We start from the raw sequence: 115,343 nt of genomic DNA, 5'->3' as shown, positions 1-115,343 counted from the left end.
CTAGTCTGTCTGTACCTTCCAGCCTGTCATAATATCCCTCGATATCCGGTCTTGGACCAACAAAGCTCATATCACCTTTTACAATATTGAACAGCTGTGGCAGCTCATCCAGTTTCAATTTTCTCAACACCATCCCGGTTTGGGAACAGGTTCCTTTCTTTCCGTGAATAGTTCTGAATTTATAAATCATAAACGGTTTTCCATACTGCCCGATTCTTTTCTGGATAAATAATCCACCGGAAGCAGTATCTATTCCTGCTATGATTAATAAAATGATGAGTAGCGGCATCAGGAAAACAATCAGAACTAAAGCTAATGCTCCATCAAAAATGTTTTTCCAATATTTATACTCAATCATCTGCTGACCTGAAATATTAAGAGCCGAAATAAGACTTAATTACACTGGCAATTCTTTCTCTTTCTTCATCAGACAAATTGGATCCTGATGGCAGGCAAAGTCCATTATCAAAAAGTTTCTCCGAAATATTGGTTCCATAGTAGGGAGCATTTTCAAAAACAGGCTGCAGATGCATTGGCTTCCACAAAGGTCTTGATTCTATATTATCTTCCAGAAAAGTAAGTCTCAGACTTTCTCTGTTTTTTCCTGTAATTTCAGGATCTACAATAATAGCAGAAAGCCAGTGATTTGAATAATAATCGTCACCAGGTTCAGAAAATACGGTTACCCCGTCTATATCCTTAAAGAGCTCTACATAAAAATTATGCATGGCTCTACGTGCTGCTACCCTGTCTTTAAGGACTTCCATCTGACCACGCCCTATTCCGGCAACGATATTACTCATTCTGTAATTGAATCCTATATGGGAATGCTGGTAATGTGGAGCATTGTCTCTTGCCTGTGTGGATAAAAAGACTATTTTATCTTTATCTTCCTGAGTGTGGCATACTAAAGCCCCTCCGCCGGAAGTTGTAATAATTTTGTTTCCGTTAAAACTTAAAATTCCGAAACGGCCAAATGTTCCACAGCCTCTGCCTTTATAAGAAGAGCCTAAAGCTTCAGCAGCATCTTCAATAACAGGAATCTGATATTCTTCTGCTATGGCTAAAATTTCGTCCATTTTGGCAGGCATTCCATAAAGATGGACTACAATGATGGCTTTAGGTTTTTTACCATTCTTTATTCTGTCTTCTATTGCTTCTTTCAGGGCTTTAGGACACATATTCCATGTATCGGATTCACTGTCTATGAATACGGGCAGTGCACCACAGTATGCAATAGGATTTGCTGAAGCTGAAAACGTCATGGACTGACAGATCACCTCATCTCCGTACTGCACACCGCATTCTATAAGGGCTAAGTGAAGGGCTGCCGTTCCTGCTGAAAGTGCAGCTGCTTTTACATTATTTCCCAGAAACTGCTCCAGATCGTTTTCAAATCCGTTTACATTGGGCCCCAAAGGAGCCACCCAGTTTTCTGCGAAAGCTTCGTTGATATATTTTAGTTCGTTTCCCCCCATATGCGGAGAGGAAAGCCAGATTTTATTGTCCATATTAATTATTGAATTTTATAGGTTTTGCTGGAATTCCAACTGCTGTACAGTTGGCCGGAAGACTTTTATAAACCACTGCACCAGCTCCAACTATTGTATTTTCTCCTATTTCCAGAAGATTTATAATTTTTGCACCAGTACCCACATATACAGCCTCATTGATCACTACCTCTCCTGAAATATTTACAGTTGGCATAAAGGAACTGTAATTTTTAATTTTTGTATCATGTCCTACGGTGCAGGAAAGATTAAGAATAACAAAATCCTCAATTTCAATATCTACCGTAATGATAACCCCGGCACAGATAATGTTTCCCTTTCCTAATTTGACATTATCCTGACCGATAATCACTGATGGATGAATCAGATTGGGAAATTCAATATTTGGGTTGCTGATACTTTCTATAATTTTTTTCTTTGTTTTCGGATCTCCTATGGCAACTGCAATGCATAGAGTTTGATCTGCTTCATTAATTTTTTCAATTTTTCCTAAATAAGGAATTCCATTGATGGGATGATCATAATGTTTATCATCATAAAAACCTACCAATTCAAATTGTCTTTCTTTTTGGTTAATATGATCGATTAACATTTTTACTTCACGTCCAAATCCTCCTGCTCCAATAATTGCTATTTTTTTCATATTTCAATATTTCTTTTAAACGGGTCTAGCGTTGTTTTATAAAATTAAGAATCTGCTGTCTGAAAAACATTTTCGTTTGATACAGAAACTATATTTAATTTTTATTTTATATTTTAAGGGATCAACTGACGTTCCACCACAAAGGCTTCAGCTCTTTCTACCCCAACAGTAGCTCCTCTGTACATGGCTAATGCTTCAAAAGCCTCAATAGAACGGGAATGTGGAAACTTTTTTATCTGAGACCCAAAAAACTTCATGGCTTCTGTCTTTTTTGCAAAAACATCTGTAACATTCACAAAATGATTTGGGACAAAAGCTTTTTCCTGCATAGGCGTCCATTCTGTTTCAGAAAGAGTTTCGTAGCAGTATATATTCAGTACTTTATCTTCACCCTGAGGCCTCGCAGCCACAAGAGAAGCTCTGTACACTGCTTTATGATCCTGATGAATATCTCCCGGATGCGGCAGATATAAATGAGTAGGTTTTATTTTCTGAAATACTTTTGAAATTTCCACCGAAATTTTAAATTCGGGGAAAGCATTCAATGCCGGAGCTGGAAATTCCAAGAAGATCGTTTCTTTAACTCCTAAAAACTGATGTGCTGCTACTGCCTCAGATCTGGTACTTTCTATCATTTCTTGTGAAAACAATTCCGGAGCACCTAGTGAAGCATTTGTTGCTATAATCACAGTAACCTCATCTCCAGACTGGATATGTCTGGCAATGGTCGCTCCGCATCCTATTATTTCATCATCCGCATGAGGGGCTATTACTACTACTCTATTCATCTTTTAGTTTTTTTAAAATTGATTTTATTTTATAAATTTCGTCTTCCATATTATAACCCAGTTTATCCCCTACATTAATTGGGATAACAGCGTGGTTCCTGAAGTTATATTCTTCGATCCAAAGTAAACCGTCACCTGTCTGTATCAGCAGGTGCCCTTCTTCATTTTTAAGTAAAACTCTTCCTATGACTCCTTTGAACTGAATTGTTTTTTCCTGACGGCAAGACCATATAGTCATCTTTTCATCTTTACAGTAAGTATAAGCACCCGGATGCGGCTTTGAAGCGGCTTTCACAAGGCGATTGATATAATGTGCTCCATCATTCCAATTGATCAGTCCATCTTCTTCCTTTCTTATTCCATAGTAGGAAGCAAGATGATCACATTGTGGAACAGGATTCCAAAATCCTTTTTTAAGGTCTGGAAGCCATTGGTCTAATGCCAAATCAATATTCTTCAATATTTTGATTTCCACAGCGGATGCATCATCATTATCATCCACATCAAAAATAGACTGTGTAAAAACTGGACCGTCATCTGCTCCTTTTCCCATAAGAAAGAATGTAGCAGATCCATAGGTTTGTTCCAGCGTTACCCAGGCTAATGGAGCTCTTCCTCTTCCAAGCGGTAATCTCGTAGGGTGAAAACCAATACATCCCAGTTTCGAAACTGAGAACCATTGGTCATGTAACAGCTGTGAGAAACCTACAGCAAATATAATGTCCGGCTGCTTTTCTTTGGCCCAGTTTAGATTTTCCTCATCGTTGATCTTGGTAAATCCTTTGTAACTGATATGAAGATCTTTTGAAAGCGCTGACAAATCTGCCCACCCGGAAACTCTGTCCTTATCTTTGGGCTCATGCCCCATAACCCCGACAACTTCCAGGTCATGCTGTACCAGCTTCTGAATAATCTGTACTGTGGAATTGACAGCTCCTATTACTAATATTTTATACATTAGGATGTTTTATATATTTATCTTCTCCGTGAAGAAGTATCAGAAAAGTCTTAAGAACAATTTTTGTATCTAATATAAAGCTTTGATTTTCTACATATTCTCTGTCATATTTCCACCTTTCTTCCCATGTCAGGTGAATATTTCCATTTACCTGAGAAAGACCTGTAAGCCCAGGTACAACTTCTATTCTTTTTTTACCGTCTTCATTAAATTCGGCAAGCTGTCTTGGCAAACAGGGACGCGGCCCCACCAAAGACATATCTCCGTTAAAAACATTAATGATCTGAGGAAGTTCATCAATTTTAAAACGTCTTAAATACGAACCTATTTTGGTAACTTCAGCATCATTCTTCATTATTTCTCTGTCTGCTACCCTTTCTTTATCGTACATGGTTCTCACCTTGTATATCTTGAATACCTTTCCTTTGTAACCCAGCCTCTCCTGAAAGAAGAAAAATTTTCCAGGGCTGTCTACTTTCACTAAGATATAAATGATGACGAACAAAGGAAACAGAAACAGAATGACTGATAAAGCCAAAATAATATCTAAAAATCTTTTAATAAATGATTTATACATCAGCTTATGAAAATTTAAAGGTGTTGAACATTCTATACTTAACTTCTTCCTTCTGATACCTCATGAATTCCTATTATGTGTTAAAATTATAAAATTTAATTCTTTTCTGTAGTTATTACGATTCTATTATTTTGTGATATGATCTGCTTACCTGAAATTCTCTTTCCAGAAACGCCAAAGCATTCTGACTCATTTCTTCAAATTTAATACCATCCATATTAACCAGTGTATCCACTGCATTGATCATTGCCTGCAGATCTCCAGAATAAACGGACATTCCACAACTGTTTTTTACAATATCAGATCCAATATCCGTATTACGATCTGTGGCGGCAAGGACCGGCATTCTGTACTCAAGATACGAGAGCAGTCTTGACGGATAGTTCGGGATAGTAAAATCTTTATGTAAGAAAATCAAACCAACGTCACAAGCCTGTACCAGTAAATCATAATCAGCTTTGGGAACGGCAGAAAGTAGTAAAGCATTATTAGGCTTAAAAGAATCAAACCAGCTTTTGATCTTATCATATTCTGTACCTGAACCGGCTACTACAAAAAATACATTGTTATCTTCTGCTTTTGCTCTTAATGTTTCTATCAGGAAATCAATCCCCTGAGGTTTTCCAAGGTTTCCACCATAGATAAAGACTTTTTTATCTGCCGGAATTCCGTATTTCGTTCTTATACCAGTTTTCTCCTGATCAGAAGGAATTTTGGAAGACTGCAGGCGAATAGAATTCGGATTGATCTCTACTTTTTCCTTTGAAACATATGAATTGTGATTCAGAACAAACTGTACATTAGCTTCCGACATACATCCTATTTTATCTGAAACGGTGTACAGCTCTTTTTCTTTTTTCCTGAAATACTTGTACAAAACACTCTTATCAGACATCAGTTTCATATCTACCGCATTCTGTGGAAAGATATCTTTCAACAGCAGATAAGCTTTAGCATTATCTCTCTTTTTGATGTATTTGATGACCCCCGTAAATGTGATGGGCGGTGTTGAATAAATAACCCGATCAAACTTCACTTCAGAAAAGTGTTTTTTTACCGCCCTTAAAAATAATTTTTCAATGGTCAGGGTGGAAACTCCTTTTTCAATAAAGTTGGTTTTCTGAATATTTAAGGTTTTAACATTTAAAAAAGTGGCATTCCCTTCCTTTTTTAATGTTGTTTTTTGTTTTTCGCGTCTTTCTACAGGTGACACGATATAAACATTATGCTGATGATCGGAAAACTCCCGCATCAGATCTTGATAAATACCGCGTTCCTGTAATGTATTTATTTTTGCTAACGTAAGAAAGAGTATATTCATTCCTTAGTTTTTTCTCCAAACGACCCTGTTGATATAGTCTGTGTAACTTAAAATTATTCTAACCACTTTCTGGGAAACATTAGGCATAGAATAGTCAGCAACCTGTCTGTAATTTCTTTCAGCTCCTATTTTCTGTTCTTTAAGCTGTACCAGTCCCTGAAGAATTCTTTCGGGTGACATCCCTACCATCATTACTGATGCTTCTTCCATAGCTTCGGGTCTCTCATGGGCATCTCTGATATTGAGTGCTCTGAAATTTAATATTGAAGACTCTTCAGAGATTGTTCCTGAATCGGAAAGCACAGCATAACTTCTCATTTGCAGCGCATTGTAATCGTGAAAGCCCAGTGGCTTTAAAAACTGAATTTCAGATCTTACTTCCAGCTTCATTTTATCAATCATATTTCTTGTTCTCGGATGCGTAGAAACGATGATAGGATAATTGAATTTTTCAGCAATTGCATTCAGACTATCTATTAAGCCTCTGAAATTCTTCTCTGAATTGATATTTTCTTCTCTATGTGATGAAACCACGAAATATTTACCTTCTTCCAGATCGAGTCTTGAAAGTACATCAGAGCTTTTGATCTCAGGAAGATAATGATTTAAAACTTCGAACATCGGAGAACCGGTCTTGATAATTCTGTCTGCAGGCAGACCTTCTCTTAAAAGATATTCACGAGCGATATCTGAGTACGTTAAATTAACATCTGAAGTATGGTCTACGATTTTACGGTTGGTTTCTTCCGGTACACGCTGATCGAAACATCTGTTCCCTGCTTCCATGTGGAAAATAGGAATCTGCCTTTTCTTTGCAGGAATAGCACACAGGCACGAATTGGTATCTCCCAGTACTAAAAATGCATCCGGCTGCTGTTCTTCAAGAAGCGGATCTATCTTAATCAGGATATTTCCTACAGTTTCAGTAGCCGTTTTTCCGGCTGCTTCCAGAAAAAAGTCAGGCTTTCTTAAACCGAGATCTTCGAAAAAAATCTGATTAAGTTCATAATCATAATTCTGTCCGGTGTGCACAATGATATGTTCAACTGCTTCAGATGCATCCAAAGCTGATAATACTCTCGACAATCTAATAATTTCCGGTCGCGTTCCCACGACTGTCATTACTTTTAATTTTTTCATCATAACAAAATAATATTATAGATATAATTACTGCTGCAAAGCACCAGAATTCTACATTATCAAAAATACAGTATGAGGTCTGAACCAGCACCCAATACTGAATAAAAAATAAAAAATAGGGCAGATAAAAAATATTCTGCTTAATATATTCCAGTCTGAACTTCCAAAGATCTTTAAAATAAAGGATCAACAGAATTCCACCGGTTATTCCCATAGCCATGGGAACTTCCACAAAAATATTATGGGGATACATCCAGTTTTCAAACAGCGTTCGTCCCCCGAAGAGTATGTTATTCTCAAAGATCTCCCATCCTTTTTCCAAATAATATGATCTTCCATATGCATTTCCTTCAAAAATAGCATCATATAGTCTCACAATATACTCTGTAGCATATGTACTGTTCCTTATAAAGTAAATACCTGCCACAAAAATAAGGATAAAAAATGCCAAGGCAAGCCAATATTTCAGCTTATTAATATACAGAAGCATGATAAGTATAATAACAGCCGTCGCCAAAACAGGACTCCGGGCAGATGAAATATAGACTGTAAAAAGGCCCATCAGAAATCCTAAAGCGGGTTTTACAATTTTTTTTGAATTAACAAAATAATAGAAAACTGACAGTATCATCAGACAAAGGCCATAGTGTCCCGCAGTGATATAATATCTGTCAAAAATACCTGTGGCCCTTGAGAACGTCTGAGAAATGAAAATTGTATAAAGACAGCTGATTCCAATCATTATCAATAAAAAATGAAAGGTAAGATGTATCAGCTTTTCTGCCATTTCTTTGGTGATCTTTATACTTAGAATAGCTATTGACGGAATCAAATTAACACAGATTATTTTGAAATAAGTCCAATACTGCATACTTTTAGCTTCCGGTGTAAACGTATAGTTCTGAAAGCTATAGTAAGATTTAGCAGCATAAAAAAGCCAAAACAATCCTATACAGATAATGGTCCATTTCCGTTTTATTACATTGTCGAAATTCAGAAAAATAAGATACAGGCTTGCTAAAAGTACCATACTCTTGAAAGGAATTGAAAAATATTCATTAGGAATTTTAGTCGGCAACGCTAATGAATAAATAAAAATATATCCAAAGGTTATCAGGAATAAAAATAAAAATTCCAGGTTATTTTTTTTCAATGCAATCATAAATTATACTTCCACAAAGTAAGTATCTGCGTCTTCCGGGTTAAAAGGTTCATTGATCCAGAAGATGGTATACAATTCTTCATCCCCTATATTTTTGATATTATGAGTATACCATACCGGCATATCTACATAGGCAGGATCTGTACCGTCCAAATAAAAATCCAGAACTTCATCGGTATCTATTTTGCGCAGCTGGATCAGGGCTTTTCCTTTGATCACGGCAAATCTTTCTATTTTTCTAGTGTGAAAATGGTTTCCTCGTGTAATTCCGGGAACTGTAGTGGAGAATGAACATTGTCCTCCGATTCCCAATCTTATTACCTCAACAAAAGCACCTCTCGGGTCTGTATGTTGTGTAAATTTAACCGGATAATGATCTTTAATGTCAAAATAACAGCGGAACGTATTGAAAAGGTTTAAATCGAACTTAGATTCCAATACCGGAACTTCACCATTATCAAAATACAGTTTTTTATAGTTCTCCAGCTTAGCCAGCACTTCCGAAACTTTATTTACAGATGTATGAGCAACTTCATATAAATTCTGGGTCTCTCCGGCTTCTATCTGACTGATAATTTCCTGAATCAGTTCTCCAACATAAATCAGCTTTACTTCACCGTCATTATCAATCACGGGAGTTTCGCCATGGGTCAGCTTGTAGCAAAATGTAGCAACAAAAGAGTTGTAATTGGGTTTTCCGAAAGGTCCAAAAACATTGGGAACGATCATTCCTGTAAATGTTCCTCCCGATTTTTCAGCCCAGGCGGCTAGTATTTCACGCCCTTCTTTCTTGGATTTCCCGTAGAGATTGTCTTTCTCTTCCTGTGATGAAGATGAAAAGAGTATGTGAGCTTTAGAGCCCGTTCTTTCCAGAGAGTTGGTCAGTTTTTTGACCAGTTCTACATTGCTTGCATAAATGACTTCAGGATTCGGATGACGGTTCATGGCGGCAAGATGAACAATTACGTCGCATTGCTTTACAAATTCATCCATCTTTTCGGGGGTTTCAAAGTACTCTTTTTCAAAGTTTACTCTTTCAAAATCCTCTGGTCTTAAGCCTAATGTATTGTATAAATGTGAACCGACAAAACCTTTCTGCCCGGTAATTCCTATTTTCTTCATCGTGATAATTTTTTAAAATACTCCACTGGAAACCGATAGTCATCATTAACTTCTCCCAAAGCGTGATCTACCATCACCAGCAGTTTTGCTTCTTTTGTTTTTGCCTGTATTGCACTTACATATCCTTTAGGCATATGCAAAACATCGAGGGTATCTGCACTGACTTCAAATTCCAGGATTTCAGATTCCGCTGCAGGCGTTTCCCAATTATCTATTTTTATTAATTTTATAAGAAAGCTACCCTCTACTGCTGAAAACCATCGCTGTTCAATTTTATGGCCGGTCCATCCTCTGATGAATTCCGTATCTGCATTCTCTATATAATAGATTCTTTTGATACCGGCTGCATTAAAACTGTTGTTGAAAAACAGGCTGCCTCTTTCATCAGAATATTTCCCTCCTACAATCAATTCAGGTATTTCCATCAGTTTTTTTAGTCGGGGTATTGCATAATATCTTCTCCCAGAACTTCTTTTCTAATCAATGGAAGTTTCAGCATCAGTTTTTTCATACCTTCCACATCCTGCTGTTCTGTATTGTGAGAATGATAGTCTTCAATTTTTGAAATATCATCTATTCCTTCGGAAAAATACTGGGCATAATTCAGGTCTCTGTTGTCTGCGGGAATTCTGTAGAAATCGCCCATATCTTCAGCTTTGATCATTTCTTCACGTGTACACAATGTCTCGTAAAGCTTTTCCCCATGTCTTGTTCCGATAATTTTTATTTCATTATCCGCCTTAAACATTTCCTTTAATGCCTGTGCAAGATCTCCAATAGTTCCTGCAGGTGCTTTATTCACAAATAAGTCTCCGGAATTTCCATGCTCAAATGCAAACAATACCAGATCCACTGCTTCTTCCAGAGACATCAGAAATCTGGTCATATTGGGATCTGTGATGGTAATAGGATCTCCACTTTTAATCTGTTTGATAAACAGTGGAATTACAGATCCTCTTGAGGCCATTACGTTTCCGTATCGGGTAAGGCAAACTGTAGTATCTTCTAAATTACGTGAGGCCGCCACCGCTACTTTTTCCATCATTGCTTTGGAAATCCCCATTGCATTGATAGGATAGGCAGCTTTGTCTGTACTGAGACAGATCACTTTTTTTACTTTATTCTGTGAGGCAGCGTCAATAACGTTTTGAGTTCCTTCAACGTTAGTTTTCACGGCCTGCATAGGAAAGAATTCACATGACGGAACCTGTTTAAGAGCAGCGGCATGGAAAACATAATCTACCCCTCTCATGGCAGGTTCTACACTTTTATAATCTCTAACGTCTCCGATATAAAATTTCAGTTTATCATTTTTAAACTGATTTCTCATATCATCCTGTTTCTTTTCGTCACGTGAAAAAATACGGATTTCCTTGAAGTGTTCTGTATTTATGAATTTTCTTAATACGGCAGTTCCAAATGAACCTGTTCCCCCGGTAATAAGAAGTATTTTATCTTTTATCTGCATATGCGTTTTTTTATTATTTTTCTATCTTCATGTTATACAGTTTTTCCCAAACTGCAATATTATAAAGCCTCCATTCTAAACTTCGGTCAGTTATAAAATTAAACTTCTTTTTTGAAATTTCCTGAATAATTTTTGAATTGTTGATGGTGTCAATAATATCTTCTGATCTTGGCCACCAATGCTCAGTAGGAGCATCAAACCCAATTTTTCTTGTACTGTATGTAATCTGATCGGGAAGATATTTTTCAAGTCTTTTTCTCAGGATGTATTTGGACCATCCGTTTTTTATTTTAAACTTATTGTTGATAGAAAGGCATATTTCAACAAAATTATAATCTAAAAACGGCAGTCTGGACTCTATAGAATAACTCATAGAGTTTTTATCTTCCCATTTTAAAAGTTCAGGAAGAAGATCCCGAAATATTTCACTTTTCTGAAGTTCGAAAATGTCTCTATATGACTTCGTTACTCCTTTAATTTCCTTAAAATCAATCTGATCACTGTATTTTTTCTTTAAGATCTCTCCTCTCATTTTGAGCCTCAACTTACGCATAAAGAACAGTGAAAAATAAAGATACATTCCGCCGGCTTCTAATAAGGATATACTATAATGTTTTCTTATTTTGTGCAGCTGATTTATTTTTTGGTAAAAATTCTGATTTTTCATATAAGCTACAGCATAGCTTTTGTATCCTAACAGAATTTCATCTGCTCCCTGCCCATCAAGAAGGACTTTAATTCCCAGACCATTTGCCTCTTTCATCAAGAACTTCTGCATATAAACAGAAATACCTCCGAAAGGTTCTTCATGCTTGAAAATTACTTCTTCAAACGTATGATGAAATTCGCTGGATTTTGGTGTTACCACATCATGTTCTATACCTAAAGCATTGGCAGTAATATCAGAAAGTTCGCTTTCGTCAGAAGCCTTATCTATTGAGCCTACCGTAATTGCTGTAAGCTTTTCATAATTTTCTTCTTCAGCAAGAACTTTATTGGCTATTGCTGCAACGTAAGCACTATCAAGACCTCCACTTAAGGCGGTTCCTATTTTTACATCTGAACGTAATCTTAATTTTATGGATTTTTCAAACTCCTTTTCAAATATTTCACCTGCTTCTTCCAGATTCAAATCATTAATTTCCTTTCTAAATTCAATATCATAATATTTATTGATACGGATTGAATGGTTTATTAAATCATAACTTAAACTGTGTGATGGCAGGAGCTTTAATATACTTTTAAAAAATGTCTGCTCAGACTGCTCAGACATATTGACAATTAAATATTCAAGTAATACTTTTGTATTTACTTCTTCTATTTTTTGAATTTCTAAAATAGGTTTGATTTCGGATGCAAAAATAAATTGATTATCATCCACAAAGTAATAGAAAGGCTTGATTCCGAATCGGTCTCTAGAGCAGAATAATTTATTTTTCGCTGAATCAAAAATGACAAAAGACCACATTCCGTTGAACTTTTTAATACATTCTTCTCCCCAATAATCATAGGAAGCAATTAAAACTTCAGTATCAGATGTACTTTTGAATGTGTAGCCATATTTTTCAAGTTCATTTCTCAATTCAATGTAGTTATAAATAGCGCCATTGAACACCATGACATGTTTGTCACCCAGATGAAACGGTTGATTGGCGGATTCACTTGTATCAATAATAGAGAGCCTTCTATGCCCTAATCCCAAATTTTCTTTAATAAAAAAACCTTCAGCATCAGGACCTCTGTGAGACATTTTATCTGTCATCTTTCTGAGCGTTCCCTCTTTTACTACAGTGTGATTTTTATAAACTATTCCTGCTATACCACACATCCAGTTAGTTTTGTATTAATTTTTCCTTTTCTTCAAAAGTAGGATAATTTATTAAAACAGCTTTATAAACTCCTTTAAATACAAACAGACTTCCTGCAGCGACCCCTATTATTCCATGTTTATCGATGACCTGCTTCACATCATTCAAAGTACCGGCACCTCCCAAAACGGTAAGCGGAAGTGATATCTTTTCTCTAACCTTATTGATTAAAGCCATATCATACCCTTTCATAACACCGTCCTGATCTATCGAATTAATGACTATTTCACCAGCCCCGAGCTTCTGTGCTTCTTCTACAAACTTAAAGGGATCTATTCCAGTAGCTTTTTTACCATTGTGGGTATAGACTTCGTAGCCTCCAAAAAGTTTTTTCTTTACGTCCAGGACTACAATCACACTTTGGGAACCTACACGTTCTGCGATTTGAGTAATTAACTGTGGATTTTGAAGTACAGCGGAAGAAAGTGCTATTTTTTCGATTCCAAGTCCAAAAATTTTCTGAGCCTGTTCTACAGTTTTCACACCACCGCCGTAGCAAAGTGGCATTCTGGACTGGTTCGCTATTCTTTCAATCAGGCTATAGTTCGGCTCAAGGCCTTTAGCGGTAGCATCGATATCAAAAATAGCAAGTTCGTCGACTTCCTTTTCGTTAAATATCCTTACGGCATTGATGGGATCTCCGACGTATTTTGGATTTTTAAAATTGACAGTCTTTACAAGTCCATTATCCTGGAGTAAAAGACTCGGTATAATTCTAGGCCTCAGCATTTGTGATTATAATTTTGCAAAGTTGTGTAATAAGATTTCGCCATAATGATGGCTTTTTTCGGGATGAAACTGTATTCCGTACTTATTGTCATGGTGTGCAGCCGAAGCAAATTCACCTCCATAATCCGTAATAGCCATAATATCTTCCTGATTGTTACAATGAAAATAATACGTATGAAGAAAGTAAAAAATAGAGTCGGTTTCAAGGCCTTTAAACAATGGAATATCTTTAACGGGTTTTACATCATTCCAACCCATGTGCGGAAGTCTTGTCACCTGATGAATTTTTGTTTCGTCAAATTTCTTCACAGAAGCATCAATCCATTTCAGACCGTCTAGTTTTCCTTCATCACTATTATTGGCCATCATCTGCATTCCAACACATATTCCAATAACGGGGATGTTCTGGCCAAGCACAAGATCATCCAGTTTATCTCTCATTCCAGAGTTATTCAGCTCAGTCATTGCGTGGTCGAAATGCCCTACTCCCGGAAGAATCAGTTTTTCTGCCCCTTCCAGATCTTCTTTAGTTTTGGCTATTTTTACAGGAACGTCAACCCTTTTATATACATTTACAAAGGCATTGATGTTTCCTACCCCGTAATCAATAAGTGTTATCATCTAAATAATCTTTTTTCTAACCCCAATACTTTCATTGATTTTGCACCAAGACCAATAAGTTGTCTTTTATTTTTGTAATCGTGGTATGTTTTGTTTTCTCCTTCAAATAATTTCTGAAGTTCATCTGTAGTCAGGTCTAACTTGTTAGCCACATATTCAAACTCCTTCAGTAAAAATTCTTCAGAAAGCTCAGGTTTAGACACTCTTTCCAAAGCTTCTTCTCTTGTCATCTGTCCGGTAAGAATCAAACTGGAGAAATGGGCTTTTCTTTTCTGATATCCGAATTTTCTCGGCATCCAGTAATCTTCGAAGAATCTGGTAAATCTCGACTCATGATGTTTATGCTGAAAACTTTCCCATCCATATCTGTCTAACAATAGCTGTTCAACATCTTTTTTGATATATGGCAGACAGTTCAGAGGCTTATAAACCTGCATTCCCAAAACATATTTGTAATACAGCTTATAGCTCATAATATCCACGATCGGGAATGTTTTAAGATCTCTTTTTCCGAATTTTTTATGAATATCTAAAATTAATGTCTTGTCAATTCCAGGATATGCTCCCCACTCTTCGGGCTCACGGCAACATTCGGTAGAAAAGTTTCCCCCGGTTAAGACATATTTTATTTTATTTTTTTTGGCAAACTTATAAAGACCAGAAAAGAATGCAATATCCTGTGGCATATCCTGATCTGCAATCTGAGATTTCAGGAATGCTACCTGCAGGTCTTTCATCTCTTCCCAATTGATTACTTCGGTATAGAGATCCAAATTAAGCCCGTTAACCAGTTTTTCGATATTGCTTACCGCTCTGTCTGTATTCCAGCCCGCATCTACGTGAAAAATAAGTGGACGCAATCCCATGATCTCTTTGGCTACATAGGCTGCGTAGGAGCTGTCCAGCCCACCGCTTAATCCAATAATACAGTCAAAATCTCTGTTTTTCCCGTCTTTTTTTATTTTTTCAGCCTCCTGTTCCAGCTCTCTTAAACCTCTTTCATCTGTATGCCAGTTAGGCAGAATACTTTCTTTATAATTGATGTAATAATCACTTTCACCTTTTTCATTGAAAACAATATTAGGATCTGTAGTATCCATAATTGTTTTTGTACAAATCTGATAAGTATCTTCTTTTCCCATTTTTTTATGTTATCTTTCTTTTAGCATTATGTTTAATAAGCTCATGATATAATCATCGTAAAACTTATCAAAATTAATTTTACTTTTACTAAATTCTTCATGAATCTTCGGTTCTTTAATTCTATAGGAATAATCATCGAAATTCCATAGAACAATTCCATCTACCTTTTTCCCTTTATAGTTTGTTTTCATCATTTCAGATACATAGGTTCTGAAATTTTCTGTACTGATTCTACCATTGCCAATTTTGGCGGTAGAGGGATGGTAGCGGGACATTATGAACGGATATACTTTTTTATTGTAGAGTTGTCCGATTCTGATCATTTCTCTGGTATTGTCTTTTAAATAATCAATATTTTCAGAATCAAAATCGGCATTATTATAAAAAATATAGATTGAAGGAAACAATACATCGCTGTTATTAATAATTTCCTGAACCTTTTTATGTCTTTCAAAAAAATCTGTTTTCCTTTCCCAATAGGTCGTAAAAGGAATATAGTAATATCCCCATTTCACCCCAGGTCTTTCTGCCTTTACAAGTTTCAATACATCCAGAAAAAGTTTTAAGCTTTTTTTAAAATTATCGCTGGAAACATCTTCATTAATCAGATACTCAAGATAGGGGTATTCCAGATCTATATAGGCCATCCCTTTTGCTTTAGGATCAGGATAAGCCAGTCTTACCTGCTCACGGAGATGCTCCGGATTAAAGGCAAATTCTTTTTTCTCGTCCAAAAACTGTCTGTCATTGACAAAACTTACCAGTTTTATATTATTATCGGATATGAATTTTTTATACTCGACACTTTTATTTCCGGAAGCAATCAGTACTTCGGGAACTGCTTTCTTGGCTTTCTTTTGTGCAGAAATGTGTATTGCACCGATCAGGAATACAAAACATAAAATACTGTTACTAAGTAGTTTTGACATGCGAAAGTGTTTTATTAATAAGGTGATTCCAGTCCAGATATTTTGCTGCTGTTTTTGAAGCCAGTTCTTTTCTTAAGCTGAGTTCATTTTCAACATACAAAATCTGCTCAATGCTCTTTTTTATATTTTCTTTAGTTATATTTTCCGAACTCAATTCAATAATTGCACCGAACTCATTCAGGTACTGAACAGATTGCTCTCCTACATCTCCTACAATCAATGGAAGTCCCGAAGCGATAGCTTGCTGCCAAACTATAGACTGGCTGGCAGGAAATACAGCAATATCTGATGCGGAAAGATGCTCATATACCCCTTTATTATTCAACCATCCAATATAATGAATATTCGGATTATTATCGGACAAACTTAGTAATTCTTTTTTATATTCCTGGTTATACTGATCGGCATCTCCAACTATAATCATATGTAATCTTTCATCATTAATTTCGTTAAATGCTTTAAGAAGAAGATCTGTTTTTTTTGCAGGTGTAAATTTTCCTCCTGTAAAAATGATAACATCATTTTCAGCAATTCCCAGTTTTTTCCTGATCTCTTTTCCTGCTCCCTGATTTTTCAACTCTTCCACCATATCCGTATCTGCTCCTAAAGGAAGCACTTCCATTTCGTTGACAGGAATGCCATATACTTCTTTAAGGAATTTGGTACTTCCCGGAACTATTGGATAAAATTTTGCTATATGTTTACGGATCGGGTTCATGTATATATACTTTCTCAATACCTTGTGAAGAATATTTAAAGAAAGCCAGTTATTTGCAGAGTTGCTATAATCACAGTGATAGTCCATAATCATCTTCACATGAGGATTCCTTTTTTTGTAATCCAGCATTTCAAACATATTAGGCATAATATCGTGAATGTATAAGAGGTCCGGCTTAACTTCTTCTACAATTTTTGTAATGGATGTATATTTTTTAATTTTCCCTAAATAATTAAATTTAAATGGAAGCTTTATGATTTTTGCTCCATGATCATACAATATTCTTTCAGGCTTAGAATTATCATGGATGTTATTGTAATAATCAAATACATTATCATAGGTAGAAGTAATGACAGTCACTTCATGGCCATGCTTTTGGTAATATTTCACCAGTAAATTCTCCTGATACTCCAGACTTTCTACATAAAGTTCACAAAGCATTAATATTTTCATTTTTTTAAATTTTTAAGTTTTAAAAATTTCCTTTCGACAAAAAACCAGGAAATAGATGCTAATGTTATGGTTGCAATAAATACTAATACAAAATAATAGGTACTGTGGATTAATCCCCGCTGAACTAAAACATTGATGACTAGCATATGAAAAATATATACTCCATATGATATATCATTATGATTGAGAATCTTATTACTGGTATTATTAAAAGTAAAAGCCGTTGAAAGTACTACAAAAGCTAAAAATATATTTGAAATTAAATGGTATGGAGTATAAAGAAAGTATGAATTTAAATCATTCCCCATCCAATTTCCAAAAATATTGATATATAGCATGTAGGCAGCCAGCCAAAGCAGCATTTTCTTTTCAACAAGAATCTTAATTCTATCCCAATAATGGTATGCCAGCACACCAAAAAGAAAATTATAGAGATATGGAAAAACAGTAACTCCACCAAGTTTAGCTATCATTGAATCTTCAGAAAACTGTCCAAAGAAAAGATTCACCCCAATTGAAATCAACATAATAGCCAGTATTATAATAAATTTCTGCTTGCTGAAGACTTTAAGTAGAAAAAATAATATCGGAACAAATAAATAAAACTGTATTTCGATAAAAATAGTCCATAAACTTCCATTGGGAGTTCCTACACCCCAAAATCTGAGCAGGTCAGGCGTCCAGAACTGAAATAGCGTTAATTGGGCAGCAATCCATAACCAAAACTCACCAGCTTTTAGAATGATAAAGGGTTGTTTAGCATCAAACAATAACAATATTACGGTTATAATTAAACAAAACCAAAGTGCGGGATAAAGCCTTAACAGCCTATTTTTCAAATATTTTACAATATTATCCGAATTTCTATCATACGACCAATAAATTAGAAATCCACTGATTGTAAAGAAAATAGGAACTCCGGGAAAATAATAAACAAACAGATTTCCAAATTCACCTATAACACCTTTAATCTCAAGATGATGTACCGAATGCGTAAAAACAACTTCCAAAGCTGCCAAAAGCCTTATGAGGTCGAAATTATTTATTTTGTTTATATTTTTTTGAATCATCAATGTGAGTTTTAGTAATTAAATATTATAATCAAAAGAATACTAATAATTGGTTAGAAATAAAATCTAAATCTGAATGAGTTACGTTTTTGTTAAATGCTGTTTAGAGTTTTTAGCATTATTCATTTTGAAATTATATTCTACGAGATATATACTCACCCAAAACAAACTTATTCTCCACCCATCAAAAGAACCACTTTTCATATCTTCAAGAAAGAATAAAAGGCTTACAATATAAATAATAAGTATTTTTTTATCTTTTCTAATATATTTTAGATGATAAACAAAAAAATAAATATAAATCCCCAGATATAAAACGCCTCCCATTATTCCTAATTCCATAAGACTTTCAACAATCAAATTATGGGGAAATTCTACTTGATCCTCACCCGTAAGAGCGATTCCGGAACTTCCTATTCCCAACCCTAAAAAAGGATGTTCATAAAACGTTTCCAACCCTCTTTTCATAACCATCACTCTATATAATACACTCCCGTCCTCAGATGATGCCTTTACCATATTGAATCTATCAACATTTACATTTTCTATAATCAAATCAATGATATTATCCAGATAGAAAATCACAACAAGAATAGCAGCCATAAATGTAAGAATTACCTTATAATTGAATTTAAGATTTTTCAAATTCAACATATAATAAATACAAAGGGATAGAATAAGATTAAATATCGGACCTCTTCCTCCCAGCTGAGTTAAAAGGAATAGAAGAACCAGACGGTATGCAATAACCGCGATGGTAGGTTTGCTGGATAATGAAAAGACAAAACATGCTGAGAGCATAATACCAATACTAAGGTAAGTAGGTACATTTTCTATGTACTGAGTTGCATCAAAGAATATAATAAATGTTGATGTAAAGTATACATATAATAACATGGAGATTGCAAAGATACCCACCAGATACATCAGCTTCTGAAGTTCTTTAAAAATTACATTTTTAAATGCAAATAAAGGATAGATAACCGTAAAGAAGTTCAGAAACATTGCCTCATTTTTTTTATCTGAATAAATGTACGATACCGTATAAAAATTCGAAAATGCAAAAAAGGATAACAAGATTAAAATCAAAAATACTTGATTGTATACTTCTTTTCGAAAAATAGTAATTGTTTTGATCTCAAAAAACAAGACGATAACACACAACCCTCCAAAAAACAAAGTTAGGTCAATAGGGAAAGGAATCCACTTGATAGATCCTGAAAAAACGAATATAAAATATATAAATATTTTAAAAAAATTAAAAGAAAAAACGGTGCTAAAAAAATCCTTCATCTATCCTGTATTTTTCTTTAAAAATTCTAAATATACTTTGTTGTAAAATTCCATTTCTCTGTATACATAAGCATTATGCCACAATATGATAAAATCTCCTCCCGTCCTTTTTACCCTTTCACATAAAGTTTCCAAAACCTGTTTAGCTTCAGAAACAGAATATTTTTTATACATGCTCATTGTTACATCCATTGCGATCAGAGGTTTTTCTTTGATCTTATAAGGTCTGTCGTTCGCCAAATCATAAGGATGAAATTCATGTGAAGTACCACATTTAAATCCTTCTTCTTCCGCAAATCCCATGGTATAGTCCGTATGAATTCCAGCCTTTTCCAGATTATCAAAAGTCTTTCTTCTGTCAAATCTCAAATAATGCTGTCTCGAGTGTGTAATCTCTTTTTCCGTAGCTCCGGCCACTCTTCCAACCTGTTCATTTAGAACATCAATATCCCTGAAAGTGTAAAAACCCGGATGAATTCCTGAGGTCATCCCCGAAGCATCAATCTTTTTGAAAATTTCTTTCAGATTTTCATCATAAATATCATATCCGGAATCATAAGCTGACGGATTCCCGGCCATAAAAAAGAAGACCGACTTGAGACCATTAGCTTCAGAGTCTTTAAAAAGCTTTTCAATTCCTTTAAAATAAGGGTCTTTACATTTATCTGATAAACTCTGCAGAAAAAAATTAAACGCAGAAAAAACTTCTTTAAAGTCCCACGTATTCACCAATTGTCCGATAATTGATTTTACTGCTTTAAAAGGCCCTGTAAAACGATAAATATCATCAATATCATGGGTTGGTGTAACAGAGAATTTCCTTGGCCTGATTTCAATATCAGGATATTCTTTTTGAATAACTGTTCTTATCAACATGGCATATTCATCTACCAACGCAATTTTAATAAGATCATATTTTTTAGAAATACTGTTTTTATACAGAAATCTGTCATACTCATCTTTATCTTCCGAGAGATACTCATCCAAACTGGAAAGTAAAATAAACGGCAAAGAAAGTAAGTCAAAATTGACCGTTAGTTTTTCTTCATCCCTTTGATACAGGTTTTCCTCCCCGTTAGTTTTAATAACAGGAATCTGACTGTACTCATCGAAAGCTGAAACAGAAGACAGGTTTAATTTCCCTTCAAGCAGTTCCTGAAAATCATCAGTCCCACAAATAAGGAAATTCATCTTTTTATCTCTACATACAATTTCAATATTTTTCTCTGAATAATGAGATACAGAAAAATCAATCTTATATCCCAGCGCAATCGTCAGGATCGTATCAATTGTATATTTTAATGCATTTTCAGTTCTCATTGAAAAAAAATTTCTTTGCCTCCATTTTTGTCATAGGTTCACCATGTCCGCCGTAGATTATTTCTATTCCGGCAAGATTCAGCATCGTATTGATTGACTTTTCTGCCATCCCCTTGTTTCCGGAAGGTAATTTAGTCACTGTTTTCTCTCCTTTTATCATTAAATCTCCCACAAAAACATCATTATTTATTTTACAGCTGATGCATGAATCTGTATGTCCTTTTGTATGATAAAATTCCAAGTCATGACCATCCCAATTAATTGTATAGCCATCTTCACAGACAGCTATATAATTTTGGAGTTGATAAGAAAACTGTTTTCCATAAAACACGGAAAGGTTTTTCTTAATATTCCCAATATAGGCCAGTGATTCATTGCTTAGAACACACTTCGGATCATATCGGGACACTATATCTTCTATACCATATACGTGGTCAAAGTGGCCATGCGTAATAATACAATATTCAACTTTAAGGTTTTCTTTCGCGATAAACTCATACAGTTCGGTATGATCCTGAGTCCCGGGATCAATAACAACAGCCGTATTCTGTTCATTAAAAATTAAAAAACAGTTTGAATCTACTGGTCTATTTTCAAATCTCTTAATGAATAGTTCCATTTTTAAGATGATATATTAATAGAACGCCCTCCATCTACAGTCATCTGTTGTCCTGTAATCCATCTGGCATCATCGGACAATAAAAAGTTTACAGCATCAGCAATATCTTTTGCATAACCTATCCCCAAAGGATACTGAGCCTGCATTCTGGACATTACATCTTCATTATCAAATATATTCTGAGTCATTTTAGTGAGTACCGCTCCTGGCAGTACAGAATTAAATCTCACCTTCGGCGCCAGTTCTACAGCTAAATTCCTCATCAGACCGTCCAGCGCAGATTTTGAAGCTCCATAGGTGCTCATTGCTTTGGCTCCACGGTTACTGATATTACTGGAAATGAATACCACGGAATCTAGTAATGAATTGTTATTTTTTTTATTAACGAGCAGTTTTACCAGCAAATTAGCAGAGAACACATTGGTTGTGAAACATTCCATCATGAAATCATTATTAACCAATTTCAAAGGAATCATCTTCATAAACCCGGCACAGTGTACCAGCTTATGGATATTAAGATTATTTTCCTGCAAAAACTGGATAAGTGTTTTCTCCACATTTTCCAGATTGCTTAAATCCATCGGAAGAAGATAGGATGTACATCCTTCCGAAAGCTTAGGGTGCAGTTCTTTTAATTTTTCTGTATTTCTTCCTGTAAGCACAAGATCATACTTTTCTGATAGTTTCACAGCGATATCTTCGCCGATTCCTGCCGTAGCTCCTGTTAATAAAACTGTTGGTCTCATATTTTTATATTGCTGTAAATCCTCCGTCTACTGATAAAACGGCTCCGGTAATCCATCTGCTCATGTCTGATGCTAAAAAAACAACAGCATTGGCGATGTCCTGTGCTTCTCCAAGTCCCATTGGGTGAAGAGCCTCCAGTCTTTTGTTGTATTCCTCGTCAAAGATCGTTGATACCCCTTCCAGCATTTCTGTTTTTATAAATCCCGGGGCTATACAGTTTACCCTGATATTTTTAGATGCCATTTCAATAGACAGTGATTTTGTAATTCCGTGCAGTGCAGATTTTGACATTGAATAGGCCACGTTCGCTGCAGACCCTACAATACCATATACAGATGAAATGTAAGTAATGGAAGGATAATCCCCTTTATGATTTTTAACACTGCAGAAAATTTTGGAAAGTTCCAATGCAGCCAAAGTATTGATTCTTAACACTTTTTCTACGGTTTCCATTTTTAAAGTTTTCAACGGTTGCACGCAGGGAATTCCCGCCACGTTGATCAGACCGTCCAGCTTTCCTGTTTCGGCTACTTTTTCTTCCACAGCTTTTTTCAATCCATGAATATCTGAAAGATCATGAACCAGTAAAACAGAAGCATTTTTACATTGCTTCTGTGTTTCTTTTAAGGCTTCTTCATTAATATCCAGTAATACCAGTTCCGCGCCCAGTGCGGATAAAGTCACTGCCGTAGTTCTGCCAATACCGGATCCGGCACCAGTTATCAGTATATTTTTTGAAGAAAAATCCAGAAAACCGTTTACGTTAAGCATTCTGTTTAGATAAAATTAAATTGTAAAGTCCTTCAACAGTCTTAGCATCAGTGATTTCCTGATTAACGATTGAAACTCCAAATTCTTCATCCGCCATTGCAATAATTGAAAGAGTAGCCAAAGAATCCCAAGCTTCAAACCCCTCAAGGTTATCTCCTAAGTTTACCTGATCTACTTCCAAAATTTCCGACATCTGTTCTAAAAAGTTTTCCATATTTATATTTATTTTAAGCTTCTATTTGTTTACAAAAATTCATGTTCCCGATATTCATAACGATAGTTCCCCATGTAAGGCCTACCCCAAATCCTGAAAAGCAGACGTCCATACGCTCTTTTTCAAGTCTTTCTCCCAGGTTAAAAGCAGTAACTACCGGTATGGTGACACCACTTGAGTTTCCGTGATTTTCAACCACGTTGCTTGGAAGCTTGTCTCTGCTTACCCCTATTTTATCAGCAAGCTTCTGAAGCATGAACTTATTGGGCTGGTGGAATAGGAAATAATCTATTTCATCAGCTGTTTTTCCTGCTTCTGTTAAAATTCTTCCCACCTGTTCCGGCACATTGGTCTGTACAAAATTGAATACATTATCCCCCTGCATCACCAAATGGTTTTTACTTCTCTTATTACCAAAAGAATCTTCATACAATTCTCCTGTTTCCTCAGTAATTGGAAGTCTTGCCCCGCCTGCAGGAATATTAAGAGCCATTGCTCCTTTTCCATCCATCAGGATTTCTCCGTAAATAGGGCGGTCTTCAGTATCTTTTTCCACAATAGTAATCGCTGCAGCATCTCCAATCAGAGGATTACTGTTTCTGTCCAGCTTGGATACTTTCGGACTTAAAACATCAGCATTACAAAGCAAAACTTTATTGATGGAAGGATTGTCCAGCAGCATAAATGCCTGTTGGAGACCTATGATAAAACCTGCACATCCCTGATTGATATCCATGCATAGAACATGATTTGGGAGATCTAAATACTGATGCAGCAGATTACTTGTAGGCGGCATGATGTATTCAGGCGACTGCGATACAAATAACACAGCATCAATCTCAGATGTATTCAACAGATTGTTTTCAACAAGATAATCCAGTCCTTTTACAACAAAATCATAGCTGGTAATGTCTTCAGATGCTACAATACGTTTTGTATTGAATCCCATCGCCATTTTCAGCTTCATGGATTTGGCTTCCGAAAATGAATAATGATGCATTTCGTCTTCAAACCTGACAACATTTGAAGGCAAAACGGTCAGTATTCCTGATATTTTTTTATGTGAAGTTTGGATTTTCATAATTATGCGGCTCCATTTTTCTTCAAAACATTTTCAATAGAATCCAATGTTTCAAAGTTTTCAGGAAGAATGTCTGTTCCGTCTATTGATATTGAGAATTGCTCATCCAGACTCGTTACCAGTGAAACCATATCAAAAGAATCCAAAAGGCCTCTGCTGATAAAATCAGTTTCCTGTGAAAAATCGAACTCTGGTCTTACACTGTTTAATATCTCAATTATTTTGTTCTTCATATTTAAGTTTTTTATTTATAAGTACAATATTATACATTTTCTCTTCATTAAACCCAAAATGCTTATATCTTTTAATAGCATTCTCATTACTGTCAATTACCCAGAAAATTTCTCTTTTTACCTGCTCAAATTTAGTAAAAAATACATCCATGAGCTTTGATCCTATTTTTTTACTTCTGTATTCCGGATCTACAAACCAATATCTCAGATGAGAGGTAATTCCGGCATTTTCAAATATGATAAACCCCTGAATTCTGGAATCGTCCGAATAGTAATACACGTCTTCTTTTTCGATCATTTTCTGCAGTTCTTCCCGTGTAGGAATCTGCTCTGCAAATTTATTAAAATATTTAAGATAAATATTCTGCAATTCATCCAGCTTATCCTCATCAAGCTGATGAATATTTGGTGGAAGCTCAAAATGTACCGGCTCCGGTCTCATTCTGCTCATGCGCACTAAACGGGTGTATTCATGAAAATTGTTCCCCTGAAACTGATCATTAATTTCTTTTAGGTAATCTTCATTACCAACCACTTCAGATACGATGATATGGTTACCGTATTTTTCTTCTACGAGCTTCAGATTAGCCTGAAGGTCTTGCATATCATTGGAGATGAAAAAATATTTATAGAAGCCTTCCTGTTCTACCAAAAAGTAGAATCCATTATCTGATCTGTAGGCTACGGTTTGATGGCCGTCTTTCAAAAAGCCTAGCTTTTCTTCAGAAAGAAAGAAATTAGTCCTCAGATTTTTATTTCTGAGTCTGCTTAATTCTTCTTTGACAACATCAAAACTGAAAACTTCCACTTCTTTCATCTTAAGCGTTGATTTGATGATTAAGGAATGCTCTGTCTATTTTCCCGTTGGGGTTTCTAGGCATCTCTTCAAGGAAATTGTACACTGTAGGAATCATGTATTTTGGCAGTACATTCAATATTTCCTTTCTGAAAACATTGGGTTCCACTTCTGTATCATTTTCATAAATCAGGACAATTTCTTTGTTCTGTCTGTCATAGACACAACATGCGTTCTTCACCAGTTTAAGGGTATTCACGACGATATGTTCTATCTCGCCCAGCTCAATTCTGTATCCCTGGTGTTTGATAAGGGTATCTTTACGCCCTTTGAATATAATTTCTCCTTTCTCATTCATTGAAACCACATCTCCTGTTCTGTATATGGTTTCGGGATAATGATTGTTAAGCGGATTGTTTACAAATGCAGCAGCCGTTTTTTCAGGGGCATTATAGTACCCTAAAGCCAGAGAAGATCCTCTTACACAAAGTTCTCCTTCTTCTCCCTGTTCTGCTTTTTTATTATCTTCCGTGATGATCAGAACGTCTGTATTTCTGTATGGAAATCCTATCGGAAGCGGCTCATCATCTCTGAATTCTCTGTCTATAATGTAATACGTACAGTCTAACGTAATTTCTATCGGTCCGTATAAATTAGCAAATTTAGTGTGTGGAAGAGATTTATACCAGTAGTTGAATTGTTTGGTCGGGAAAACTTCTCCTGCAAACCATACCAGCTTTAAAGAAGACAGGTCAATTGCTTTAAGAAGATCCATATTGGCAATATTCACCATGATGGTAGGAACCCAGAAGATAAAGCTTACTTTTTCTTTTTCCAGGACTTCCAGTATTTTTATAGGGAATGCGGCTAAATGCTCAGGCAGTACAACCAATGTACTTGAGTGTGCCATCAGCATACATAGCTCATAACTGTAAATATCAAAAATAACCGGTGATAGGGAACCGATAATTTCATCATCTGAGAATTTGAATATATCTTTTGAAATTTCTATAAAATCAATAAAGCTTCTGTGGTTCAGCGCTACACTTTTAGGAACACCTGTAGATCCCGATGTGTTGATGATGCACGACATATCTGTATCGATAGAGCCGCTCTCCAGTCTGCTGAACAGTTTTTCACCTTCTTTGCTGTAATCAAGAGACTGACCGAAATCTATTTCATCAATCAGTATGAGTTTGCTTTCCGGGTAAACACCTTCTATATTTTTCTTAAAGGCATTGGTGGTAACAATAAATTCAGGTTCTACCAGATTAAGGATTGCTGAAACCCTTTGTGAAGGGCTTTTAACGTCAAGATTAAGATAAGCATTACCTGAAAACATAATTCCTAAATCTGCAGTCACACAGTGAATGGATTTCGGAAGATAAACAGCAACGGGCTTATTTAAAATATCTTTTTTCTCCAGTAAAAGTTTCCCCAGAAGTACCGTTCTTTCATATAAATTGTGAAAGCTGATTCTATTTTCGTTTTCTACTACAGCCGTTTTATCAGGAAATATACTGCATGTATTGATAAAATATTCGATCAAATTCTTTTTCATAAGTAATATATTATTTACTAAATGTATACTTTTTGGCGTCCGGCTGTGTGTACACCACAATTCCTTTTTTGCCAAGTTCTATAGCCTTATGGACTACATACTCCGCATCAAACATGGTTATATGGAGGTTTGACAGTTTGTCTATTTTATATTTATTCTTATCAAAATATTTTTTCACAACACTCCAGTGCGAACTTTCGGTGAAAGCATAATAAAAGTCATCTTCTTTGGTCAGATAATCTTTCACAATGATTTCTCCGTTTTGTTTTTTTATGGTAATCTGCTCATGCTTTTTGAAGAACAGATCAAAATATTCATAATCTCTCCTTAAAATACTGTCTGCACAGTGCATAATAGTTCCTACATGATGTTTTCCCAATCCTAAAGAGAATACCTTTGCTTTTACTTCTGCAAGTTTATAATAGGGTGATTTTTCATCCCATGAAGATTCCGAATCAATATGCGATTCTGTAATATAAGCAGCAAGTTTCCCATATGCCGCTACAGAATGATAATCCAGACTTCTTTCTATTTTTTTATAATTTCTGAAAACTTCCGGCAATAATCCTGCCAATGTAGGGGTGGTTTTAATACTGAATGTTCCCCCTTTCTTTCTGATTAAAGGATAAGATGGCATTAAAAGAGTGCCTTCTTCCCCTATCATATTAAGAACAAGATCAATAAAAGATTCCGGTGTTCCTTCATAATTATAGAACTCATCCCATGAGCTGTGAATAAAAATAACATCACCTTTTTGCACACCCATAGATTTAAATTTTTCAATAAAATCCTGGGATGTCAGTTTTTTCCGATAAAACATCTTATCGGATTTTCTTTTGTATTTATTTCTAAGATGTGTTAAAGACCGTACTTTCAGTTTCGTTCTTAACAGATCATAAATTTTCTTTTTCATTGTAATTAAACTTTACCGCTTGCAAGCCTGTATGTCATAGCCATTTGTATCAGGTACGTAATACTTCTTCCTACCGATAATAATAGCAACGTATAAACCACATTGTCCTTAAAAAAAACATAGCTGATTCCCAGGGAACCGAGTGTAAAAATAAGGAATAATGTCTGCCATAAAAAGTCAAACTTCTGTTTTTCAGCGATCACAAACAGCCATCCTGTAGGCATTGTAATGAAACTTAACATATACATAATACAGAGCACCTGGGCGTATACTCCCGAATCTTTCCATTCGCTTCCGAAAAAGAAGCCAAACAGATCCGGAGCAAAAATGAACAGAATGATAAATGGGGGCAGCGAACAGGCCATTAATAAAAGAGTTGTCTTTTTATATATTCCTAAACACTCACCATTATTTCTGAAATCTTCCGATGCCTTTTGCTTGAATACATCTTTTACTGCATTTCCGATAAATGACAGGGGCACTCCCAGAAAGCGGTCTGTAAGTGCATAAAGTCCCACTATCTTAAATCCAAACTGAGAAGTAAGATAAAAAACCACAATCTGCACAGACAAGGTGTTGATCAGCTGTCCCGGAATATTAAATTTTGCAAAATTGATATATTTGAAAAATAATCGCTTAATAATTCTTATGTCTATTGCTTTGAAAAGATGTTTGTCTTTTTTCAACACCACATAAGTTCCGGCCGACACTGAAATAATCTGGCCAAAGATCTGTCCTTTTACAAGTCCCAGCGTCATCATATTTAATTTCGGCAACACTGTAGAAATCCCTGCTATGAAAGAGTTGTTGACAATTTTATTTTTGACGAGTGCCTGAAAATATTTTTTTCTCACAAACCACTCATTCAACAGATTAAATATTGAAAACAAAAGTCCTGCTATTGGAATATACAACAGAAAATTATCACGGTTTTCAAATTTAAATATTTTATAAATGAAATCATCAAAGAGATAAATAATTAATGACATCAACAGAAAGAAAAATACGCCTATCCCAAGGCAGAGTACCAATAGATTGGCCGCTAAAGAGTCTTTTTTCGGAAGGATGACAGCCATCTCATATTTCATCAGCATAAAAACCAACAGAAATGAGAGAACGGCAGAAAAATTGGAAAATACGCCAAAGTCTTCCGGAGTATATAGCCTGGTCAGTAAAAATGAAAAAAGTATAGGGATTACCTGTGCAAAGAAAGAACCTCCGATCATTACGACAAGGTTCTTTCTGAAATCACTGCTAAGTTTTTCTTTCAGCTGAGAAAAAAAATTACTTATTGGCATAAATTCTTTCAATAATATCCACTACTTTCAGACCTTCAAGGGCATTCGTAGTAATCGTATTTCTACCTTTCAGTACATCTACCACGTTTTCGATGATGTAATGGTGGTTGGCTGCAGATCCTTTGTAGGCTCCGTAGTCATTTCCCGGATTAGTAGGAGCCAGTACAGGCATTTCGTAATCTTTTACGTTACATACCTCTACTTTATCCATATACTGACCACCGATTTTCACGGCACCGTTTTCTGCAATGATCGTCATAGAACTTTCAAGGTTCTGATTCCATACTGAAGTGGAATAATTCAGTGATCCCATTCCGCCATTGACAAAGTCAAAGCTGATGAACCCTGAATCTTCAAAATCAGTAAGATCTTTATGATTGAAATCTGCAAATTTTGCCTGAATATTGGTAATATCCCCAAAAAGCCAGTACATAATATCGATAAAGTGAGAGAACTGGGTAAACAGTGTTCCGCCATCCAGATCTTTCTTTCCATGCCATGATTCAGGCTTGTAATATCTGTCGTCACGGTTCCAGTAACAGTTTAACTGTACCATGAATATTTTTCCAAGCTTTCCGCTTTCCACAATTTCTTTGATCCATGCTGAAGGCGGTGAATAACGGTTCTGCATTACGGCAAATACCTGCTTATGCTTGTGAAGCGCCTGAAAGATCAGTTGTTCCGCATCCTGCTTATTAAGGGTCATTGGTTTTTCTACCACCACATGTTTTCCGGCAGCTACCACCTGGTGAGCCTGCTCAAAGTGGAATCCGTTCGGGGAAGCAATATTGATGATATCTGCTTCAATACCTGAATTAAGAAATTCATCCAGTGATGCAAAAAAAGGAACATCATAAGAGTCTATTCCTAACAATGATTTATCTTTTACGTCAATCAGGGCTACCAGTTCACATTCCGGATTTCTTGAAATCATCTCGGCATGTCTTTTCCCGATATGCCCACAGCCTACTACTGCAAATTTTATTTTTTCAGACATCTGTATTTTTTTAAATTTTCGAAACTTTATTATTGTCTAATCTGTATTGTTCTCCGCTTTCTTCACATACGGCGATTCCATTACCGTCAAAATGAAGACGCTGTCCGAATTCGCTCATCCATCCCATATGTCTTGCCGGATTCCCTACTACCAGGGCATAATCCGGAACTTCTTTGGTCACCACAGCTCCTGCTCCAATGAAGGCATACTGGCCAATATTGTGTCCGCAGACAATTGTTGCATTAGCTCCTATAGATGCTCCTTTTCCTACGTGTGTTTTCAGGTATTCATTTTTTCTGTTGACAGCGCTTCTTGGATTGATCACATTGGTGAAAACCATAGAAGGTCCAAGAAAAACATCATCGTCGCAAGTAACTCCTTCGTAAATGGATACATTATTCTGAACTTTTACGTTCATTCCCAAAACTACTTTAGGGGAAATCACTACGTTCTGTCCTATATTGCATTTCTCTCCTAAAACACAGCCTGGCATAAGGTGTGAAAAGTGCCAAATTTTACTTCCGGCTCCTATCTGACATCCTTCATCAATAACAGCTGTTTCGTGTGCAAAAAAATCCGACATATTTATTTTTTTATGAATTAAAATAATTTTTAATCTCTGCGATGATATAATCCAAGACTTCCTGATCAAATTCTGTATGAACCGGAAGTGAAATCACCTCAGAGCATAACTTTTCTGTTACCGGAAGGCTGAATCCCTCAGCTACATATTGTTGAAAAGCTTCCTGTCTGTAAAGCGGTAACGGATAATATACCATACTTGGAATATTTTTTTCTGCAAGATATTTCTGCAGCCCGTCTCTTTTTCCGTTTTTTACTTTAAGGGTATACTGATGAAAAACGTGGGTTGAATTGTCAGCTCTTTTAGGAACAGAAATTTCAGAAATACCGGCTAAATGCTCATCGTAATAATCCGCCATTTTATTTCTGGCTGCAGAATATTCGTCCAGATGGGTAAGTTTTACTTTTAAGACTGCTGCCTGAATAGTATCCAGTCTGGAATTACATCCTAAAACTTTATGATGGTATTTCTTTTCCTGCCCGTGGTTGGCAATCATTCTTATTTTTAAAGCGATTTCGTCATCATTCGTCATCAGGGCACCTCCGTCTCCGTAGCAACCCAGATTTTTTGATGGAAAGAATGACGTACATCCGATGTGTCCTATCGTTCCTGTTTTTTTAACAGTTCCATCAGAAAAAGTATAGTCAGAACCAATAGCCTGAGCATTATCCTCGATCACAAAGAGATTGTGTTTCTCTGCAAATTCAAGAATTTTCTCCATATCTGCACTCTGTCCATATAAATGAACCGGAACAATGGCTTTGGTATTGGGGGTAATGTATTTTTCAAGGCCTTCGAGCTGAATATCAAAGGTATCTTCATTGACATCTACCATGATCGGTATCAATCCAAGAAGTCCCATTACTTCAGCAGTAGCTACATAAGTAAATGCAGGACAGATGATCTCGTCTCCAGGTTTCAGGCCAAGAGCCATCATCGCAATCTGTAAGGCATCTGTTCCGTTAGCACATGGAATAACGTGTTTTGCGTTCAGGTATTTTTCGAAATCCTGCTGAAATTCTTTCACTGCAGGACCATTGATAAATGCCGTATTATTGATACAATCCTGAATACCGGCGTCTACCTCAGTTTTTATTTTTTCATATTGACCTTTAAGGTCAACCATCTGGATTTTCATATGTAATAGGTGTTGAATTCCGTTAATGATAACGGAGTTTAATTTTCTATCAGTTCGCTAATTTTATTTCCTATAGAAAGGCATGATGTAGCAGCAGGCGATGGAGCATTTCTTACGTGAATAATATTTCCGTTTTTCACGATATCAAAATCATCAATCAATCCACCGTTTCTGTCACATGCCTGAGCTCTTACTCCTGAACCTCCTGGAACAAGATCACTTTCCTGTATTTCCGGCAGTAATTTCTGCAGTGCCTTTGTAAATGCAGATTTGGAAAGAGAACGGTGCATTTCTCCCATTCCGGTTTTGCCGTATTTGGCGACAATTTTTCTGAAACCAGGCCACATCAAAGTCTGCATGGTCTCTTCAAAATTAAAGTCAAAAAAGCTGTATCCTTCTTTTTTAAAGGCTAAAACAGCATTAGGGCCGGCTTCAATATTACCGTCAATCATTCTGGTAAAGTGAACTCCCAAAAATGGGAAACTGGGGTCCGGAACCGGGTAAATAAGATGTTTTACCAGGTGTTTTTTCTCATCCTTAATTTTATAATATTCTCCTCTGAAAGGAATAATGACCACATCGTTCTCTTTATTGGTCATTTTGGTCAGTTTATCTGAGTACAGGCCAGCACATGAAACCAGTTTTTTACCTTTAAATTCAGAAGTATTGGTTTTGACAATAATCTCTGAACCTGTGTTGGTAATTGCTTTAACTTCAGTGTTGAATTTCACTTCACCACCAAGTTCTTCAAAAAGCTCCTTGATTTTCTTAGCAATTCCAGGATAATCTATAATTCCGGTCTGAGGAACTTTAATGGCTCTGATTCCTTCACAATGTGGTTCTATTTCTCTGAACTCATCTCTTGAAAGGTACTGAAGATCCTGAAGACCGTTTTCAACCCCTCTTTTATAGATGTTGTCCAGCAGGGGAAGTTCTTCCTGTGATGAAGCCACAATGATTTTACCGCAAAGGTCATATTTGATTCCATACTTTTCAGCAAAATTGATGACGGTATTATAACCTTCGATGCAGTTTTTTGCCTTAAGACTTCCCGGCTTGTAATATATTCCACTATGAATCACTCCGCTGTTGTGACCGGACTGGTGCAGCGCAACATCTTTTTCTTTTTCTAAAACAAGAATCTTAGAACTCGGATTCTTAAGTTTAGCCTGATACGCTGTGGCAAGTCCTACAAGGCCTGCCCCAACGATGATGATGTCATAGTTCATATCTGATTATAATCTTGCGTCTACCAAATTTCTGTCTAAACATGCTTTGGTATCAAAAACCACTGCATTTTCTTTCTTCAAAGTATTAAGATCCATTTCAAGGAATTCGTTGTGAGAAACGGCAATGACGAGTGAGTCATATTTTTTGCCTTCCTGAAGAGCATCCAGAATATCAATTCCGTATTCATGTTTTACTTCTTCTTTACTTGCCCAAGGATCATAAATATCTACGTTTACACCGTAATCTTTAAGTTCTTTATAGATATCTACCACCTTTGTATTTCTTACATCGGGACAGTTTTCTTTAAAGGTAACGCCTAAAATAAGTGCATTTGAATCTTTAATTACTCCTCCTTTGGCAATAAGAAGTTTTACCACTTTTGAAGCTACAAATTTTGCAATAGAGTCATTCACACGTCTTCCTGATAAAATAACATCAGGATGATATCCTAGCTGTTCTGCCTTATGTGCCAGATAGTATGGATCTACTGAAATACAGTGTCCACCTACTAATCCTGGTTTATATTTAAGGAAGTTATATTTTGTTCCTGCAGCTTCCAGCACGTCATTGGTATCAATCCCGATTCGGTCGAAAATTAAAGCTAATTCGTTTACAAAAGAGATGTTCACGTCACGTTGTGCATTTTCAATTGCTTTAGAAGCTTCTGCCACTTTAAGGCTGGATGCTTTATGCGTTCCTGCAGTAATAATTTTTTTATATAGTTGATCTACTTCTTCAGCAATTTCTTCGGTAGATCCTGAAGTTACTTTCTTCACGCTGGTCAACGTGTTTACTTTATCCCCCGGATTAATCCTTTCCGGAGAATAGCCTACAAAGAAGTCTTCATTGAACTTAAGTCCGGAATGTTTTTCCAGAACCGGTACACATTCTTCTTCTGTACAGCCAGGGAAAACTGTAGATTCATAAATAACAATGTCATCTTTCTTAATGATTTCTCCAAGCATTTTAGATGCAGAGATAAGAGGGTTTAAATCCGGAGCATTGTATCTGTCAATAGGTGTAGGAACTGTTACAATAAAAATATTGGCATCCGCAATTTCAGACAATATGCTCGTTGCTTTATATCCTAAACTCCCATTTGATTCTTTGAATTTTTTCAGCCCATCATTAAGCTTATCAAGATCTGCCTCCAGTGTGATATCTTCACCGTCATTAAGCTGATCTACACGCTGTGTATTGATATCAAATCCTAATACGGGATAGTGCCCGGCGAATTCAAGAGATAATGGAAGGCCTACATAACCTTGACCAATAACAGCTATTTTGTATGTTTTCATCATTAGCTAAGTTTATTTTTAATTTTTTCAAACCAAGTCTGTTCTTTGTGATTATTGTATCCATAACCATATTTGTTGTTGTATCCTAAGTTTTCACTGCTTACATCATTAAGGACAAATCCAACGTTTTTGATCTTATTGGTATCAATATTATTATTGGCAAATTCAAGAAGAGCTTTCTCCGTATACTTAGATCTTGATACATATATGGTAACGTCTGCAAGCTCTGCAATCAGGAAGGTATCTGTTACCAGAAGTAATGGAGCCGTATCTAAAATAACATAATCATATCTTCCTCTAAGTTCCTCAAGAAGGATTTCATAACGCCCGTTAGACATTAGTTCTGTAGGATTAGGAGGAATCATCCCGGAATAGATAACATCCAGGTGAGGATTGAAAGATGAAACGTGAATAATATCTTCAATTTTTGTTTCATCAGAATAAAGATATTCTGTAAGACCTATCAATCCTTTTCTTGCAGGATTGTATCTTTGAAGTTGAGGGTTTCTAATATCTGATCCAATAATAATGGCTTTTTTCTTAGGATTAGCAAGCGTTAAAGCTAAATTAACCGAAGCAAAAGTTTTCCCTTCACCTTTTACCGTAGATGTTACAAATACAATATTTCCTTTGTTTTTATTTTTAGGAAGCATAAAATTCATATTGGTAATAAGAATTCTAAAGGCTTCAGCCATTGGCGTGATATCATTCATCTGAACAATATCAGAATCTCCTTTTTCAAGGCTAGGCAGTTCTGCTATGACAGGAGCATGTACTAATTTCTCAAGATCATGCTTGGTAACCACTTTATTGTTAAATAACTGTGAAAGATAAATAATAACGAAAGGGACCAACAGACCCAGCATCAATGAAATAATAAGAATAACATTTCTTTTAGGAGAAACCGGGAATGGTGCCGCATAAGCCGCATCCACTACCTTTGCTTTTGGAGCATTGATAGACTGGGCAATAGCTGTTTCCTCTCTCTTCTGAAGAAGAAGAAGGTATAGATTTTCTTTAATCTGCTGCTGTCTTTCAATTCCTCTGAACATTTTTTCAATAGATGGAAGTTTGGAAATCTTTCCGGAAACTTTGTTCTGCTCTCCTAAATATTCATTTCTTGCCAATTCGAGACCTACTCTGTTTCTCTGTAAGCTTTGCGTGATTGAAGTACGCATAGAGTTAATCTGTTTGGTAACGTCTACCACAGTCGGGTTTTCCACAGTAGCAGACTCTAAAAGTCTGTTTCTCTGAAGGATTAACTGGTTATAGGTGGAAATTCCTGAGATAGCATCAGGATTACTTAGTCCTACATTAGAAGGAAGTACCTGGTACTGACCTTGCTTTGAAACAAAACTGATCAATGCATCAGTAAGTTCCAGCTGAGCATCTAAATCAAGTTGTTTTGCTCTTGCAGATGCAGAACTTTCCAAATTTATTTTCGCTTCGGTTTCAAGATCTGTAAGATTATTTTTTGACTTAAAATTTTCTTTCTGGTCTTCAACCTGTCCAAGTTCTACCGTAAGTTTTTTAATTCTATCCTCGATGAAGTCCAAAGTTTTTTTCGATTCAGAATTTTTATCAGAAATAGCATCAACGTTGTATGCTACAATCAAATTATTAAGAATATCCTGTGCCTTTGATACCTCAGGATATCTTAGTCCCAGTTTAAGAACTGTTGCATCTTTGTTGACCAATGCTACATTAAGTGGCCCCTGCAGGCTGTTCACTTTCGCATCAAGCGGTGCAATATTCAGTTCCAGATTTTCGGTATTCAGGCCTTTTATCGGATTATACTTATTATTTTTAATAATGATTATATTGGCAAAAGGAAGGCTAATTGTTTTCCCATAGGTAGTTACAATTTCCTTTTTTAATTTATCTGAACTTATAGTAAGTTTAGTCCCTTCAATTTTCAGGTTCAGTGGACCTCTTAAAGCACTCTTAGGCTTCTCATTAATGATTCGAACTTCTACCGGAGATGTTTCTTTATACAATTCAACGCTTGAAAAGCGGCCTTTTGCAACAATATTGGTCTGAAGATTCTGGTTAATGACGACTTCTCTCATTAACTTTTTTGATTTTAAAATCTCGATCTCATTGGCAACACTGTTGGTTTTAAGCCCTCCAAAACCGGAAAAATCCGGAAGAGCTCCCATTTCACTGCTGAATCCAGCAGAAGAACCTTTAGAATCTTTGATAAGAACGGTAGTCTGTACATCATATATAGGTACCATAAATTTCAATGAAATATAGCCTATCATAAGAGCTATAAAAGCACTAGCAACAAACCAAGGCCATTTTTTCAGATATGGTTTTAGTACTTCATTGAGATTAACACTTGTATTATTTGCTTCTGAAAGTTGCGAAGATTGCTGGTTATCCATCAATTTTTTTTATTTCTTATTAAATAAACTTACAACAACAGCAATGGCTGTAACACCGATAGAAACAGCTGTCAAGATAAGTCCTGTATTTGGATTTTGTTTTGCTAAAACGTCTTTTGTATTATTGGAAGATACAATAATGGCATCCCCTTGCTTAAGGTTGAAATAAGGTGAGTTAAATTGATTGGCATCCTGAAGATTGATACGTCCATGGGTAATTACCCCATTCTCACTTCTGATCACCAAAACGTCTTCTCTTTTTCCGTACGCAGTAAGATCACCAGCCATACCCAATACATTCAGAATGGTAGCCTGTCCGTTTGCTATAGTATAGTCTCCTTGTCTGTTGACCTCTCCCAATACCGTTACTTTAAAATTAGCAAGCCTTAGATTTACAGTAGGATTAATGACATATTTCGTCATCTTATTCCTAAGTTCATCCTTGAACTCTACCAGTGTTTTTCCTTTTGTATTCAGCTTACCTAATATCGGGAAATCTATATCTCCATCAGTATCTACTATATAGGTAGGCCCTGTAATGGTTATTAACCCCTGATTTGGTGTATTCCCTCCTGCAGTTGCATTTGTCTGAACAAGTTCTGATGAAGAATAATTTTGGTTAAATACTCTTACCACATCCATATCTTTTGCTGTGATAAGAATAACAAGCTGATCTCCTGCCTGTATTGTATTAATGGAATTTCTAGCAGATGCTTCGATAGCTACTTTTTCGATATTCTGCATATAATTTAAATCATTATGAGCATTCGGATTGGTTCTACAAGAAACCAACAAAAACACCGATAATATAGCTAATACTTTACCTTTCATTATATTTTAAATTGTACAAATATACATTTATATTTTTCTATTTATCTAATACTTCATAGACTGAATTATTGCTCTTAAATTCAGGAACAATTGTTTTCAAAATCTTTACCACCTCCACTTTATCCTTTAATACCGACGCATCTGTGATCAAATTAATCAGGCTTTCTATTTCCGAAAAAAACATCGCCGGATCTTTAGAAATCATGATCTTTTCATTATGGGTAGGAAGTGTTTTGGCGTTATCGCTTAACAGCTCTTCATACAGCTTTTCGCCAGGTCTTAAACCTGTGTAGATGATTTTTATATCTATATTGGGTTCAAAACCTGATAATTTAATCATTCTGCGTGCAAGATCCAGGATCTTTACAGGTTCTCCCATATCGAAGACAAAGATCTCTCCTCCCTGCCCCATTGTTCCTGCGTGAAGAACAAGCTCACAGGCTTCAGGAATAGTCATAAAATATCTTACAATATCCGGATGGGTAATCGTCACCGGTCCTCCGGCCTCAATCTGTTTTTTGAAGTGAGGAATAACTGATCCGTTTGATCCCAAAACATTACCAAATCTTGTGGTAATAAACTTGGTGGTATTTCCTTCAACATCCTGTAAAGACTGAACGAATAATTCAGCAGCTCTTTTAGAAGCTCCCATTACATTGGTAGGATTTACGGCCTTATCTGTAGATATCATTACAAACCTGTTTACTTTATAACGGCTTGATAAAACAGAAATATTCTTAGATCCTAAAACATTGACACGAATGGCCTCATTAGGATTTTCTTCAACCAAAGGAACATGCTTATAGGCAGCAGCATGATAAACCATTGCAAAATTGTAGGTCTGAAACAGCGACTCTACTCTGTGTATACTGGAAACATCTGCCAAAACAAATTTAAATCTGATATGAGGAAATTTATCCTTCATTTCTAGCTCAATATCATATAAAGGGGTCTCTGCCTGATCTAAAACAACAATCAGTGCAGGATTAAACTGTGCGACCTGTCTAACAATTTCACTACCGATAGAACCGGCACCACCTGTTACCAGTATATTTTTATTGAAGTGTCGGCTTTTAACCTCTTCACTTTCTATTTTTATTGGCTTTCTATTCAGAAGATCTTCGATCTGTAAATTTCTGATCGCCACTCCCAAATCACTGTCTCTCAATTTTTGTACAGATGGAGCTTTGAATATATTTAAGTCTTTTTCTAAAAATAAATTCACCCAGGAGTTCATTTCATCTTTAGACATCATTTCTTTCACAATAATGACTCCGTCTATGATAAGATCCTCCTTTGTAGCTTCTTCTATCCTACTTTTTTCGTAGATAGGTTTTCCTAATAAAGATGCTCTTTTAGAATCTGTTCGCTGGGTAAGAAAACCAACTACCTGATAAGGTAAGCTTGGGTTATCCAAAATAGCCCGGGCTATAGCAATAGACTGTTCATCTATCCCCAATACCAAAATTCTCTTTTTCAGAGAACTTCTTCTGTACTCTCTGACCACGTGAAAAAATTCTTTCACATATAATCTGAAGAGAAACAATCCCATAAAAGAAATAATAAAATACAGCACCAGGAATGGCGTAAGTATAAATTTACCTCCCGTTATCCAAAAATAAGAAAGGTTCACTATTCCTACTATGGTCATTGTACAAAAACATGAAATAAGCAGTTTGAAAAGATCAATAAACGTAGAGTGTCTAATGATCCCTGCATAAGTTTTGAAAAAATACATAAATAGAGTATTTATCAAAATGATAAAAGCAAATACAATGCTTTTTTGTTCATGATAAATAAACTCTTTCTGAGTAATCTTTTCAATCGTATACGTTGAAATAAATAGCGACATCACCAGAATAATAATATCTATTACAAGTATTATCCATCTGGGAAGATATCTTACGTCTGAGAGATTGACAACATTATCCCCTCCAAATATTTTTTTCCTAAGAGAGCTGTACATTGTCTGTATTTGTGTTCATATTTTTATAATAAGGTATAAGATCTGATTATCCAAATTAAAGATAATCCTGATACAATCATGCAAAAATAAAATAAAATTCGATCTGTCTATTTAAAATTCAAAATAATTTGACTTATTCTTTTTCTGCATGCCTATTCATTCGCGAAACTAGCAATTCTATTCTACTAGACAAAAACCATTGACAAAAATCATACCATAAAGAAAATCTTAAAAAATTAAAATCAGCAACTAATCTGGCCCCTTTAGTCGTTTTTGATAAAAAAAAACGAAAAAAAAGCTTCAATTAATGATTTATACATGAAACGTTAATGAATAATTAATTCCCTAGAGATTGAAATTAAAAAATTCTAGTCTAAAGTTTCAGCTATTTTCTCATATTCAAAACCCCTGCTCATTAAATATTTGATCGTTTTAGATTTTTTCTGATATTCCTGTAAACCTTTTTGTTTTGAGGAGTAATCTTCAAATATCTTTCTGATTATTTTTTCGTAATCATCCTCGTGTATTTCATCAAAACAGCTGTTGATAAGCTTTTCAGAGATCTGTTTCTGCTTCAGATGCATTTTAATCTTATTCCTGCCCCAGTGCTTGATGTAAAATTTACCCCTGATATAACTTCGTGTAAATCTTTCCTCATTCAGGTAGTTTTCTTTCAAAAGGTACAGGATGATCTCATCTTTGGCTTCCTCAATTAACAGGAATTCCCGCATTTTCTGTTCAACTTCTGCATGACAACGGTCCTGATAAACGCAATAGTTCACCAGTTTCAGTTTTATTTCATCAAAAGTGAAAGATTTTTTCTCCATAATAGATATGAAAAAGAATGGACAAGCTGCCCATTCTTTATTATAATGTTACATTAAATTAATAGTTGAACAGCGCTCTGCCTTCCATCAGTTCATTTACTTTCTTTCTTACAGAACCGATTACCTCTTCGTTCTTGATATTGTCCACAACGTCAGAAATAAGTCCTGCAATGGTATCCATATCATTTTCTTTAAGGCCTCTTGTTGTGATCGCTGCAGTTCCCAGTCTGATACCGGAAGTAGTGAACGGCGATTTATCATCAAAAGGAACCATGTTTTTGTTACATGTAATATCTGCAAGCACCAATGCTTTTTCTGTTTCTTTTCCGTTGACGTTCTTATTTCTAAGATCTACCAGCATTAAGTGATTGTCTGTCCCTCCGCTTACAATATCGAAACCTCTGTCGATCATCGCTTTTGATAATGCCTGTGCATTGGCTTTAACCTGCTTAGCATATGTTTCGAATTGACCGTCGATAGCTTCAGCGAAAGCAACTGCTTTACCGGCAATAACGTGCTCTAGCGGACCACCTTGAATTCCAGGGAATACAGCTCCGTCCAATACCTGGCTCATCATCTTCGTTTCTCCTTTTGGTGTCTTGTGACCGTAAGTATTTTCGAAGTCTTTGCCCATCATGATCATTCCTCCTCTTGGACCTCTTAAAGTCTTGTGAGTCGTAGTTGTCACTACATGACAGTGCTCAAATGGAGAGTTTAACAATCCTTTAGCCACTAAACCAGCCGGGTGAGCAATATCTGCCCAAAGTGTTGCTCCGATCTCGTCTGCAACCTCTCTGAATTTAGCATAATCCAAATCTCTTGAATAGGCAGAGAACCCAGCAATCAGCATTTTTGGTCTTTCTCTCAAAGCCACTTCTCTCATCTGATCGTAATCGATAAGTCCGGTTTCTTTCTGAACCCCGTAAGAAACTACCTGATACTGAATTCCGGAGAAATTCACTCCTGAACCGTGAGTAAGGTGTCCTCCCATTGAAAGGTCCATTCCCATGATCTTATCTCCTGCTTTCAAAACTGCAAGATAAACGGCAGCATTAGCCTGAGATCCGGAATGCGGCTGTACGTTCACGTAGTCTACACCGAAAAGTTCCTTTGCTCTGTTGATGGCTAATGTTTCAACCTCATCTACTACTTCACAACCTCCGTAATATCTTTTTCCGGGATATCCTTCAGCATATTTGTTGGTCAGTACACTTCCCATTGCTTTCATCACGTTCTCAGAAACAAAGTTTTCTGACGCAATAAGCTCTAATCCATGGGCTTGTCTTTGTCTTTCTTTTTCAATCAGGTCGAAAATAATGTCCATTTTACTTTTAGTTTTTGAAATTTTTCACCCCAAATGTACGGAATTTACTTTAAGATTTCTGTATGAGAAAGCATGATTTTAGACCAAAATTTTGGGTTTTAAGTTTGAATCTGCTATTATTCGTAATTCCTTTTACTTCAGCCGGTATCTCTTTTTCAGGTATAAACTCGCCTTAACCAATACAATCAAAACGGGAACTTCTACCAAAGGACCAATCACTCCTACAAATGCCTGAGATGAATGAATTCCAAAAACGGCAATACTTACCGCGATAGCCAATTCAAAATTATTTCCTGTGGCTGTAAAAGCAATGGCTGCGTTTTTATCGTAAGGAACTTTGATCAGTATGTTGACTGAAAAGCTAATGAAAAACATCAGAACAAAATAAATGATCAGTGGAATGGCAACTTTCACCACATCCATAGGAAGTTCCAGTATTTTATCTCCTTTCAGGCTAAACATTAAGACAATCGTGAATAACAAAGCATATAAAGTGACAGGTGATATCATGGGAATAAATTTCCGGCTGTACCATTCTTTTCCTTTCCATTTTGTGAGAAAGTAGCGGCTTAAAAAACCTGCTAAAAAGGGAATTCCCAGATAAATTAAAACACTTTCCGTAACATCTCCAATGGGTACTGAAATATTAAAATTCCCGAGTCCTAATTTCTGTGGAAGCACATTGATAAACAGCCATACCAAAAAACTGTAGGATACGATCTGAAAAATACTGTTTAACGCAATCAGCAAAGCCGCATATTCCCGGTTTCCCTGCGCCAGGTCATTCCAGACGATGACCATAGCAATACATCTTGCCAGACCAATAAGGATCAGTCCTATCATAAAATCCGGCTCATTTTTAAGGAAAATAACAGCCAACGCAAACATGAGCACAGGTCCTACGACCCAATTCAACACTAACGAAACGGTGATTACCTTTTTGTCTCTGAACACTTTCGGCAGTAAGGCATAGTCCACTTTCGCCAATGGCGGATACATCATCAAGATCAGTCCGGCCGCTAAAGGTATATTCGTTGTACCTGAAGAAAGTGAATGGGTGAGTACAGAAATACCTGGAAAAAAATATCCCAAGCCAACACCGGCCAACATGGCCAGGAAGATCCAAAGGGTCAGATATCTGTCGAGAAGCTTTAATTGGGCCTTCATCCTTGTTGATTTATTTTTGAAAAAACATAAAACATTTCAGCCCCGATCTGCCTACTTCTTTCCTTGTACGTCTCGGTTTGTGTGGGTAGTCCATCTGAAATTTTCGGATCTTCAAATGTAATGGGAATCCGTTTTTCTGCTCCTGCAATAAAAGGACAGCCTCCATCTGCCTGAGAGCAGGTCATCACTGCTGCAAAACCGCTGTCCGGATTAAAAATATCATCATACTTTTTAGAAAATCCAATGAGTGGCAAAGCATTTTCAGCATATTTTACGGCATACACGGGATTTTCACCTTCCCTTAATTTCCAGATATGAAAACCGGCTTCCATTAATGTTTCAGCAATCTTAGGAAATAAAGCTGTGGTTTCCGTTCCTCCGGAATAGCAGTGCACGTCATGAATTTTAAAATAAGCAGAGGCAGCCTGTGCCCAGATCTGTGCAAGATGGCTTCGACGGGAATTGTGGGTACAGATAAAATGAATATCTATTGCTTCCCGGTTTCTTTTTTTACTTTCTATAAAATCAATTAAGGGCTGCAATACCACCTTTCTTTCTTCACTTATCTTCTGAGCAAGAATTTCTTCTATATGTTTTAGTAATTTAGGATACATTTCAACTGGCATTACAATTAATATTAGCAGCAACCTGAATCCGGTGTGCAGCAGGAGTTCTGATCAGTTTTCAACTCACTCAGACTGATTTTTTGTTTTTCCTGAGGAATACCACATGCTTCGTTAGCCAGGCAGGCCGTTACTTTATTTTTCAGCACAAAGTTTTTACCATTAAATTCCAGATCATATTTTCCAATCGTCTGGTCCTGATATTCCACTTCAATCTCAAAATCTCCGATCCCTAGCCTTTCCTCTGAAAGATTGATGATATGGAGCAGTTTTCCGGGTTTCAGACGGTGTTCGTAATCATCTGCGTCCCAAAGCTGGAAATTCACTCTTTCTTCTTTTCTGATGGTCCCTCCACAGTCAATGAAGTTTTTGGTCACCATCCCTACTTCCGTCACATGGAAGTGTTGCGGAACCAATTTCCCGTTTTCCAGCTGGAATTCTACATTCTCCAATGCCGGTAAAATGTTTTTAATGTCTGATAATTTCATAGATTTATTTTTATTGTTATAATGCAATATTACGATAATGAAAGTCAAAAAAATTTTAGCAGCAGTTCTGCTTTTTCACGGTGGAAATGATATTGGAAAAGAAAGCATTTAAAATTTCAAAAGCTTTTTCATCGATACAATAGCATACGGAATTCCCTTCAATATTTCCTTTGATCAGCCCTGCATTTTTTAATTCTTTAAGGTGTTGTGAAACGGTAGGCTGTGCAAGAGGAAGTTCATTCACGATATCTCCGCAGATACATTCATTAACTTTAAGAAGATATTCAATGATAGCAATTCTTGCCGGATGTCCCAAAGCTTTTGCAATGACCGCTATTTTGTTTTGCTCATCCGTAAAGAAATCTGTTTTTGTAGCTCCCATATGATTTAATTATATCGCAATATTACGATAATAAATTTTTACAGCAAAATATTTTAGTAATTTTTATTACGTCAGGAAGTTTGAAGCTCGAAGACAAAGCTTGTTTTCATCAAATTTTAAGGTAACTGTTGAAAATGATTTCTAATAGTAACTTCCAGCCTCCCTCTTCCAGCTTCCAAACTGAACCCAGTTCAGGCAAAACAAAATCCCCGCAGAAAACTTCTACAGGGATCACACCAATTTATATATATGAATATGAAATTCCGAATAAGATAATGAGAAAGGAAGCTGGAGGATGGAAGAAGGAAATTACAGTACTCTAAAAAACATGCCTTTCTAAACAAAACTTCCAACCTCTCTTCCCAACTGGATAAATTTAAAATAATTCTTCTGTAAGTTCTTTATTCACTACTGCTCCGGTGAAATTTCCCTGCGCAATTGCATTGGCTACAGATCTCATCATCGTTACATTGTCTCCGCATGCAAAGACACCCGGAATGTTGGTCTTCTGCATCATATCAACTTTGATGAAACCCTGCTCTGTAAGCTCACAGCCAAGATCTCCTGAAGCATTGATATTCTGCTCAAAAGGTATTTTGGCGTATAAAACCTTCAGCGAAATTTCTTTTCCGGTTTTGAAAATAATTTTTCTGATATTCCCGTTTTCATGTTCAATGTTCTCTACTTCATCTTCTACCAGCGTGATGTTATTCTCTGCCAGCTTATGTTTCTGCTCTTTGGAAAGCACTGATGGCCCGTTTGTAAATAAGAAGAGATCTTTCGTCAGGTTGTACACGAGTTTTGAAAAATCATAAGCCATATCACCATCGGAAAGGATTCCGGTTATTTCATTTCTCACTTCATAGCCGTGACAGTACGGGCAATGCAGCACTGAAATTCCCCAGCATTCTGAAAATCCGGGAATATTGGGCATAAGATCTTTCACCCCTGAAGCAAGGATCAGTTTTTTAGCATGAAATTTTTCACCAGTAAGCGTTTCTGCTTCGAAGCCTTCATCTGTTTTTCCTACTTTGACCACAGAACCTTCATGAAACTGTACTGTATCATAGGCTGCTACCTGCTCGCGGGCAAGATCAGAGATTTCCTTTGGTGTTTTTCCGTCGTGGGTAATGAAATTATGGGAATGCGGAGTCTGCCTGTTGCATGGTTTTCCACCGTCGATGATCAGAACATTTCTTAATGATCTTCCCAAAGACATTCCTGCCGATAATCCGGCATAACTTCCTCCTATGATGATAACGTCGTAGCTTTTCATGAATGATGAATGATAATTAATGATTGATGTGAGAAGGTTTACCATAAGCCTGTCTCAGCATCTTTGCTTTGACAAAGGTAAAACAAAATTTCATTAAAGCAATATTGTTGCATTAATATTTTCTATCATGATGAATTGATGAGGAAATAATAAAGAAAAACAGCTGATTTTAAACCTGTAAAGAATTTAAAATCAGCTGTCAGTTGATATATTAATGGATGAGTTTTATTTAAAGAAAGGAAGCTTGAGGATGGAAGATGGAAGCTATAGAGGACCGAATAGGAGTTTTCACTCTTTCATTCATTTCATTTAAATGCTGGAAGTAATAAAACGGTTATTAAGAACTTCCAGCATCCCTCTTCCATCTTCCAGCCATTTTAATCCTTTAATTTTTAAACAGTTTGATCGTGTAATCTAAAAGCTCCTGCCCTCCTATTTCTCCATGTCCCGGCATTACGATTTTAACATCAGGATACTGGGCTTTTACTTTTTCAACGGTTGGAGACCAGGCCTGAACATTGGCGTCACCCAAATAGCCTTTCGTTGCATCTACTTCTTTGATCAGGCAGCCCCCGAACATGGCTTTTTCATCAGGAACATACGCAACAACGTTGTCTTTTGTGTGTCCTTCTCCAAAGTATTTCAATATAATTTTATGTTTTCCGGCGTTCAGGGTCATGGTATCATTGAATCCGTGACCGGGAACATTGGCCCCGGTCCGTTTTGCCAACTCAATGGTTTTATTATTGGCGTAAGACGGAATATTATTTTTATCAAATTCTTTCAGACCGCCCAGACAGTCATCATGAAAATGCGTCGCAACAACGGCATTCACCTTTGAGTGGAGGCTGTTTTTGATCCATGAAATCAATTCTGCGGAACTTTTATCATTGGTTGGGGTATCCAGAATTACGGTTTCATTGCCGTCTTTTACAATCATTCCGTTGCATTCCACTTTTCCAAAGGAGTCTGTATTTAAATACGATATATGCTGATAAATGCCATCTGATAGTTGAATGATAGACAGATTATCAGTTTTGTACATTAGTTTAGCTTTCTCCTGTTTTTTCTGAGAAGTACAGCTAAAAGCGAACAGTGCAGAGGATAAGAGTAAAATTTTTGACAGTGATTTCATAGGTTTAATTCATTACAGCTAAATTAGAAAATATTTCTCCCTCCAAAGTGATAAGCCATAGTTAATTAAGTGTTAATATCACCACTTCATTTTATCAATTTCATCTTGAATTCTCTTCCTGATATCAATTTTAGCACCTTCAAAACTAAAGACGGTAGTTCCCTTTTCCCGGGCAAACTTATTGACAATGAAATCGGCCGCTTTGCCGGTATTAAAATAAGGGCCTGTTTCTTTAAGCTCATCTTCATCTTTGGAAAATTCTTTCACGCGAATCAGATGAACATACTTTTTACTCAGATCAAACCAATTGATATAATCGGCATTAAAGGAAACCGCTTTTATATCTTTTTTTGAATAATAATTGATGGCTCCTGCTTGTCCGTAATTATCACAGAGAACCATTGTATTTCCGGATTTTGACAGACGGGAATATTCTTTATCCACTTTTTCAGCAAGTTCTTTCCAACCCTGCATATCTGCAAAATCCTGCGGTAACGGATGATCTTCCCCATCTTCCCAACGGAGCATTCCCATTTTTTTGTAGGGTTCCGGATGGCTGGTGATGTATTCCGGACTTTGATTGGGAAAAGCGACCTGATATAAAGGCAAAAACAGTAAAATAGGGATTACCATAAAGACTGGTTTAAGAAACTTCTTCCAGCCATTTTCAAAAACAGGAGCCAGAAAAACAGCCCCGAATCCTATAAAAACCGGATAAAGACCAACGGCATAATAATCTTTGGCTTTGAAAAATACAAACAGCGCAATCGTCACGACATACATCCAGAAGAAGGACCTGAATTTCTCAAACGGCTTATAAAACAGCAAAGCATATAATCCCGCAATAATCACCAAAAAGGAACCTATAAAAAACAGAATCTGGGATTTAAAAAAGTCAAACCGATCGACATGGACCAGCTGCCTTTCCGTAAGTTCTTTCATGTGGTGAATCACCGGAAAACCTTTACTGTATTGCCACAACAGATTGGGCAGCATGATCATCAATGCCAGTAATCCCGCGCCGTAAAGATGCGGCTGAAGAAAGATCTTCCTTTGTTTCGTCAATAGAACAGCCGGGATCATTCCCAACACTGAAAAGGCAATATTGTATTTATTCAGGAAACCTATACCGAAGATGACAGCGGCGATGTAGAGCCATTTTACTTTTTCAGAATTGAAATATTTAATCAATGTATAATAAATAAACGTCCATAAGAGGACTTCCAGAGAAGTCGGCTGAAAAAGCATATTGATCCGGAGAAGCACCGAAAGCAGAATGCCCGTTGAAGCCAGAATTTTAGCATATAAATTTCCCTGAAGTTCTTCAATGATTTTCCATACCACAACAATCGTTAATGCTCCGAAGAGGGCAGGAAAAAATTTAACCCAAAAGACGAAACCTCCGGCTATTTTTACCAGCCAGGCCAGCCATGAATTAACGGGCGGCACAGAAAGATATCCCCATGCAAGGTGATTGCCCTGATCAAGATGTAAATATTCATCCCGGTGCAGTTCATATTCCGGGCTGATGAGGGAATACTGGAGAATGAATTTTGCGATGATAAAGAAAAAGAGAATCAGGTAGTTTTTCTTCATGGAGGAGGATTTTAAGCTTTTTCAAATTTTTGACGGATTATTTCTGCTTTGACATCTGATACTTTTCGTGTCCAAAATTGAATATATTCACGTTTTTCAGGAAATTCCCGGTCCGTTTTGTTTAGTCCGCTGAGGACGTTGTTTTTGTACTCTTCCAAAGTATTTTTTAAGTACTCTTCATAGTCTTTAGGATTTTGTGGAATGTAACCAATCCCATCACATCCGCAGCTGTGAAAACACCTTCCTATGACAAACAGGCCTTCTACAATTTTCCATTCTTTAACAGCGGTTTTCTTTGGTGCTTTAAAATCCCATCCAAGGTCTGCCATCAGGTTTCCACATTCGGGACATTTGATTTGTCTTGCGTTGATCTCTTCTGTCAGTGCATCCAGTTCTTCTTTTTTAGCTTTTGTAAACACATCGCCCACATTTCTTATTGTTCCATCAGGTTGATGATAGACTTTTTCTTTTTCAATTCTCGAAAGTATATCATAGGTATCGGTCTGTTTAAATGATTTTCTGCATTTAAAACAGGTGTAATGGGATTTATATGTTTTTCGGGCATACCTGCACATGTCTTTATTTTAATATCAAATCTAATAATTCTATTTCAGAGATGAACAGACCTGATTAATAAAAAAATCCTGAGAATAAATTCCCAGGATCTTACAGTTTAAATATATAGTGATTGTTTACTATTTTTTCTTTTCTTTAAGCTCTTCCTTGTCTTTATCGGAAGGGTTCCATACTTTCACTTCAGAGTCTTTGGTGATTCCTGAAAGGATCTGTACATTGATTCCATCGCTGGCTCCTAATTTCACATAGACTTTCTTGAACTTTCCATCCTTCTGCTTTACTTCTACAAAAGGCGTGTCTTTTCCGTTTTTCTTTTCGTACTGAACCAGTGATTCATCCAATAGCAATGCGTTCTTCTCAGATTTAAGGACGATTTCTCCGTTGGCAGAGAATCCCGCTCTGATGTATTCGTTGTTAGGATTCGTCACATCCCCTTCCACCGGGAATTTGATGGTTCCTAAATTGTCTTTTCCTTTAGGCGCGATCATCGTCAGTTTTCCCGGGAACGTTTTGTTCTGAAGGGCACCGATTACGATTTTCATATCCATTCCCTGCTTCAGTTTTCCTGCCTGAGCTTCGTCTATTTCTCCCTGGAAGATCAAAGAATTAAGGTCTGCAATGGAACAGATCGTTGTACCTGCGTTGAAAGAGTTGGCCTCAATCACCTGGCTTCCTACTTTTACAGGAACCTCAAGAACGGTACCTGATGCCTTGGAACGGATCTGCGTTGTTGCCAATCCCTGAAGTTCAGGAGTAGCTCCGGTTTTTACAATCAATAGTCTTTTTTGAGCGGTCGCTAACTGCTGGTTCGCATTTCTAAGCGTTTGCTGCTGGGTATACAGCTGCTGCTGTGAGTTTAAATACTCCTGCTTTGAAATTACGCCCTGCTTAAAAAGTTTTTCCTGCATAGCATACTGTTTCTGCATGTTATCCACATTCAGCTTGGCGTTACTGATCTGCAGCTGGGAATTCACTACTTCCTGCTGAGCGTTGTTCACGTCAGCAATGTTAGGAATGATTCTCACGGTAGCGATCAGCTGTCCTGCTGTCACTTTATCTCCTTCATCCACCAAAATTTTATCAATGATTCCCGCAATGTTCGGCTTGATTTCAATTTCTTCTTTAGGAACGATTTTTCCCGTGGCCATTACCTTATCTTCCATGTTCTGGTACGATGGTTTTCTGGTCAGGAAAGCTTCACTCTCTTTAGAATTTGATTTCACGAGATACCCGATCCCGGAGAACAATGCCACTGCAAATAAAAGCCCCAGTACAATATAAATGGCTTTTTTCCAAGTGAATTTCTTTTTCATATATCTAGTTTATTTTTTACTATTAAGATTTTTAACTGATTTAAATATTTAATGATTTAAGAATTTAAACATTAAAAAAATCTGTCATTATTTTCAAATTACTACATCAACCCTATTACCCCATTATTATTCTGATCTCAAGGCTTCAATTGGCCGGATCTTTACTGCTCGCTGCGCCGGGATCATTCCGATAATAAGACCGAGGACTACCATAACAGCCATAGCTCCGAATACATTTCCGTAATTTACCGTCGGATTATAGAAAGGGAATTCATCCTGGTTCTGCGTCACTGCATTTAGAATAATGAGGACAAAGATTCCGCACATGAATCCGAGAATCCCCGAGGACAGGGTAATCACTACACTTTCCAACAGAATCTGGTTTCTTACTTCGGCAGGTTTTGCGCCTAAAGCTCTTCGGATCCCGATTTCTTTGGTTCTTTCTTTTACCGTGATCAGAAGGATATTCGAGATGGCGATAACTCCGGCAAGAATGGTCAGCGTTCCTACAATAATGGTCAGAAGTTGCATTCCGGTAAGGAATCCCGTCAGTTTTTTAAATTCTTTTCCTAAGTTGAAACTTCCAAAAGCATTGGTATCTTCGGGAGATACTTTATTTTGAGTTTTCAGTACCTGCTTTACATCTTCCTCTACTCCGTTTACATTGGCATTAGGCTTACTTACAATCGCAAACATGTCAATCTGTTCTCCGGCATTATACATTTTGGTATAGGTGGAAAGTGGAATAAATGCCGTCTGGTCATTTTCAAATCCACCGCCTTTTTTCACCCTGAAAACTCCGATCACATTAAAAAATATTCCTTTTATATTGACCTGTTTTCCTACCGGATTTTCTTTTTTCTTGGCATCAAAGAAGTTCTTGTAGATCTCTTCTCCAATCACCACTACATTTTTATTTCCCATCACATCGGCATCATTGATGTAACGGCCGAAAATAAGTTTCTTCTCTGAAATTTTATTTCCTACTGAGTAATCTCCCGTAAGAGAATACGTCCCGTTTTTTCCGTTTCTGGACATCGATTCACCAGGTGTTCCGGTAAAGCTTCCTCTTGCATTTTGGGGTGAGATATAGTCGATAGCACTCACTTTTCTTTTTAGCATATCCATATCGGATAAGTTGAGATGAACCTGTCTTCCTTTAGGGAATCCATCATAAGGAATGGATGTTTTCTGAGCCCAAAGAAAAATGGAATTGGTTGCAAATCCGGAAAACAGTTTATCAAAACCATTCTCCATCCCTTTTGCCGCTCCAAGAAGACTCACATACAAAAACATTCCCCAGCCTACACCAATCATGGTAAGGAACGTACGAAGCTTATTATTCCTCAGTGAATAATAAATTTCCTGCCAAGTATCTTTTTTAAATAATATGTTCACTTCTTTGAGTTATAAGTTTAAAATATAATTGATGATTGATAGATGATAATTGATCATCACATCACTACTCGGTTCTTAATGCTTCTATCGGTTTGATTCTCGAAGCTCTGTACGCCGGAACAAATCCTGCAATAAGCCCTGAAAATACCAAAGCAATAAACGCCATAAAGATTGTTACCCAGCCTACGCTCGGGCTTTTGATAAAATATTCTTCGAGGCTGTCGCCGATTAAGCTGAGCGCCAGAACGCCTATTCCCACTCCAACAATACCTGAAACTACCGTTATCACGACACTTTCCTGTACAATCAGTGCTACAATACTTCTTGGTTTGGCACCGATGGCCTTACGGACACCGATTTCTTTGGTTCTTTCTTTTACGATATACACCATGATGTTACTGATCCCGATGATCCCCGCCAATAATGTTCCCATCCCGATAAAACCTACAATAATGGTCAGTACGGCCATAAACTGGAAGGTTTCATTCATGTTCTTGGCATTATTCCAGACACGGACTCCGTTTTCATCGTCAGGAGCAACATTCTTTCTTGATTTTAATCTGTCTTTAAGTTCGTCACCGTATTTAATGGCTTCTTCAGGACTCAGCTTTTCATTATAGGCAATATATACCGTAGATACCGTATCAGAGCCTTTTTTCATTTGCTGAAGGGTGGTGATAGGCACTGCAATATGTCTTTCGTCCCAGTCTCCTCCGTCATCAGAAAACACCCCAACCACTTTGAACATGGTCCCATTGATGTTCAGATCTTTTCCTACCGGACTCCCGTTCTTGATCAGGTCACGCTGAACCATTCTTCCGATGACGGCAACGTTTTGCTTTCTCTGAAGATCCATATCCGTCAGATAGCGTCCGTCCAGCATTTTTCTGTTCTCAATCACCTTTTCTCCCGGTTCTGCACCGTTTACCTGGTAAGTACCGCTTTCTTTTCCGTATTTCACCATTAAACTTGTGGTGTATCTTGGGCTGGCATCGCCTACTTTGTCTTTATCTGCATTGATGAGGAAGTCGTAGTCGTCATTATTCATCGTGACGGTTCTATCGGACTGAAGTCCTTTATAAGCCATCGTGGTTTTACCGGTATAGATCGTGATCAGATTCTGTGCATCTCTTGCAAAACCTTCGGTAAAGGCATTCTGAAGCCCCTTTCCTATTCCGAAAAGAACCACAAAAATAAACAGCCCCAAAGCCACTGTAAACCCCGAAAGCACCGTCCGCAATACATTACTGCGAATAGAACTGAATATTTCCTGCCAACGATCTAGGTCAAACATAGTTTTATTTTTTACTTTGTAAAAAGTCAATTAACTCCGTTGTGAATTTTCTTCGAAGTCAATTAACCCTGTTGTCAATGGTAAAGTTGCTTCTATTGACAATTCACAATTATTTTTTATTCTTTTTTCAACATCCCACTTAAGAGGATAAATGTTGTTTTTATTAAGTTTTCAATTTTCACTAATTCTTCTTTTTTGATATAATTACAGTCTATAACTATGTCAAAACAAGAATCCAGTTCTATCACCGAGCCTCTGGCTATTTCAAAATATCTTTTCCTTTCAGTTTCCGATCTTCTGGAGCATCCTTCCGTTATATTCAACACGACCGAAGTGGAAGCTCTGCGTATCTGATCTGTAAGATTAAATCTCTCACTATCCGGAATCACAGATAAAATTTTATAACATTCAATTCTTAACTGTCTGGCCGATTGATAAACATCAAGTTTATAATGGTTCAGATTCAAAAACATGATTACTTTCCTTCATTTGTGTTTGTGTGTTCTTTATTACTTAATTAAAATTGATCATTCAACATTCACAATTGACTTGCGAAGCAAAATTCACCATTCACTTATAAAACAATCTGCTTGATAAACTCATCACTTTCAATGATGCCGTCTTTCAGGATGACGTTTCTTTTGGTTTGTGCGGCTACGTCCGGTTCGTGGGTTACAACGATGATGGTTCTTCCTTCATTATTGATATCCTGAAGAAGTTTCATAATATCATGGGTTGTTTTGGAATCCAGTGCTCCGGTAGGCTCATCTGCCAGCACTACTTTAGGATCTGTAATCAGTGCTCTTGCGATGGCAACTCTTTGTTTCTGTCCCCCTGAAAGTTCGTTGGGTAAGTGATCTGCCCATTGTGCAAGACCTACTTTCTCCAGGTATTCCATGGCTTTCTTGTTACGTTCTTTTCTGGGAACATTCTGATAGTATAAAGGAAGTGCTACATTTTCCAGAGCCGTTTTATAGCTGATCAGGTTGAAGGACTGAAATATAAAGCCCAAAAATTTACTTCTGTACTCTGCAGCTTTCACTTCAGAGAGATGTTCAATAGGAACGTTATCCAGCTCATAAGTCCCTGAATCTTTTTCATCCAGAATACCGATGATATTAAGAAGCGTGGACTTTCCGGACCCGGAACTTCCCATAATAGAAACAAACTCGCCTTCGGAAATATTAAGATTAATACCCTTAAGAACGTGCAGCTTGCTTTTCCCCGTATCGTATGATTTATGTAGATCCTGAATTACTAACATGAAGTGATGCTTGTTTTATACCCATATAAGTAGACGATACTTTCAATTTGTTACAAGAACCATAATTTATTCGAATATTTTATTGTTTAACCAATTACTCCTTTGTTTATAGTACATTGCATTAATCTGTTTAACTGTAAGTGTGTTTTTTCATTTATTTTTTCCTCATAACCCCTTCTAAGCCATTATTCGTGCTGGTTTCATGTAAATGTGGAAAACTTTTAGAGTTAAAACTCAGCCAATTAGTATTTACCCCTTTCAAAATCAGTTCTTTTTTTCGAACTTTGTCATTAGTTCTTTACAAGAAACCTCCAGTCACCAATGTGAATATGTTTCTAACGTAAATACCAAACATACAAGAAGTTAAGCATTACTTCCACGTTATCCACAGTAATGCTGATTATTTAATTTTAAAGATATTTTAATATGGGAATTTTCGATAAGAGAGTAAGTTACAAGCCATTTGAATACCCTGAGGTTCTTCAGTTTGTAGAGGCGATCAACAAATCGTTCTGGGTGCACTCGGAAGTGGATTTTACTGCAGATGTTCAGGATTTTCATTCGCAGTTAGAGCCGAACGAAAAACACGCTGTGAAAAATGCATTGCTTGCCATTGCACAGATCGAGGTGTCTGTAAAGACATTCTGGGGAAACCTATACAACCACTTGCCAAAACCTGAATTCAATGGACTGGGAGCTACTTTTGCAGAATGTGAATTCCGTCATTCCGAAGCCTATTCCCGTTTGGTAGAGGTATTGGGATACAACGAAGAATTTACCAATGTTATTGAAATTCCTGCCGTAAAAAAGAGAATTGACTTCCTTTCGAATGTCTTGAAACATGCCAATTCCACTACGCCTAAAGAGTATGTATCTTCCCTTTTATTATTCAGTATCCTGATCGAAAACGTATCGCTTTTCTCACAATTCGCGATCATCCTTTCTTTCACAAGATTCAAAGGATACATGAAGAACGTTTCCAATATCATCGCATGGACTTCTATCGACGAGCAAATCCACGCTAACGCCGGAATCTACCTGATCAACAAAATCCGTGAGGAACAGCCTGATCTGTTAACAGATTCTGACATTGAAGACATCTACACGCTGGTAGATCAGTCTATCGAGCTGGAAGGTGAAATCTTAGACTGGATCTTTGAACTGGGAGAATTAACCGTTTTCTCAAAAGAAGACCTTCTGAACTTCATGAAATACCGTGTAGACGACAGTTTGAAGAAAATCGACATGGAAACCCGTTACAACGTGACTCCTGAGCAATACCGTCCAATGAAATGGTTTGAAGAGGAAGTTTTCGCCAACTCTATGGATGATTTCTTTGCAAAAAGACCGGTGGATTATACAAAACACGACAAGAGTATTACAGCGAACGATTTGTTTTAATATGAATGGGTGGGCGCGAGCGAAGCGAGCGTCAAAGCAGATAGTATTAGCACCATAATTCAAAGCAAAAAAAATGATTAATGTAATCGTAACCTACACCGTAAACCCTGAATACGTTTCAGAAAACAAAACCCATATCCAAAAGTTTCTGGATGATTTTAAAAATCTAAATCAGGAGACCTTTGAGTATAAGGTGTATGTAAAAGAAGACGGTGTTACTTTTTTACATTATTCAAACTATATCAATGATGAGGTTCAGCATGAGGTTTTAAATGTACCGTCTTTTAAAGAGTTTCAACGATTAAGAGATGAAAGCGGCCTGAACGGCACGCACAAAGTGGAAATTTTACAATCAATATAAAAAGCAACAAAATTCCGGAGCATAAAAACTGCCCCGGAATTCGAAAATATAACATCTATGGAAGAGCAAAATTCAAATATATGGTGGCTCAATGAAGAGTCTGAGCAGATGCTGAACAGAGGATATCTGTTAAAAGGGGAAACGGTAGACGGAGCCATCGACAGAATCACCACTGCAGCGGCAAAAAAATTATACAAGCCGGAATTACAGCCTGCTTTCAAAGAAATGATCACCAAAGGATGGATCAGTTTCTCATCTCCTGTATGGGCGAATATGGGAACACAGAGAGGTCTTCCTATTTCTTGTTTCAACGTACACATTCCGGACAGCATCGAAGGCATTACCCACAAAATGGGTGAAGTAATCATGCAGACAAAAATTGGAGGTGGAACTTCAGGATATTTCGGAGAATTGAGAAACAGAGGGACTGCGGTAACTGATAACGGAAAATCTTCAGGGGCGGTTTCGTTCATGAAATTATTCGATACGGCAATGGATGTGGTTTCTCAGGGAGGCGTAAGAAGAGGTGCTTTTGCGGCTTATCTGGATATTGACCATGGTGATATTGAAGAATTTTTATCTATCAAAGATATCGGAAGCCCGATCCAGAACTTATTTACAGGAATTTGCGTTCCTGATTACTGGATGCAGGATATGATCGATGGTGATATGGATAAACGTAAAATCTGGGCAAGAGTTCTTGAAAGCCGTCAGCAAAAAGGTCTTCCATACATTTTCTTTACCGATAACGTTAACAGAAACAAGCCACAGGTTTATAAAGATCTGGGAATGCCTGTCAATGCAAGTAACCTTTGCTCTGAAATCATGCTTCCTTCTACCAGAGAAGAATCTTTCATTTGCTGTCTGTCTTCCATGAACCTGGAATTGTATGACGAATGGAAAGATACGGACGCTGTAAAACTGGCTGTTTACTTCCTGGATGCAGTGTTAACTGAATTCATCGAAAAAACAGAAGGAAACTACTACCTGCAGGGAGCCAGAAACTTCGCATTGCGTCACAGAGCGCTTGGATTGGGAGTTTTAGGATACCACTCTTATTTACAGAAAAATATGATTCCGTTTGAAAGTTTTGAAGCGACTCAGTTCAATGCAAGAGCTTTCAGACACATCAAAGAGCAGGCAGAAACTGCTTCAAGAGAATTAGCCAACATATACGGTGAGCCGGAATTATTGAAAGGATACGGATTGAGAAATACCACAACAATGGCTATTGCTCCTACCACTTCAAGTTCTGCGATCTTAGGACAGACTTCTCCGGGAATCGAGCCGTTTGCTTCCAACTATTACAAAGCGGGGCTTGCGAAAGGAAACTTTATGCGTAAGAACAAGTATTTAGCTAAATTACTGGAAGAAAAAGGTCTGGACAACGAAGAAACATGGAGAACGATCATGCTGAACCACGGTTCCGTACAGCATTTGAAAGAGCTTACCGATGAGGAAAAAGCAGTATTCAAAACGTTCAAAGAGATCTCTCCGATGGAAATTATCTCTCAGGCTGCCCAAAGACAGCAGTACATTGATCAGGCTCAGTCTCTGAACCTACAGATTCCATCTACAATGCCGGTAAAAGACGTTAATTATCTTTATATCGAGGCATGGAAAAAAGGAGTAAAAACACTGTATTACCAAAGAAGTTCTTCCGTTTCTAAAGAAATGATGGTTAATTTTGTGAGCTGTTCTGCATGTGAGGCATAATATTATTCATGAATAATAAACATCAATATAGAATTAAAGCACGCTTTTTAGCGTGCTTTTTTCATTATATTTAAAATTTTAATAAAATATTAATATTGGAAGTATAAAAGCACATATGCCGTTAACCATTCATTAATACTAAAAATATCCACACCTTATTCTCCAAACAGTGAGTATAATCACTATATGATTGATTATCAATAGACATAATGGTTTCAAATTTGATATATTTGCAAAAAATTATTTCAAACTAAACCTTATGATAAAAACTCTAGGCGGTAGCACACTGCTTACTTTACTGCTGTGCTTATCCGCAACAAACACAAATGCCCAGGTCAAAATTTCCAACTCGTCAGGAGTCATCAATTCAGAAAGTTTACTGCAGCTTGAAAGCTCATCAAACGACAGAGGATTTTTGTTGACCAGAATTGCTTTGCAGGCGGCCAATACAGCAGCACCTCTTGCTTCCCATATCGCAGGAATGATTGTTTTCAATACGGCAACAGCAGGAACCGCTCCCAATAATGTGACTCCCGGGTTGTACTACAACAACGGAACACAATGGATTAAACTTACAACTAAGGCGCCACAGGTAGGAGATATTAAAAACGGTTTCCAAAGTGCAGACCACAACGGATGGTATCTGTTGAACGGAAGAACCGTTAGCACATTAGCGGTCAATCCAAGGGCCAGAGCTACGGCATTAGGCTTCGCGACCAACCTTCCTGATGCTTCAGACCGATACTTAAAAAACACAAGCGGAACAGATAATATAGGAACTGCAGCAGGAGCCAACGCTTTCACCCTTACGCAGGCCAATCTTCCCAACGTTACGTTTTCAGGAACTACAAATACGACCGGAAACCACACCCATACCTACACCGACAACCCATTAAATACTGCAGCAAACGGAGTAGCAGGCGGAACCAATAATCCGATCTCTGACACCTCCAGTGTTAACGACAATACCAACAGCAGCGGTGATCACAACCACACCCTAAGCTTTTCTCTGGGAGGCAGCAGCCAGCCTGTAAGTTTGGTCCCGAATAACATCATTACTAACGTATTTATCTATCTAGGAAGCTGATTATGAAAAAAAATATTTTAAAAACACTGATCGGATTATTATTTTTTTCAGGTTTAAACGCTCAGGTGGGTATAGGAACATCTACTCCTTCTGCTTCAGCCGTCTTAGAACTGAACAGTACGAATAAAGGTTTTCTGATGAATACCGTTTCATTGGTTTCTACCTCATCCGCAAGCCCTCTTAGTGCACACACTGAAGGCATTTGGGTTTACAATACCGTTACCGCAGGAACAGCTCCCGATAATGTAATTCCGGGACTGTATTATAATGACGGTTCTAAATGGGTACTCATGTCTATCAACAGCGATATGCCAAAAATAGGAGACATCAAATCCAGTATGACCAACGCAGACCACAACGGATGGTATCTGCTGAATGGAAGAAGCGCATCTGCTCTTTCAGAATCTGCCAGGATTAATGCAGCTTCGCTGGGGTACACAACAGCTCTTCCCAATACAGCTGACCGCATTATAAAAGGTAAAAACGCTTCTGAAGCTATGGCAGCAACAGGGGGAACCAACTCTTACAGTCTTTCGCAGGCCAATCTTCCGAATCTTACCCTTACAGGAACAACCAGTACAGACGGAGCACACAGCCACTCTTATACCAACAGAGGGGTGAATTACTGGAATTACAATGCAGGAAGTCTAGCCACGACCAGAACAGTGAATACAGAAACAAGAACCACCGGTTCTGCCGGAGATCACAGCCATACTTTTTCTGTACCCAGCGGAGGAACGAATACTCCCCTTGCACAGTACCCAAAACATATGGTCGTTCAGTATTTCATCTATTTAGGAAAATAAAAAATCAGACATGAAAAAAATTAATTATATCATACTGTTTCTCGCTACGTTCAATATATTCACTGCACAAGTGCTTATCACAGCAGGAAACTCACCAACTCCTACCGCAAACAGCCAGGCAGTTCTGGAACTGTATGCGCAGAATAAAAATAAAGGACTATTGATGCCAAAGGTATCCCTTACAGCAACAAGCGCCCCAAATCCATTCCCGAGCCATATCGCAGGAATGACTGTTTATAATACCAATACCACTGCAGCAGCATTGACCGGTGTAACTCCCGGATTTTATTATAATGACGGAACTTCATGGAGCAAACTGGAAGTACAGCTTCCAACCGTGGGCGACATAAAATACAGCAGCACACCTGCAGATCAGAACGGATGGTATCTTCTGGATGGAAGAGCTATTTCAAGTCTTCCTGCAGCAGTACAGAGCAGAGCAACTTCACTGGGATTCTCTACCACACTACCAAACAGTAGCGACAGATTTCTTAAGTCTAAATCTGGTTCGGAAACACTGGGAGCAACAGGCGGAAGTACTTCTGTAGCACTTACCCAGGCCAATCTTCCGAATATAACGTATAATGCAACTACGACGACCAACGGAGCTCATACACATGCCTACAATGACCGTGCAAGCGGTACAACCAACAGTATAGAGGCAGGAAGCACGAAAACGGTTGTAGATAATGATGCAACTACCTCTACCACCTCTACAGCAGGAGCTCATAATCATACATTCTCCGTTTCTACGGGAGGATCAAATACAGCATTGAGCCTGCAGCCGAAATACCTTTCAGCATATATATTTGTGTACCTGGGACAGTAGAGTAGCAGAACCTGGAAAATCAATAAGACTTTTAAGCCTTATTACAAAGTACAGAAACCATGGAATATCTATGGTTTCTCTTCTCTAAAAACTCAGATATAAGGCTGAAAAACAACCGTAAAGCCATAAAATAAGCCCACTAAAAAGGGGATCATTAAATTTTAACAAAATTTTAACATTTAGGTTTTTTAAAATTATTTTCCGTTAATCATTCATTAACACTGAAAATATGAGTCATTCCCTCCCTGAACAGTGAATCAAGTGGCTCTATCAAAGACTTTCGGTTATTATTATCAAGTAATTTTATATACATTTGTTTAAAATTTACTACTTAAATCGGGTTTTAATTAAAATATTAATAAGTAATCGGAATGTTTCTGATACTAAATTAATAAATCAGGGAAAAAGTCTAGGCTTTTATTTGAGTTGAATAAAGCATTTGTTATGTTCTGACGATTATACTTTTAAAATTAAATATTCATAAGTAAAACACAGAATCCCTTACAATAATACATTCTATTATTTTGCTAAAAAAACAAGAATTTATAAAAATATAAAGAAAATTTAAGAAGTACAAAACTGTATAAACACAGACAAAAACACATAAAAAGGCACTACACTAATTAGCCGATAATGAATTTAAACAAAACCAAGAGATAGAAATTAAAATTAATCATAAATAAATATTATTTCTAATATAAAATACACAAAACACATCTATTAAGCAATTAATTTTCTATTGGCAAGAAGTTTGTTAATAGTAGAAACACACAAAAAAAATTATTTCGAACATGCACAAAATTATTACTTTAGTTTTGGTGATGGCTTTTTGCTCCATTACCGCGCAGGTGGGTATTAATACTACATCACCAGATGCAAGCTCAGCTTTAGACGTTACAAGCACTTCTAAAGGAGTTTTACTACCACGAATCAGCAATCTTTCCTCTATTACCAACCCTGCAACCGGGCTCGTTATTTTTGATACCAATAAAAAATGTATCAGCCAGAATGTAGGAACTCCAGCAGCTCCGGATTGGGTATGTCTTTCTCCGTATGTCGCTAAGTTTTTCTATATGCCGAGTGTAGTTTTTGACACGACTACAACAGCAACAGGACAGACGAAAGATTTGTACACATTGTATAAAAACCAGTTTTCGAATGTACCGGCTAATGCAAGAAGTGCATCTGCTCCTGCTTCGATCCCGTTTTTCCCCAATGCAACAGATCTGCACTATTATGTGACGGGTTATGATACTTCTGTTTTCAAGATCAACAGCATCAGCAACACGGGTGTATTGAATTATGATGTTCTATCCAATGCTACATCAGCCTCTTTCATCAACATCGTATTTGTTGTAAAATAAGCAGTCATGAAAAAGAATTTTAAAGGGCTGTCTTTGATGAGCCTGGTTTTCACATTGCTTACCAACTTCGTGTATGCGCAGACAGACAGTACAGAGGTGGCCAGTATCTACGGGTTTTATTCCTATTCGAGTTCGCTGATGAATGCATCTTCGGCATCTGAACTTACAATACAGGGAAATGCGTCGCATACTTCTACGGGTGTACAGCTTACTCCGGCCAGTTCAGGCCAGTTTGGAGGATTGTTTATCAACGGAAGAACTTTTACTTCGGTAAACGGACTTCATGTTGAGTTTGAATATGAGATGAAAAATGGAACTGCCTTAGGGGGCACTTTTGGCGACGGTTTATCATTCTTTCTTTATGACGGAGCGGTAACCAGCCCTACCATTGGATCACCAGGTGCCGGAATCGGATATGCCTATAACAGGACAAAGGATACTTATGCCAGTCAGAGAAAAGCAGGTTTATCAGGAGCTTATCTGGGTATTGCGCTGGATGAGTTCGGAAATTTTAAATCTAAACGTTTTCAGGGTGATTCCAGAGTGAATGGTATTGCAGGTGTAACCTGGAGCCAATCGACAAGTCATGTGACTTTAAGAGGCGCAAGAGGTGCTGCGATCAATACTACAGGTTTAGGAGCCGGATTTACAGGATATCCTGTTTTGGTAACCCGTTCTACCTTAAGCAATACCGGAACTGTGGGCAGAATCCTGCAGGCTGACAGAAGTTATCTGGCTACTTCCAATACACTGGCTTCTGTTTTTGATCTCCGAAATAATGCGGGAGAATTCAGAAAAGTATATCTTGATCTGATTCCCCATTTTACAAGCCCGACGACAACGGATGGGTTTGATATCAAAGTGGATATCCAGACTACTCAAAACGGAACGCCTACGAATATTATCAACTACTATCATTATAAAACTTCAGTGCCTTACACTGAAAACGCGAATCCACAAACTACTGATTTTAATACTTCAGACACCGAAGGTGGTGCAACTTCTCAAACCCTGGATGCAACGGTTCCGGCTGTTCTGAAACTGGGTTTTGCAGCAGCAACAGGAGCTGCATTTCAGCAGCATATCATCCGAAATGTGAAACTTACGCTTCCTTATGCAGCCGTTGCCAACGATGATGTGACGTCTACCTGTAAGTTTCAGCCTGTGAATATTCCGGTTTTTTCTAATGATATAGCGTATAAAGGGGCTATCAGCATTACAACTCCGCCCACCGGAAGCAATGCCAATATCGATTATTCGACCTTCAGTTTTACAAAAAGCAGTGATACCGATCTTACGCTATACCGTAAAAAAGTAACTCCGGAAGGAACATGGACTTATAATAAATCTACAGGTATTGTTACGTTCAATCCATCAAGCGGATTTACAGGAACAGCAACGATGACGTATACAATAAAAGGAAGAACCGTAAAGGATTCGAATGGAAAGATCACTGAACCTTATGGCGACACCGCTTACCGTTCAGTTCCGGCAACGATTACGGTGAACTTGAAAACCACAGGGTGTATCTATTCTGTTATTTCCAACAAAATGGTAACACAAGGTGTAAAATAAAACCCAGGAGAAAACACAAATTCCATTATAAAAAAGCAGCAAAAAACCATAGAATTTTCTATGGTTTTTGTTTTATAATATTTGAGTTCCGGATGAGAAAATTTAGATGATAAAACTTGAAAAATTGGAAGGGAAATCCCTAATTATCCATGTCAAGGTTTAAAACCTTGACATGGATAACAGAATCGTCAGAACATAAGTAGTTTCAGACTTTCCGACCGTCAGCCTTATTTCGAACTCAGTTAAAAAAAACAAAAAAACGACCCGGAAATAAAATCCGGATCGCTGAAAAAATTATAAGTAAAAAATGAAAGACTAATGATTAAAAATTATACCTCACTCCCAACTGCGCCTGGAACCTTGATGCAAACTGATCAACAGTATAAGGCAGTCCCGGTGTTTTGAAATTATACGTAGGATCACCCGCAGCAGGCTGACCGGCAGCTACATTTCCAACTTTCGTAAGCCCTACGCTGGCGGTAGAATTAAAGGTATTAGGCACAAAATAGACTTTGCCCCAGTCTTTATTCAGCAAATTGGTAAGATTGATAATGCTTATTGAAATCTGGATATTATTTTTAGATTTTTCGCTGAGTCTGATCTCATCCATAATTTTGAAATCGGCCTGAATATTCCATGGGGTAACATCGCCGTTTCTTTCTGTGAACTTTCCTCTTCTGGAGTTCAGATATTTATTTCCACCTACAAAATTTTCATAGTCAGCAATCTGCTGTTGCGCAGTTACCAGTACGTTTCCGGCGGCATCTTTAATAGGAACGATATATTTGGCGGCTTCCGCAGCATCTTTAAACACATAAGAAAGTCCTGCGGCCTGACCCGTATTCGCAATCGTACTGTTCACAAATCCCCAGCTGAAAGGATTTCCGGATTGGGCATTAAAATATACGTTAGCAGATAATCTGTTGGATTTTGAAAGTTCCAGACTGTATCCCAGATTGGCTACGACTCTGTTTTTGATGGCAAAATTGGAAGTTGTCAGCTTAGGATCATTCGGAGTCAGGGACTGGTTCATCTGCCAGTTACTTTCCATTGAATTTCTGATTCCGTTGGTAATATCTTTTGCGTCACCATACGTATAGGCTACGAAGAAATTAAACCCGAAATTATAGGATTTGGAAATCTGTGCGGTCAGGTTGTAACGGTATCCTTCCTTAGTGTTAGACAGAAGATAGGCATTTGAGAAATTACTGTTGATATTGGTTGTATATATAGGCATTTCATGATTGGTATCATAGCTGAAATACGTCACATTATCCGTTTTGTTTACCTGCTGGAACTTCAGGTCATAAAGCACTTTCGTGTAAATTCCTTCCAGCGTAAGTTTGTATCCGGCCAATGTATAATCAAAGGCTAAAGAGCTTCTCCATACCCTCGGCATTTTAAAATTGTTATCTATAAGGTCTACCTGAACCTTTGAAGAGTTCTGCCATTTCGGGAAATTACCGCTTACCAGAGGATCTCCATTGGCTGCCAGCTGAGCAGCAGTCGGAGCATTATAATCGTAGCTTCCGAAACCTACCCCGTCATTATAATAAGCATACCCCAACCATGCAAAAGGAATTCTTCCCACGAAAATACCCGAGCCTCCTCTTAACACCATAGACCGGTCTTCGGTAAGATCAAGATTAAATCCTAATCTCGGAGAGATTGTTGGTTTATTAAGATAATCATTCGAAAGTTGGCCTAGCGGTGTATAGCTGTAGGTATTTCCAAAGCTTGGATCCTGAGGTGAGCTCTGGACCATTTTGCTTAACAAAGGCTTGTTCGGTAAATCTGTGTAATCTACTCTTACTCCCGGTGATAATCTTAACCTTCCCCAATTGATCTCATCCTGAAAATACAGGGAGAAAAGATTGACTTTATATTGGGCATAAGGATTATCGAAAAGCGTTTCTCTACTGTCTCCGTTAAAAGGATACGTCCCTCTGATCCTTGATGGACTGGAATTATAGAAATCGGTCAGGTTTTTATAGGAAATCCTTCCGTTCAGCGCATTGACAAAGCCATAATTGATGTTGTACAGCTCATTATGCGTTCCCAACAAGAAAGTATGGTGTCCTGTTTTATAGGTAAGATTATCTGTGATCTCAAAGGTTTTCTGTTTCATATTGAAAACAGTGGCTTCACGGTCATTCCCCAGAAGTACGGTTCCTCCGTTGTAGGAAATTTCCACTTGCGGAAACATCGCATTCCCGGAAGTAGGATCTCTGTAATCGTGGATGGAAGAATATCCAACGACTAAATTATTATTCCATTGATCATTAAAACGGCTTTTTAACTCCAATGTCGTCGTGGAAGCATTATTTTTCTGAATAAAATCCATGCTTGAAAATCTGAAGTTCGCTCCATCCCGTTCAAGATTTGAAGCTTGAGAAAACACCGTATTGTTTTTAATGGATAAAGTGTGTTTATCGTTGATCTTCCAGTCTAATTTATTAAAAAGCTTCGCGCTTTCTGAAAAGTTGTTGTAGCTGTCGAAGCTCCCTACATTAAAACCATATTTATTTTTAACAAAATCTGAGATCTGCTGAGCCACGGGATCACTTACCAAAGCATTGGGATCGTTAGCATTATAGAATACCGGATCTGTTCTTTTGGTATATTCAAGATTCGTGAACAGGAAAACTTTGTCTTTTACCACAGGTAGTCCTACCCTTCCTCCATAAATCATATCCTGAAAAGCGCTCGGCATCTTTGAATTGTCTCCTATCCTGTTGTTTCCGGTAATGGAAGCATTTCTTCCGTATCCATAAATAGATCCTGTCACTTCATTGCTTCCGCTTCGGGTAACGGCATTAATACTTCCACCCAGGAAATTTCCAAGCTTTACATCATACGGCGCAATATACACCTGCACATCCTGAATGGCATCCAGACTTATGGAATTCGAACGCGTACTGCTTCCCGGCATTCCGGAAGTTCCTGTCTGACCTCCCAGAGACGGACTGAAACCAATCGCGTCGTTATTGATCGATCCGTCGATCGTAACGTTGTTGTATCTGAAATTGGTTCCGTTGAAAGAATTATTGGCACTTTGCGGAATCAGTTTGGTCACATCCTGAATTCCCCTGTTGATGTTGGGAAGTCCTGAAATCTGAGCCTGACTGATTCCTACTCCATATTTTGCACCGGTCTTTTTAGAAGTGATCTTCACTTCATCAATTGTTTTTTCACCTGTATTGACTTCAACTACCGGCAAATCATTATTTCCCAGCGAAAGCTGCACGTTGGTAGTAGAATAAATAATCTGTTTTCCATCCGATATTTCAATGGAATATGGGCCTCCCGGCTGAAGGTTGTCTAAACTAAACTGCCCCTTGCTGTTACTTTTGGTTTCGAAAGCACTGTTCGTAGGAATGTGTACGACCTTCACAGTAACCTCGGAAGAAATTCCTTTGAGCCTTCCAAAAATTTTAGAGCTGGTTTCCTGTGAAAATGCAAAGCCAAAGGATAATAAAGCAAAAGCACAGATTATTTTTTTCTTCATGATTTTATTGTTACAATTCGGGAGTAAAATTAGATCTCAGAAATATCAAGTGTGGTAACATAGAATTAACATTGTGTAAATGAATGTTTAATATTTCCTTAAAAAAAACTTAATAAACCACTCCTTAAAGGGTAAAGAATTTAGACTCAATTCCTGCACAGATCGGCAAAAAATGCTTAATTTTAAAAAAATAAAATCATTTAATATGAAATTCGGACAAGTAGAAGACCCGTCAAAAATAGATTTTACACTTCCTAAAGACCATGCCAGAACCAAAGAAATTTTAAGTCAAAATAAAAAAGGACTGGAAAATATTTCCATAGGATGTGCTAAATGGAATAAAACAGACCTTAAAGGATTTTACCCTAAAGGAACCAAAGACGAATTGACATATTACGCAAAACAGTTTAATTCTATTGAACTGAACGCTACTTTTTACGGAATGCCGACCCCGGAACAGGTGGAAGTCTGGAAAGAAAAAACACCGGAAAATTTTAAATTCTTCCCGAAGATCACCAACACGGTTTCCCACTTCAGAAGATTGATTGATGTGACAGAACCGGTGACCAATTTCGCATCGGCAGTGATGAATTTTGATGATAAACTGGGAATGGCTTTTCTGCAGCTTCATGATAATTTTAAACCGAAAGATTATGACAGGCTGGAGAAATTTGTCAAAGACTGGCCTAAAGAAGTTCCTTTAGCCATCGAGCTCCGCAACACCGAATGGTTCACTGATGAGGAAGTTTTCAATACAACCTGTGAGCTTTTTGAAGCTAACAATATCACCAATATCATCGTAGATACGGCAGGAAGAAGAGATATGCTCCATATGCGTCTTACCACGCCCAATGCCTTCATCCGCTACGTAGGCGCCAATGCCGAAAGTGATTATGAAAGACTGGATGACTGGATGAAACACCTGACCAAATGGAAAAAAGAAGGACTTCAGAACGTCTATTTCTTTGTTCACCAGAATATTGAAAAAGCATCACCGTTGCTTTCCGCCTATTTCATTAAAAAGATGAATGAGGACTGGAAAACGGATATTCATATTCCGCAAATGGCGACTGATAATAATGGGACGTTATTTTAGATGTCAATGGTGAATTTTGCTTTGCAAGTGAATAGTGAATGGTAGATACAAGATTCAAGATACAAGGGCCAAGATGCAAGATTTTAGATTTCAGATACGAGACTTTTAGATCGTAGTACTGGTGGCTTTGGGAGCCTTAGCCACCAGATATTTGTCATTCGGACACTGTTTCCGGATTCACAATTCCCAACGCTGAATCCCTGAAATTCTCAGACTCTAAAACCTTCCGACTCTCAGACCGGCATCCCTACCTTTTCAGTCACACTTACAAAAAGACACCTAAAAAACTGTTTTTGTAGAAAAAATTTAGTATCTTAGGATATACTGCTGCCCATATAGAGGGCACAGTATTTTTAAAATACAAAATGTCATGGAAAAAGAAATTTGCACGATAAGCATTACCAGCACCTGGCTCGGTGATGAATATACGTTTTACGAAGATCATAGAATAAAAAGAGTCTATGATAATCACAGCCTGAGCGCCAACCGCACCGAATGGCTGGAGCCCCATCAGATCAACAAACAGAATAAAGATAAACTGATTAAAAACTGTCCTGAAGAATTTAAGGAGCAGGTGATGCAGATTCTGGACTATCCTTGATAAAATCTATGGGAAATGAGTAATAAGCAATGAGTAATAGTATCAATTGTTTTATTATTACTCATTGCCCATTGCTTAATGCTTGTTTTTTCTCAATAAAAGGACGAGGTTCAGAAACAGAAGCAAGAAATCTAAGGACACCCAGATTCCCAATTTAGCATTTTCGTAATTGTATGCATCTACTTCTTTTTTTGCGGCCTCGGAAAGTTTTACACTTTGATTGATATAGTTTTGAACTTCTACAATCTGGTCAATATTTTTGTTCGGAACGGCGTGTTGGGAGAAATACACCATGTTCTTTTTACCCAGATACCCTATAATCCAATATTCATCGGACTTATCCATTTTAAGATATTCTATTCTGTAATATTCCGGACGTATTTTTCCGATATGCTTAGGTTCCAGAACTCCGTTTTTAGCGCTGTCTACTTTGATGAGATAAAAGTCCAGGGTTTGGGGAAGTTTATTGACCACCTGTAGCCCTACCGAATTATCTACAAAACTTACCGCACTTTTTTGGATGAACCAGTAGGTAAAAATAGAGATTGAAAAAACCAATGTGAGGATACGGAACAGTTTTGCCCATTTTGCCACCCTTCCTGATTTCACTTTATACAAAATCAAAGAAAGCACACTAGCCCAGAAGATAACAAAAATGATAAATACCATACTGCAAAGATACTGATTTAAGATTTTTCGGAAAGAAGGTTAATCAACATTCCATTCTTTGAAAAACTGATCGAGGAATCCCAGCATATAATCATGCCTTTGCTGAGCGATCTCTTTCCCTTTCTCTGTATTCATCAGATCCTTCAAAAGCAGAAGTTTTTCGTAGAAATGATTGATCGTGGTGCCGTTGGATTTTTTATATTCATCTTTAGACATATTCAGGCTGGGCTGAATTTCCGGATCATACATCGGATTATTTTTAAACCCTCCGAAATTGAATGTTCTCCCGATTCCGATAGCCCCGATGGCATCGATACGGTCGGCATCCTGTACAATTTTGAGCTCAATAGGCAGTTCAGCCGGAGCCTCACCTCTGTTTTTAAACGAAATATTTTTAATGATAAATAATACCTGCTCTATCACCTCCTCCGAAACCTGCTGTTCTTCCAGGAATTCTCTTGCTATTTTGGGAGCGATGGTTTCGTCTCCGTTATGAAACTTCGGATCTGCAATATCATGCAGCAAAGCGGAAAGTTCTACCACTTCCTGATTACAGTTTTCTGTTTCTGCTATTTTCCTGGACAGTTTCCATACTCTTTCGATGTGGTACCAGTCATGTCCTGCTTCAGCACCTTCTAATTTTTCTTTTACAAATGCTACGGTGTTTTCGATCGTACTTTTCATTAAGCTGTCAATTCGTTTAAAATAATATTCCAGAGTTTTTTATTATAACTTCTAAAAAAATTGACGTGTCCTATTTCTTTTTTGTCGGATTCAGATGTTTTTACCAGCCTGTAGGAAGGTTTAAGATTGGGATAGGTAGTATTCAAAAGACTTAATACTCCTTTTTCAGTCAGCCACACATCATCTTCTGCCCGGATTACAAATACTTTTTGCGTCAGATTTTTAGAATAGTCATCAATTTTCTCCAACAGTCTGTTGGTTGATTTCCTGTTTAAAATTAAGGTTCTCCAGTCATATGCGCAATTTTTTGGAAGACTTTCTCCGAGCCCAAACCAATTGGCCGGAAAATACCCTAATAATCCGGTAGTTAAAGGCTGAACAATTCCAAATCCGAGATAAGCTTCTATTTTTGTCTTCCATTTCAGGTTTCCGACAAATGCATTCTGGGTTCCCACGAAAATAAATTCGTCGAACATTTCAGAATCTTCATTCATTCCCAGAATCAATGCACCCACGGAATGTCCCAGACAGTACTTCTTATAGTCTGAAAATTCCTTTTTAATATATTGGGTAAGGGTTTTGTAGTCTTCGGAACCCCAGATCCTCATAGACGCTTTAAAACCTTTCATGTTTTCAGGTTTTGAAAGCCCTATTCCTCTGTAATCATAAGCGATGACGGTAAATCCTTTTTCTGAAAAAAAACGGGCAAATGAGAAATACACCTGCTGCTTCACACCCGTCGCCGAATTGATCAGAAGCAGTTTTCCGTTGCTTTTTTCAGGTCTGAAAAGATGAACCGCCAGCGACACCTGATCTTTTGTAATGAGTTCCAGTTTTTCCATAGGGTAAAAAGAAAAAATCCACTATAAAAGTGGAGATTTTACTTATATTTTTATGTTAAGTTTCTGACTTTCGATATGTGGTAAATAGCTTTAGGAAAAGAAATCCGACATTCTCGGAAGACCGGTCTGTGAACCTTTCCCTCCGGAAACCCTCGAAGAAACTTCATTCCCGAATTTCACACACTCCTCTACTGAGTTTCCATGGCAGAGTGCTACGGCAAATCCTGAAGTAAAAGCGTCTCCCATTCCCATTTTGTAAACCGTTTCATCTTTGTCATTTCTAAAGTACTTCATTTCCGTACCGTCAAAATAGATCGTAGAATTGGTATCGTCTCTTACAAAAACCTTGTTGAAATATTTTTTAAGAATTTCTTCTCTTTTTTCCTCTCCGAAAACGGTATGAAGCTCGCTGCTTTTTGCTACAATGAAATCTACCATCTCAATAATTCCTTCACTGATTTTCATAGCAGGCGAGGCATAAAGTCCCACTTTTTTACCGTATTTCTTGGCTTTTCTGATGGTGTATTCCACCACTTCCATGGCGACTTCAAGCTGAACCAAAATCAGGTCTACCGTATGAAAATAACGATCGGCTTCTTCTATATGTTGTATGCTGAGACGTTTATTGGCTGCCGGAACCACTACAATAGCTGCATTTCCGTGGCTGGTGGTTACATAGGCTGTTCCCGTAGATTCGGCATCCGTTTCATGAACGAAACCTACATTAACGTTTTCACCTACCAGATTTCTCATGATCTGCTGTCCCAAAGGATCCATCCCCACACATCCGATAAAATAAACGCTGGCTCCCAATCTTGCAGTTCCTACCGCCTGATTGGCTCCTTTTCCTCCAAAATAGCTGTCTGAGTTTACGGCTAAAACCGTTTCATTCGGCTGTGGTATTTTTTCGGTCTCTAAAACCAGATCGATGGAAGAGCTTCCTACAACAATAATTTTGGGTTGTTCTGATGAGAATTTCATTGGTGTTTTATGTTAGCTTAATATATTGTATTCAAAAAACTAAGTTTCAAAAATAACTAATTTAATTAACTTATCTCAATAAATTCGGTAATTATCTTCACAGGCTTGTGATCTTTATCGTAAGCAATATAACTTGCATAAAAACCTTCACCGTATCCTGTTTCAAAGGCGAAAATAGTTCCGGGATGATCATCAGCCGGCTTCAGGAATGCATACTGATCGATAGCTCCTTTTTCGTCAAAGAAATACTCATGGAAAAATTCTTCATAGATTCCCATGAAATCTGCTCCTTTGCTGTGATAAAGTCTCTTTTCAAGTTCGTTCAGACTGTTTTGGGTATCTACATCCATAAGACATCCCATCCCGCTTTCTACGGGATATCCGAAGATTTCTTCTTCTCCGAGATCCTTCACATTCTGTCCTGCAGTCACAGCCATTTCCCATTTTACGATTTCCGCAGTGCTGAAAATAACTTCTGCATACGCGACACAGTTGCTTTCTCTTTCTTTATGTAGTAAAACAGAAAAATCTCCTTTCGGAAATTCTGTCGTGAAAGCCTGCATATCATTCGTGATCAAAGGATCACAAGCCACGAGCTTTCCACTTGAAAGATAGAGTTTCCCTACTTCGAAGCTTTCCAGTAAAGGGCTTTCTACGAAGTTTTTTGAGAATAGTTTTTTTATGTTGTCTATGTGTGTCATTTAATTTTCGTTATTTAAACTGTCAGGCTGAGCGGAGTCGAAGCCTTTTTTATCTTGCTCAAAATTATCAGAATGACTTTTATTTTGACAAACCGATAATTCTTTCAACTTCTCCCAATTATCATTAATAATGGCTTCTTTTTTCTTTCGACTCCAGCCTTTTACCTGTTTTTCAAATAAAATAGCCTGAATAATGTCATTAAATTCACAAAAGAAGACTAGTTGAACCGGTCTTCTTTTGTGAGTATAGCTTTCAGGAAATTTTCCAGACTGATGTTGAGCTAATCTGGCTTCAATATCACTGGTAACTCCTGTATAATAAGAGCCGTCGGAACATTTTAAAATATAGACAAAATATTGTTTCATTCTAAGATATCAGGCTTCGTGAACTTTCGTTCGCAGATTTTCTATCTGTGCTCAGCCTGACATTCCGACAAACTTACTGTCTATCTTTTAAATTTACAAACTTTTCAGCTTCTCTTCTAAAATAGCAATCTTATCCTGAGCATCTTTCTGTTTCTGACGTTCTATTTCTACAACTTCAGGCTTGGCATTGGCTACAAATTTTTCATTGGAAAGCTTCTTGTCTACAGAGATCAGGAATCCTTTTAAATAAGCAACTTCTTCTTCTGTCTTCTTTTTCTCTTCCGCTAAATCTAAATTTTCACTTAGAGGAATAGAAACTTCAGTTGCACCCACAAGGAATGTAAAGCTAGGCTTCGCTGTCTTTTCTCCGAAGTGAATTTCAGTCACATTAGCCAGCTTTCTGATTACGGCTTCATTGGCAAATTCCGAAGCTCCGGTATACACCTCAACGGCTTCTCTAGGAGAAATCCCTTTGGTCTGACGGTAATTTCTGATTCCGGAAATGATATCTTCAGCAGTTTCAAAGTTTTTAATGATGTCTTCATTAAATGATTCCTCTTTTTTCTGTTGAGCAATAATTAATGCCTCTTCAATACTTCTCTCAGAAATCGTCTGCCATAATTCCTCTGTTAAGAAAGGCATAAACGGATGAAGTAATTTCATTAATTCCTCAAAGAAATATATGGTTTGATCATAAACTTCTTTAGAAATCCCTTCTCCGTAATTCGGCTTAATAGCTTCCAGATACCAACCGCAGAAATCATCCCAAATTAATTTATAAATTAAATGAAGTGCATCCGAAATTCTGAATTTCCCAAACTGATCATTAATCTCAGCAATGGTTTTATTAAGCTTACTCTCAAACCACTCAATAGTTTGTTTATCTGCTGTATTGGCTGGTTTGTCTTCATGATTCCACATATTGATCAATCGGAAAGCGTTCCAGATTTTTGTCGCAAAATTTCTTCCCTGCAACATCAGATCTTTATCAAAAAGCAAATCATTTCCTGCTGCAGAACTTAATAAAATTCCAACACGAACCCCATCTGCACCAAATTCAGAAATTAATTCCAACGGATCCGGTGAGTTACCTAAAGATTTTGACATCTTTCTTCTTTGGCTGTCTCTTACAATCCCAGTGAAGTATACATTTTTGAACGGCACTTCTTTTTTGTATTCCAGTCCGGCCATGATCATTCTGGCTACCCAGAAGAAAATAATATCCGGTCCTGTTACCAGGTCAGAGGTTGGATAATAATAATTGATGTCTTTATTTTCAGGATCCAGAAGACCATCGAATACGGACATTGGCCATAACCATGATGAGAACCATGTGTCTAGAGCATCTTCGTCCTGACGTAGATCTTCTAATGTTGCAATAATTCCTTTTTGTTCTTCTAATACTACAAGAGCCTGGTATTTATCTTCTGCAACAACAAAATCATTTTCTCCGTCTCCATAGTAGAATGCAGGAATCTGCTGCCCCCACCAAAGCTGACGGGAAATATTCCAGTCACGGATGTTTTCCATCCAGTGCTTATAGGTATTTTTGAATTTCTCAGGGTAAAATTTAACCTCATCATTCATTACTACTTCTAAAGCCGGTGGCGCCATTTCAGACATTTTCAGGAACCACTGAACAGAAACTTTAGGCTCAATAACGGCACCTGTTCTTTCTGAAGTTCCTACTTTATTTACGTAATCTTCTGCTTTCAGTAAAAGATCTTTTTCCTGTAGTTCTTTCGCGATCTGCTTTCTTACATCAAATCTGTTTTGACCTGCATAATGTAAACCGTGCTCATTAAGATTACCATCATCATCCAAAGCATCGATCATTTTCAACTGATGCTTCTGCCCGATCTCATAGTCATTGGTATCGTGAGCAGGCGTAATTTTCAATGCTCCTGTTCCGAATTCAATATCAACATATTCGTCTTCGATGATAGGAATTACTCTGCCAACGATTGGTACGATTACATTTTTACCTTTCAGATGAGCATATCTTTCGTCATTAGGGTTGATGCATACCGCAGTATCCCCGAAAATAGTCTCGGGACGCGTAGTTGCTACGGAAAGAAATTCTTCCGAACCTTCGATTTTATATTTAAGGAAATATAATTTTCCATTCTGCTCTTTAAATATAACCTCTTCGTCGGAGATATTGGTTTTTGCTTCCGGGTCCCAGTTAACCATTCTGTAGCCTCTGTAGATGACTCCTTTATTATATAGGTCTACGAAGCTCTTGATCACCTGCTGAGACAATTTTTCCTCCATGGTGAAACGGGTTCTGTCCCAGTCGCATGAACATCCCAGCTTTTTCAGCTGCTCAAGGATGGTTCCTCCATATTTGTCGGTCCATTCCCATGCATGTTTTAAGAATTCTTCACGGGTAATATCTGATTTATTGACCCCTTCAGACTTCAGTTTAGCAACAACTTTGGCTTCAGTGGCAATTGAAGCATGATCTGTGCCCGGAATCCAGCAGGCATTAAAGCCCTGCATTCTTGCACGGCGGACGAGAACATCTTGAATGGTATTGTTCAGCATATGTCCCATGTGTAATATCCCCGTTACGTTTGGCGGAGGAATTACCACAGTATATGGTGGTTTCTCATTAGGCTCCGAATGGAAAAATTTGTTTTCCATCCAGAAGTTGTACCATTTCTGTTCAGTTTCCTGTGGATTGTACTTTTCTGAAATCTGCATAAAATTCTATTTCTTTTGCTTACAATTTGCAAAAATAGTCTAAAGAAAAAAAATTTTAAGTATGAATTAAAATAATTTTTAACTTTGTTTCTCAAAATTTATCTAACAAACATATTAACATTCAAGAATATGAAAAAATTAATTGCAGGAATTGCATTATTTGGGACATTTGCATTAGCTTCTGCACAGACTATTACATTTGATAAAACTACTTTTGACTACGGTACTATCAAACCAAGTGCGGACGGTACAAGATTCTTTACAGTAACCAATACGGGTGACAAGCCTTTGATCCTTTCTAACGTAAAGCCTTCTTGCGGATGTACAACTCCTGAATTCAGCCAGGATCCGATCATGCCAGGAAAATCTGCTAAAATTAAAGTAGGATATAACACGACACTTAACGGACCTTTCAACAAAATGATCGAGGTTTTCTCTAACGACCCTGCTAACAGCAGAAGCGTAATCTATATTAAAGGTAATGTAGATGCCAGCGCTCCTGAGCCAAAGCCATTGACCGCTGAAGAGCAAAAAGCAGCCGCTAAAGCTGAAAAGAAAGCCGCTAAACTTGCTAAAAAAGCAGCAGCAAAGTAAATCTTTACTAAAAAAATAAAGGAACCGTCTTCATTGGAGGCGGTTTTTTTATTACATTTAAGTTAGATTTTAGATGCTAGATGTCAGACATCAGACATCAGATTAGAAGTTAGTTAGAAACTTCCCCTTAATTTTTAAATCTTTAAATTTTTCAATCATTAAATATTAAATAAAAAAACATGGACACCAATTTCTCAGATGATTTCCTGGTAAAAGGAAAATTTTCAATAAAAAAGGCTTCAACAGAATATAAAGGCAAGCTGACCAAAGAAGAAGGCGGACAGCTTTTAATCAAAGAAAAAGAAAAACTTCGCGAGCTTCAGGAAAAACTGTATGCAGACGGGAGTAAGTCTTTGCTTGTGATCCTTCAGGCGATGGATGCAGCGGGAAAAGACAGTCTGATAGAGCACGTTTTCGGAGGGGTGAATCCTCAGGGGTGTAATGTCACCAGCTTTAAAACACCAAGTTCAAAAGAATATGCCCACGACTTTTTGTGGAGACATTATCTGGCGCTTCCGCAGAAAGGAATGATTGGTATCTTCAACAGATCCCATTACGAAAGCGTCCTGGTATGTAAAGTTCATCCCGAATATAATCTTAGTGAGAAAACATGGTCTTCTGTAAAGGATTTCGATAGTAAATTCTGGGAAAACAGATATGAAAGCATCCGGAATTTTGAACAGCACCTTGCCTACAACGGAACCACCATTGTGAAAATCTTTCTGAATGTTTCCAAGGACGAACAGAAAAAAAGATTACTGGACAGAATCAACGAACAGGAGAAGAACTGGAAGTTTTCAGCAGCCGATCTTCCGGAAAGAGCTCTTTTCCCACAATATATGGAAGCTTATGAAACCGCTATTAATGAAACTTCAAAAGATCATGCCCCGTGGTATGTGCTTCCTGCAGACAATAAATGGTTTGCAAGAGTAGCCGCTATTCAGATCATTATCGATACGTTGGAAAAGATGGATCTCAAGTACCCTCAGGTGGGTGAAAAGGAAAAAAATGAGCTGCTGGAAGCTAAAAAAACACTTGAGAGTGAATAAACCAAAAACGTAAAATATTATATCATAGCTAAGTATATATAAATAAATTTAACTAAGAAGACACCGAAAAGTGAATAATTTATTGTTCATGTGCTTTTTTTTTATAAATTTATCAAAAATTAATTTTTTACCCCAAATTATTAAACTTTAGCTATGAAAAAACTCTTATTATTACCGGCAATCGCCGTAATATGCCTTATCTCCTGTACCAGTGAAGGAACCGCCGTCAATACGGTACAAACCATGAAGACTCCACAAATGGAGAATTTCGATAAAGCATTCAAAAGCCTTAATGACCCACAAAACAGACCTACTGAGGAGGAAAAAAACAGAAATACCTCTGAACTGAGCGACAGAAGAAAGGCTCTTCTTGTTCCTGCATCCAGGGAACTGATCCTTTCTTCCGGCGTTACAGAAGCTGAGCTCACAAGAAAAACCGGCGGTGATATGAGCCAGATTATTGTGTGGGCTACCAACATCTATATGCAGAAAAGTGACGAGATCCGTAAGAACATAAAATCTGAATAACAGATGAAAAAGTTTTTACTGCTACTCGGCATATGCTCCGTTTCTTCGGCATATGCTCAGGGAGGAATGCTGATCATTCAGAATTTCACCACCAATTACGATTTCCGTGGAGCTATTTTTGCCAGTAACAATGCAGGAGGGTGTTATCCAGTTGTAGCCAACCAAAATCCTGATGCGATCGTTGTACCGGCAGGAGCCACTGCAAAATATGAAAATTACAGGGACCAGTATTCTTCCTCCGCCTTTCCGGTTACTTCCTGGAATGTTAATTTGGGCCCAGGATCTACCGTCTTACCAAGGCTATGGAGCCATCCCAGTCTGATACCTGGTGGTGTGATTTCCAATAACACCAAATGGTCGATGTCAAAATTCCAGATGTTTCACGCCGGAACTTCTGTCCCTGAAACCTACTTTAACGGAAATATCGGGGAAACAGCCGCTCCGTGTAGTACTGTTCCCAATGTGATCAACACAGCCTGGGGAAATGCCAAGTGGTTCACCATCACAGCAGGCACAGATGTTTACACGTATCTAGTCATTCAATAAATCATTTACCTTATATCACTATGAAAAAGATAACATTACTTTTATCCGCTATGGCAGGTGTTCTTGCTTTTGCGCAAACTTCTCCTCTCGTTATTCAGAACTACAGTTCCTATAATGCAGAGGGCAGACTTCGTACCAGTCCAATAAGTGCACCCGGTCCTTATATGTACGCAGCACCCAATATTCCTTATGGATCATTCACCATACCTGCAGGAGGGTTTACCCAGTACGATAAATTCAGTACAGCAGGGACAGCTCCTTATGGGATCACATTATGGTATGTTGGAGATCCTACGAATCCGGCGAACAACGGGACATATGCCTATAATCATCCCTTTATTGCCACAGTAATGGATCCTACCAATGTATGGGCGGGATTTGATTTCTTTCTTAAGGATCCTGTAACCCAAAACGGAGTTGATCATTTCCGGATGGGAGATCCTGCTGTTGACCCTTGGTTCGTGAGCACAGCAACCGGAGTTAATTCAAGTGCCGACTGGTTTACCATCACTACACCTAGCGGTCCTACCACTTATCTGCAAATCTTTTAAATAACCGGCAGCTGTTCTGCAGCTGCCTATTTATTGAAAACCATTGATCCGGAAAGCAGCTTTTTTGCTTTCTCAGGAAGGCGTATGCCTAAACTCCGCTAACATTTTAAAACTTATTCTAATACATTTTAATTATGAAAAAACTCTTTTTATCGGCTATAGTAGCCGTTTTAACCTTAGCATCATGTAATAATGAAGGCTCTGCCGTGAACACTGTGGAAACGATGAAAACCCCACAAATGGAAAAATTTGACAAAGCTTTTAAAAGCCTTGGAGACCCTCAAAACAGACCTACGGAAGAGGAGAAAAAAAGAAATACTTCTGAACTGAGCGACAGAAGAAAAGCCCTTCTCGTTCCGGCTTCTAAAGAACTTATCCTTTCTACAGGCGTTACAGAAAATGAATTGACGAGAAAAACAGGGGGAGACATGAGCCAGATCATTGTCTGGGCCACTCAGATTTATATGCAGAAAAGTGATGAAATACGCAGAAACTTAAAATCTGAAAAATAAATTATGAAAAAGCTATTAACCATTTTAGGATTCGTGTCCATATCCTTTGCTTATGCACAGGGAGGACCTCTTATCATTAATAATTATACGGCTGCTGATTTTCATACGAGACTTACTGCGGCTAATCTTACTACGCCGGGATGTTATTTTTATGTAACCTTAGACAATAATGAACTTGTTATTCCCAGCGGCAGCTCTGTGAGTTATAACAGTTTCAATATTCCGGGTACCATCTGGAAAGTATCTACCTCTCCTACAGGTGCCACTCCAAGACCGGGAAGCCACCCAAGTCTTATGTTAGGAGGAGCGATCTCCAACCATACCAAATGGGTGATGTCACAATTCCAGTTTCACCAGTCAGGAACGGCTTTATCGTCAGGAGGTGTAGGTGATGCGGGGTATACCTGCAATCCTGTACCTAACACGTTATTTACTACAGAGGGAGCTGTAGAATGGTTTACCATAACGAGCGCCGGAACCACTTACACTTATGTTCAGGCATTTTAATATTTGTCATCAGCCTTTATTCATTGTTTTAAAACATGAAATAAATTCATAAACACTAATTATTAAACGAATTACACTATGAAAAAACTAAGCATTATTCTGGGTATTCTGGCGGGAATGGGTATTTCAGCCCAGTCTTCCACACTGGTTATCAATAATTACAGCGCTTATGATGCTGCGGGAAGATTTATGACAGTGGGATCGGTAGGTTCCGGATCATCCCAGCCTTATATGTATGCTCTTCCCAATGCTCCCTACAGCGTATATACGATTCCTGCAGGAGGCTACACCAAGTATGATAAATTTGACAACACGGGCGGTGCCAATCCTATTCCAATTCCGGGATGGTTTTATATTGACCCATTAAACAGTGCCAATACAGGGAATTATCCGTACAATCATCCTACCATCACAGCGGTGACTGCCATCGACGAATGGATGGGATTTGCTTTCGTCCTTACAGACAGTACGGGATATTCCTATGACAGCTTTGAGGTAGGAGATCCTGTCCTTTCCGCAGGTTTCCTGAGCTCAAGTCAAAACGGACCCAACACAGGTTCTTCTGCGGATTGGTTCACCATCACAACACCCGGAGGCCAGGTGACCTATTTCCAGATTTACTAATCCTAACATTAATATATCAACAACCTTAACGTAATAAAAACTGATCATTTACAAAAAATCTAACTATGAAAAAACAACTGTTATCCGCTGCTTTTGTCATTTTAACCTTGGCATCATGCAACAACGAAGGCTCTGCCGTAAATACTGTGGAAACCATGAAAACTCCACAGATGGAAAAATTTGACAAAGCTTTTAAAAGCCTTGGAGATCCTCAGAACAGACCTACGGAAGAGGAGAAAAAAAGAAACACTTCTGAACTGAGCGACAGAAGAAAAGCGCTACTTGTTCCGGCATCGAAGGAACTGATCATTTCCACAGGCGTTACAGAAGCTGAACTCACGAGAAAAACAGGCGGTGACATGAGCCAGATCATCGTTTGGGCAACACAGATCTATATGCAGAAAAGTGACGAAATCAGAAAAAATATAAAATCCGATAAATAATCTATTGTTATGAAAAAAATACTAACCCTACTGGGAATCACAGTGGCTTCTTTTGCTTATTCGCAGGGAGGAACACTTATTGTGAACAATTATACACCCTATGATTATTACGGAGCCCTGATTGCCAATAATTTTGCAGGAGGATGCTACCCCTATGTAAGTCCAAAAACACCTAACGGTATGATCACCGTTCCTGCTAACAATAATATGGGTACCGGAACTGAGCTGAGGTATGACAACTACAAAGATCAATACACTTCATCACTGTATCCTATATACGAATGGCAGGTAAATGTATCACCAACCTCCGGGCAGCCAAGGTTATGGAATCACCCTGCCGTAGGACCTGCTTCGCCTGTAGGACTTAATACAAAATGGGGATCTACAAAATTTCAAATGTTTTTTGCCGGTACTATGAATAACGTTCCGGAATATCACGCCAATTTAAGTATTGCGGGAAATCCTTGTAATTTGTCTGATGACTTTTTCAACACACCATCCGGAGGTAACAGCGCAGAAATGTTCATGATATCAAGCGGAGGAATTAACTTCACCTATATCCAACTTTATTAATCTGATTTACTTATGAAAAAATATTTTTTATCAGCTGTAATAGCTGTTTTAACCTTAGCATCATGTAACAATGAAGGCTCTGCCGTGAATACCGTGGAAACGATGAAAACGCCACAGATGGAAAAATTCGACAAAGCTTTTAAAAGCCTTGGAGATCCTCAGAACAGACCTACGGAAGAGGAGAAGAAAAGAAATACTTCGGAACTGAGCGACAGAAGAAAGGCGCTTCTTGTTCCCGCATCAAAAGAACTGATCATTTCCACAGGCGTTACAGAAGCTGAACTGACAAGGAAGACCGGTGGTGACATGAGCCAGATCATCGTTTGGGCTACTCAGATTTATATGCAAAAAAGTGACGAGATCAGAAAAAACATTAAATCCGATAAATAATTTACTACCATGAAAAAAATACTAACGATACTTGGAATCACAGTGGCTTCTTTTGCTTACTCACAAGGAGGAACACTTGTTGTGAATAATTATACACCTTATGATTATTACGGAGCTATCATGGCCAATAATTTTTCAGGCGGATGCTACCCATATGTAAGTCCAAATACCCCTAACAGTATGATCACCGTTCCTGCCAATGCCAATATGGGTACAGGAACTGAACTAAGGTATGTTAATTACAAAGATCAATACACCTCATCGCTGTATCCGATAAACGAATGGAATGTGAGTGTCTCAGCAACTACCACTCAACAACGATTATGGAATCATCCTGCCGTAGGACCTGCTTCACCTGTAGGACTCAATACAAAATGGGGACATACTAAATTTCAGATGTTTTATGCAGGGACTACAAATAATGTCCCGGGATATAACGCCAATTTAGGTCTCGCGGGAAATCCATGCAGTGGGGCTTCTGACAATTTTACCACGATATCCGGAGCTAACAGTGCGGAAATGTTTATCATATCAAGCGGGGGAATCAATTACACTTATATCCAACTTTATTAATCTGATTTAATTATGAAAAAATATTTTTTATCGGCTGTAATAGCTGTTTTAACCTTAGCATCATGTAACAATGAAGGCTCTGCCGTGAATACCGTGGAAACGATGAAAACGCCACAGATGGAAAAATTCGACAAAGCTTTTAAAAGCCTCGGTGATCCACAGAACAGACCGACTGAAGAGGAGAAGAAAAGAAATACGTCGGAACTGAGCGACAGAAGAAAAGCACTTCTTGTTCCGGCATCAAAAGAGCTGATCATTTCCACAGGGGTTACAGAAGCTGAACTGACAAGAAAAACAGGCGGTGATATGAGCCAGATCATTGTCTGGGCGACTCAGATCTATATGCAGAAGAGTGATGAAATCAGAAAAAACATTAAATCCTAAAATTAATCATCATGAAAAAATTACTAACCGTATTAGGCTTAGCCGCTTTTTCTCTGGGGTATTCCCAAGGAGGAACTCTTATTCTGAACAACTATTCTCATTATGATTTTTATGGGTTCATCATAGCCAACAATCTTGCCGGAGGATGCTACCCTTATATCACTTCTGCCAATCCGGACATGGTGAGAGTTCCTGCCGACTCTCACATGGGCAACGGAAATGAGCTGAGATATGACAATTACAGAGACCAGTTTGGTTCTTCTTTATATCCCATGGCTTCCTGGCATGTGGCTACATCTAGTGCACTTGGAGTCATAAGGCCCTGGAATCACGGTTCATTAATGCCTGGAGGAGTTTTATCCAACAATACAAGATGGGCCACTACAAAATTTGTAATGTATTATCCGGGAACCACGAACTTGGCACCGGATGATTTCAACGGCGCCATCACTATTGCGGCCAACTCGTGTTATAATGCATCTGATAATCTTACTTCCACTACGGGAAACAACAGTGCGGAAATATTTACGATCACGAGTGGAACCTCCACTACCACGTACATCCAACTTTATTAACCTGATTGAATTATGAAAAAGATTTTAGCTATCATAGGAACAGCAGCCTCTTCTTTGGCCTACTCACAGGGTACGATCATCATTAATAATTATTCTCAATATGATTTTCATGGATTTATTATGGCGGCCGGATCTACAGCCGGATGCTATCCCCGGGTAGGAAATGATGGCGAGATCGTAGTCCCTGCAGATTCTCATATGGGTAACAATATGGAACTGATCTATAAAGATTACAACGGTCAGTTCATGTCTTCTTTATATCCTACCGCCAACTGGGCTGTCACATTAAGTCCCACCAATTCTTCCATCATGGCCTGGAATAATCCCAACCTTGCAACCAGCGGTACTATTTCAACCACAACCCGATGGTTTGCCACTAAATTTGATATGACGGAACCCGGAACAACTACATCCTCACCGGACTTTCGGGCCAATTTAAATCTGGCCAATCCCTGCAACCCTACCGCGTATAGTTATTACGATACTCCATCGGGAAACAACAGTGCAGAAATCTTTACTATAGGAACGATAACCTATTTACAACTGTTTTAATACAGGATATCGAGGATTTAAATTAATTATAAAATCATGAAAAAAATATTCACTATTCTCACACTATCATTACTGTCATCTGCTTATGCACAGCACAGTCTCATGATCGTCAATAACTACTCTACTACCTTTGATTTTCAGGGAAAAATAGGGGCTCATAACTTCGCAGGCAGCTGCTATCCTTATGTAACATCGAGTACTCCGACGTCCATCATTGTTCCGGCAGATTCGCATCAGGGTAACGGTAAAGAACTGGCTTATAAAAATTTCAGAGACCAGTTTACAAGCTCACTGTATCCTACCACTAACTGGACATTGCAGACCACTGCCACTAGTTCTTCGGTAAGATCCTGGAATCATCCAAGCATAGCACCGGGCGGTGTTATTTCAGAGAATGTGAAATGGGCATCTTCCCAGTTTCAGATGTACTATGCGGGTACTTCCACTCCGGAGCCGGGTTTTAGCGGACAGATCGGAGAATCTCCTGATCCCTGCACGGGTGCACCCGGATATATTTCCACACCCTACGGAGACGTTGAATGGTTCAACATTACCATAGCAAACGTCACTTATTCGTATTTACAAATTTATTAGTTACAAAAAATCTAACCTACATTCTAATTTATTATGAAAAAACTTTTTATATCAGCAGCTTTTGCCACTTTAACCTTAGTATCCTGTAATAATGAAGGCAGTGCCGTGAATACTGTTGAAAGTATGAAAACGCCACAGATGGAAAAATTCGACAAAGCTTTTAAAAGTCTGGGAGATCCACAAAACAGACCTACTGAAGAGGAGAAAAAAAGAAATACTTCCGAACTGAGCGACAGAAGAAAAGCGCTTCTTGTTCCGGCATCAAAAGAACTGATCATTTCCACGGGTGTTACAGAAGCTGAGCTTACGAGAAAAACAGGTGGTGATATGAGCCAGATCATCGTTTGGGCTACCCAGATTTATATGCAGAAAAGCGATGAGATCAGAAAAAATATTAAATCTGAGAAATAAGCCATGAGAAAAATTTTAACCATATTTGGAATAGCAGCAGCATCTCTGGCGTATTCCCAGGGAATGTTTATGCTTAATAATTATTCTCCGCATGATTTTCACGGAAATCTGATGGCTATGAACCTCAACGGCTGTGTTCCTGCCGTGATGAATAATGATCCTGCCACGATAGTCGTTCCCGCCAATTCACACATGGGAAACAGTCTTGCATGGAAAATAGACAATTACAGAGATCAGTTCGCGTCTTCTCTATATCCTGTCAATAACTGGATTGTAACCCTGGGAACATCATCTTCAACCATAAGATTATGGAATCACGGCAGCCTTATGCCGGGAGGTGTTATTTCCAACAATACCCAATGGACGACCTCAAAATTCAATATGTACTATGCCGGAACGGGAAACAAGGTAATCGGTTTTAATACCAATTTAGGAAATGCCACTCCTAACTCATGTATTACCAGCGTAGATTATTTTTCCACTCCGGACGGTTCTGCAGAATGGTTTACCATCTCAACAGGGGCTACCACAACAACTTATCTTCAAATTTATCCATGAGAAAAACAGCAGCTTTATTATTGGGTTTAATGGGAATATTTTCCTCTGCCCAGACTTCATCTTTTGTATTTAATAATTACAATGTGTATGATGCGGTCGGAAGACTGATGACCTGCAGTCCTACGCCGGGACTGGTTCGCTATATGTATGCATCACCCAACGGACCTTATGGTACGTATACAATGCCGGCAGGAATTTCTTCCTCCTATGCATCATTCGACACTACGGGTTTAGCCGCTTTCCCAATGAATATGAATGTATGGAATATTACGGATCCAAGCAACACCGCAAATAACACATCGTATCCGTACAACCACAGCTACATTACCTCTACGATGGCTTCTATCAACGAGTGGGCTTCATTTCATTTTTTCCTGAAGGACGGTGCCGGAAATACAATAGACTCCTACCTTGTGGGAGATCCGAATGTTGCCATTAATGCAGGGGTTACTGCCAATGCTTATCAGATGGGAGCCAACAGCGGTATAGAAGCCGAGTGGTTTACCATTACAACATCTACGGGGAAGATTACTTATTTCAGTATCTATCCATAAAAAAAGCGGAGAACTTTCTCCGCTTTCTTTTTTATAATCAGTTTTGTACTCTACATAAAATCGCGAGAAGATCTGTAAGCCGGATTTTGTTCTTCCGAAGAAGCGCCTGTTATTTATCTGCGTCTTACATTGCTGCAAAACTTGAGCTGATTACCCCTCGGCTTTCAGGACGAGCCGCCCCTAATTTCCATTACTGAAAAGAACCGATATACTTATCATTGCACCGCAAAGAGTTTACCTGGTTTCACTACAGCCGAACTGTACCTGCTTTCTGTTGCACTTGTCCTACCCTCACGGGTGACGGATGTTATCCGCTTTGCTGCTCTATGGTGTCCGGACTTTCCTACCCCTGCCGAAACAGGAATCAACAAGCCGATTTTCTCGCGGTTGCAAAGATACGCATTATTTGGTGATTTAGTGATGCAATGATGTGTTGATGCAATGATATGATGATGTATTAATTTGATGATGAGGAATATTTGAATTGATTGGGAGAATATAATATTCAATAGGAATGGGCTTTAGCCCATTAAAAAAAGGAAGTAAGCAATGTGGCTTTAACCAAAACCTAAAAAACAATATCATTTCAACAATTCCCAAAACCCATTCAGACCCATTTTGGACATTGCCGCATCAACAAATCATCACATCAACAAATTAACGCATCATCATATCAACAAATCACCGCATTATTATTATCTTCGTGCCATTATATATCTATGACTTCCAGAGAAAAAGAATTTGCGCAGCTTATCAAAGATAATCAGGGCCTGATTATCAAAGTTTCGCGTCTGTATACCAATTCTCTTGAAGATGAAGAGGACCTGTTTCAGGAGATCGTACTGCAGCTTTGGAGAAGCTACGATTCTTTTAAAGGGAACTCTAAAATTTCTACATGGATGTACCGTGTAGCCCTTAATACAGCCATTACTCTTTTCAGAAAAAAAAGCAAAAGCCTTCCTACGAACGAACTGGACATCAACCACAGGGATTTTGTGGAAGATGATGACGATAAGCAGCAGCAGATCTCGCTTCTGTATACCGTGATCAAAACCCTGCCCAATGTAGAACGAGCGATTGTAATGATGTATCTTGACGACCTGCCTTATAAGGATATTGCAGAAAACCTTGGGATCACCGAGGTCAATGCGCGCGTGAAAATGAACAGATTAAAGAAAACCCTTAAAGAACAGATGGAAAAATATGCCTGATTTTGATTTAGACAGCTTTAAGAAAACATGGCAGGAGCAGCCTGTTCAACCGAAATACGACAGCAACGAGATCCTTCAGATGCTGAACAGAAAGTCACGCAATTATGTGAAATATATTTTCTGGATCAGCGTATTGGAATTTTTATTCTTTTCTGTTTTGGGACTGTTTTATTTCTTTCAGGATGAAGAATCAGACAGTTTCCGCAAAATATTAGAAAAACTGGGCGCTCAGGAAGCCCCTGAAATAGAAACTAATTTTGACCATGCGTATTTAGCCATCAAAATTATAAGCTTACTTATCACGGCTTATTTTGTCCTGAAGTTTTATCAGAATTACCGCAAAATAAAGATTGAAGAAAACCTTAAAGGGCTCATCATAAGAATCATTAAGTTCAAAAAGACAGTCAATGCGTTTATCCTGATCAGCATTGCGCTGCTGGTTGCCTTTATGTTCGTGTTTACCGCGTTTATTTTTTATGTATTAAATTCCCAGAATGTACAGCCTTCCAACTCCAACCTGATCATCGTTATTATCGGGATCATTGTAAGTACGGTCCTTTGTGTGCTTCTGATCTGGTTTTACTACAGACTTGTATACGGAATCATCATCAGAAAACTGGATAGAAATTTAAAACAGCTTAAAGACATAGATTCTCAGGAAAATTAGTGCAAACAGGCATCAGTTCAAGATTTTTCATTAATTTTATTCCACCAAATCTTAAACTATGCCATTATCTTACGTCTATGGAGCTTCTTCGATTCCATTACTGGGACAAACCATCGGAGGAAATCTTAAAAAGACTGTTGAAAAATACCCCAATCAGGAAGCCTTAGTCTGTGTTCATCAGGATTACAGAGCCACATACCAGGAATTTTATAATCAGACCACTGCGGTTGCAAAAGCCTTAATTTTTTTAGGAGCCAAAGCCGGAGACAGAATCGGAATCTGGTCTTCCAACCGCTATGAATGGGTGCTGCTTCAATATGCAACCGCCCGCATCGGAACCATACTGGTGAATATCAATCCTGCTTACAGAACACACGAACTCACTTACGTCATCAATCAATCGGGAATCCGTTCTATATTTTCTTCTTTAAGCTTTAAAACAAGCAATTATAAAGAAATGGTAGAATATGCCAAAGAAGTCTGCCCCAGCCTGAAACATGAAATTTTCTTTGATGACAACTGGGAAGATTTCCTGAACAACGGACAGGATATTTCAGATGATACGCTTCACAGCTTCGAAGAACACGTACAGTTCGACGATCCTGTGAATATTCAATACACCTCAGGAACAACAGGTTTTCCAAAAGGCGTTACTCTTTCCCATCACAATATTTTAAATAACGGATATTTCATTGGGGTACGCTTAAAGTACTCACAAAACGACCGCGTCTGTATTCCGGTACCATTTTATCACTGTTTCGGAATGGTCATCGGGAATATATGCTGTACGGCTCACGGTGCGTGTATGGTGATCCCGAATGACAGTTTTGATCCGGATATTACGTTAAAAACTGTTTCTGATGAAAAATGCACCTCTTTATACGGAGTTCCAACGATGTTTATCGCCGAACTGGCCGTTAAGGATTTTGAAACCTATGATTTTTCAAATTTAAGGACTGGGGTTATGGCTGGTTCAGTTTGTCCTCCTGAGATCATGAAAAAGGTGGAAAACCTGATGAACATTAAAGAAATGAGCATCTGCTACGGAATGACGGAAACCTCTCCTGTTTCTACCCAGACTCTGATCGGAACACCGCTGGAAAAGCAGGTAAGTACGGTAGGAACGGTTCAGGACCATCTTGAGATTAAAATCATTGACGAAAACGGAAAAACGCTGGAACGTGGCGAGCATGGAGAACTTTGCACCAGAGGTTATTCTGTGATGCTGAAATACTGGAATGATCCTGAAAATACCAGAAAAGTACTGGACGATGCCCGATGGATGCACACCGGCGATATGGCGGTCATGGATGATGACGGCTATATCACGATTTCCGGAAGGATGAAAGACCTGATTATACGAGGGGGCGAAAATATTTCCCCAAAAGAAATTGAAGACTTTTTATACACCTATCCGAATATCCTGGATGTACAGATCATAGGAATTCCAAGTGAAAAATACGGTGAAGAAGTGATGGCCTGGGTAAAGGTGAGAAAAGGTTTTGACGTAACGGAAACTGAACTTCTGGACTACTGTAAAGGGAGAATTGCTCATTATAAAGTTCCTAAATACTGGAAATTTGTGGATGAATTCCCGATGACGATCTCCGGAAAAATCCGAAAAGTGGAAATGCGTGAGATTTCTATCAAAGAGCTGGAACTGGATCAATTGAAGCAGCGTTCGTAGTTTTTTTGTTTTTGACGCAAAGTTTTTAAATAAAATAATATTGACTTTGAGGAAGGCAAAGAGTTCGACTCCGTCGCTGATGAAGCTCATGGATAAAATGACTGCTTAGTCAGACCAATGAAACTTTTGGCTCACTTAAAATATTCAATATCAGAGTAAGTCTTTGCGCTTAAAAACACGTCACGCTGATTGAGAAAATCACGCTTATTTTATTGTTTTATGTATATTATTAATGATGACAGATTTCATCTTTAAAAATAGAAAAGCCCGGACATGCCGGGCTTTTACTTTTATGGATAACTTCTTAAAGTTCTTTTCTTAATCTTGCTACCGGAATATTCAGCTGTTCACGGTATTTAGCGATTGTTCTTCTGGCGATATTGTAACCCTGTTCTTTCAGGATGACTACCAGTGCATCATCGGTAAGTGGTTTTCTTTTGTTCTCTTTCCCGATCACTTCCTGAAGATGAGTTTTGATTTCTTTGGTAGAAACTTCTTCACCATCATCATTGGTAAGACTGTCTGAGAACAGGTCCTTCAGATAAACGATCCCGTTGGATGTATCCGCATATTTGCTTTTTACCACTCTTGAAATCGTAGAAATATCAAATCCTGTGATATCTGCGACATCTTTCAGAATCATAGGTCTCAGAGATTTTTCATCACCCGTGATAAAATAATCCTTCTGGAATTTCACGATCGCTGTAATGGTTTGCAACAGGGTATTCTGGCGCTGGTTAATAGCATCAATATACCATTTCGCAGCATCTAATTTCTGTTTGATAAACAATGCCGCCTGTTTGTGCTCAGAAGAGTTTTTATCGTGGGAATACGTGGTCAGAATGTCTTTGTATTCTTCGGAAACTCTTAAGGTCGGAGCATTTTTGCTGTTCAGCATTGGGATCACCAATCCATCTTTTACCTGGATCACAAAATCCGGGATAATTTCCTGGTTGATCGTGATGGTCTGTGTATCAAAGTTCCCTCCTACTTTCGGAGACAATTTTGAAATCTCATCAAGGGCATCTTTAAGATCTTCTTCTTCAATATCGTACTTCTGGATGATCTTGTTGTAATGCTTATTGGTAAGCGCATCGAACTGATGTCTTAAGATATTAGCTGCCAGGGAAACTGCTTTGTCGGAACTTACTTTCTTTTCGATCTGAAGCAACAGGCATTCCTGAAGACCTCTCGCTCCCACTCCAGGTGGATCCAGCTTCTGAATGTAATTTTCCAGAATGTCTTCCACTTTTTCCTTTGTGGTGTAAATTCCCTGTGAAAAAGCAAGATCATCTACGATCGCTTTGATTTCTCTTCTCAGATAACCATCCGTATCAAGATTTCCGATCACGTATTCTGCGATCTTCTCGTCTTCGTCACTGATGTTCACCAGGTGAATCTGCTCCAGGAGATAGTCATATAACGACTGTCCTTCCGTCAGAAGGCTTTCGTTATCGAACTCTTCATCGTCCGGAGAATAGTTACTGGATGCAGTTTTATAGTTGGGCTCGTCATCGTAGATATACTCGTTGACGTCAAAATCTGTTTCAATGCTGGCTGTTCCTTCATCCTGATAAGCATCTTCAAGAGAAGAGAATTCATCTTCTTTTGGATCTTCCTTTACAATTTCCAAAGCAGGATTCTCTTCTAGCTCCCGTTCCAGCTCCTCTTCAAATTCCAGGGTATGAAGCTGGATAAGCTTCATCAGCTGGATCTGCTGAGGTGCCAGCTTCTGTCCTAACTTGAGTTGTAAGTGTTGTTTAAGCATATTAGTCTTTGTGTTTTAACATAACATATTCTACGAATTTAATAAATTAATTCGACAAAAAACACATTTAGCATGATTTTTGCATTACACTTATTAATATAATAAACTATTAGAAAACAAAAAAGCCTTAATTTTTACATTAAGGCTTTTTTTATTGATCTAGAATTCAGCACTTTTCGGCGTTCTAGGGAAAGGAATCACATCTCTGATATTGGTCATTCCTGTTACAAAAAGAACCAGTCTTTCCAACCCTAATCCGAAGCCTGCATGCGGCACAGAACCGAACTTTCGGGTATCAAGGTACCACCAAAGCTCTTCTGCATCTACGTGCATGTCTTCCATTTTCTGTTTTAATACGTCTAATCTCGCTTCTCTCTCAGAACCTCCGATGATCTCCCCGATTCCCGGGAAAAGAACGTCCATTGCTGCAACGGTCTTATTGTCATCGTTCAGTTTCATGTAGAACGCTTTAATTTCTTTCGGATAGTCGAACAATACTACCGGGCATTCAAAATGCTTTTCAACCAGGTATCTTTCATGCTCAGACTGAAGATCCGTTCCCCAGTTCTCCACCGGATACTGGAATTTTCCTTTTTTATTTTCTTTAGAGTTCAGTAAGATCTCAATAGCTTCCGTATAGCTAACACGTTTGAAACGTTTAGCGATAACGTTCTGAAGTTTTTCGATAAGACCTTCTTTCGCTCTGTCTTTTTCAGGCTTTCCTTTCTGTTCTTCTTCAAAACGGTTGTTCAGGAATTCAAGATCATCTTTACAGTTGTCAAGAACATACTGGATCACATATTTTAAGAAATCTTCCGCAAGGTCGATGTTGTCTTCAAGGTTGTTGAATGCCACTTCCGGCTCTATCATCCAGAACTCCGCAAGGTGTCTTGTCGTATTTGAGTTTTCTGCACGGAAAGTAGGTCCGAATGTATAAATTCTACCTAATCCCATGGCTGCCGTTTCTCCTTCAAGCTGTCCTGAAACCGTAAGGTTGGTCTTTTTACCGAAAAAATCCTGTGCAAAATCAATTTCCCCTTCTTCCGTTCTTGGCATATTGTTCAGGTCAAAGTTGGTGACACCGAACATTTCACCTGCACCTTCTGCATCTGCACCTGTAATCACCGGTGTGTTGATATAGAAAAACTGGTTTTGGTTAAAGAATGAATGCACGGCAAAGCTCACCGCGTGACGTACTCTGAAAACAGCTCCAAATACATTGGTTCTGAATCTTAAGTGCGCCTGCTCACGAAGTTTCTCTAAACTGTGTTTTTTAGGCTGAAGAATCGTGTTCTGAAGTTCTTCTGTGAAGTTATCACCTAAGATGATGATCTTTTTAGCAATAATTTCCACTGCCTGTCCTGCTCCCTGGCTTTCCACCACTTCTCCGATTACTTTCAGGGAAGAAGCTGTACTGATCTTCTTAAGAATCTCTTCATCAAAATTTTCGAAATCAACAACTATCTGCAAATTATTAATCGTAGATCCATCATTAAGGGCAATAAAGCGATTGGCACGGAATGATCTTACCCATCCGTAAACTGTAATGTCATGATGTAATACTTTCTTGTAATCCTGTAGGATTTCTTTAATCGTCTGCTTTTTCATTTGTTGATTATAAATTTTCGTATAAAATTAACGTCTGCAAAGTTACAAAAAAACAGCGCAACTTAATGATTACGCTGTATTTTTAAAAAATCATTTATTAAAATATTGAATCTAAAATTATGCTATGGATATTATCCAGGCGATGATACAACGATAAATATTTATTAAATCTATCAATATAATGTTTTGCAGCTACACATGCATATTACAACATCCCTGCCTGAAGATTCTTTTTCCTATTTCTCTTTTTTAATATCAGTGCTACCAAGCAAGGAAGCACACCCAACATGCAAGCATAAATAGGTAAAAAGACAAACGCCAATGCAGATTGGCCATCTTCTGCTATACCACCTATATTAAAATAAAAGATAATAGGAAGTAAGAGTGGAAAGATCAGCAGTATCATAAAAGCCAAACCATAGCAGATCCTAATAGCCAAACTATGCATTGCATTAATGATCAATGTATGGAAAATAAAAAATAAAACAATTGGTGCCAGTACAAACCAAGTTATGAAACTAAACTTCAATAGGAGAAGATTCAACACTGCGGCCAACAAGCAAATTAACGGTACAATAAGTTTTTTCATTTTTATTAAGTTTAAATTTTAATTTATCTTTTAAATAACCACATTTGGTTTATTTAGACCAATTGGCATTCAAATACTTTAGGATATAATCGGAAGAGTCTATAGGGATACAAAAAGTCACTGAAAACGAGTGACAGCGTTACTCTTTAAACTTCCCACTTCCTTTCTTTACATTCACTCTCTAATTAAAGAATACGGTTTTCTTCAGCTCTTTTCCATTCCGTATCTTCCATGCATGATAGGAACTCGGTACGTCGTACTGCCATTTTGGAAGCAATAAGACAATTAGAATCACATCAATATGAGAGACAAATCCCAGTCCGACGGTGAGATAAAATGCCCAGCCTGTTTGCTGAAATCCGATCAGATAGGTAAAGGCAATCAGCAGACTCAAACCCCACATTTTTGACAGAAATGCATGCGTACAGGTCTCTTTTCCGAATTTCCAGATACTGACGACGTAGCAAAGTGCTTCCATCACTAAGATTAAAAGAATTCCCTGCCATTCATTTTTAATCAGATCAGGATTCAGAAAATAAGATGCAAAACCTAAGGAGAGCCAGAAAATCAAATCGGTCTGACTGTCCAGTCTTCTTAATTTTTCCGAGGAAACGCCAACCTTCCGTGCAATGATTCCATCGAAAATATCCGTCATTAAGCCGAAATACATCAATCCTAAAATTAAAGATCCTGCTTCTGTTCCTTTAAAATAAGCTAATAACAGAATCACCGGAGCCAGGATAAATCTGGTTGCGATCAGCAGATATGGTAATTTTTTCATATTTTTTTGTTTTCTTAAATCAATTATTTCATCTAAAACTTAAAGTATATTCCTGTTTCTACGGAGAAAGAATTAAAATCTTTCGGAACTGTATTTCTGTACCAGAGTTGATAGGGCATGTATGAAGCCTGAATGCCCAATCCTATATTCTTTCTCCAGAACCTTATTCCCTGTCCAATTTTTAGTGAGGCAACACTTTCCAGTTTGGTATCAATATGAATTGTATTTTGATTATCGTTTTGCTCAGGCTCATCAGATGGTATCCCATTGCCGTCAAAGAATAAATTGTGAAAACTGAGTTCACTTACCCATTCTATTCTATTATTTCTCACAGGATAACTTTTGACCAGCCTAGCACCCAAATTCACTATAAATTCCTGAGAACGCACCCTGTAAAGCAGTCCCTTTTTACCATAATCAAAATCATACAAACTATTACTAAAATTGAAGTTACCTCCTATTTCCAGGTGAGTTTTCGTTTCATCGACCGGATAGCGGTACCAATATCCAATGTAAAATCCAGGGCTCTGCTTTACTTTTTCAGCAGAAAAATTCAGATAGCTCCCAGCCTCAATCAGTGATCTTTTCCGGTGATCATTAATTTCTCCGGTTTGGGCTGTTATATTGATACAGCATACCAAACAAAAAACAATCGTTTTCATAGGTTAAAAGTTGATAAATGGCAGCGTTCTTTTGGCATTCTTATTCCAAAAACCGATCTGAAGACCTTTATTCCTGTCTGTTTTATTTACCAGGCCTATTTGCATACCTTTATGATCTTTACTCACATTCACAGCTCCGGCCTGAATACCTTTCATTGTTCCTGTATGGTTATAAAGTCCCAATTGAACTCCTCCAAATTGATCAGCTGTGTTGCTAAAAGAGATTAAAAGTCCTTTCCCGGTACCTGCCGAATTATTGATAAAGGAAATATGCAGCCCATTCAGCTTACCAGAGTTATTATTAAATCCGTTTACTGTAAACCCATTGGTGGTCTGGGCAACATGATACATTGAGATTCCGATTCCATTCAGTTTTTTAGCATTAGTAACGCCTCCTGTAGAAATATGAAGGCCGTTGATAAAAACTGTTGCCTGCTCATCGGTAGGAACTTTAATGGCATGAGGCAGCAAAGGATAAATCAAAGAAAATGGATTCCCCTGCAGATTAAGCCCGTTGATTGTTTGGGATTGATAATCATCCACTACACCAAGATTAATTCCATTGGTATTTTCCACTTGAGCTTTCGGAGTGAATGTAATTACTTTTGATTTTATTCTTTCAACCTGCAAACTATCCTGAGCACTGATGACACTTCCCGCAAAGAGACCGATCATCATTAACAATTTTATTTTCATAACGCATTGTTTTAAAATGATACATCAAAAGTATCTGTGAAAATCACAATTCCGAATGCGAAAAAAAATTAAAATAAAGGAGTACATTTGTGAAAATCACAAAAACATGCATCAGGAACTTTTACTTAAGGAAATACGAAAGAAAATTGGAGACAAATCTTTGAATGATGAGATCGCCAATATTCTCAACATAAGCTATGATGCATCCCACAGAAGAACGTCTCTGAAAGCAAAGTTCAGTTTTGAAGAAGCTCTGGAGCTGGCAAAGTATTATCAGATTTCTCTCAATCAGTTTATCACTTCAGATCAACAGCTTGTGGTTCAGAAAACTTCGGGTGTGGACAAAACAGAAGATCTACAGTCTTTTTTTCAGAATAATCTGAGCGTTTTTGAAAATTTACCGCTGTCTGATGAGATGACTGTCTATTATTCTGCCAAGGATATTCCTTTTTTCTACACGCTTTCGGACACATTGCTTTCCCGTTTTAAGATTTATGTCTGGATGAATCTGCTTAATGCAAAACAGGTTTTTATTCCTTTTATGCAATTTTCGCCACCCTATTTTGAATCCAATACGCAGGAGCTGAAGAAGAGATACGAAGCACAAAATGTTGTAGAATTGTGGAATGACAGGACGATTTCCAGTATTTTACAGCAGATATTATTCTACTACGAAACCGGACTTTTACAGAAAAATGAAGCTGAAATTATCCTGAAAGAACTCAGAGAACTTATAGAATATATTGAGAAGAAAACGGAAAGCAATCTAAAATTTCATTTGTATGAAAATGAACTGATGCATCTGTCCAATGACATTTTTTTCCATCATCCGCAACAGTCGCTTTTTGCCATACCTATCAATATGTTTGGCTATATTTTGATTAATGACGAAAAAACCTGTGGTGAAACACGGAATTATTTTGAACATCAGATTAAAAATTCAAAATCACTGAACACATCCGGAAACCGCGACAGAAAGATATTTTTCAATAAAATGTTCGAACAGATTGAAAATTTAAAACAAAAGCTATAATATGAAGAACCTCCATAATGGTGAATTTTTCGGACAGACCAATGAAACCCTACGTTTCGATGGATTGACCATTACGGATACGGAATACACGCATCCCTACGTCGACTGGCATTATCATGAAAATGCTTATTTCACTTTTCTGCTGCAGGGAAATATGACGGAGGGAAACAAAAAGGAAACCTATGACTGTCCTGCAGGAACGCTGCTTTACCATCATTGGGAAGATGCTCATTACAATATCAAACCGGATATTTTTACGAGAGGATTTCATCTTGAACTTACGGAAGACTGGTTTGAACAGTTTGGGGTTTCCAAAGACGCCATTGAAGGCAGCTTTAACCTGAAAGATCCCGCTATAAAATTATTAATGTACAGGATTTTCAGGGAAACAAAAGTGAATGATGCTTCTTTTGAGCTTTCCGTTCACGAGCTTTTACTTAATCTGTTCAATCAGCTAACAGAAAAAAGCGGAAATTTTGATAGAAAACCAACCTGGGTCAGTAAAATTGATGAAATACTTCATGAAAATTTCACGGAAAAACTGAGCCTGACAGAACTTTCAAAGACATTAGATGTTCATCCTGTTCATTTAAGCCGGGACTTTCAAAAACATTTTCAATGTACTTTAGGGGCGTACATCAGAAAACTGAAGATCAATAAATCTCTGACGCTTCTCAACACTTATCCATCTCTGGCTGAAGTGGCCCTGGAATGTGGTTTTGCAGATCAAAGTCATTTTATCAGATCATTCAGAGAATATACAGGGATTACTCCTTTGCAATACAAAACTCTTCTGAAGAAATAATAATGTTAATTTCATTCTATTTTTTCTGAAAACCTATTTATACTTTTGTTCAGATAAAATATTAAAATGAAATCTATTCTACTGTTTGCCTTATTTCTAAGTTTCGGACTTTCTTTGGGGCAATCCAAAAATCTTACAGATCCGGATCCGATCACGCTTCCTCTTCATAAAAAATACATCAACACCATTGTTTTCCTGGATAAAAGTATAGCTCTGGACCAATTAAAAGAATCCGATTTTCTTAAGACTATGGAATTTCAGGAAGATAAGGATTTGGGCATCCGCATTTTTATGGACAATGCCCTGATTAATTATTTACACCAAATCGATCCGTCTTTATCCGCCGATGAGCTTCTGAAAAAAGGAAATTATCAATTCAACTTCTTTGTTGACGGAAAATTGATCTACACTGAAAATCTGAATACAGGAGCAGGAATTGCTGAGGACAAAAAGACAAAAACTACGCTGAGAATCCCTTTATCAAGTTCAAAAAACGAAGATTCGTGGGGAAGGTATTTGTGGATGAGATTCTATCTTGGCAACGGCGGAATTGATGCACTGGAAGAGGGAAAACATGTTTTGAAAATTGAAATCAAGCCTTACTTAAAAACTCCATCATTAAAAGTTGGAAACACGATTGCATCAGGTGAAATTAACTTAACTATTCCCCGTAAAAACATCCCACAACAACAAGTTGCCATTCAAAAGATACAGCCCAACAGCGGATGGAAAGTTTCAGATGAAAAACCGGATCAGGAAAAAATAAAACTTTTAAATACAAAAATTGCTGAAAACCGGTTCAGAGAGATCACAAGTATTATCGTGATCAAAAATGAAAAGCTTCTTCTGGAGGAATATTTTAACCAATCTGGAAGAGATTCTCTGCAGGATACGCGTTCGGTAGGAAAGTCTTTTGCTTCGGCTTTAATGGGTATTGCGATAAAAGACGGCCACATTAAAAGTGAAAACCAGATGCTGAAAGATTTTTATGATCTGAAACAATTCAAAAACTATTCGTCCGGAAAGGATAGCGTTACCATTAAAAGTCTCCTGACGATGAGCTCCGGATTTGATGGTAATGATCAGGACGAAAGCTCGCCTGGAAATGAGGAAAATATGTATCCTACCGACAACTGGGTAAAGTTTACCCTGGATTTGTCTACAACCGAGAATAAGCCTGGAAAAGTCTGGAATTATTTCACTTCTGGCGTTGTGGTGACAGGAGATATTTTAGACAAAAATGTTCCAAAAGGTCTGGAAAAGTATGCAGATAAAAAATTATTTCAACCGCTTGGCATCACTCATTACAAATGGCAGTTTACCCCACAACAAAAGCCTTCTCTGGCTGGTGGAATACGTATGAAATCGGTGGATTTTGCTAAGTTTGGACAGCTTTATAAAAATAATGGAGTATGGAACGGAAAGAATATTATCGATAAAAACTGGGTGAAAAAATCGTTCACCAATTATTTCACGAACGATCCTGATTCTGAAGGTTATGGCTATTTATTCTGGAGAAAAATCTATAAAGTAGGAAACCGGAATTTCGAAGCGTATCAATGCAGTGGAAACGGCGGAAACAAAATTATTATGTTCACAGAAATCCCTGTAGTGATCGTAATTACAGCTAAAGCGTACAACAAATCTTATGCGCATGTGCAGTCGGAGAAGATTGTGCAGGAGTATTTACTACCAGCCATGGATTATAAGTAATGAGCAATGAGTAATGAGTAATGAGCAATGAGTGGTAGGTCAGGATATTGTTGAATGGGTAAAAAATGTATCTTTAATAAAAATAAACCATGAGGATTTCACTTGTATTGTCGCTTTTCGTTTTATCATCATGCTATAGTCCCAAAACAGACGTAGAAGAAGACAAACATCCTGAAATCCCTGAATTTCCCCATTTCTCAGACAAGACCGTTGTTTTGGAAAAGGTTATGGAGCTTCCGCTTTCACAGAAGGATAACTGCAGTTATCTGGTTAAAGATAATTACTTTTTTGTGTATAATTTCCCGGTCACAGATTCTCACCAAAACAGCACCAACATGATTTTTATAATGAAGGAAGGGAAGCTGGCTATTTCTGAGCAATGGAAGAACAGGCCGAGTATCAATAACCTCGCTTTTATGGATGAGGCAGGTAATTTATATGCCAATAACCGGAAGTATCTGGCTCCGGATTTCCGTTACAAAAAGTTACTACCTTTCTACGACCTCAACGATATTACAAAGAAATATGAACATCTTTTCCATACCGGTGAATCTGAAAAAGACTCTGCGCTCTTCAAAAAAATAGAAGATGAACAGTCCGCCCTTCAGAAAAATGTTCTGGACAAAGCAGATCAGATTGTAATGGTAGCTGATCTCATGAATACTGAAATTCCGGATCATGCGATCTATGGTGGTAACTATCTGTTTAATCCCGGACAGAAAAATACTTATTTCGTGTCCTATAATCTCCTGCAGGATCTGAAAACAAAAGATTCAGCTGTGGAAAAGGATCCTATTTACACCCAAATTCGTCCGAAGATCAGACTTTCTCCAAACGAAAACAGCTTCTCTCCTGAAATCCGTAAAGAGTACAGAGATACAGTATCCTTCAAAATAAAGGATAAAATTGTTTCAGGAAACCAATGGTTCAGCACAGGAAATCATTATGTGGCTTCTTTCGGCTACCATCCGGTTTATATGTATTATTATGATGTAAAACTTGGTAACAAAACGGTTTCTACCAAAGAAGACCATACCAAAATAATCGCTTCTGATCCTATAAAGACCAAAACAGGACAATATTTCTTAGTAAGTAATGTGAGACAGGGGAAGTTTCAGATCTATTATCTGAAAAATTGATTGACTATTCGTCTTTTTTAGAGGACACTAAAAAAACGTCGATAAGTCCTTCCGGAAGCTGCATTTTGATGAATCTTTCTTCTCTGTTCACCTCCAGGATCCAGTCTTTGATGATAGGAATCACTACTTCTTTTCCGTCCAGGTTGGTCACGAAATAGTTCTGGGCAGTCTGATCGTTTACAGATCTTATCACCCCGCATTCTTTATCATTTTCATCAAGAATATCGAAACCTATGATCTCGTGATAATAAAACTGCTTTCCGGAAAGTTTCGGAAGTGTAGCAAGCGGTAGGTAAACACTTTTCCCTAAAGATTGGTCTACCAGTGTTTCGGAAGAATTTTTAAATGCAATGTTCAGAGCATCGTTTTTGCTCCATGATGTTCTATCAATAAAAAATGGAACCAATAATCCGTTGATTTCAACGAATATTGATTCCAATTTATTGTAAAGCTCGGGTTGATCGGTATCCAATTTAAGGATAACATTTCCCGCAAGGCCATGTCTGCGTGTGATTTTTCCTAGTAAATAGCAATCTTCTTTACGCATACAGGTTTATTTTTAAGCTTCAGTGTTTTCTTCAGTTTCAGCAGCAGGAGCTTCTCCTTCTGTAGCTTCAGCAACAACTTCTTCAGCAGGTGCGTTAGCAGCTTCTTCAGCAGCTTTAGCATCAGCTTCTACTTGTGCAGCAGCAGCAACTCTAGCTTCGTTTACTTTAACTTCAGCTTCTAAAGCAGCTTTCTTAGCGTCAGCCTGAGCTTTAGTTAAACCTTCTACTTTACCTTGTACTTTTTGATCTTTAGATTCTACCCAAGCATTGAATCTCTTTTCAGCTTCAGCTTCGTCAAAAGCTCCTTTAGCAACTCCACCTTGTAAGTGTTTTTTGTAAAGGGCACCTTTATAAGAAAGGATAGCTCTTGCAGTATCAGTTGGCTGAGCACCGTTGTTTAACCACTTTACAGCAGAATCAACGTTCAAATCGATAGTAGCAGGGTTAGTAATTGGGTTGTAAGTTCCTAGTTTCTCGATGAATCTACCATCTCTTCTAGCTCTAGAATCTGCAACCACGATGTGGAAGAAAGGCTTACCTTTTTTACCGTGTCTTTGTAATCTGATTTTTACTGACATAATGTTGTGAATTTTACGGGAACTCGTCCCAGTTAAATATTTAAGAGTGCAAAGGTAATACTTTTTCTGATATATTGAAATACCGAAGTGATAATTTATTTAATTTTCTGCGGTGTTCTTCATCATCATTACTGATTCAATCCATTTTAAATGAAACAAGCCGTTTCGAGAGGAGCAACTTGTTTTTTATGAACCGCAGTTCTATCTGCCGGTCTTTATAAACTTATGATTGGAAGTAGTGGTATCCGTATACTTTAATTCCACAAAATAAACACCGTTCGGAAAGCCCAGACAGTCTATTCTGTCTGAAATTCTACAAATCCCTGAAATGGATTTCACCTTATTTCCTGCTGCGTTGGTAATATTGATCTCGGTAATAATTTTCTGGGTTTTCTTAATAAATAAGAAATCGGTAACGATACTTGGATACAACTCAGCAGGTTTGGGAATCGACTGGCTCTCGTTGGTAGCCAGTGTGCCATTATACTCAATGATATAGTATAACTGATTTGACCAGCGTAAGTCATTCCATTCTCCGGTAACTCCTCCAGGCCAAGCACTTAAAGCCAGTGCTAAATAATCTTGACTATCATTGAAGTTATCTGGTTCAGCTGCCCCCCAATGAGTATATGCTCCATCAACTGAATGCCCTCCATTGGCAGGAGTTGTCCCTTGCCAAAATGATTCGTAAGAATTGCTCCACTGCCAAAGATCAGAACTTGAATTGAATGCACCCAGCCAAACATATGACGCACCTCCGCCATCCGAAGCTGTAGTATTGGCTAAGTTGATTCCCGCCGATGTACTCTGAAGTGCTGTAAGAACTGCAGCTTGCTCCACAGCACTGTTAATTTCCGCCAAATATCCACCTCTTTGTGTGGCACATGCTCGTGCGTCAGGCTCTGACTTTGCTTCTTTTACCAATTCGTACTTTTTACCGTTAGCACTAAACTTATAAATATTCGAAGTTGCAGCACACTGTGCCTGAAGATTAAAACTACTGATACCAACCGCACCTATAAGTGCAATTTTAAAAAAATTGAATTGTTTTTTCATAACATTTGGTTTTTAAATTCGGAGCCAAGATAAATACTTCCCGGTATAAAAACAAAAAAACCAACCCCTACATAGGCATTACAAATAACTAATTTACAGTAAATTAGATCAATTTTTATAAAATTTAAAAGTATAGGAAAATTTTGATTAAAAAAGTTTCAAAATCAATACTATAGTTCGAATATTTTTTTTTGAAACTTTTTTTAATTACACTTTTTTAGCTGATGTTTCCCAGATAAAATAATCCCAGACATTTCTGGTTTTCTTCTATGGTTAAAGATTCCTTAAGATGATTGACAATGGCAGGAGAACTCCAGTAGCAGCCTACCTGATGAGCTGTACAGGTAAGGTACATATTCTGAACCGCCATAGAAACGGCAGCGATCTCTTCCCATTCCGGGACCATTCCACTGAAATTAACCACAATGGAAACTACCGCATCCGATTTATTGATTTTAAAACCGATATCCTGATATTTCTTCTCTAAAAAAGTCTGTTCAGATTGACTCGCTTTGTAGATAGACTGCATTTCCAAAGCCAGTTTTGCTTTTTCTTCCCCTCTGAAAACCTTAAAACGCCAAGGTTTTGTACGCTTATGATTCGGGGCTAATGTCGCTGAGTGTAAGATTTCATCTATGACTTCCTGAGCGATTTCGGTCTCAGCATAATCTTTTGGAAAGATGCTTCTTCTCTGTTCTATAATTTCTTTTAAAATTTCTGCATTATTCATGCTGCAAATTTACAATATGAAATTGAATGCATTACAGCATTACAATGATTTAACTTTGATTTTTCAACAATAACCGGCGGCTTTTATAGGTTTTATACTGAGTTAATATGAATGTAAGTAATACTATGACAGCCAGTCCTCTCACGGTCCACCGTTCCAAGCCTTCATCTACAGGTCCCGGCCATGATAATCCAAGAAGACAAACGGTATAAATAATACCTGCGTTGATCCAGATTCGTCCCGGATCCGGGTAGCTTTTTACAGTCATTGGTTGATTATAGCTAAGAAGAGGCATCAACTTATGATGATCCCAGATCAGCAATACAATCACCGCCATCATCATCAGAGAAGTGATCACCCATGTTCCGGTGAAAGAAAGACTGATGGTAATGATCCAGATGTTCGTTAATATTGCTAAAAATAGAAGAGCTCCCAAAAGCGCGAACCGCTGGGTCATCAGTAAAATGCCGGCCACAATCTGGGAAAGTCCTAAAAAATTCCAGTAAAATCCTGTCTGATACATGGCTTCAAAGAAATAACCTATCGGGGTATCTATGGAAAGAACGGTAAATCTGTTTCCCAATAATTTCGTCAGGCCTGAGGGGAAAAATGCAAATCCCACCAAATACCTTAGGTGAATAATGATCCACTGATTCCGTGTGTTGGTTCTTAGTTTTTCAAATGTCATGGCGTGTTTTGAGTTGGAGGGTTGGAGAGTTTTTGGGTTGGAGAGTGTGAGGGTTTGAGAGTAGCTGAGTTTTGTTGATGGTTGCTAGTTGCTGGTTGCTGGTTATATAGTTTACAAAATTTGCGGTAAAAACGTCTCATGTCTAACATCTGAAACCTTGTTTCTTAGATCAAAACCCAAATTTTTCATATTAAATAGCAAATATTTTCGTGCTTGAATCTAGGTTTTGGCTAAAGCCGGGTGAATGGTGATGATTTGTTAAACGGGCTAAAGCCCGTTCCTATTGAATGTGATAGATTGAGTATTGTCATTTCTTCATATATTGGAATACTCAACTCTTGTTGTTTTTAATATATTTATAAAAATATAGAAATACAAAAGGCCTTAACCTTAAGTCTGAAATCTCGTGTCTGAAATCTGACATCTAGTGTCTTGATTCTTGGCTCTTGAATCTTCTCCCATCTCAAATCACCTCCACAATCTCCTGATGAATATTATTCAGTGTAAACGCATCTCCCGACTTCATTCCCATCATTTTTTTAGCCATGGGACTTTCGGGGGAAATAGCGTAGAACCTGTCGCCTTCAAAAAAGAATTCTCCCAATGAAACCGAAATATAGAAACGGGCCTTGTTGGTGATCACCAGAGAACCCAGCTGAATTTTTTCTGTGGGTGTATTCAGAACTTTTGACATATTTCTTTTAAGATCATTCAAAGCTCCGAGCTGCCGCTGCATCTGGTAGATCTCCTCCTGCATTTCCTCTCTCATACTGTCATACTTCGGGGTCTTTTTTATATCACGACTTGCTTCCAGGGTAAACTCTATAAAATTTTTAAGCTTTTCTATTTTCTCAGAGATAACTGTTTTGACATAATGTCTTATATCACTTTTCACAAATACGATCTTCTCCATAAATCTAATCTTTACATAAAGATAATAATTTTTTAAAATACTCATTACCCTGAATTCGAGAAACATCATAAAAAAAGCCCTGTATTTCTACAAGGCTTATGTTGTTTATTTTTCGGAAATCTTTTTAAGGTCTCCCAGTCCCTGATCCAGTATCCCTGTCATATTCATATCCATCATAGGTTTCATAATCTTCATCATGGCATTCAGTTCATTGTCTATTGTCCATGTGACTTTTGTTCCGTTTCCTTCGGGAGTTAAGACAAATTTTGCAACGGCGTCACCTTCAAAAGGTTCGATAAAATGAAGTTTGGTTACGAATTTATCATTCGCTACCGTTTCTGTCACCGACTGCTCTCCCTCTCCTACTTTGCTGTTGCCTTTCCAGTGGTAAGAATCTCCTACTTTGTCACCGGCTCCGGAATAGGTGATTACAATATCCTTATCTGCTTTTGAAAATGGATCCCAGACATTGTATTCTTTTAATGAGCCTACATGCTGCCATACTTTCTCTTTTGGAGCGTTGATCACCACAGATCTTTCAAGATGATGGTTTTTATCGAAAGCCAGTATCGCTACAATTGCATAGATTACGGCCAAAAGGATGATGAAGCCAAGAATTTTTAAGAGTGTTTTCATAGTTTTGATATTTTGAGTTATTTGTTTTATTCTTTAACCTTAAAATTTTGAGAGACAGATCAATGTCCATACTCAATATTTCGTGGTTTTCTGTTTTCAAAATTAGTCATTCCACCCTCGCCGCCTCTTTTCATATGACAAGATTATTAAAGATAAAGCATTTTTGTCACATCCGGATATCCGGGCATTATTTTTGCGCTTTTCACGTGTGATTCCCAATGAATCATTAAATTTACCTTACCTAAAAATCGAAAAATGAATATTTTAACAGAGAAATTTACCACACCATATCATGCAGCGCCTTTCAGCGAAATTAAAAATGAAGATTTCCTTCCGGCCTTCAAAGAACTGATCAAACAGTCTGAGGATGAAATCAATACTATTGTCAGTAATTCAGAAGCCCCGACTTTTGAAAATGTGATTGAAGCACTGGCTTATTCAGGAGATCAGCTGGATGTGGCTTCAAGTATTTTCTTCAATTTAAATTCTGCGGAAACCAGTGATGAAATTCAAAAGATCGCTCAGGAAGTTTCCCCTCTATTAACTGAACATTCATCAAAGATCTCTCAAAACGAAGCTTTATTCAACAAGATCAAAAAAGTATACGACGAAAAGGAAAAATATAATCTGAATGAAGAACAGGAAATGCTGTTGAACGAGACCTATAAAGGTTTTGTAAGAAGCGGCGCCCTGCTGAATGAAGAAGACAAGGAAAAACTGCAGAAGATCAATATGGATCTTTCCCTAAAATCCCTGCAGTTCGGACAAAATGTATTGGCTTCTACCAATGCTTATTTTAAACATATCACCCGTAAAGAAGATCTGGCAGGAATCCCGGAAGCTATTCTTGATCAATATGCTGAAGACGCTAAGGAAAGAGAGCTGGAAGGCTGGGTGGTTACCCTTCAGTATCCAAGTTATATTCCATTCATGACGTACGCGGAAAACCGTGAATTGAGAAAGGAAATCGCTTTGGCGAGCGGAAAAAAATCTTTTGACGGTGGAGAATTTGACAACCAGGAACTGATTAAGGAGCTTCTGCAATTAAAACAGCAAAAAGCTGAATTATTAGGTTATCAAAACTATGCAGACTATGTTCTGGAAGAAAGAATGGCCAAATCTCCGGTGAAAGTGATTGATTTTTTAAATGAACTTTTAACGAAAGCAAAACCTTATGCAGACAAGGAAATTGAAGAATTAAGATCCTTGGCAAAAGCTGACGGAATTGAAGACTTGCAGGGCTACGACCATGCTTTCTATGCTGAAAAACTCCGTAAGCAGAAATATGACTTTAATGATGAAGAACTGAAGCCTTATTTCCCGCTTGATCAGGTGCAGGATGCTGTTTTCGGATTGGCTGGGAAACTTTTCGGACTTCGTTTTGAGGAAAGAAATGATATCCCAAAATACCACGAGGATGTGAAGGTGTATGAAGTTTTTGAGGCAGGAAAAGATTCAGCAGAAGAACATTTCAAAGCTTTACTGTATGTAGATTATTTCCCTAGAAAAGGCAAAAGAGCAGGTGCATGGATGACCAGCTATAAAAATCAGTTTAAAAAAGACGGTGAAAATTCACGTCCTCATATTTCTATTGTATGCAATTTCAGCAAGCCAACTAAAGATACTCCAAGCTTATTAACTTTCCAGGAAGTGACCACTCTGTTCCACGAATTCGGACATGCGCTTCACGGAATGCTGGCTGAAACCCAATATCCAAGCCTTTCCGGAACTTCTGTAAAGTGGGATTTTGTAGAACTTCCTTCTCAGTTTCTAGAAAATTTCTGCTACGAGCCTGAGTTCTTAAAAACATTCGCAAAACATTATAAAACCGGTGAAGTACTTCCGGATGAAAAGATTGAAAAAATCGAACAATCTAAAAGCTTTATGGAAGGTTACCAAACCATGAGACAGCTTGGTTTTGGACTTCTGGATATGAATTATCATACGAAAGTTGAAGAGTTAAAAGGTGAAAGCGTGAAAGCGTTTGAAGATAAATATACAAAAGCAACCACTCTTTACCCGATCAATCCTGAAACGGCGATGAGTCCAAGCTTTTCCCATATTTTCCAGGGAGGATATTCTGCGGGATATTATTCTTATAAATGGGCGGAAGTTCTGGATGCAGATGCGTTCCAGTATTTTAAGGAAACCGGTATTTTCAATCCTGAAACGGCCGCAAAATACAAAGTTCTTCTCTCCTCAGGTGGAACCAAAGATCCGATGGAACTGTATAAAAGCTTCAGAGGAAGTGAACCGAAGGTGGAAAGTTTATTAAAAAGAGCATTCGGATAATCACCAATGATTATTACATATAGAAAGAACAGTCAATGGCTGTTCTTTTTTATTTTATCCAAGTTTTAAGAGCCAAATTGCTATACAGATTATGTCTTTGATACCAGATAGAAAAAATTTACAAAAACATATCGTATTACGAGAGATTATTGGTGGTTTTCTATTAAATTTGGAATCAGCTTTTATGATGTAATGCACCGACAGAATTAAACCCCAGGCTATTGATAACATAGAATCCAAACTAAAAAACTCCATGAAAAAAATCTTTATTCTGGCCTGTATTGTCATCGTTACTATTGGGTTGCTCTATGCGCTGACCCATTACATCAAAATGGATGGTTTTTCTTTCGCATTCGCTCTGAATTTTATGCTGATGGCCTGCGCACTAACCTTTACCGAAACCCTGAAAAGCCCGTTGAATTCTTCTTATTTCAGTGAAAAATCGTGGGAAAAGAAAGGGAAAATATATGAATCTCTCGGCATTAATATGTACAGAACACTATTGGTGAAAACAGGATGGGAAAAACTGAACAAAAAAAGCAAACCGGTAGAAAAAAATACAGAGGCTTTGACGAATCTGTATTACCGTACAAAACAAGATGAACTGGGCCATCTGATGATTATGCTGATTGTTCTGGGATTTACTGTTTTTGTAGCCTACAAGTTTGGCATTTTCCAATCTTTATGGTTGTTGATCTTGAATATTCTCCTTAATATCTACCCTATTTTTCTTCAGCGGTATAACCGGCCTAGAATAGCAAGGGCTATTATTTTAAGTAAGCGCAGATCTTAGAAAAGTAGATTTTCATCCGTAAAAAGCACCCCATAATCTCATGAACATACAGGAACAAATCAAAGAATATATCAACAGCCAGCCTGAATCCAAACGTAGCGACATGCAGGAGCTTCACCTTATGATTCAGGACATATCACCTGGATGTAGATTATGGTTTCTGGACGGCAAAAACGATGACAATAAAACGGTCTCCAATCCCAATATCGGCTATGGATTTCAAACGATGGAATATGCTGGCGGGAAAACCAGAGAATTTTATCAGATTGGCATCAGTGCAAACACGACCGGAATCTCAGTCTATATCCTGACCATTAAAGATAAGGCTTACCTATCTGAAACGTATGGAGAAAAAATAGGTAAAGCAAGCGTTACAGGATATTGTATTAAATTCAAAAAGCTGAAAGATATTGATATTGATATACTGGAAGCGGCTATACGCGACGGATTTGAGGCGAAAAATTAAACACTTATTTTACAATGAAATTCAAAATTCTGGCCCTTACTTTTTCTATATTTTTATTGAGCTGTTCAAAGGAAAAGATCAAAAGCGAACGGCTACCATTCTCTGTCGATGAAAATCTGAAGCACAACAAAATTTTCAAGCAGATGGAATCTGAAAATGAAATTCAGATGATGATTGATTCTGAACCCCCCAAAAGCAAAAAGACAACAAAACTTATTTTCAATGAAAGCAGTGGGTATGTTTGCGAGCCTGTATTCTGGAAGAACACCGATACGCTCAATATCAATATTGTGAATCATACAGGATTCACTTCTGGAGGATTCAATATAAACATTCATGACAATAGATATGAGGTTTCACCTTATAGTATGAGTGATGACATAACAGATCATGAAAAACCTTCCACTTTTAAAAATCCCAAACAAAAACTCATTCTCAACAAATCTTCATACCACCCCAATGACAGTATATATGGATATGTAGAATTTGAAAAAACAGAATATGATTCGTATGGAAATGTTATTCCACACAAAGGGAAAGGATATTTCAGAGGGAAGATTGAATATGTAAAATAATTTCAAATGATACTGAATTGAAAATCTGAACTTTTCACCTTAATTTTTCCGTTATACCCTATTAAAATGATGAAAATAAAACCAGTAACCCTATCCGTTTTAACGGGTTTAATGCTCTCCTGCCATTCATCTGCGGACAAAAATGACTTTGAATATCACTACATCAAATACTGGGACAAATACTCTGAAAAGCAACTCACAGATACTTTATTTTCTGATACATTAAATGTTGGTCCCGATGCAGAAGACGGCCAAACAGCTAAAGAATTTTATGTGAATACTACTAAAGAGCTTCTTGCCGATCTGCAGGATGACCAAAAGAAAACCGACAGTTTGTATCCTATGATTGCCTTTGATGAACTGACTATCCGTAAATTACCGTTAGGCATAAAGAAGACATTTACAAAGAAGCAGACAGAAGAATTTTTAGAGATCATTAACGACCCTGTATCATTTGACTGGGCAGAAACAAGCTATGAGCCGGAATTTCAGATAGACTTCACAAACAACAGCAAAACTGTTTCTTCAATGACGATCGGTGCAAACCAATCAACCATTCAAACGAATCCTGGCTGGCCCAATTTTAAGAAAATGAAATTCGGTCATCTTAAACCGGAAATATCCAAGCATATGACGCGTCTGATTCATACAATTGAATAAGCAATACACTCATCTTCATTAATTTAAATAATATACAACCTGCAAAACTTCTTTAAAAATTGAAAAAAATACTAAGCTTACTCACCATCATTGTAGCGTCCATTCATCTCTATTCGCAAAATACGTACGTATTTATCGGTTCATTTAACCGGGATAAAACCACCGAAGGAATTTATGTGTATAAACTGGATACCATCAAAGGGAAACTATCCAAAGTAACTTCTCTGAAAGGAATTTTAAATCCTTCATTTCTGACTTTATCCGCGGATGGCCGGTATGTTTTTGCCTGCACCGAAAGTAAAACACCCAATGCAGGAAGCGTCAGCAGTTTTAGATTCAATCCTAAAGATGAGACCCTTACCTTTATCAAAAGTCAGAAAAGTGGCGGTGAAAACCCGGTTTATGTAAGTGCTCACCGGAATGGAAAATGGCTGGTGAATGCCAATTATACAGAAGGCAGCGCCTCCGTTTACCCTGTCTCTGAAGACGGAACCATTCAGCCAGCTGTACAGCATTTTCAATTTTCAGAAGGAAGCATCAATGAAGGCAGACAGGATAGATCACACGTTCATGCTGCTGTTTTCTCCCCGGACTTTGATCATTTATTCTTAACTGATCTTGGTGCAGATAAAATCAGATCCTATACTTTTGACAGTGATCAAAAGGAACCAGCACAAACGGCAAAACAGCCATTCATTCAATCTACTTTAGGTAGCGGACCACGGCATTTTACGTTTCATCCTAATGGGAAATTTGCGTACTGCATTGAAGAATTATCTGGAACGGTTAATGCATATCGATATGAAAATACAGTTTTGACCAGCATTCAAAGAGTCAATACCCATACGGATCAGTATAAAGAAGATTTTGAAAGTTCAGACATCCACATTTCACCGGACGGAAAATTTTTGTATGCTGCTAATCGTGGTGTAGAAAATAATATTGCTATTTTTTCAATTCTTGACAACGGAACTTTAAAGAACGTCGGATATCAGTCAACGATAGGGAAACACTCCAGAGTATTTGACATTGATGAAACGGGCAAATTTGTCATTGTAGCCAATGCAGGCAGTGGAAACATTGTGGTATTCAAGCGCAATCCACAAACCGGGTTATTGAAAAAGACCGGAAACAAAGTGAAAGTTAAAAGTGCTTCCAGCGTGAAAATAAGGAGGTATTAAATTGTTAAAATACAACGTTAACTCATCCTTTTTCAAAACTTTAACCTATATTATTTTTCTGTTTGATATTTTTTAGTAATTTTCAGATTAAGCTCCATTTACATGAAATTTTCCATCGTTATTGCTGACATGAAAATACTTACTGCATCTGACACCAAAACGTGGATGGGATTAAGTAAAAAACTGGCTGAACCTAAAACTGAAACAACCCCTGAATTAAAAGAAATCATTACCCTTATCAAATCCAGATTTCCTGAACTGCCGAACACAATGGTTTGGGGAAATTATTTAATCTTCGAAGAATTTGCAGACTTTTTTACCATAGATATTGATTACGATGACATCAAAAGACTGGAACATGAAATTCTAAACATTGCTCTGGAAAATGGCTTTGCTGTACTCATCGGAAAAGAGAACAAAATCTACAAACCAAAAACATAACACGATGGGATTTAATTTTACGGGGATCTTAATAAACAGCCACGCTGATGAGCAAAAACTTAAAAGCCTTTTTGATACCGAAATTGTTTTTTTAAAAGAGGTAGACTTTGAAGAAGCAACAGACAGTTTCCGGGATGAAAACACGGTTGATATGGTACAGACAGAAACCGGAACACTCATCATCACCGGATTGGGACAGATTTATGATATTTCAGATTTTGACGGAGAAATCATTCAATTTATGATTTCCGATATTTCGGACACCTATTATTTTGAGAAGTATAAAGACAAAGTTCTGGAAAGGAAATATATCTATTCTCAGGGCGAAATTGCAGAAGATGAAGGGAGTGGAATTATAAAACACGACGAAGATTTCACCAATCAGATTTGGGAGCTCGCAGACCAATATTTACAAAATAATTTTAAAACCAATATGTTTGATCAGCAGTTCAAACGTTATCAAGTATAATTTTTTCACGCGCAAGCTTTACTTTCTATGGCTGGAAAATTCAAAAAAATATCGGATATCTTTTTTAAGGTTCTAGGATCCATTGTGATTGTAGGAGGATTAGTGGTTCTTGTCTTTATAGAAAACCCTGTCAGGTATTTTGTATATGCTGTACTTCTGGTTATGATCACTAATTTTAAGAGTCTCCGGAATGTGAGAACTGATTTAAAAAAAACAGCTCAGAATCTTCTGGTAACAACCGGTGTAGTCTATCTCCTTTTAATTACCGTATTATCTCTTTCTCCTTTTCTGAAAATCATGGAATTTAAATGCTCTCATCGAGATTGGAGGCCTGTGAATGCCCAAAAGATGCAGCCATTTACTTCCTGGGACAGTGGATATAAGCGGAAAGGAAATTCCTACGTTAATATTGATTACGAATATCAGTTTAACGGAACACCATATAGAAATTCGGAACCTGAAGCTTTATACAAATATTATCCGTTTTGGAACAGAAAAAAGAGCCGGGAGCTGGTAGATGAATTTTCAAAATCGGTTTCAGAAAAAATACAGAAAAGGGATTATCTTATTCTCACCAATCCAGATCAGCCTGAAAAAAGTAAACTGTTTTTATCTACAGATTTGTTTTATTTTCAGGGTTCATTATTTTATGATTTGGTAACAGGTCTGGCTGTATTTATCCTGATCTTTTTAGGAATCATCGGAGCGATTTTTATGTGGCCATTGAAAAAGCAGCAGAAGTAAGAAAATGATCGGCCAGATTTGAAAAATTAACCTTTTATCTGGTGTAACCGGTATTTTTTAATAATTTTGATGGTATCATGACCACCATTGAAGAACTTTACAATACTTTAGATCAACGCAGACGTCCGGAGGATGTTGCAGAAATGATCGTTGATTTATTGAAAGATGACCTGACCAAGTCTGAACACTCTGTTTTAGAAAAAGCAGCCCAAGGTTCGTTGAAAAGAAGTGTATACGGGTATACTTCTATGCTCGAAACTTTCGGAACTGCCGTTGGTGCTGAAAAACAGATCACAAAAGCCGTTGAAATTTTTAAGATCAGTGAAAATAAAAAATCGGATTACAACAATGCTGAAAATATTGAGCTGTTTTTAAATCAAATATCACCTCTGATCCGGAAATCTGTAGGGCAAAACGATTTTAAATCGGACAGACTTAATAAAGCTGAAAGAAAAGAAGCAGGGCTGGATATTTCCAAAAGAAATTATAACAAAAAGTGGCGTCTTCTGAAGCGTATTGAAAAAAGACTCTACCAATATATTCAGGAATCCAAGAAAATTGAGTTTCAGAAAATAGCCAAACATGGGCTTTCCCATACGATCAGTCAACAAGATTTTAATGCAGATCTGAATACGGCTTGTTTTATTGCTTATTTTAATGCCCGCAGCGGTGTTAGAAGTACATTTACCAATCAAAGTCAGGAAAGACCATTTGATGAAATTTGCGAAATGTTATTCAACCGATGTAAAGAATATCCGGGCAGAACCCAATGGCAGGCTGTTTCCTATATGTATACGACTGGAGAAGTTCTGAAGCATCTTACCGATGAGCAGAAAGGTAGTCTGTTGGGAAAATGGACCTACATCCTTCAGGAAATTGCTGAATTTCTTGCACAATTATGGACTGAAAACGACATTAAAAGAAAAACAATGGCCGTACAGAGGGGCAACGATTCCACCACGTGGAACAATACCGCCGGAGCATGGAATAAAGCCAGAGACAGCTGGATGAATCTTATCTATGCATTGGGAATGGAATATATCCTGGAAGATCTCAGTTTTGGAAAAGTGATGCGTCTGATGGCTGCCGATGTCATTGCCTGGCATTTGTCCACCGGAGGAAAACTGGACCCTAATACAGAAGTCTGGAATGCTGTACCTTTGCCCTGGGAAGTTTTTCAGGGGAAAGAATTCTGTAATAAAAAAATGATTGTGGAAGCCTGTAGAAAAGCAGGTCTTGATCCTGAAAAATCAGGCTGGATTGCACCACGGACTCATCAGGTCAGTCAGTTTACCCCTACACCAGAACTGGTACATGGCGTTACGGTATCTAATCCTTTTCTGGCTTCGGTTTTAAGAAAAAACAAGTATTTTTCAGGTAAGATCTGAAAATAGAACAATAAAAAGATAGGTTAGTTCAGTGGTAGAATTCCCGGCTCTTCACCCGGGTGGACGCAGGTTCGAGCCCTGCACCTATCCCACTTCTGATATAGCTCAGCGGCAGAGCACCCGGCTCTTCTTCCGGGAGGACACAGGTTCGAGCCCTGTTATCAGAACATGAAAGAAAATAAATACGATAACTCATCCTTTTTCGAACAGTATGAAAAAATGCTTCGCTCTCAAAAAGGGCTGGAAGGTGCCGGAGAATGGCCTGCACTGAAAAAAATGCTGCCGGATTTTACGGGAAAAGACGTTCTTGATCTTGGCTGTGGCTTCGGCTGGCATTGTCGCTATGCTGTTGAAAAAGGAGCAAAATCTGTTATCGGGGTTGATCTTTCAGAAAAAATGCTTGATAAAGCAAAACAGATCAACAACCTGGATGGTATTGAATATGTAAGAAAAGCTCTTGAAGACCTTGAATATCCTTCAGAAAAATTTGATATCGTATTGAGCTCACTGACCTTTCATTATGTAGAATCACTGGATACGCTTATTCATCATATTTATCAATGGCTGAAACCCGGCGGACATTTCGTATTCTCTGTGGAACATCCCGTTTTTACAGCACAGGGAAAACAGGATTGGATGTATGGTGAAAATAATGAAAAACTGCACTGGCCGGTTGACCGTTATTTCTTAGAAGGAAAAAGAGATACCACATTTTTAGGCGAAAATGTAATAAAATACCATAGAACACTGTCTTCTTATCTAAATACTTTGCTGAAACAGGGTTTCAAAATTAATGAACTGATTGAGCCGGAACCCAGCGAAGAAATGCTGAAAGAATTTTCTGATATGAAGGAT

Annotated in this window: 122 protein-coding genes, 2 tRNA genes and 1 other RNA gene (2 of these 125 running past the window's edge); 49 read left to right on the top strand and 76 right to left on the bottom strand. The window is 37.7% G+C overall.

The window, feature by feature from the left end; all coding sequences use genetic code 11:
* The 54 genes from BUA72_RS03640 to BUA72_RS03370 form a co-directional block, all read right to left on the bottom strand.
* On the bottom strand, positions 1 to 358 hold the 5' portion of the coding sequence (locus BUA72_RS03640) for a sugar transferase (protein WP_139259495.1). 212 nt of this gene lie to the left of the window's left edge; 358 of the gene's 570 nt are visible here — the first part of the coding sequence; the start codon lies at positions 356 to 358; its stop codon lies beyond the left edge, outside the window.
* A 16-nt stretch (positions 359 to 374) separates the two neighbouring features.
* A complete protein-coding gene (locus tag BUA72_RS03635; RefSeq protein WP_072921832.1) occupies positions 375 to 1,511 on the bottom strand; it encodes an aminotransferase class I/II-fold pyridoxal phosphate-dependent enzyme in 1,137 nt (378 codons plus the stop codon).
* Position 1,512: 1 nt separating this feature from the next.
* Positions 1,513 to 2,154, bottom strand: a complete 642-nt coding sequence (locus BUA72_RS03630) for an acetyltransferase (RefSeq protein ID WP_072921831.1) — start codon at positions 2,152 to 2,154, stop codon at positions 1,513 to 1,515.
* A gap of 113 nt (positions 2,155 to 2,267) precedes the next feature.
* Entirely contained in the window at positions 2,268 to 2,942 is a 675-nt protein-coding gene (locus BUA72_RS03625; RefSeq protein ID WP_072921830.1) for a PIG-L deacetylase family protein, read from the bottom strand.
* Positions 2,935 to 3,900: a methionyl-tRNA formyltransferase gene (locus tag BUA72_RS03620; protein ID WP_072921829.1), complete on the bottom strand. Its 966-nt coding sequence runs from the start codon at positions 3,898 to 3,900 to the stop codon at positions 2,935 to 2,937. Before BUA72_RS03620 ends, BUA72_RS03625 begins: the two co-directional genes overlap by 8 nt.
* The gene (locus BUA72_RS03615) at positions 3,893 to 4,477 is read right to left on the bottom strand and encodes a sugar transferase (protein WP_047449788.1); all 585 of its coding nucleotides are present in this window, start codon (positions 4,475 to 4,477) and stop codon (positions 3,893 to 3,895) included. Before BUA72_RS03615 ends, BUA72_RS03620 begins: the two co-directional genes overlap by 8 nt.
* A 115-nt stretch (positions 4,478 to 4,592) precedes the next feature.
* Positions 4,593 to 5,798, bottom strand: a complete 1,206-nt coding sequence (locus tag BUA72_RS03610) for a glycosyltransferase family 4 protein (protein WP_072921828.1) — start codon at positions 5,796 to 5,798, stop codon at positions 4,593 to 4,595.
* Between the two features lie 3 nt (positions 5,799 to 5,801).
* The gene (gene wecB, locus BUA72_RS03605) at positions 5,802 to 6,938 is read right to left on the bottom strand and encodes a non-hydrolyzing UDP-N-acetylglucosamine 2-epimerase (RefSeq protein WP_047450447.1); all 1,137 of its coding nucleotides are present in this window, start codon (positions 6,936 to 6,938) and stop codon (positions 5,802 to 5,804) included.
* Positions 6,886 to 7,968 (bottom strand): O-antigen ligase family protein, encoded by a 1,083-nt coding sequence (locus tag BUA72_RS03600; RefSeq protein ID WP_175548849.1) that lies wholly within the window; start codon positions 7,966 to 7,968, stop codon positions 6,886 to 6,888. The genes wecB and BUA72_RS03600 overlap by 53 nt, the downstream gene beginning before the upstream one ends.
* 135 nt (positions 7,969 to 8,103) lie before the next feature.
* Entirely contained in the window at positions 8,104 to 9,222 is a 1,119-nt protein-coding gene (locus BUA72_RS03595) for a polysaccharide biosynthesis C-terminal domain-containing protein (protein WP_072921826.1), read from the bottom strand.
* Positions 9,219 to 9,647 carry a WxcM-like domain-containing protein gene (locus BUA72_RS03590; protein WP_072921825.1) on the bottom strand — a complete coding sequence of 143 codons (429 nt, stop codon included), beginning with the start codon at positions 9,645 to 9,647 and terminating at the stop codon, positions 9,219 to 9,221. The genes BUA72_RS03595 and BUA72_RS03590 overlap by 4 nt, the downstream gene beginning before the upstream one ends.
* Positions 9,648 to 9,655: 8 nt before the next feature.
* Complete coding sequence (locus BUA72_RS03585; RefSeq protein WP_072921824.1) at positions 9,656 to 10,690, bottom strand: polysaccharide biosynthesis protein; 1,035 nt, start codon at positions 10,688 to 10,690, stop codon at positions 9,656 to 9,658.
* A gap of 13 nt (positions 10,691 to 10,703) precedes the next feature.
* Complete coding sequence (gene asnB / locus BUA72_RS03580; protein ID WP_072921823.1) at positions 10,704 to 12,518, bottom strand: asparagine synthase (glutamine-hydrolyzing); 1,815 nt, start codon at positions 12,516 to 12,518, stop codon at positions 10,704 to 10,706.
* A gap of 4 nt (positions 12,519 to 12,522) precedes the next feature.
* Positions 12,523 to 13,287, bottom strand: coding sequence for an AglZ/HisF2 family acetamidino modification protein (locus BUA72_RS03575; protein WP_047449809.1), 765 nt, complete (start codon positions 13,285 to 13,287; stop codon positions 12,523 to 12,525).
* Between the two features lie 6 nt (positions 13,288 to 13,293).
* Entirely contained in the window at positions 13,294 to 13,908 is a 615-nt protein-coding gene (gene hisH, locus BUA72_RS03570) for an imidazole glycerol phosphate synthase subunit HisH (protein WP_072921822.1), read from the bottom strand.
* Positions 13,905 to 15,050, bottom strand: a complete 1,146-nt coding sequence (locus BUA72_RS03565; RefSeq protein ID WP_047449816.1) for an N-acetyl sugar amidotransferase — start codon at positions 15,048 to 15,050, stop codon at positions 13,905 to 13,907. Before BUA72_RS03565 ends, hisH begins: the two co-directional genes overlap by 4 nt.
* Before the next feature lie 9 nt (positions 15,051 to 15,059).
* Positions 15,060 to 15,980: a hypothetical protein gene (locus BUA72_RS03560; protein ID WP_072921821.1), complete on the bottom strand. Its 921-nt coding sequence runs from the start codon at positions 15,978 to 15,980 to the stop codon at positions 15,060 to 15,062.
* A complete protein-coding gene (locus BUA72_RS03555; protein ID WP_072921820.1) occupies positions 15,964 to 17,151 on the bottom strand; it encodes a glycosyltransferase family 4 protein in 1,188 nt (395 codons plus the stop codon). Before BUA72_RS03555 ends, BUA72_RS03560 begins: the two co-directional genes overlap by 17 nt.
* A complete protein-coding gene (locus tag BUA72_RS03550) occupies positions 17,148 to 18,221 on the bottom strand; it encodes an acyltransferase family protein (RefSeq protein ID WP_083544112.1) in 1,074 nt (357 codons plus the stop codon). Before BUA72_RS03550 ends, BUA72_RS03555 begins: the two co-directional genes overlap by 4 nt.
* An 81-nt stretch (positions 18,222 to 18,302) precedes the next feature.
* On the bottom strand, positions 18,303 to 19,514 hold the full coding sequence (locus BUA72_RS03545; protein WP_047449825.1) for an O-antigen ligase family protein: 1,212 nt from the start codon (positions 19,512 to 19,514) through the stop codon (positions 18,303 to 18,305).
* On the bottom strand, positions 19,515 to 20,834 hold the full coding sequence (locus BUA72_RS03540) for a polysaccharide deacetylase family protein (RefSeq protein ID WP_072921819.1): 1,320 nt from the start codon (positions 20,832 to 20,834) through the stop codon (positions 19,515 to 19,517).
* Positions 20,824 to 21,453: an MBL fold metallo-hydrolase gene (locus BUA72_RS03535; RefSeq protein ID WP_072921818.1), complete on the bottom strand. Its 630-nt coding sequence runs from the start codon at positions 21,451 to 21,453 to the stop codon at positions 20,824 to 20,826. Before BUA72_RS03535 ends, BUA72_RS03540 begins: the two co-directional genes overlap by 11 nt.
* A 2-nt stretch (positions 21,454 to 21,455) precedes the next feature.
* Positions 21,456 to 22,199: an SDR family NAD(P)-dependent oxidoreductase gene (locus tag BUA72_RS03530; protein ID WP_072921817.1), complete on the bottom strand. Its 744-nt coding sequence runs from the start codon at positions 22,197 to 22,199 to the stop codon at positions 21,456 to 21,458.
* A 4-nt stretch (positions 22,200 to 22,203) separates the two neighbouring features.
* Positions 22,204 to 22,971 carry an SDR family NAD(P)-dependent oxidoreductase gene (locus tag BUA72_RS03525; RefSeq protein WP_072921816.1) on the bottom strand — a complete coding sequence of 256 codons (768 nt, stop codon included), beginning with the start codon at positions 22,969 to 22,971 and terminating at the stop codon, positions 22,204 to 22,206.
* The gene (locus BUA72_RS03520) at positions 22,964 to 23,185 is read right to left on the bottom strand and encodes an acyl carrier protein (RefSeq protein WP_034748097.1); all 222 of its coding nucleotides are present in this window, start codon (positions 23,183 to 23,185) and stop codon (positions 22,964 to 22,966) included. The genes BUA72_RS03525 and BUA72_RS03520 overlap by 8 nt, the downstream gene beginning before the upstream one ends.
* Before the next feature lie 13 nt (positions 23,186 to 23,198).
* A complete protein-coding gene (locus tag BUA72_RS03515; RefSeq protein WP_072921815.1) occupies positions 23,199 to 24,266 on the bottom strand; it encodes a 3-oxoacyl-ACP synthase III family protein in 1,068 nt (355 codons plus the stop codon).
* Between the two features lie 2 nt (positions 24,267 to 24,268).
* Entirely contained in the window at positions 24,269 to 24,499 is a 231-nt protein-coding gene (locus BUA72_RS03510; RefSeq protein WP_047449840.1) for a phosphopantetheine-binding protein, read from the bottom strand.
* Complete coding sequence (locus BUA72_RS03505; RefSeq protein ID WP_072921814.1) at positions 24,480 to 25,316, bottom strand: GNAT family N-acetyltransferase; 837 nt, start codon at positions 25,314 to 25,316, stop codon at positions 24,480 to 24,482. The genes BUA72_RS03510 and BUA72_RS03505 overlap by 20 nt, the downstream gene beginning before the upstream one ends.
* A gap of 1 nt (position 25,317) precedes the next feature.
* Positions 25,318 to 26,856: an AMP-binding protein gene (locus BUA72_RS03500; RefSeq protein WP_072921813.1), complete on the bottom strand. Its 1,539-nt coding sequence runs from the start codon at positions 26,854 to 26,856 to the stop codon at positions 25,318 to 25,320.
* Between the two features lie 10 nt (positions 26,857 to 26,866).
* On the bottom strand, positions 26,867 to 27,769 hold the full coding sequence (locus BUA72_RS03495; RefSeq protein WP_072921812.1) for an AAC(3) family N-acetyltransferase: 903 nt from the start codon (positions 27,767 to 27,769) through the stop codon (positions 26,867 to 26,869).
* 5 nt (positions 27,770 to 27,774) lie between these two features.
* Positions 27,775 to 29,067 carry a lipopolysaccharide biosynthesis protein gene (locus BUA72_RS03490; RefSeq protein ID WP_072921811.1) on the bottom strand — a complete coding sequence of 431 codons (1,293 nt, stop codon included), beginning with the start codon at positions 29,065 to 29,067 and terminating at the stop codon, positions 27,775 to 27,777.
* Positions 29,054 to 30,064, bottom strand: a complete 1,011-nt coding sequence (locus BUA72_RS03485; protein WP_047449852.1) for a Gfo/Idh/MocA family protein — start codon at positions 30,062 to 30,064, stop codon at positions 29,054 to 29,056. Before BUA72_RS03485 ends, BUA72_RS03490 begins: the two co-directional genes overlap by 14 nt.
* Before the next feature lie 10 nt (positions 30,065 to 30,074).
* A complete protein-coding gene (locus tag BUA72_RS03480) occupies positions 30,075 to 30,647 on the bottom strand; it encodes an acyltransferase (RefSeq protein WP_072921810.1) in 573 nt (190 codons plus the stop codon).
* Between the two features lie 10 nt (positions 30,648 to 30,657).
* Complete coding sequence (locus BUA72_RS03475; protein ID WP_072921809.1) at positions 30,658 to 31,785, bottom strand: DegT/DnrJ/EryC1/StrS family aminotransferase; 1,128 nt, start codon at positions 31,783 to 31,785, stop codon at positions 30,658 to 30,660.
* A gap of 38 nt (positions 31,786 to 31,823) precedes the next feature.
* Positions 31,824 to 33,014, bottom strand: a complete 1,191-nt coding sequence (gene lhgO, locus BUA72_RS03470) for an L-2-hydroxyglutarate oxidase (RefSeq protein ID WP_072921808.1) — start codon at positions 33,012 to 33,014, stop codon at positions 31,824 to 31,826.
* 6 nt (positions 33,015 to 33,020) lie between these two features.
* Positions 33,021 to 34,316 carry a nucleotide sugar dehydrogenase gene (locus BUA72_RS03465; RefSeq protein ID WP_047449862.1) on the bottom strand — a complete coding sequence of 432 codons (1,296 nt, stop codon included), beginning with the start codon at positions 34,314 to 34,316 and terminating at the stop codon, positions 33,021 to 33,023.
* A complete protein-coding gene (locus BUA72_RS03460) occupies positions 34,316 to 36,700 on the bottom strand; it encodes a GumC family protein (protein ID WP_072921807.1) in 2,385 nt (794 codons plus the stop codon). The genes BUA72_RS03465 and BUA72_RS03460 overlap by 1 nt, the downstream gene beginning before the upstream one ends.
* Before the next feature lie 9 nt (positions 36,701 to 36,709).
* Positions 36,710 to 37,531 (bottom strand): polysaccharide biosynthesis/export family protein, encoded by an 822-nt coding sequence (locus BUA72_RS03455; protein WP_047449868.1) that lies wholly within the window; start codon positions 37,529 to 37,531, stop codon positions 36,710 to 36,712.
* Positions 37,532 to 37,568: 37 nt separating this feature from the next.
* Positions 37,569 to 39,497 (bottom strand): polysaccharide biosynthesis protein, encoded by a 1,929-nt coding sequence (locus BUA72_RS03450; protein WP_072921806.1) that lies wholly within the window; start codon positions 39,495 to 39,497, stop codon positions 37,569 to 37,571.
* 368 nt (positions 39,498 to 39,865) lie between these two features.
* Positions 39,866 to 40,324: a regulatory protein RecX gene (locus BUA72_RS03445; RefSeq protein ID WP_072921805.1), complete on the bottom strand. Its 459-nt coding sequence runs from the start codon at positions 40,322 to 40,324 to the stop codon at positions 39,866 to 39,868.
* Between the two features lie 58 nt (positions 40,325 to 40,382).
* Positions 40,383 to 41,648, bottom strand: a complete 1,266-nt coding sequence (glyA, locus tag BUA72_RS03440; protein WP_047449877.1) for a serine hydroxymethyltransferase — start codon at positions 41,646 to 41,648, stop codon at positions 40,383 to 40,385.
* Positions 41,649 to 41,780: 132 nt separating this feature from the next.
* Complete coding sequence (arsB, locus tag BUA72_RS03435) at positions 41,781 to 42,815, bottom strand: ACR3 family arsenite efflux transporter (protein WP_072921804.1); 1,035 nt, start codon at positions 42,813 to 42,815, stop codon at positions 41,781 to 41,783.
* Positions 42,812 to 43,429 (bottom strand): arsenate-mycothiol transferase ArsC, encoded by a 618-nt coding sequence (locus BUA72_RS03430; protein WP_072921803.1) that lies wholly within the window; start codon positions 43,427 to 43,429, stop codon positions 42,812 to 42,814. Before BUA72_RS03430 ends, arsB begins: the two co-directional genes overlap by 4 nt.
* Positions 43,430 to 43,452: 23 nt before the next feature.
* Positions 43,453 to 43,926, bottom strand: a complete 474-nt coding sequence (locus tag BUA72_RS03425) for a DUF6428 family protein (protein WP_072921802.1) — start codon at positions 43,924 to 43,926, stop codon at positions 43,453 to 43,455.
* Between the two features lie 55 nt (positions 43,927 to 43,981).
* Positions 43,982 to 44,308, bottom strand: coding sequence for an ArsR/SmtB family transcription factor (locus BUA72_RS03420; RefSeq protein ID WP_034729278.1), 327 nt, complete (start codon positions 44,306 to 44,308; stop codon positions 43,982 to 43,984).
* A 376-nt stretch (positions 44,309 to 44,684) separates the two neighbouring features.
* Positions 44,685 to 45,584 carry an NAD(P)/FAD-dependent oxidoreductase gene (locus BUA72_RS03410; protein ID WP_072922479.1) on the bottom strand — a complete coding sequence of 300 codons (900 nt, stop codon included), beginning with the start codon at positions 45,582 to 45,584 and terminating at the stop codon, positions 44,685 to 44,687.
* A 385-nt stretch (positions 45,585 to 45,969) separates the two neighbouring features.
* Complete coding sequence (gene bla, locus BUA72_RS03405; RefSeq protein WP_047449892.1) at positions 45,970 to 46,719, bottom strand: subclass B1 metallo-beta-lactamase; 750 nt, start codon at positions 46,717 to 46,719, stop codon at positions 45,970 to 45,972.
* A 78-nt stretch (positions 46,720 to 46,797) separates the two neighbouring features.
* Entirely contained in the window at positions 46,798 to 48,315 is a 1,518-nt protein-coding gene (locus BUA72_RS03400; protein WP_072921800.1) for a glycosyltransferase family 39 protein, read from the bottom strand.
* An 11-nt stretch (positions 48,316 to 48,326) separates the two neighbouring features.
* A complete protein-coding gene (locus BUA72_RS03395) occupies positions 48,327 to 48,890 on the bottom strand; it encodes a hypothetical protein (protein ID WP_072921799.1) in 564 nt (187 codons plus the stop codon).
* A gap of 120 nt (positions 48,891 to 49,010) precedes the next feature.
* Complete coding sequence (locus BUA72_RS03390; protein ID WP_047449897.1) at positions 49,011 to 50,204, bottom strand: efflux RND transporter periplasmic adaptor subunit; 1,194 nt, start codon at positions 50,202 to 50,204, stop codon at positions 49,011 to 49,013.
* A 126-nt stretch (positions 50,205 to 50,330) separates the two neighbouring features.
* Entirely contained in the window at positions 50,331 to 51,602 is a 1,272-nt protein-coding gene (locus BUA72_RS03385; RefSeq protein WP_034729289.1) for an ABC transporter permease, read from the bottom strand.
* A gap of 64 nt (positions 51,603 to 51,666) precedes the next feature.
* Positions 51,667 to 52,896, bottom strand: a complete 1,230-nt coding sequence (locus BUA72_RS03380; RefSeq protein ID WP_034729291.1) for an ABC transporter permease — start codon at positions 52,894 to 52,896, stop codon at positions 51,667 to 51,669.
* 116 nt (positions 52,897 to 53,012) lie between these two features.
* Positions 53,013 to 53,369: a four helix bundle protein gene (locus BUA72_RS03375; RefSeq protein ID WP_072921798.1), complete on the bottom strand. Its 357-nt coding sequence runs from the start codon at positions 53,367 to 53,369 to the stop codon at positions 53,013 to 53,015.
* Positions 53,370 to 53,470: 101 nt separating this feature from the next.
* Positions 53,471 to 54,160, bottom strand: a complete 690-nt coding sequence (locus tag BUA72_RS03370) for an ABC transporter ATP-binding protein (protein ID WP_047449905.1) — start codon at positions 54,158 to 54,160, stop codon at positions 53,471 to 53,473.
* 426 nt (positions 54,161 to 54,586) lie between these two features.
* Between BUA72_RS03370 and BUA72_RS03365 the strand changes: the two genes are divergently transcribed.
* The 8 genes from BUA72_RS03365 to BUA72_RS03330 all read left to right on the top strand — a co-directional run bounded on the left by BUA72_RS03365 (position 54,587) and on the right by BUA72_RS03330 (position 63,299).
* Positions 54,587 to 55,561 (top strand): ribonucleotide-diphosphate reductase subunit beta, encoded by a 975-nt coding sequence (locus BUA72_RS03365; RefSeq protein WP_034729294.1) that lies wholly within the window; start codon positions 54,587 to 54,589, stop codon positions 55,559 to 55,561.
* 73 nt (positions 55,562 to 55,634) lie between these two features.
* Entirely contained in the window at positions 55,635 to 55,922 is a 288-nt protein-coding gene (locus BUA72_RS03360; RefSeq protein WP_072921797.1) for a hypothetical protein, read from the top strand.
* A 48-nt stretch (positions 55,923 to 55,970) separates the two neighbouring features.
* The gene (locus tag BUA72_RS03355) at positions 55,971 to 57,638 is read left to right on the top strand and encodes a ribonucleoside-diphosphate reductase subunit alpha (RefSeq protein ID WP_262483639.1); all 1,668 of its coding nucleotides are present in this window, start codon (positions 55,971 to 55,973) and stop codon (positions 57,636 to 57,638) included.
* A 259-nt stretch (positions 57,639 to 57,897) separates the two neighbouring features.
* A complete protein-coding gene (locus BUA72_RS03350; protein ID WP_052202310.1) occupies positions 57,898 to 58,725 on the top strand; it encodes a hypothetical protein in 828 nt (275 codons plus the stop codon).
* Between the two features lie 2 nt (positions 58,726 to 58,727).
* The gene (locus BUA72_RS03345; protein ID WP_072921796.1) at positions 58,728 to 59,531 is read left to right on the top strand and encodes a hypothetical protein; all 804 of its coding nucleotides are present in this window, start codon (positions 58,728 to 58,730) and stop codon (positions 59,529 to 59,531) included.
* 10 nt (positions 59,532 to 59,541) lie between these two features.
* Positions 59,542 to 60,360: a hypothetical protein gene (locus BUA72_RS03340; RefSeq protein ID WP_072921795.1), complete on the top strand. Its 819-nt coding sequence runs from the start codon at positions 59,542 to 59,544 to the stop codon at positions 60,358 to 60,360.
* A 791-nt stretch (positions 60,361 to 61,151) separates the two neighbouring features.
* Positions 61,152 to 61,724: a hypothetical protein gene (locus BUA72_RS03335; protein WP_047449916.1), complete on the top strand. Its 573-nt coding sequence runs from the start codon at positions 61,152 to 61,154 to the stop codon at positions 61,722 to 61,724.
* Positions 61,725 to 61,730: 6 nt separating this feature from the next.
* The gene (locus tag BUA72_RS03330; RefSeq protein ID WP_072921794.1) at positions 61,731 to 63,299 is read left to right on the top strand and encodes a hypothetical protein; all 1,569 of its coding nucleotides are present in this window, start codon (positions 61,731 to 61,733) and stop codon (positions 63,297 to 63,299) included.
* 322 nt (positions 63,300 to 63,621) lie between these two features.
* Here BUA72_RS03330 and BUA72_RS03325 read toward each other — a convergent pair whose 3' ends face one another.
* Entirely contained in the window at positions 63,622 to 66,807 is a 3,186-nt protein-coding gene (locus tag BUA72_RS03325; RefSeq protein ID WP_072921793.1) for a TonB-dependent receptor, read from the bottom strand.
* Between the two features lie 205 nt (positions 66,808 to 67,012).
* Between BUA72_RS03325 and BUA72_RS03320 the strand changes: the two genes are divergently transcribed.
* Positions 67,013 to 67,903, top strand: a complete 891-nt coding sequence (locus BUA72_RS03320; protein WP_072922478.1) for a DUF72 domain-containing protein — start codon at positions 67,013 to 67,015, stop codon at positions 67,901 to 67,903.
* Positions 67,904 to 68,273: 370 nt separating this feature from the next.
* Positions 68,274 to 68,504 carry a hypothetical protein gene (locus tag BUA72_RS03315; protein ID WP_034729304.1) on the top strand — a complete coding sequence of 77 codons (231 nt, stop codon included), beginning with the start codon at positions 68,274 to 68,276 and terminating at the stop codon, positions 68,502 to 68,504.
* A 75-nt stretch (positions 68,505 to 68,579) separates the two neighbouring features.
* Here the strand turns inward: BUA72_RS03315 and BUA72_RS03310 are convergent, their stop codons facing one another.
* The 7 genes from BUA72_RS03310 to BUA72_RS03280 form a co-directional block, all read right to left on the bottom strand.
* Positions 68,580 to 69,173, bottom strand: coding sequence for a hypothetical protein (locus BUA72_RS03310; RefSeq protein WP_052202313.1), 594 nt, complete (start codon positions 69,171 to 69,173; stop codon positions 68,580 to 68,582).
* Positions 69,174 to 69,212: 39 nt separating this feature from the next.
* Complete coding sequence (locus BUA72_RS03305) at positions 69,213 to 69,857, bottom strand: HD domain-containing protein (protein WP_072921792.1); 645 nt, start codon at positions 69,855 to 69,857, stop codon at positions 69,213 to 69,215.
* A complete protein-coding gene (locus BUA72_RS03300; RefSeq protein WP_072921791.1) occupies positions 69,857 to 70,699 on the bottom strand; it encodes an alpha/beta hydrolase family protein in 843 nt (280 codons plus the stop codon). Before BUA72_RS03300 ends, BUA72_RS03305 begins: the two co-directional genes overlap by 1 nt.
* Before the next feature lie 90 nt (positions 70,700 to 70,789).
* On the bottom strand, positions 70,790 to 71,680 hold the full coding sequence (locus BUA72_RS03295) for a ribokinase (RefSeq protein WP_034729310.1): 891 nt from the start codon (positions 71,678 to 71,680) through the stop codon (positions 70,790 to 70,792).
* Between the two features lie 65 nt (positions 71,681 to 71,745).
* Entirely contained in the window at positions 71,746 to 72,381 is a 636-nt protein-coding gene (locus tag BUA72_RS03290) for a DUF4241 domain-containing protein (protein WP_034729313.1), read from the bottom strand.
* Positions 72,382 to 72,747: a GIY-YIG nuclease family protein gene (locus BUA72_RS03285; protein ID WP_072921790.1), complete on the bottom strand. Its 366-nt coding sequence runs from the start codon at positions 72,745 to 72,747 to the stop codon at positions 72,382 to 72,384.
* 93 nt (positions 72,748 to 72,840) lie between these two features.
* On the bottom strand, positions 72,841 to 75,453 hold the full coding sequence (locus tag BUA72_RS03280) for a valine--tRNA ligase (protein WP_072921789.1): 2,613 nt from the start codon (positions 75,451 to 75,453) through the stop codon (positions 72,841 to 72,843).
* 129 nt (positions 75,454 to 75,582) lie between these two features.
* Between BUA72_RS03280 and BUA72_RS03275 the strand changes: the two genes are divergently transcribed.
* The 19 genes from BUA72_RS03275 (at position 75,583) to BUA72_RS03185 (ending at position 85,971) form a co-directional block, all read left to right on the top strand.
* Positions 75,583 to 76,047 carry a DUF1573 domain-containing protein gene (locus BUA72_RS03275; protein ID WP_034729320.1) on the top strand — a complete coding sequence of 155 codons (465 nt, stop codon included), beginning with the start codon at positions 75,583 to 75,585 and terminating at the stop codon, positions 76,045 to 76,047.
* 179 nt (positions 76,048 to 76,226) lie between these two features.
* Positions 76,227 to 77,096 (top strand): polyphosphate kinase 2 family protein, encoded by an 870-nt coding sequence (locus BUA72_RS03270; protein ID WP_072921788.1) that lies wholly within the window; start codon positions 76,227 to 76,229, stop codon positions 77,094 to 77,096.
* 153 nt (positions 77,097 to 77,249) lie between these two features.
* On the top strand, positions 77,250 to 77,624 hold the full coding sequence (locus BUA72_RS03265) for a hypothetical protein (protein WP_072921787.1): 375 nt from the start codon (positions 77,250 to 77,252) through the stop codon (positions 77,622 to 77,624).
* 3 nt (positions 77,625 to 77,627) lie between these two features.
* A complete protein-coding gene (locus BUA72_RS03260; protein ID WP_072921786.1) occupies positions 77,628 to 78,170 on the top strand; it encodes a hypothetical protein in 543 nt (180 codons plus the stop codon).
* Between the two features lie 20 nt (positions 78,171 to 78,190).
* A complete protein-coding gene (locus tag BUA72_RS03255; protein WP_072921785.1) occupies positions 78,191 to 78,721 on the top strand; it encodes a hypothetical protein in 531 nt (176 codons plus the stop codon).
* A 134-nt stretch (positions 78,722 to 78,855) separates the two neighbouring features.
* Positions 78,856 to 79,233 (top strand): lipoprotein, encoded by a 378-nt coding sequence (locus BUA72_RS03250; RefSeq protein ID WP_047449948.1) that lies wholly within the window; start codon positions 78,856 to 78,858, stop codon positions 79,231 to 79,233.
* Positions 79,234 to 79,236: 3 nt separating this feature from the next.
* Positions 79,237 to 79,740, top strand: coding sequence for a hypothetical protein (locus BUA72_RS03245; protein WP_047449950.1), 504 nt, complete (start codon positions 79,237 to 79,239; stop codon positions 79,738 to 79,740).
* A 78-nt stretch (positions 79,741 to 79,818) separates the two neighbouring features.
* Positions 79,819 to 80,364, top strand: coding sequence for a hypothetical protein (locus tag BUA72_RS03240; protein ID WP_072921784.1), 546 nt, complete (start codon positions 79,819 to 79,821; stop codon positions 80,362 to 80,364).
* Between the two features lie 65 nt (positions 80,365 to 80,429).
* A complete protein-coding gene (locus tag BUA72_RS03235) occupies positions 80,430 to 80,807 on the top strand; it encodes a hypothetical protein (protein WP_072921783.1) in 378 nt (125 codons plus the stop codon).
* Between the two features lie 9 nt (positions 80,808 to 80,816).
* Positions 80,817 to 81,380 (top strand): hypothetical protein, encoded by a 564-nt coding sequence (locus tag BUA72_RS03230; protein ID WP_047449959.1) that lies wholly within the window; start codon positions 80,817 to 80,819, stop codon positions 81,378 to 81,380.
* Positions 81,381 to 81,392: 12 nt separating this feature from the next.
* Positions 81,393 to 81,770, top strand: coding sequence for a hypothetical protein (locus BUA72_RS03225; protein ID WP_047449962.1), 378 nt, complete (start codon positions 81,393 to 81,395; stop codon positions 81,768 to 81,770).
* A gap of 9 nt (positions 81,771 to 81,779) precedes the next feature.
* Positions 81,780 to 82,343: a hypothetical protein gene (locus BUA72_RS03220; protein WP_047449966.1), complete on the top strand. Its 564-nt coding sequence runs from the start codon at positions 81,780 to 81,782 to the stop codon at positions 82,341 to 82,343.
* 12 nt (positions 82,344 to 82,355) lie between these two features.
* Positions 82,356 to 82,727 (top strand): hypothetical protein, encoded by a 372-nt coding sequence (locus BUA72_RS03215; RefSeq protein WP_072921782.1) that lies wholly within the window; start codon positions 82,356 to 82,358, stop codon positions 82,725 to 82,727.
* Between the two features lie 11 nt (positions 82,728 to 82,738).
* On the top strand, positions 82,739 to 83,302 hold the full coding sequence (locus BUA72_RS03210) for a hypothetical protein (RefSeq protein WP_047449972.1): 564 nt from the start codon (positions 82,739 to 82,741) through the stop codon (positions 83,300 to 83,302).
* A gap of 12 nt (positions 83,303 to 83,314) precedes the next feature.
* Complete coding sequence (locus tag BUA72_RS03205; RefSeq protein WP_072921781.1) at positions 83,315 to 83,854, top strand: hypothetical protein; 540 nt, start codon at positions 83,315 to 83,317, stop codon at positions 83,852 to 83,854.
* A 36-nt stretch (positions 83,855 to 83,890) separates the two neighbouring features.
* A complete protein-coding gene (locus BUA72_RS03200; RefSeq protein WP_139259493.1) occupies positions 83,891 to 84,448 on the top strand; it encodes a hypothetical protein in 558 nt (185 codons plus the stop codon).
* Positions 84,449 to 84,481: 33 nt separating this feature from the next.
* On the top strand, positions 84,482 to 84,859 hold the full coding sequence (locus BUA72_RS03195) for a hypothetical protein (protein ID WP_047449981.1): 378 nt from the start codon (positions 84,482 to 84,484) through the stop codon (positions 84,857 to 84,859).
* A 3-nt stretch (positions 84,860 to 84,862) separates the two neighbouring features.
* Positions 84,863 to 85,417 carry a hypothetical protein gene (locus tag BUA72_RS03190; protein ID WP_072921779.1) on the top strand — a complete coding sequence of 185 codons (555 nt, stop codon included), beginning with the start codon at positions 84,863 to 84,865 and terminating at the stop codon, positions 85,415 to 85,417.
* Positions 85,414 to 85,971: a hypothetical protein gene (locus BUA72_RS03185; protein ID WP_047449986.1), complete on the top strand. Its 558-nt coding sequence runs from the start codon at positions 85,414 to 85,416 to the stop codon at positions 85,969 to 85,971. Before BUA72_RS03190 ends, BUA72_RS03185 begins: the two co-directional genes overlap by 4 nt.
* A 59-nt stretch (positions 85,972 to 86,030) precedes the next feature.
* Here the strand turns inward: BUA72_RS03185 and rnpB are convergent.
* Positions 86,031 to 86,355: RNase P RNA component class A (gene rnpB / locus BUA72_RS03180), an RNA gene on the bottom strand.
* Positions 86,356 to 86,690: 335 nt separating this feature from the next.
* On the opposite strand from rnpB, the gene BUA72_RS03175 reads away from it, so the two are divergent.
* From BUA72_RS03175 to BUA72_RS03165, 3 genes are read left to right on the top strand one after another with little or no spacing between them, the layout of a single operon-like run.
* A complete protein-coding gene (locus BUA72_RS03175; protein ID WP_034729370.1) occupies positions 86,691 to 87,182 on the top strand; it encodes an RNA polymerase sigma factor in 492 nt (163 codons plus the stop codon).
* The gene (locus tag BUA72_RS03170) at positions 87,175 to 87,849 is read left to right on the top strand and encodes a beta-carotene 15,15'-monooxygenase (RefSeq protein ID WP_072921778.1); all 675 of its coding nucleotides are present in this window, start codon (positions 87,175 to 87,177) and stop codon (positions 87,847 to 87,849) included. The genes BUA72_RS03175 and BUA72_RS03170 overlap by 8 nt, the downstream gene beginning before the upstream one ends.
* A gap of 58 nt (positions 87,850 to 87,907) precedes the next feature.
* Positions 87,908 to 89,536: an AMP-binding protein gene (locus tag BUA72_RS03165; protein ID WP_072921777.1), complete on the top strand. Its 1,629-nt coding sequence runs from the start codon at positions 87,908 to 87,910 to the stop codon at positions 89,534 to 89,536.
* A gap of 304 nt (positions 89,537 to 89,840) precedes the next feature.
* Here BUA72_RS03165 and rpoN read toward each other — a convergent pair whose 3' ends face one another.
* The 6 genes from rpoN to BUA72_RS03135 all read right to left on the bottom strand — a co-directional run bounded on the left by rpoN (position 89,841) and on the right by BUA72_RS03135 (position 95,640).
* Entirely contained in the window at positions 89,841 to 91,304 is a 1,464-nt protein-coding gene (rpoN, locus tag BUA72_RS03160; protein ID WP_047449995.1) for an RNA polymerase factor sigma-54, read from the bottom strand.
* Positions 91,305 to 91,463: 159 nt separating this feature from the next.
* A complete protein-coding gene (gene asnS, locus BUA72_RS03155) occupies positions 91,464 to 92,912 on the bottom strand; it encodes an asparagine--tRNA ligase (protein WP_072921776.1) in 1,449 nt (482 codons plus the stop codon).
* Between the two features lie 205 nt (positions 92,913 to 93,117).
* A complete protein-coding gene (locus BUA72_RS03150) occupies positions 93,118 to 93,501 on the bottom strand; it encodes a hypothetical protein (RefSeq protein ID WP_047450000.1) in 384 nt (127 codons plus the stop codon).
* Positions 93,502 to 93,682: 181 nt separating this feature from the next.
* Positions 93,683 to 94,282 (bottom strand): CDP-alcohol phosphatidyltransferase family protein, encoded by a 600-nt coding sequence (locus BUA72_RS03145; RefSeq protein WP_072921775.1) that lies wholly within the window; start codon positions 94,280 to 94,282, stop codon positions 93,683 to 93,685.
* 32 nt (positions 94,283 to 94,314) lie between these two features.
* Positions 94,315 to 94,944, bottom strand: coding sequence for a hypothetical protein (locus BUA72_RS03140; RefSeq protein ID WP_072921774.1), 630 nt, complete (start codon positions 94,942 to 94,944; stop codon positions 94,315 to 94,317).
* Between the two features lie 3 nt (positions 94,945 to 94,947).
* Entirely contained in the window at positions 94,948 to 95,640 is a 693-nt protein-coding gene (locus BUA72_RS03135; protein ID WP_139259491.1) for an LA_2272 family surface repeat-containing protein, read from the bottom strand.
* 106 nt (positions 95,641 to 95,746) lie between these two features.
* Between BUA72_RS03135 and BUA72_RS03130 the strand changes: the two genes are divergently transcribed.
* The 4 genes from BUA72_RS03130 (at position 95,747) to BUA72_RS03115 (ending at position 100,330) form a co-directional block, all read left to right on the top strand.
* Positions 95,747 to 96,673: a transcriptional regulator gene (locus BUA72_RS03130; protein ID WP_072921772.1), complete on the top strand. Its 927-nt coding sequence runs from the start codon at positions 95,747 to 95,749 to the stop codon at positions 96,671 to 96,673.
* 1 nt (position 96,674) lies between these two features.
* Positions 96,675 to 97,478 (top strand): helix-turn-helix transcriptional regulator, encoded by an 804-nt coding sequence (locus tag BUA72_RS03125; protein ID WP_072921771.1) that lies wholly within the window; start codon positions 96,675 to 96,677, stop codon positions 97,476 to 97,478.
* A gap of 66 nt (positions 97,479 to 97,544) precedes the next feature.
* Positions 97,545 to 99,191 (top strand): serine hydrolase domain-containing protein, encoded by a 1,647-nt coding sequence (locus tag BUA72_RS03120; RefSeq protein ID WP_072921770.1) that lies wholly within the window; start codon positions 97,545 to 97,547, stop codon positions 99,189 to 99,191.
* 89 nt (positions 99,192 to 99,280) lie between these two features.
* On the top strand, positions 99,281 to 100,330 hold the full coding sequence (locus BUA72_RS03115; protein WP_072921769.1) for a hypothetical protein: 1,050 nt from the start codon (positions 99,281 to 99,283) through the stop codon (positions 100,328 to 100,330).
* Positions 100,331 to 100,334: 4 nt separating this feature from the next.
* Here the strand turns inward: BUA72_RS03115 and rimM are convergent, their stop codons facing one another.
* The 7 genes from rimM to BUA72_RS03080 form a co-directional block, all read right to left on the bottom strand.
* Positions 100,335 to 100,877, bottom strand: a complete 543-nt coding sequence (rimM, locus tag BUA72_RS03110) for a ribosome maturation factor RimM (RefSeq protein ID WP_072921768.1) — start codon at positions 100,875 to 100,877, stop codon at positions 100,335 to 100,337.
* A 12-nt stretch (positions 100,878 to 100,889) separates the two neighbouring features.
* Positions 100,890 to 101,456, bottom strand: coding sequence for a 30S ribosomal protein S16 (locus BUA72_RS03105; protein ID WP_034729410.1), 567 nt, complete (start codon positions 101,454 to 101,456; stop codon positions 100,890 to 100,892).
* 201 nt (positions 101,457 to 101,657) lie between these two features.
* Positions 101,658 to 102,512, bottom strand: a complete 855-nt coding sequence (locus BUA72_RS03100; RefSeq protein ID WP_072921767.1) for a T9SS type A sorting domain-containing protein — start codon at positions 102,510 to 102,512, stop codon at positions 101,658 to 101,660.
* A gap of 217 nt (positions 102,513 to 102,729) precedes the next feature.
* Positions 102,730 to 103,242 (bottom strand): nitroreductase family protein, encoded by a 513-nt coding sequence (locus tag BUA72_RS03095; protein WP_047450029.1) that lies wholly within the window; start codon positions 103,240 to 103,242, stop codon positions 102,730 to 102,732.
* 49 nt (positions 103,243 to 103,291) lie between these two features.
* Complete coding sequence (locus tag BUA72_RS03090) at positions 103,292 to 103,930, bottom strand: DoxX family membrane protein (RefSeq protein ID WP_072921766.1); 639 nt, start codon at positions 103,928 to 103,930, stop codon at positions 103,292 to 103,294.
* A 463-nt stretch (positions 103,931 to 104,393) separates the two neighbouring features.
* Complete coding sequence (locus tag BUA72_RS03085) at positions 104,394 to 104,843, bottom strand: hypothetical protein (protein WP_034729507.1); 450 nt, start codon at positions 104,841 to 104,843, stop codon at positions 104,394 to 104,396.
* Between the two features lie 105 nt (positions 104,844 to 104,948).
* Positions 104,949 to 105,479 carry an SRPBCC family protein gene (locus tag BUA72_RS03080; protein WP_072921765.1) on the bottom strand — a complete coding sequence of 177 codons (531 nt, stop codon included), beginning with the start codon at positions 105,477 to 105,479 and terminating at the stop codon, positions 104,949 to 104,951.
* A 255-nt stretch (positions 105,480 to 105,734) separates the two neighbouring features.
* Here BUA72_RS03080 and BUA72_RS03075 point away from each other — a divergent pair, with 255 nt between their 5' ends.
* The 13 genes from BUA72_RS03075 to BUA72_RS03015 form a co-directional block, all read left to right on the top strand.
* Positions 105,735 to 107,771 (top strand): M3 family metallopeptidase, encoded by a 2,037-nt coding sequence (locus BUA72_RS03075; protein ID WP_072921764.1) that lies wholly within the window; start codon positions 105,735 to 105,737, stop codon positions 107,769 to 107,771.
* Between the two features lie 253 nt (positions 107,772 to 108,024).
* Entirely contained in the window at positions 108,025 to 108,564 is a 540-nt protein-coding gene (locus BUA72_RS03070; protein WP_072921763.1) for a glycosyl-4,4'-diaponeurosporenoate acyltransferase CrtO family protein, read from the top strand.
* A gap of 40 nt (positions 108,565 to 108,604) precedes the next feature.
* Positions 108,605 to 109,030 carry a DUF1801 domain-containing protein gene (locus BUA72_RS03065; protein WP_072921762.1) on the top strand — a complete coding sequence of 142 codons (426 nt, stop codon included), beginning with the start codon at positions 108,605 to 108,607 and terminating at the stop codon, positions 109,028 to 109,030.
* A gap of 14 nt (positions 109,031 to 109,044) precedes the next feature.
* Positions 109,045 to 109,605 carry a hypothetical protein gene (locus tag BUA72_RS03060; protein WP_072921761.1) on the top strand — a complete coding sequence of 187 codons (561 nt, stop codon included), beginning with the start codon at positions 109,045 to 109,047 and terminating at the stop codon, positions 109,603 to 109,605.
* 66 nt (positions 109,606 to 109,671) lie between these two features.
* Positions 109,672 to 110,265: a hypothetical protein gene (locus tag BUA72_RS03055; protein WP_072921760.1), complete on the top strand. Its 594-nt coding sequence runs from the start codon at positions 109,672 to 109,674 to the stop codon at positions 110,263 to 110,265.
* Between the two features lie 59 nt (positions 110,266 to 110,324).
* Positions 110,325 to 111,446: a lactonase family protein gene (locus BUA72_RS03050; RefSeq protein ID WP_072921759.1), complete on the top strand. Its 1,122-nt coding sequence runs from the start codon at positions 110,325 to 110,327 to the stop codon at positions 111,444 to 111,446.
* 102 nt (positions 111,447 to 111,548) lie between these two features.
* Entirely contained in the window at positions 111,549 to 111,887 is a 339-nt protein-coding gene (locus BUA72_RS03045; protein WP_072921758.1) for a hypothetical protein, read from the top strand.
* Between the two features lie 4 nt (positions 111,888 to 111,891).
* Positions 111,892 to 112,356 carry a hypothetical protein gene (locus tag BUA72_RS03040; RefSeq protein WP_072921757.1) on the top strand — a complete coding sequence of 155 codons (465 nt, stop codon included), beginning with the start codon at positions 111,892 to 111,894 and terminating at the stop codon, positions 112,354 to 112,356.
* A 27-nt stretch (positions 112,357 to 112,383) separates the two neighbouring features.
* Positions 112,384 to 113,100: a hypothetical protein gene (locus BUA72_RS03035; protein ID WP_072921756.1), complete on the top strand. Its 717-nt coding sequence runs from the start codon at positions 112,384 to 112,386 to the stop codon at positions 113,098 to 113,100.
* Positions 113,101 to 113,177: 77 nt separating this feature from the next.
* Positions 113,178 to 114,488, top strand: coding sequence for a hypothetical protein (locus BUA72_RS03030; RefSeq protein ID WP_072921755.1), 1,311 nt, complete (start codon positions 113,178 to 113,180; stop codon positions 114,486 to 114,488).
* A gap of 17 nt (positions 114,489 to 114,505) precedes the next feature.
* Positions 114,506 to 114,578 (top strand) — tRNA-Lys (locus BUA72_RS03025).
* Positions 114,579 to 114,582: 4 nt separating this feature from the next.
* Positions 114,583 to 114,655: transfer RNA gene (locus BUA72_RS03020), tRNA-OTHER, on the top strand.
* A 1-nt stretch (position 114,656) separates the two neighbouring features.
* Positions 114,657 to 115,343, top strand: partial view of a class I SAM-dependent methyltransferase gene (locus BUA72_RS03015; RefSeq protein ID WP_072921754.1) — the 5' portion only. Its footprint extends 45 nt past the window's final position; 687 of the gene's 732 nt are visible here — the first part of the coding sequence; the start codon lies at positions 114,657 to 114,659; the stop codon falls past the right edge of the window.

The organism is Chryseobacterium sp. OV279 (assembly GCF_900128945.1).
Taxonomy (GTDB): Bacteria; Bacteroidota; Bacteroidia; order Flavobacteriales; family Weeksellaceae; genus Chryseobacterium.
This window is presented reverse-complemented; position numbering and strand designations above follow the sequence as displayed.

Excerpts from the sequence above, each read along its gene's own strand:
- BUA72_RS03635 (WP_072921832.1), bottom strand. The coding sequence starts at position 1,511 with ATGGACAATAAAATCTGGCTTTCCTCTCCGCATATGGGGGGAAACGAA.
- BUA72_RS03630 (WP_072921831.1), bottom strand. The coding sequence starts at position 2,154 with ATGAAAAAAATAGCAATTATTGGAGCAGGAGGATTTGGACGTGAAGTA.
- BUA72_RS03625 (WP_072921830.1), bottom strand. The coding sequence starts at position 2,942 with ATGAATAGAGTAGTAGTAATAGCCCCTCATGCGGATGATGAAATAATA.
- BUA72_RS03620 (WP_072921829.1), bottom strand. The coding sequence starts at position 3,900 with ATGTATAAAATATTAGTAATAGGAGCTGTCAATTCCACAGTACAGATT.
- BUA72_RS03615 (WP_047449788.1), bottom strand. The coding sequence starts at position 4,477 with ATGTATAAATCATTTATTAAAAGATTTTTAGATATTATTTTGGCTTTA.
- BUA72_RS03610 (WP_072921828.1), bottom strand. The coding sequence starts at position 5,798 with ATGAATATACTCTTTCTTACGTTAGCAAAAATAAATACATTACAGGAA.
- wecB (WP_047450447.1), bottom strand. The coding sequence starts at position 6,938 with ATGAAAAAATTAAAAGTAATGACAGTCGTGGGAACGCGACCGGAAATT.
- BUA72_RS03600 (WP_175548849.1), bottom strand. The coding sequence starts at position 7,968 with ATGGTACTTTTAGCAAGCCTGTATCTTATTTTTCTGAATTTCGACAAT.
- BUA72_RS03595 (WP_072921826.1), bottom strand. The coding sequence starts at position 9,222 with ATGAAGAAAATAGGAATTACCGGGCAGAAAGGTTTTGTCGGTTCACAT.
- BUA72_RS03590 (WP_072921825.1), bottom strand. The coding sequence starts at position 9,647 with ATGGAAATACCTGAATTGATTGTAGGAGGGAAATATTCTGATGAAAGA.
- BUA72_RS03585 (WP_072921824.1), bottom strand. The coding sequence starts at position 10,690 with ATGCAGATAAAAGATAAAATACTTCTTATTACCGGGGGAACAGGTTCA.
- asnB (WP_072921823.1), bottom strand. The coding sequence starts at position 12,518 with ATGTGTGGTATAGCAGGAATAGTTTATAAAAATCACACTGTAGTAAAA.
- BUA72_RS03575 (WP_047449809.1), bottom strand. The coding sequence starts at position 13,287 with ATGCTGAGGCCTAGAATTATACCGAGTCTTTTACTCCAGGATAATGGA.
- hisH (WP_072921822.1), bottom strand. The coding sequence starts at position 13,908 with ATGATAACACTTATTGATTACGGGGTAGGAAACATCAATGCCTTTGTA.
- BUA72_RS03565 (WP_047449816.1), bottom strand. The coding sequence starts at position 15,050 with ATGGGAAAAGAAGATACTTATCAGATTTGTACAAAAACAATTATGGAT.
- BUA72_RS03560 (WP_072921821.1), bottom strand. The coding sequence starts at position 15,980 with ATGTCAAAACTACTTAGTAACAGTATTTTATGTTTTGTATTCCTGATC.
- BUA72_RS03555 (WP_072921820.1), bottom strand. The coding sequence starts at position 17,151 with ATGAAAATATTAATGCTTTGTGAACTTTATGTAGAAAGTCTGGAGTAT.
- BUA72_RS03550 (WP_083544112.1), bottom strand. The coding sequence starts at position 18,221 with ATGATTCAAAAAAATATAAACAAAATAAATAATTTCGACCTCATAAGG.
- BUA72_RS03545 (WP_047449825.1), bottom strand. The coding sequence starts at position 19,514 with ATGAAGGATTTTTTTAGCACCGTTTTTTCTTTTAATTTTTTTAAAATA.
- BUA72_RS03540 (WP_072921819.1), bottom strand. The coding sequence starts at position 20,834 with ATGAGAACTGAAAATGCATTAAAATATACAATTGATACGATCCTGACG.
- BUA72_RS03535 (WP_072921818.1), bottom strand. The coding sequence starts at position 21,453 with ATGGAACTATTCATTAAGAGATTTGAAAATAGACCAGTAGATTCAAAC.
- BUA72_RS03530 (WP_072921817.1), bottom strand. The coding sequence starts at position 22,199 with ATGAGACCAACAGTTTTATTAACAGGAGCTACGGCAGGAATCGGCGAA.
- BUA72_RS03525 (WP_072921816.1), bottom strand. The coding sequence starts at position 22,971 with ATGCTTAACGTAAACGGTTTTCTGGATTTTTCTTCAAAAAATATACTG.
- BUA72_RS03520 (WP_034748097.1), bottom strand. The coding sequence starts at position 23,185 with ATGGAAAACTTTTTAGAACAGATGTCGGAAATTTTGGAAGTAGATCAG.
- BUA72_RS03515 (WP_072921815.1), bottom strand. The coding sequence starts at position 24,266 with ATGAAAATCCAAACTTCACATAAAAAAATATCAGGAATACTGACCGTT.
- BUA72_RS03510 (WP_047449840.1), bottom strand. The coding sequence starts at position 24,499 with ATGAAGAACAAAATAATTGAGATATTAAACAGTGTAAGACCAGAGTTC.
- BUA72_RS03505 (WP_072921814.1), bottom strand. The coding sequence starts at position 25,316 with ATGAAAGAAGTGGAAGTTTTCAGTTTTGATGTTGTCAAAGAAGAATTA.
- BUA72_RS03500 (WP_072921813.1), bottom strand. The coding sequence starts at position 26,856 with ATGAAAAAGAATTTGATCGAATATTTTATCAATACATGCAGTATATTT.
- BUA72_RS03495 (WP_072921812.1), bottom strand. The coding sequence starts at position 27,769 with ATGAAAAAGAAAATTTATGATCTGTTAAGAACGAAACTGAAAGTACGG.
- BUA72_RS03490 (WP_072921811.1), bottom strand. The coding sequence starts at position 29,067 with ATGCCAATAAGTAATTTTTTTTCTCAGCTGAAAGAAAAACTTAGCAGT.
- BUA72_RS03485 (WP_047449852.1), bottom strand. The coding sequence starts at position 30,064 with ATGTCTGAAAAAATAAAATTTGCAGTAGTAGGCTGTGGGCATATCGGG.
- BUA72_RS03480 (WP_072921810.1), bottom strand. The coding sequence starts at position 30,647 with ATGTCGGATTTTTTTGCACACGAAACAGCTGTTATTGATGAAGGATGT.
- BUA72_RS03475 (WP_072921809.1), bottom strand. The coding sequence starts at position 31,785 with ATGAAAATCCAGATGGTTGACCTTAAAGGTCAATATGAAAAAATAAAA.
- lhgO (WP_072921808.1), bottom strand. The coding sequence starts at position 33,014 with ATGAACTATGACATCATCATCGTTGGGGCAGGCCTTGTAGGACTTGCC.
- BUA72_RS03465 (WP_047449862.1), bottom strand. The coding sequence starts at position 34,316 with ATGATGAAAACATACAAAATAGCTGTTATTGGTCAAGGTTATGTAGGC.
- BUA72_RS03460 (WP_072921807.1), bottom strand. The coding sequence starts at position 36,700 with ATGGATAACCAGCAATCTTCGCAACTTTCAGAAGCAAATAATACAAGT.
- BUA72_RS03455 (WP_047449868.1), bottom strand. The coding sequence starts at position 37,531 with ATGAAAGGTAAAGTATTAGCTATATTATCGGTGTTTTTGTTGGTTTCT.
- BUA72_RS03450 (WP_072921806.1), bottom strand. The coding sequence starts at position 39,497 with ATGTACAGCTCTCTTAGGAAAAAAATATTTGGAGGGGATAATGTTGTC.
- BUA72_RS03445 (WP_072921805.1), bottom strand. The coding sequence starts at position 40,324 with ATGGAGAAAAAATCTTTCACTTTTGATGAAATAAAACTGAAACTGGTG.
- glyA (WP_047449877.1), bottom strand. The coding sequence starts at position 41,648 with ATGGACATTATTTTCGACCTGATTGAAAAAGAAAGACAAAGACAAGCC.
- arsB (WP_072921804.1), bottom strand. The coding sequence starts at position 42,815 with ATGAAGGCCCAATTAAAGCTTCTCGACAGATATCTGACCCTTTGGATC.
- BUA72_RS03430 (WP_072921803.1), bottom strand. The coding sequence starts at position 43,429 with ATGTATCCTAAATTACTAAAACATATAGAAGAAATTCTTGCTCAGAAG.
- BUA72_RS03425 (WP_072921802.1), bottom strand. The coding sequence starts at position 43,926 with ATGAAATTATCAGACATTAAAAACATTTTACCGGCATTGGAGAATGTA.
- BUA72_RS03420 (WP_034729278.1), bottom strand. The coding sequence starts at position 44,308 with ATGGGAGCTACAAAAACAGATTTCTTTACGGATGAGCAAAACAAAATA.
- BUA72_RS03410 (WP_072922479.1), bottom strand. The coding sequence starts at position 45,584 with ATGAAAAGCTACGACGTTATCATCATAGGAGGAAGTTATGCCGGATTA.
- bla (WP_047449892.1), bottom strand. The coding sequence starts at position 46,719 with ATGAAATCACTGTCAAAAATTTTACTCTTATCCTCTGCACTGTTCGCT.
- BUA72_RS03400 (WP_072921800.1), bottom strand. The coding sequence starts at position 48,315 with ATGAAGAAAAACTACCTGATTCTCTTTTTCTTTATCATCGCAAAATTC.
- BUA72_RS03395 (WP_072921799.1), bottom strand. The coding sequence starts at position 48,890 with ATGTGCAGGTATGCCCGAAAAACATATAAATCCCATTACACCTGTTTT.
- BUA72_RS03390 (WP_047449897.1), bottom strand. The coding sequence starts at position 50,204 with ATGAAAAAGAAATTCACTTGGAAAAAAGCCATTTATATTGTACTGGGG.
- BUA72_RS03380 (WP_034729291.1), bottom strand. The coding sequence starts at position 52,896 with ATGTTTGACCTAGATCGTTGGCAGGAAATATTCAGTTCTATTCGCAGT.
- BUA72_RS03375 (WP_072921798.1), bottom strand. The coding sequence starts at position 53,369 with ATGTTTTTGAATCTGAACCATTATAAACTTGATGTTTATCAATCGGCC.
- BUA72_RS03370 (WP_047449905.1), bottom strand. The coding sequence starts at position 54,160 with ATGTTAGTAATTCAGGATCTACATAAATCATACGATACGGGGAAAAGC.
- BUA72_RS03365 (WP_034729294.1), top strand. The coding sequence starts at position 54,587 with ATGGGAATTTTCGATAAGAGAGTAAGTTACAAGCCATTTGAATACCCT.
- BUA72_RS03360 (WP_072921797.1), top strand. The coding sequence starts at position 55,635 with ATGATTAATGTAATCGTAACCTACACCGTAAACCCTGAATACGTTTCA.
- BUA72_RS03350 (WP_052202310.1), top strand. The coding sequence starts at position 57,898 with ATGATAAAAACTCTAGGCGGTAGCACACTGCTTACTTTACTGCTGTGC.
- BUA72_RS03345 (WP_072921796.1), top strand. The coding sequence starts at position 58,728 with ATGAAAAAAAATATTTTAAAAACACTGATCGGATTATTATTTTTTTCA.
- BUA72_RS03340 (WP_072921795.1), top strand. The coding sequence starts at position 59,542 with ATGAAAAAAATTAATTATATCATACTGTTTCTCGCTACGTTCAATATA.
- BUA72_RS03335 (WP_047449916.1), top strand. The coding sequence starts at position 61,152 with ATGCACAAAATTATTACTTTAGTTTTGGTGATGGCTTTTTGCTCCATT.
- BUA72_RS03330 (WP_072921794.1), top strand. The coding sequence starts at position 61,731 with ATGAAAAAGAATTTTAAAGGGCTGTCTTTGATGAGCCTGGTTTTCACA.
- BUA72_RS03325 (WP_072921793.1), bottom strand. The coding sequence starts at position 66,807 with ATGAAGAAAAAAATAATCTGTGCTTTTGCTTTATTATCCTTTGGCTTT.
- BUA72_RS03320 (WP_072922478.1), top strand. The coding sequence starts at position 67,013 with ATGAAATTCGGACAAGTAGAAGACCCGTCAAAAATAGATTTTACACTT.
- BUA72_RS03315 (WP_034729304.1), top strand. The coding sequence starts at position 68,274 with ATGGAAAAAGAAATTTGCACGATAAGCATTACCAGCACCTGGCTCGGT.
- BUA72_RS03310 (WP_052202313.1), bottom strand. The coding sequence starts at position 69,173 with ATGGTATTTATCATTTTTGTTATCTTCTGGGCTAGTGTGCTTTCTTTG.
- BUA72_RS03305 (WP_072921792.1), bottom strand. The coding sequence starts at position 69,857 with ATGAAAAGTACGATCGAAAACACCGTAGCATTTGTAAAAGAAAAATTA.
- BUA72_RS03300 (WP_072921791.1), bottom strand. The coding sequence starts at position 70,699 with ATGGAAAAACTGGAACTCATTACAAAAGATCAGGTGTCGCTGGCGGTT.
- BUA72_RS03295 (WP_034729310.1), bottom strand. The coding sequence starts at position 71,680 with ATGAAATTCTCATCAGAACAACCCAAAATTATTGTTGTAGGAAGCTCT.
- BUA72_RS03290 (WP_034729313.1), bottom strand. The coding sequence starts at position 72,381 with ATGACACACATAGACAACATAAAAAAACTATTCTCAAAAAACTTCGTA.
- BUA72_RS03285 (WP_072921790.1), bottom strand. The coding sequence starts at position 72,747 with ATGAAACAATATTTTGTCTATATTTTAAAATGTTCCGACGGCTCTTAT.
- BUA72_RS03280 (WP_072921789.1), bottom strand. The coding sequence starts at position 75,453 with ATGCAGATTTCAGAAAAGTACAATCCACAGGAAACTGAACAGAAATGG.
- BUA72_RS03275 (WP_034729320.1), top strand. The coding sequence starts at position 75,583 with ATGAAAAAATTAATTGCAGGAATTGCATTATTTGGGACATTTGCATTA.
- BUA72_RS03270 (WP_072921788.1), top strand. The coding sequence starts at position 76,227 with ATGGACACCAATTTCTCAGATGATTTCCTGGTAAAAGGAAAATTTTCA.
- BUA72_RS03265 (WP_072921787.1), top strand. The coding sequence starts at position 77,250 with ATGAAAAAACTCTTATTATTACCGGCAATCGCCGTAATATGCCTTATC.
- BUA72_RS03260 (WP_072921786.1), top strand. The coding sequence starts at position 77,628 with ATGAAAAAGTTTTTACTGCTACTCGGCATATGCTCCGTTTCTTCGGCA.
- BUA72_RS03255 (WP_072921785.1), top strand. The coding sequence starts at position 78,191 with ATGAAAAAGATAACATTACTTTTATCCGCTATGGCAGGTGTTCTTGCT.
- BUA72_RS03250 (WP_047449948.1), top strand. The coding sequence starts at position 78,856 with ATGAAAAAACTCTTTTTATCGGCTATAGTAGCCGTTTTAACCTTAGCA.
- BUA72_RS03245 (WP_047449950.1), top strand. The coding sequence starts at position 79,237 with ATGAAAAAGCTATTAACCATTTTAGGATTCGTGTCCATATCCTTTGCT.
- BUA72_RS03240 (WP_072921784.1), top strand. The coding sequence starts at position 79,819 with ATGAAAAAACTAAGCATTATTCTGGGTATTCTGGCGGGAATGGGTATT.
- BUA72_RS03235 (WP_072921783.1), top strand. The coding sequence starts at position 80,430 with ATGAAAAAACAACTGTTATCCGCTGCTTTTGTCATTTTAACCTTGGCA.
- BUA72_RS03230 (WP_047449959.1), top strand. The coding sequence starts at position 80,817 with ATGAAAAAAATACTAACCCTACTGGGAATCACAGTGGCTTCTTTTGCT.
- BUA72_RS03225 (WP_047449962.1), top strand. The coding sequence starts at position 81,393 with ATGAAAAAATATTTTTTATCAGCTGTAATAGCTGTTTTAACCTTAGCA.
- BUA72_RS03220 (WP_047449966.1), top strand. The coding sequence starts at position 81,780 with ATGAAAAAAATACTAACGATACTTGGAATCACAGTGGCTTCTTTTGCT.
- BUA72_RS03215 (WP_072921782.1), top strand. The coding sequence starts at position 82,356 with ATGAAAAAATATTTTTTATCGGCTGTAATAGCTGTTTTAACCTTAGCA.
- BUA72_RS03210 (WP_047449972.1), top strand. The coding sequence starts at position 82,739 with ATGAAAAAATTACTAACCGTATTAGGCTTAGCCGCTTTTTCTCTGGGG.
- BUA72_RS03205 (WP_072921781.1), top strand. The coding sequence starts at position 83,315 with ATGAAAAAGATTTTAGCTATCATAGGAACAGCAGCCTCTTCTTTGGCC.
- BUA72_RS03200 (WP_139259493.1), top strand. The coding sequence starts at position 83,891 with ATGAAAAAAATATTCACTATTCTCACACTATCATTACTGTCATCTGCT.
- BUA72_RS03195 (WP_047449981.1), top strand. The coding sequence starts at position 84,482 with ATGAAAAAACTTTTTATATCAGCAGCTTTTGCCACTTTAACCTTAGTA.
- BUA72_RS03190 (WP_072921779.1), top strand. The coding sequence starts at position 84,863 with ATGAGAAAAATTTTAACCATATTTGGAATAGCAGCAGCATCTCTGGCG.
- BUA72_RS03185 (WP_047449986.1), top strand. The coding sequence starts at position 85,414 with ATGAGAAAAACAGCAGCTTTATTATTGGGTTTAATGGGAATATTTTCC.
- BUA72_RS03175 (WP_034729370.1), top strand. The coding sequence starts at position 86,691 with ATGACTTCCAGAGAAAAAGAATTTGCGCAGCTTATCAAAGATAATCAG.
- BUA72_RS03170 (WP_072921778.1), top strand. The coding sequence starts at position 87,175 with ATGCCTGATTTTGATTTAGACAGCTTTAAGAAAACATGGCAGGAGCAG.
- BUA72_RS03165 (WP_072921777.1), top strand. The coding sequence starts at position 87,908 with ATGCCATTATCTTACGTCTATGGAGCTTCTTCGATTCCATTACTGGGA.
- rpoN (WP_047449995.1), bottom strand. The coding sequence starts at position 91,304 with ATGCTTAAACAACACTTACAACTCAAGTTAGGACAGAAGCTGGCACCT.
- asnS (WP_072921776.1), bottom strand. The coding sequence starts at position 92,912 with ATGAAAAAGCAGACGATTAAAGAAATCCTACAGGATTACAAGAAAGTA.
- BUA72_RS03150 (WP_047450000.1), bottom strand. The coding sequence starts at position 93,501 with ATGAAAAAACTTATTGTACCGTTAATTTGCTTGTTGGCCGCAGTGTTG.
- BUA72_RS03145 (WP_072921775.1), bottom strand. The coding sequence starts at position 94,282 with ATGAAAAAATTACCATATCTGCTGATCGCAACCAGATTTATCCTGGCT.
- BUA72_RS03140 (WP_072921774.1), bottom strand. The coding sequence starts at position 94,944 with ATGAAAACGATTGTTTTTTGTTTGGTATGCTGTATCAATATAACAGCC.
- BUA72_RS03135 (WP_139259491.1), bottom strand. The coding sequence starts at position 95,640 with ATGAAAATAAAATTGTTAATGATGATCGGTCTCTTTGCGGGAAGTGTC.
- BUA72_RS03130 (WP_072921772.1), top strand. The coding sequence starts at position 95,747 with ATGCATCAGGAACTTTTACTTAAGGAAATACGAAAGAAAATTGGAGAC.
- BUA72_RS03125 (WP_072921771.1), top strand. The coding sequence starts at position 96,675 with ATGAAGAACCTCCATAATGGTGAATTTTTCGGACAGACCAATGAAACC.
- BUA72_RS03120 (WP_072921770.1), top strand. The coding sequence starts at position 97,545 with ATGAAATCTATTCTACTGTTTGCCTTATTTCTAAGTTTCGGACTTTCT.
- BUA72_RS03115 (WP_072921769.1), top strand. The coding sequence starts at position 99,281 with ATGAGGATTTCACTTGTATTGTCGCTTTTCGTTTTATCATCATGCTAT.
- rimM (WP_072921768.1), bottom strand. The coding sequence starts at position 100,877 with ATGCGTAAAGAAGATTGCTATTTACTAGGAAAAATCACACGCAGACAT.
- BUA72_RS03105 (WP_034729410.1), bottom strand. The coding sequence starts at position 101,456 with ATGTCAGTAAAAATCAGATTACAAAGACACGGTAAAAAAGGTAAGCCT.
- BUA72_RS03100 (WP_072921767.1), bottom strand. The coding sequence starts at position 102,512 with ATGAAAAAACAATTCAATTTTTTTAAAATTGCACTTATAGGTGCGGTT.
- BUA72_RS03095 (WP_047450029.1), bottom strand. The coding sequence starts at position 103,242 with ATGAATAATGCAGAAATTTTAAAAGAAATTATAGAACAGAGAAGAAGC.
- BUA72_RS03090 (WP_072921766.1), bottom strand. The coding sequence starts at position 103,930 with ATGACATTTGAAAAACTAAGAACCAACACACGGAATCAGTGGATCATT.
- BUA72_RS03085 (WP_034729507.1), bottom strand. The coding sequence starts at position 104,843 with ATGGAGAAGATCGTATTTGTGAAAAGTGATATAAGACATTATGTCAAA.
- BUA72_RS03080 (WP_072921765.1), bottom strand. The coding sequence starts at position 105,479 with ATGAAAACACTCTTAAAAATTCTTGGCTTCATCATCCTTTTGGCCGTA.
- BUA72_RS03075 (WP_072921764.1), top strand. The coding sequence starts at position 105,735 with ATGAATATTTTAACAGAGAAATTTACCACACCATATCATGCAGCGCCT.
- BUA72_RS03070 (WP_072921763.1), top strand. The coding sequence starts at position 108,025 with ATGAAAAAAATCTTTATTCTGGCCTGTATTGTCATCGTTACTATTGGG.
- BUA72_RS03065 (WP_072921762.1), top strand. The coding sequence starts at position 108,605 with ATGAACATACAGGAACAAATCAAAGAATATATCAACAGCCAGCCTGAA.
- BUA72_RS03060 (WP_072921761.1), top strand. The coding sequence starts at position 109,045 with ATGAAATTCAAAATTCTGGCCCTTACTTTTTCTATATTTTTATTGAGC.
- BUA72_RS03055 (WP_072921760.1), top strand. The coding sequence starts at position 109,672 with ATGATGAAAATAAAACCAGTAACCCTATCCGTTTTAACGGGTTTAATG.
- BUA72_RS03045 (WP_072921758.1), top strand. The coding sequence starts at position 111,549 with ATGAAATTTTCCATCGTTATTGCTGACATGAAAATACTTACTGCATCT.
- BUA72_RS03040 (WP_072921757.1), top strand. The coding sequence starts at position 111,892 with ATGGGATTTAATTTTACGGGGATCTTAATAAACAGCCACGCTGATGAG.
- BUA72_RS03035 (WP_072921756.1), top strand. The coding sequence starts at position 112,384 with ATGGCTGGAAAATTCAAAAAAATATCGGATATCTTTTTTAAGGTTCTA.
- BUA72_RS03030 (WP_072921755.1), top strand. The coding sequence starts at position 113,178 with ATGACCACCATTGAAGAACTTTACAATACTTTAGATCAACGCAGACGT.